This is a genomic window from Streptomyces sp. NPDC000348, from assembly GCF_042898795.1.
Taxonomy (GTDB): domain Bacteria; phylum Actinomycetota; class Actinomycetes; order Streptomycetales; family Streptomycetaceae; genus Streptomyces.
In genome coordinates, this window is sequence record NZ_JBIAZD010000010.1 from 171,387 (window position 1) to 277,965 (window position 106,579).

General features: G+C 73.1%; 103 protein-coding genes, 5 tRNA genes and 1 pseudogene (1 of these 109 running past the window's edge). 33 read left to right on the forward strand and 76 right to left on the reverse strand.

Features of this window, described 5'->3' with window-relative positions:
• Window positions 1-63 carry the 3' end of a CGNR zinc finger domain-containing protein gene (locus ACFY3N_RS21175; protein ID WP_390818232.1) on the forward strand. Its footprint begins 498 nt before the window's first position, so the window shows 63 of its 561 coding nt (coding positions 499-561); the start codon falls outside the window, past its left edge; it ends in the stop codon at window positions 61-63.
• A gap of 90 nt (window positions 64-153) precedes the next feature.
• Here ACFY3N_RS21175 and ACFY3N_RS21180 read toward each other — a convergent pair whose 3' ends face one another.
• A complete protein-coding gene (locus ACFY3N_RS21180) occupies window positions 154-327 on the reverse strand; it encodes a hypothetical protein (RefSeq protein WP_371237426.1) in 174 nt (57 codons plus the stop codon).
• 152 nt (window positions 328-479) lie between these two features.
• Window positions 480-917 (reverse strand): hypothetical protein, encoded by a 438-nt coding sequence (locus ACFY3N_RS21185; protein WP_390818233.1) that lies wholly within the window; start codon window positions 915-917, stop codon window positions 480-482.
• Between the two features lie 255 nt (window positions 918-1,172).
• On the opposite strand from ACFY3N_RS21185, the gene ACFY3N_RS21190 reads away from it, so the two are divergent.
• Window positions 1,173-1,697 carry a DsbA family protein gene (locus ACFY3N_RS21190; RefSeq protein WP_390818234.1) on the forward strand — a complete coding sequence of 175 codons (525 nt, stop codon included), beginning with the start codon at window positions 1,173-1,175 and terminating at the stop codon, window positions 1,695-1,697.
• Window positions 1,698-1,726: 29 nt separating this feature from the next.
• Here ACFY3N_RS21190 and ACFY3N_RS21195 read toward each other — a convergent pair whose 3' ends face one another.
• The 3 genes from ACFY3N_RS21195 to ACFY3N_RS21205 form a co-directional block, all read right to left on the reverse strand.
• Window positions 1,727-2,551 (reverse strand): GNAT family N-acetyltransferase, encoded by an 825-nt coding sequence (locus ACFY3N_RS21195; RefSeq protein ID WP_390818235.1) that lies wholly within the window; start codon window positions 2,549-2,551, stop codon window positions 1,727-1,729.
• A 106-nt stretch (window positions 2,552-2,657) separates the two neighbouring features.
• Entirely contained in the window at window positions 2,658-3,479 is an 822-nt protein-coding gene (locus tag ACFY3N_RS21200) for an aminotransferase class IV (protein WP_390818236.1), read from the reverse strand.
• Window positions 3,476-4,528, reverse strand: a complete 1,053-nt coding sequence (locus tag ACFY3N_RS21205) for a chorismate-binding protein (RefSeq protein WP_390818237.1) — start codon at window positions 4,526-4,528, stop codon at window positions 3,476-3,478. The genes ACFY3N_RS21200 and ACFY3N_RS21205 overlap by 4 nt, the downstream gene beginning before the upstream one ends.
• Before the next feature lie 154 nt (window positions 4,529-4,682).
• Here ACFY3N_RS21205 and ACFY3N_RS21210 point away from each other — a divergent pair.
• From ACFY3N_RS21210 to ACFY3N_RS21230, 5 genes are all read left to right on the forward strand, one after another.
• A tRNA-Gly gene (locus ACFY3N_RS21210) sits at window positions 4,683-4,755 on the forward strand.
• Window positions 4,756-4,792: 37 nt separating this feature from the next.
• Window positions 4,793-4,866, forward strand: a tRNA-Cys gene (locus ACFY3N_RS21215).
• Window position 4,867: 1 nt separating this feature from the next.
• Window positions 4,868-4,939: transfer RNA gene (locus tag ACFY3N_RS21220), tRNA-Val, on the forward strand.
• Between the two features lie 19 nt (window positions 4,940-4,958).
• Window positions 4,959-5,030, forward strand: a tRNA-Val gene (locus ACFY3N_RS21225).
• 43 nt (window positions 5,031-5,073) lie between these two features.
• Window positions 5,074-5,145: transfer RNA gene (locus ACFY3N_RS21230), tRNA-Val, on the forward strand.
• A gap of 49 nt (window positions 5,146-5,194) precedes the next feature.
• On the opposite strand, the gene ACFY3N_RS21235 is transcribed toward ACFY3N_RS21230, so the two are convergent.
• The 4 genes from ACFY3N_RS21235 to ACFY3N_RS21250 form a co-directional block, all read right to left on the reverse strand.
• Window positions 5,195-5,467: a zf-TFIIB domain-containing protein gene (locus ACFY3N_RS21235; RefSeq protein ID WP_390818238.1), complete on the reverse strand. Its 273-nt coding sequence runs from the start codon at window positions 5,465-5,467 to the stop codon at window positions 5,195-5,197.
• Between the two features lie 81 nt (window positions 5,468-5,548).
• Window positions 5,549-6,487 (reverse strand): phosphotransferase family protein, encoded by a 939-nt coding sequence (locus tag ACFY3N_RS21240; RefSeq protein WP_390818239.1) that lies wholly within the window; start codon window positions 6,485-6,487, stop codon window positions 5,549-5,551.
• Window positions 6,488-7,088: 601 nt separating this feature from the next.
• Entirely contained in the window at window positions 7,089-7,268 is a 180-nt protein-coding gene (locus ACFY3N_RS21245; RefSeq protein ID WP_390818240.1) for a hypothetical protein, read from the reverse strand.
• 197 nt (window positions 7,269-7,465) lie between these two features.
• Window positions 7,466-7,741 carry a hypothetical protein gene (locus ACFY3N_RS21250; RefSeq protein ID WP_390818241.1) on the reverse strand — a complete coding sequence of 92 codons (276 nt, stop codon included), beginning with the start codon at window positions 7,739-7,741 and terminating at the stop codon, window positions 7,466-7,468.
• 195 nt (window positions 7,742-7,936) lie between these two features.
• Between ACFY3N_RS21250 and ACFY3N_RS21255 the strand changes: the two genes are divergently transcribed.
• Window positions 7,937-9,220 (forward strand): serine/threonine-protein kinase, encoded by a 1,284-nt coding sequence (locus tag ACFY3N_RS21255; RefSeq protein ID WP_390818242.1) that lies wholly within the window; start codon window positions 7,937-7,939, stop codon window positions 9,218-9,220.
• 115 nt (window positions 9,221-9,335) lie between these two features.
• On the opposite strand, the gene ACFY3N_RS21260 is transcribed toward ACFY3N_RS21255, so the two are convergent.
• The 9 genes from ACFY3N_RS21260 to ACFY3N_RS21300 all read right to left on the reverse strand — a co-directional run bounded on the left by ACFY3N_RS21260 (window position 9,336) and on the right by ACFY3N_RS21300 (window position 21,614).
• Complete coding sequence (locus tag ACFY3N_RS21260) at window positions 9,336-10,154, reverse strand: TrmH family RNA methyltransferase (RefSeq protein ID WP_390818243.1); 819 nt, start codon at window positions 10,152-10,154, stop codon at window positions 9,336-9,338.
• A 1-nt stretch (window position 10,155) separates the two neighbouring features.
• Window positions 10,156-11,388, reverse strand: coding sequence for a uroporphyrinogen-III C-methyltransferase (cobA, locus tag ACFY3N_RS21265; protein ID WP_390818244.1), 1,233 nt, complete (start codon window positions 11,386-11,388; stop codon window positions 10,156-10,158).
• Window positions 11,389-11,625: 237 nt separating this feature from the next.
• The gene (gene cobT, locus ACFY3N_RS21270) at window positions 11,626-15,423 is read right to left on the reverse strand and encodes a nicotinate-nucleotide--dimethylbenzimidazole phosphoribosyltransferase (RefSeq protein ID WP_390818245.1); all 3,798 of its coding nucleotides are present in this window, start codon (window positions 15,421-15,423) and stop codon (window positions 11,626-11,628) included.
• Window positions 15,424-15,792: 369 nt separating this feature from the next.
• The gene (cbiE, locus tag ACFY3N_RS21275) at window positions 15,793-17,004 is read right to left on the reverse strand and encodes a precorrin-6y C5,15-methyltransferase (decarboxylating) subunit CbiE (protein WP_390818246.1); all 1,212 of its coding nucleotides are present in this window, start codon (window positions 17,002-17,004) and stop codon (window positions 15,793-15,795) included.
• 116 nt (window positions 17,005-17,120) lie between these two features.
• Window positions 17,121-17,759 (reverse strand): GNAT family N-acetyltransferase, encoded by a 639-nt coding sequence (locus tag ACFY3N_RS21280; RefSeq protein ID WP_390818247.1) that lies wholly within the window; start codon window positions 17,757-17,759, stop codon window positions 17,121-17,123.
• A 131-nt stretch (window positions 17,760-17,890) separates the two neighbouring features.
• Entirely contained in the window at window positions 17,891-18,718 is an 828-nt protein-coding gene (locus ACFY3N_RS21285; RefSeq protein WP_390818248.1) for a MetQ/NlpA family ABC transporter substrate-binding protein, read from the reverse strand.
• A 65-nt stretch (window positions 18,719-18,783) separates the two neighbouring features.
• Entirely contained in the window at window positions 18,784-19,521 is a 738-nt protein-coding gene (locus ACFY3N_RS21290) for a methionine ABC transporter permease (protein ID WP_390818249.1), read from the reverse strand.
• The gene (locus tag ACFY3N_RS21295; RefSeq protein ID WP_390818250.1) at window positions 19,518-20,555 is read right to left on the reverse strand and encodes a methionine ABC transporter ATP-binding protein; all 1,038 of its coding nucleotides are present in this window, start codon (window positions 20,553-20,555) and stop codon (window positions 19,518-19,520) included. The genes ACFY3N_RS21290 and ACFY3N_RS21295 overlap by 4 nt, the downstream gene beginning before the upstream one ends.
• Window positions 20,556-20,963: 408 nt before the next feature.
• Window positions 20,964-21,614, reverse strand: a complete 651-nt coding sequence (locus tag ACFY3N_RS21300) for an HAD family hydrolase (protein WP_390818251.1) — start codon at window positions 21,612-21,614, stop codon at window positions 20,964-20,966.
• A 63-nt stretch (window positions 21,615-21,677) separates the two neighbouring features.
• Between ACFY3N_RS21300 and ACFY3N_RS21305 the strand changes: the two genes are divergently transcribed.
• From ACFY3N_RS21305 to ACFY3N_RS21315, 3 genes are read left to right on the forward strand one after another with little or no spacing between them, the layout of a single operon-like run.
• Window positions 21,678-22,034, forward strand: coding sequence for a hypothetical protein (locus tag ACFY3N_RS21305; RefSeq protein ID WP_390818252.1), 357 nt, complete (start codon window positions 21,678-21,680; stop codon window positions 22,032-22,034).
• A gap of 13 nt (window positions 22,035-22,047) precedes the next feature.
• Window positions 22,048-22,407: a hypothetical protein gene (locus ACFY3N_RS21310; protein WP_390818253.1), complete on the forward strand. Its 360-nt coding sequence runs from the start codon at window positions 22,048-22,050 to the stop codon at window positions 22,405-22,407.
• Between the two features lies 1 nt (window position 22,408).
• A complete protein-coding gene (locus ACFY3N_RS21315; RefSeq protein WP_390818254.1) occupies window positions 22,409-22,840 on the forward strand; it encodes a hypothetical protein in 432 nt (143 codons plus the stop codon).
• Here the strand turns inward: ACFY3N_RS21315 and ACFY3N_RS21320 are convergent, their stop codons facing one another.
• The 3 genes from ACFY3N_RS21320 to ACFY3N_RS21330 form a co-directional block, all read right to left on the reverse strand.
• Complete coding sequence (locus tag ACFY3N_RS21320; protein ID WP_390818255.1) at window positions 22,841-23,338, reverse strand: GNAT family N-acetyltransferase; 498 nt, start codon at window positions 23,336-23,338, stop codon at window positions 22,841-22,843. It abuts the gene before it with no gap.
• A gap of 57 nt (window positions 23,339-23,395) precedes the next feature.
• Window positions 23,396-23,908: a sigma-70 family RNA polymerase sigma factor gene (locus ACFY3N_RS21325; RefSeq protein ID WP_390818256.1), complete on the reverse strand. Its 513-nt coding sequence runs from the start codon at window positions 23,906-23,908 to the stop codon at window positions 23,396-23,398.
• Window positions 23,909-23,983: 75 nt separating this feature from the next.
• Window positions 23,984-25,153, reverse strand: a complete 1,170-nt coding sequence (locus ACFY3N_RS21330; RefSeq protein ID WP_390818257.1) for a glycerophosphodiester phosphodiesterase — start codon at window positions 25,151-25,153, stop codon at window positions 23,984-23,986.
• A 417-nt stretch (window positions 25,154-25,570) separates the two neighbouring features.
• On the opposite strand from ACFY3N_RS21330, the gene ACFY3N_RS21335 reads away from it, so the two are divergent.
• On the forward strand, window positions 25,571-26,242 hold the full coding sequence (locus ACFY3N_RS21335; protein WP_390818259.1) for a lysophospholipid acyltransferase family protein: 672 nt from the start codon (window positions 25,571-25,573) through the stop codon (window positions 26,240-26,242).
• Window positions 26,243-26,398: 156 nt separating this feature from the next.
• On the opposite strand, the gene ACFY3N_RS21340 is transcribed toward ACFY3N_RS21335, so the two are convergent.
• The 5 genes from ACFY3N_RS21340 to ACFY3N_RS21360 all read right to left on the reverse strand — a co-directional run bounded on the left by ACFY3N_RS21340 (window position 26,399) and on the right by ACFY3N_RS21360 (window position 32,446).
• Complete coding sequence (locus tag ACFY3N_RS21340; protein WP_390818260.1) at window positions 26,399-27,922, reverse strand: MFS transporter; 1,524 nt, start codon at window positions 27,920-27,922, stop codon at window positions 26,399-26,401.
• Window positions 27,919-28,488: a TetR/AcrR family transcriptional regulator gene (locus ACFY3N_RS21345; protein ID WP_390818261.1), complete on the reverse strand. Its 570-nt coding sequence runs from the start codon at window positions 28,486-28,488 to the stop codon at window positions 27,919-27,921. The genes ACFY3N_RS21340 and ACFY3N_RS21345 overlap by 4 nt, the downstream gene beginning before the upstream one ends.
• Before the next feature lie 86 nt (window positions 28,489-28,574).
• Entirely contained in the window at window positions 28,575-29,546 is a 972-nt protein-coding gene (locus ACFY3N_RS21350; protein WP_390818262.1) for an aldo/keto reductase, read from the reverse strand.
• 172 nt (window positions 29,547-29,718) lie between these two features.
• Complete coding sequence (gene argH, locus ACFY3N_RS21355) at window positions 29,719-31,149, reverse strand: argininosuccinate lyase (protein ID WP_390818263.1); 1,431 nt, start codon at window positions 31,147-31,149, stop codon at window positions 29,719-29,721.
• A gap of 103 nt (window positions 31,150-31,252) precedes the next feature.
• Window positions 31,253-32,446: an argininosuccinate synthase gene (locus ACFY3N_RS21360; RefSeq protein WP_390818264.1), complete on the reverse strand. Its 1,194-nt coding sequence runs from the start codon at window positions 32,444-32,446 to the stop codon at window positions 31,253-31,255.
• A 202-nt stretch (window positions 32,447-32,648) separates the two neighbouring features.
• On the opposite strand from ACFY3N_RS21360, the gene ACFY3N_RS21365 reads away from it, so the two are divergent.
• The 5 genes from ACFY3N_RS21365 (at window position 32,649) to ACFY3N_RS21385 (ending at window position 37,071) form a co-directional block, all read left to right on the forward strand.
• Complete coding sequence (locus ACFY3N_RS21365) at window positions 32,649-33,098, forward strand: hypothetical protein (protein ID WP_390818265.1); 450 nt, start codon at window positions 32,649-32,651, stop codon at window positions 33,096-33,098.
• A gap of 114 nt (window positions 33,099-33,212) precedes the next feature.
• Complete coding sequence (locus ACFY3N_RS21370) at window positions 33,213-33,800, forward strand: pyridoxamine 5'-phosphate oxidase family protein (protein ID WP_390818266.1); 588 nt, start codon at window positions 33,213-33,215, stop codon at window positions 33,798-33,800.
• Between the two features lie 279 nt (window positions 33,801-34,079).
• Entirely contained in the window at window positions 34,080-35,462 is a 1,383-nt protein-coding gene (locus tag ACFY3N_RS21375) for a ferric reductase-like transmembrane domain-containing protein (protein WP_390818267.1), read from the forward strand.
• A gap of 39 nt (window positions 35,463-35,501) precedes the next feature.
• Window positions 35,502-36,278 carry an FMN-binding protein gene (locus ACFY3N_RS21380; RefSeq protein ID WP_390818268.1) on the forward strand — a complete coding sequence of 259 codons (777 nt, stop codon included), beginning with the start codon at window positions 35,502-35,504 and terminating at the stop codon, window positions 36,276-36,278.
• A 55-nt stretch (window positions 36,279-36,333) separates the two neighbouring features.
• Window positions 36,334-37,071: an FAD:protein FMN transferase gene (locus ACFY3N_RS21385; RefSeq protein WP_390818330.1), complete on the forward strand. Its 738-nt coding sequence runs from the start codon at window positions 36,334-36,336 to the stop codon at window positions 37,069-37,071.
• 272 nt (window positions 37,072-37,343) lie between these two features.
• On the opposite strand, the gene ACFY3N_RS21390 is transcribed toward ACFY3N_RS21385, so the two are convergent.
• From ACFY3N_RS21390 to ACFY3N_RS21420, 7 genes are all read right to left on the reverse strand, one after another.
• Window positions 37,344-37,883, reverse strand: a complete 540-nt coding sequence (locus tag ACFY3N_RS21390) for an arginine repressor (protein ID WP_390818269.1) — start codon at window positions 37,881-37,883, stop codon at window positions 37,344-37,346.
• Between the two features lie 7 nt (window positions 37,884-37,890).
• A complete protein-coding gene (locus ACFY3N_RS21395; protein ID WP_390818270.1) occupies window positions 37,891-39,096 on the reverse strand; it encodes an acetylornithine transaminase in 1,206 nt (401 codons plus the stop codon).
• The gene (gene argB / locus ACFY3N_RS21400; RefSeq protein WP_390818271.1) at window positions 39,093-39,995 is read right to left on the reverse strand and encodes an acetylglutamate kinase; all 903 of its coding nucleotides are present in this window, start codon (window positions 39,993-39,995) and stop codon (window positions 39,093-39,095) included. Before argB ends, ACFY3N_RS21395 begins: the two co-directional genes overlap by 4 nt.
• Window positions 39,992-41,143 (reverse strand): bifunctional glutamate N-acetyltransferase/amino-acid acetyltransferase ArgJ, encoded by a 1,152-nt coding sequence (gene argJ / locus ACFY3N_RS21405; protein WP_390818272.1) that lies wholly within the window; start codon window positions 41,141-41,143, stop codon window positions 39,992-39,994. Before argJ ends, argB begins: the two co-directional genes overlap by 4 nt.
• Window positions 41,140-42,168: an N-acetyl-gamma-glutamyl-phosphate reductase gene (gene argC, locus ACFY3N_RS21410; RefSeq protein WP_390818273.1), complete on the reverse strand. Its 1,029-nt coding sequence runs from the start codon at window positions 42,166-42,168 to the stop codon at window positions 41,140-41,142. The genes argJ and argC overlap by 4 nt, the downstream gene beginning before the upstream one ends.
• A 95-nt stretch (window positions 42,169-42,263) precedes the next feature.
• Window positions 42,264-42,572: a hypothetical protein gene (locus ACFY3N_RS21415; RefSeq protein ID WP_390818274.1), complete on the reverse strand. Its 309-nt coding sequence runs from the start codon at window positions 42,570-42,572 to the stop codon at window positions 42,264-42,266.
• 42 nt (window positions 42,573-42,614) lie between these two features.
• The gene (locus ACFY3N_RS21420; protein ID WP_390818275.1) at window positions 42,615-45,104 is read right to left on the reverse strand and encodes an alpha-L-arabinofuranosidase C-terminal domain-containing protein; all 2,490 of its coding nucleotides are present in this window, start codon (window positions 45,102-45,104) and stop codon (window positions 42,615-42,617) included.
• Window positions 45,105-45,255: 151 nt separating this feature from the next.
• Between ACFY3N_RS21420 and ACFY3N_RS21425 the strand changes: the two genes are divergently transcribed.
• Window positions 45,256-45,696: a DUF6314 family protein gene (locus ACFY3N_RS21425; protein WP_390818331.1), complete on the forward strand. Its 441-nt coding sequence runs from the start codon at window positions 45,256-45,258 to the stop codon at window positions 45,694-45,696.
• Here ACFY3N_RS21425 and ACFY3N_RS21430 read toward each other — a convergent pair.
• The 3 genes from ACFY3N_RS21430 to ACFY3N_RS21440 all read right to left on the reverse strand — a co-directional run bounded on the left by ACFY3N_RS21430 (window position 45,678) and on the right by ACFY3N_RS21440 (window position 48,306).
• Window positions 45,678-46,271, reverse strand: a complete 594-nt coding sequence (locus tag ACFY3N_RS21430; RefSeq protein WP_390818276.1) for a histidine phosphatase family protein — start codon at window positions 46,269-46,271, stop codon at window positions 45,678-45,680. The two genes, ACFY3N_RS21425 and ACFY3N_RS21430, sit on opposite strands and share 19 nt — an antisense overlap.
• 120 nt (window positions 46,272-46,391) lie before the next feature.
• Window positions 46,392-46,829, reverse strand: coding sequence for a GNAT family N-acetyltransferase (locus tag ACFY3N_RS21435; protein ID WP_390818277.1), 438 nt, complete (start codon window positions 46,827-46,829; stop codon window positions 46,392-46,394).
• A 40-nt stretch (window positions 46,830-46,869) separates the two neighbouring features.
• A complete protein-coding gene (locus ACFY3N_RS21440) occupies window positions 46,870-48,306 on the reverse strand; it encodes a PLP-dependent aminotransferase family protein (protein ID WP_390818278.1) in 1,437 nt (478 codons plus the stop codon).
• Between ACFY3N_RS21440 and ACFY3N_RS21445 the strand changes: the two genes are divergently transcribed.
• The gene (locus tag ACFY3N_RS21445; protein ID WP_390818279.1) at window positions 48,305-49,222 is read left to right on the forward strand and encodes a DMT family transporter; all 918 of its coding nucleotides are present in this window, start codon (window positions 48,305-48,307) and stop codon (window positions 49,220-49,222) included. The two genes, ACFY3N_RS21440 and ACFY3N_RS21445, sit on opposite strands and share 2 nt — an antisense overlap.
• Window positions 49,223-49,234: 12 nt before the next feature.
• Entirely contained in the window at window positions 49,235-49,432 is a 198-nt protein-coding gene (locus ACFY3N_RS21450; protein ID WP_390818280.1) for a DUF1918 domain-containing protein, read from the forward strand.
• Window position 49,433: 1 nt separating this feature from the next.
• Here the strand turns inward: ACFY3N_RS21450 and ACFY3N_RS21455 are convergent, their stop codons facing one another.
• Complete coding sequence (locus ACFY3N_RS21455) at window positions 49,434-50,669, reverse strand: glycoside hydrolase family 10 protein (protein ID WP_390818281.1); 1,236 nt, start codon at window positions 50,667-50,669, stop codon at window positions 49,434-49,436.
• A gap of 167 nt (window positions 50,670-50,836) precedes the next feature.
• Here ACFY3N_RS21455 and ACFY3N_RS21460 point away from each other — a divergent pair, with 167 nt between their 5' ends.
• Window positions 50,837-51,697, forward strand: coding sequence for a 3-hydroxybutyryl-CoA dehydrogenase (locus ACFY3N_RS21460; protein ID WP_390818282.1), 861 nt, complete (start codon window positions 50,837-50,839; stop codon window positions 51,695-51,697).
• A gap of 53 nt (window positions 51,698-51,750) precedes the next feature.
• Here ACFY3N_RS21460 and ACFY3N_RS21465 read toward each other — a convergent pair.
• The 10 genes and pseudogenes from ACFY3N_RS21465 to infC all read right to left on the reverse strand — a co-directional run.
• Window positions 51,751-51,882, reverse strand: a pseudogene (locus tag ACFY3N_RS21465) (NUDIX hydrolase); the annotation flags it as partial.
• Window positions 51,858-52,001 carry a hypothetical protein gene (locus ACFY3N_RS21470; protein WP_390818334.1) on the reverse strand — a complete coding sequence of 48 codons (144 nt, stop codon included), beginning with the start codon at window positions 51,999-52,001 and terminating at the stop codon, window positions 51,858-51,860. The gene ACFY3N_RS21470 and the pseudogene ACFY3N_RS21465, both read right to left, overlap by 25 nt.
• Window positions 52,002-52,255: 254 nt before the next feature.
• Complete coding sequence (locus ACFY3N_RS21475) at window positions 52,256-53,359, reverse strand: PP2C family protein-serine/threonine phosphatase (RefSeq protein WP_390818283.1); 1,104 nt, start codon at window positions 53,357-53,359, stop codon at window positions 52,256-52,258.
• Window positions 53,360-53,718: 359 nt separating this feature from the next.
• A complete protein-coding gene (gene pheT, locus ACFY3N_RS21480; RefSeq protein WP_390818284.1) occupies window positions 53,719-56,286 on the reverse strand; it encodes a phenylalanine--tRNA ligase subunit beta in 2,568 nt (855 codons plus the stop codon).
• Window positions 56,286-57,407, reverse strand: coding sequence for a phenylalanine--tRNA ligase subunit alpha (gene pheS / locus ACFY3N_RS21485; RefSeq protein WP_390818285.1), 1,122 nt, complete (start codon window positions 57,405-57,407; stop codon window positions 56,286-56,288). The genes pheT and pheS overlap by 1 nt, the downstream gene beginning before the upstream one ends.
• Window positions 57,408-57,553: 146 nt before the next feature.
• Window positions 57,554-58,699, reverse strand: a complete 1,146-nt coding sequence (locus ACFY3N_RS21490) for an ATP-binding protein (protein WP_390818286.1) — start codon at window positions 58,697-58,699, stop codon at window positions 57,554-57,556.
• Between the two features lie 92 nt (window positions 58,700-58,791).
• The gene (locus tag ACFY3N_RS21495) at window positions 58,792-59,652 is read right to left on the reverse strand and encodes a TrmH family RNA methyltransferase (RefSeq protein ID WP_390818287.1); all 861 of its coding nucleotides are present in this window, start codon (window positions 59,650-59,652) and stop codon (window positions 58,792-58,794) included.
• A 186-nt stretch (window positions 59,653-59,838) separates the two neighbouring features.
• Window positions 59,839-60,222, reverse strand: a complete 384-nt coding sequence (gene rplT / locus ACFY3N_RS21500) for a 50S ribosomal protein L20 (protein WP_004933571.1) — start codon at window positions 60,220-60,222, stop codon at window positions 59,839-59,841.
• Window positions 60,223-60,317: 95 nt separating this feature from the next.
• Window positions 60,318-60,512, reverse strand: coding sequence for a 50S ribosomal protein L35 (gene rpmI, locus ACFY3N_RS21505; RefSeq protein ID WP_004933563.1), 195 nt, complete (start codon window positions 60,510-60,512; stop codon window positions 60,318-60,320).
• A 111-nt stretch (window positions 60,513-60,623) separates the two neighbouring features.
• Window positions 60,624-61,277, reverse strand: coding sequence for a translation initiation factor IF-3 (gene infC / locus ACFY3N_RS21510; RefSeq protein WP_217130446.1), 654 nt, complete (start codon window positions 61,275-61,277; stop codon window positions 60,624-60,626).
• Window positions 61,278-61,672: 395 nt separating this feature from the next.
• Here infC and ACFY3N_RS21515 point away from each other — a divergent pair, with 395 nt between their 5' ends.
• A complete protein-coding gene (locus ACFY3N_RS21515; RefSeq protein WP_390818288.1) occupies window positions 61,673-62,050 on the forward strand; it encodes a DUF1844 domain-containing protein in 378 nt (125 codons plus the stop codon).
• Window positions 62,051-62,054: 4 nt separating this feature from the next.
• On the opposite strand, the gene ACFY3N_RS21520 is transcribed toward ACFY3N_RS21515, so the two are convergent.
• A complete protein-coding gene (locus tag ACFY3N_RS21520; RefSeq protein ID WP_390818289.1) occupies window positions 62,055-62,786 on the reverse strand; it encodes an SseB family protein in 732 nt (243 codons plus the stop codon).
• A gap of 117 nt (window positions 62,787-62,903) precedes the next feature.
• Here ACFY3N_RS21520 and ACFY3N_RS21525 point away from each other — a divergent pair, with 117 nt between their 5' ends.
• Window positions 62,904-63,887 carry a serine hydrolase gene (locus ACFY3N_RS21525; protein WP_390818290.1) on the forward strand — a complete coding sequence of 328 codons (984 nt, stop codon included), beginning with the start codon at window positions 62,904-62,906 and terminating at the stop codon, window positions 63,885-63,887.
• On the opposite strand, the gene mycP is transcribed toward ACFY3N_RS21525, so the two are convergent.
• Window positions 63,872-65,056, reverse strand: coding sequence for a type VII secretion-associated serine protease mycosin (mycP, locus tag ACFY3N_RS21530; RefSeq protein WP_390818291.1), 1,185 nt, complete (start codon window positions 65,054-65,056; stop codon window positions 63,872-63,874). The two genes, ACFY3N_RS21525 and mycP, sit on opposite strands and share 16 nt — an antisense overlap.
• On the reverse strand, window positions 65,053-65,865 hold the full coding sequence (locus tag ACFY3N_RS21535; protein WP_390818292.1) for a hypothetical protein: 813 nt from the start codon (window positions 65,863-65,865) through the stop codon (window positions 65,053-65,055). The genes mycP and ACFY3N_RS21535 overlap by 4 nt, the downstream gene beginning before the upstream one ends.
• Before the next feature lie 1,130 nt (window positions 65,866-66,995).
• Between ACFY3N_RS21535 and ACFY3N_RS21540 the strand changes: the two genes are divergently transcribed.
• Entirely contained in the window at window positions 66,996-68,198 is a 1,203-nt protein-coding gene (locus tag ACFY3N_RS21540) for an amino acid deaminase/aldolase (RefSeq protein ID WP_390818293.1), read from the forward strand.
• A gap of 4 nt (window positions 68,199-68,202) precedes the next feature.
• On the opposite strand, the gene ACFY3N_RS21545 is transcribed toward ACFY3N_RS21540, so the two are convergent.
• Genes ACFY3N_RS21545 through ACFY3N_RS21560 form a run of 4 tightly spaced genes read right to left on the reverse strand, consistent with a single transcriptional unit; the run spans window position 68,203 to window position 72,671 of the window.
• Window positions 68,203-69,102 (reverse strand): DUF2510 domain-containing protein, encoded by a 900-nt coding sequence (locus tag ACFY3N_RS21545; RefSeq protein ID WP_390818332.1) that lies wholly within the window; start codon window positions 69,100-69,102, stop codon window positions 68,203-68,205.
• A 27-nt stretch (window positions 69,103-69,129) separates the two neighbouring features.
• Window positions 69,130-69,912: a 3-oxoacyl-ACP reductase gene (locus tag ACFY3N_RS21550; protein WP_390818294.1), complete on the reverse strand. Its 783-nt coding sequence runs from the start codon at window positions 69,910-69,912 to the stop codon at window positions 69,130-69,132.
• Window positions 69,913-69,918: 6 nt separating this feature from the next.
• Window positions 69,919-71,292 carry an aldehyde dehydrogenase family protein gene (locus ACFY3N_RS21555; protein ID WP_390818295.1) on the reverse strand — a complete coding sequence of 458 codons (1,374 nt, stop codon included), beginning with the start codon at window positions 71,290-71,292 and terminating at the stop codon, window positions 69,919-69,921.
• An 8-nt stretch (window positions 71,293-71,300) separates the two neighbouring features.
• Window positions 71,301-72,671 carry a glutamine synthetase family protein gene (locus tag ACFY3N_RS21560; RefSeq protein ID WP_390818296.1) on the reverse strand — a complete coding sequence of 457 codons (1,371 nt, stop codon included), beginning with the start codon at window positions 72,669-72,671 and terminating at the stop codon, window positions 71,301-71,303.
• A gap of 86 nt (window positions 72,672-72,757) precedes the next feature.
• Between ACFY3N_RS21560 and ACFY3N_RS21565 the strand changes: the two genes are divergently transcribed.
• From ACFY3N_RS21565 to ACFY3N_RS21575, 3 genes are all read left to right on the forward strand, one after another.
• Window positions 72,758-73,492, forward strand: coding sequence for a FadR/GntR family transcriptional regulator (locus ACFY3N_RS21565; RefSeq protein ID WP_390818297.1), 735 nt, complete (start codon window positions 72,758-72,760; stop codon window positions 73,490-73,492).
• A 145-nt stretch (window positions 73,493-73,637) separates the two neighbouring features.
• Window positions 73,638-75,083, forward strand: coding sequence for an ethanolamine permease (gene eat / locus ACFY3N_RS21570; protein WP_390818298.1), 1,446 nt, complete (start codon window positions 73,638-73,640; stop codon window positions 75,081-75,083).
• A gap of 22 nt (window positions 75,084-75,105) precedes the next feature.
• Window positions 75,106-75,867, forward strand: coding sequence for a gamma-glutamyl-gamma-aminobutyrate hydrolase family protein (locus tag ACFY3N_RS21575; RefSeq protein WP_390818299.1), 762 nt, complete (start codon window positions 75,106-75,108; stop codon window positions 75,865-75,867).
• Window positions 75,868-75,912: 45 nt separating this feature from the next.
• On the opposite strand, the gene ACFY3N_RS21580 is transcribed toward ACFY3N_RS21575, so the two are convergent.
• Entirely contained in the window at window positions 75,913-76,854 is a 942-nt protein-coding gene (locus ACFY3N_RS21580; RefSeq protein ID WP_390818300.1) for a LysR family transcriptional regulator, read from the reverse strand.
• 70 nt (window positions 76,855-76,924) lie between these two features.
• Between ACFY3N_RS21580 and ACFY3N_RS21585 the strand changes: the two genes are divergently transcribed.
• Window positions 76,925-78,091, forward strand: a complete 1,167-nt coding sequence (locus tag ACFY3N_RS21585; RefSeq protein ID WP_390818301.1) for a TDT family transporter — start codon at window positions 76,925-76,927, stop codon at window positions 78,089-78,091.
• On the opposite strand, the gene ACFY3N_RS21590 is transcribed toward ACFY3N_RS21585, so the two are convergent.
• From ACFY3N_RS21590 to ACFY3N_RS21605, 4 genes are all read right to left on the reverse strand, one after another.
• A complete protein-coding gene (locus ACFY3N_RS21590) occupies window positions 78,018-78,746 on the reverse strand; it encodes a helical backbone metal receptor (protein WP_390818302.1) in 729 nt (242 codons plus the stop codon). The two genes, ACFY3N_RS21585 and ACFY3N_RS21590, sit on opposite strands and share 74 nt — an antisense overlap.
• Window positions 78,743-79,312 carry a helix-turn-helix domain-containing protein gene (locus ACFY3N_RS21595; protein WP_390818303.1) on the reverse strand — a complete coding sequence of 190 codons (570 nt, stop codon included), beginning with the start codon at window positions 79,310-79,312 and terminating at the stop codon, window positions 78,743-78,745. The genes ACFY3N_RS21590 and ACFY3N_RS21595 overlap by 4 nt, the downstream gene beginning before the upstream one ends.
• Window positions 79,313-79,718: 406 nt before the next feature.
• Window positions 79,719-82,340 (reverse strand): ABC transporter permease/substrate binding protein, encoded by a 2,622-nt coding sequence (locus tag ACFY3N_RS21600; RefSeq protein WP_390818304.1) that lies wholly within the window; start codon window positions 82,338-82,340, stop codon window positions 79,719-79,721.
• Entirely contained in the window at window positions 82,333-83,424 is a 1,092-nt protein-coding gene (locus tag ACFY3N_RS21605; RefSeq protein ID WP_390818305.1) for a glycine betaine/L-proline ABC transporter ATP-binding protein, read from the reverse strand. Before ACFY3N_RS21605 ends, ACFY3N_RS21600 begins: the two co-directional genes overlap by 8 nt.
• A 253-nt stretch (window positions 83,425-83,677) precedes the next feature.
• On the opposite strand from ACFY3N_RS21605, the gene ACFY3N_RS21610 reads away from it, so the two are divergent.
• The 4 genes from ACFY3N_RS21610 to ACFY3N_RS21625 all read left to right on the forward strand — a co-directional run bounded on the left by ACFY3N_RS21610 (window position 83,678) and on the right by ACFY3N_RS21625 (window position 87,403).
• Entirely contained in the window at window positions 83,678-84,583 is a 906-nt protein-coding gene (locus ACFY3N_RS21610; protein WP_390818333.1) for a 5'-3' exonuclease H3TH domain-containing protein, read from the forward strand.
• A 105-nt stretch (window positions 84,584-84,688) separates the two neighbouring features.
• On the forward strand, window positions 84,689-85,534 hold the full coding sequence (locus tag ACFY3N_RS21615; RefSeq protein ID WP_390818306.1) for a siderophore-interacting protein: 846 nt from the start codon (window positions 84,689-84,691) through the stop codon (window positions 85,532-85,534).
• 625 nt (window positions 85,535-86,159) lie between these two features.
• Window positions 86,160-86,429, forward strand: coding sequence for a hypothetical protein (locus ACFY3N_RS21620; protein WP_390818307.1), 270 nt, complete (start codon window positions 86,160-86,162; stop codon window positions 86,427-86,429).
• Window positions 86,430-86,452: 23 nt separating this feature from the next.
• The gene (locus ACFY3N_RS21625; RefSeq protein ID WP_390818308.1) at window positions 86,453-87,403 is read left to right on the forward strand and encodes an RluA family pseudouridine synthase; all 951 of its coding nucleotides are present in this window, start codon (window positions 86,453-86,455) and stop codon (window positions 87,401-87,403) included.
• On the opposite strand, the gene ACFY3N_RS21630 is transcribed toward ACFY3N_RS21625, so the two are convergent.
• The 17 genes from ACFY3N_RS21630 to ACFY3N_RS21710 form a co-directional block, all read right to left on the reverse strand.
• Window positions 87,397-88,902 (reverse strand): cytochrome P450, encoded by a 1,506-nt coding sequence (locus ACFY3N_RS21630; protein WP_390818309.1) that lies wholly within the window; start codon window positions 88,900-88,902, stop codon window positions 87,397-87,399. The two genes, ACFY3N_RS21625 and ACFY3N_RS21630, sit on opposite strands and share 7 nt — an antisense overlap.
• A gap of 49 nt (window positions 88,903-88,951) precedes the next feature.
• A complete protein-coding gene (locus ACFY3N_RS21635; RefSeq protein WP_390818310.1) occupies window positions 88,952-89,572 on the reverse strand; it encodes an ATP/GTP-binding protein in 621 nt (206 codons plus the stop codon).
• Window positions 89,553-89,963 (reverse strand): DUF742 domain-containing protein, encoded by a 411-nt coding sequence (locus ACFY3N_RS21640; RefSeq protein WP_390818311.1) that lies wholly within the window; start codon window positions 89,961-89,963, stop codon window positions 89,553-89,555. Before ACFY3N_RS21640 ends, ACFY3N_RS21635 begins: the two co-directional genes overlap by 20 nt.
• Window positions 89,960-90,367: a roadblock/LC7 domain-containing protein gene (locus ACFY3N_RS21645; protein ID WP_390818312.1), complete on the reverse strand. Its 408-nt coding sequence runs from the start codon at window positions 90,365-90,367 to the stop codon at window positions 89,960-89,962. The genes ACFY3N_RS21640 and ACFY3N_RS21645 overlap by 4 nt, the downstream gene beginning before the upstream one ends.
• A complete protein-coding gene (locus ACFY3N_RS21650; protein ID WP_390818313.1) occupies window positions 90,364-91,941 on the reverse strand; it encodes an ATP-binding protein in 1,578 nt (525 codons plus the stop codon). The genes ACFY3N_RS21645 and ACFY3N_RS21650 overlap by 4 nt, the downstream gene beginning before the upstream one ends.
• A gap of 418 nt (window positions 91,942-92,359) precedes the next feature.
• Window positions 92,360-95,218, reverse strand: a complete 2,859-nt coding sequence (locus ACFY3N_RS21655; protein WP_390818314.1) for a DEAD/DEAH box helicase — start codon at window positions 95,216-95,218, stop codon at window positions 92,360-92,362.
• Window positions 95,219-95,257: 39 nt separating this feature from the next.
• Window positions 95,258-96,148, reverse strand: a complete 891-nt coding sequence (locus ACFY3N_RS21660) for a diacylglycerol kinase (protein ID WP_390818315.1) — start codon at window positions 96,146-96,148, stop codon at window positions 95,258-95,260.
• A 31-nt stretch (window positions 96,149-96,179) separates the two neighbouring features.
• Window positions 96,180-97,049 carry a twin-arginine translocase subunit TatC gene (gene tatC / locus ACFY3N_RS21665; protein ID WP_390818316.1) on the reverse strand — a complete coding sequence of 290 codons (870 nt, stop codon included), beginning with the start codon at window positions 97,047-97,049 and terminating at the stop codon, window positions 96,180-96,182.
• Window positions 97,050-97,141: 92 nt separating this feature from the next.
• A complete protein-coding gene (gene tatA, locus ACFY3N_RS21670) occupies window positions 97,142-97,423 on the reverse strand; it encodes a Sec-independent protein translocase subunit TatA (protein ID WP_390818317.1) in 282 nt (93 codons plus the stop codon).
• A 576-nt stretch (window positions 97,424-97,999) separates the two neighbouring features.
• A complete protein-coding gene (locus ACFY3N_RS21675) occupies window positions 98,000-98,194 on the reverse strand; it encodes a hypothetical protein (protein ID WP_390818318.1) in 195 nt (64 codons plus the stop codon).
• A gap of 10 nt (window positions 98,195-98,204) precedes the next feature.
• A complete protein-coding gene (locus ACFY3N_RS21680; protein WP_390818319.1) occupies window positions 98,205-98,498 on the reverse strand; it encodes a hypothetical protein in 294 nt (97 codons plus the stop codon).
• Window positions 98,495-99,535, reverse strand: a complete 1,041-nt coding sequence (locus ACFY3N_RS21685; protein WP_390818320.1) for a helix-turn-helix transcriptional regulator — start codon at window positions 99,533-99,535, stop codon at window positions 98,495-98,497. The genes ACFY3N_RS21680 and ACFY3N_RS21685 overlap by 4 nt, the downstream gene beginning before the upstream one ends.
• An 18-nt stretch (window positions 99,536-99,553) precedes the next feature.
• Window positions 99,554-100,507 carry a YafY family protein gene (locus tag ACFY3N_RS21690; RefSeq protein WP_073933651.1) on the reverse strand — a complete coding sequence of 318 codons (954 nt, stop codon included), beginning with the start codon at window positions 100,505-100,507 and terminating at the stop codon, window positions 99,554-99,556.
• A gap of 123 nt (window positions 100,508-100,630) precedes the next feature.
• Window positions 100,631-101,002, reverse strand: a complete 372-nt coding sequence (locus ACFY3N_RS21695; protein WP_018570341.1) for an FKBP-type peptidyl-prolyl cis-trans isomerase — start codon at window positions 101,000-101,002, stop codon at window positions 100,631-100,633.
• A 61-nt stretch (window positions 101,003-101,063) separates the two neighbouring features.
• Window positions 101,064-102,065 (reverse strand): FKBP-type peptidyl-prolyl cis-trans isomerase, encoded by a 1,002-nt coding sequence (locus ACFY3N_RS21700; protein ID WP_390818321.1) that lies wholly within the window; start codon window positions 102,063-102,065, stop codon window positions 101,064-101,066.
• A gap of 138 nt (window positions 102,066-102,203) precedes the next feature.
• Window positions 102,204-103,565: a Pup--protein ligase gene (gene pafA / locus ACFY3N_RS21705; RefSeq protein ID WP_004933460.1), complete on the reverse strand. Its 1,362-nt coding sequence runs from the start codon at window positions 103,563-103,565 to the stop codon at window positions 102,204-102,206.
• A 9-nt stretch (window positions 103,566-103,574) separates the two neighbouring features.
• Window positions 103,575-104,834, reverse strand: a complete 1,260-nt coding sequence (locus ACFY3N_RS21710; protein ID WP_390818322.1) for an MFS transporter — start codon at window positions 104,832-104,834, stop codon at window positions 103,575-103,577.
• A 94-nt stretch (window positions 104,835-104,928) separates the two neighbouring features.
• Here ACFY3N_RS21710 and ACFY3N_RS21715 point away from each other — a divergent pair, with 94 nt between their 5' ends.
• Window positions 104,929-105,948 (forward strand): LacI family DNA-binding transcriptional regulator, encoded by a 1,020-nt coding sequence (locus ACFY3N_RS21715; RefSeq protein WP_390818323.1) that lies wholly within the window; start codon window positions 104,929-104,931, stop codon window positions 105,946-105,948.
• Window positions 105,949-106,579: the final 631 nt, after the last annotated feature.

Consider the following 106,579-nt stretch of genomic DNA (forward strand, 5'->3'; position numbering starts at 1 on the left):
ACCTGCGGCAACCGCCTGCACGTGGCCGCCTACCGGGCGCGGCGCAAGGAGGCGGCGGGCTGACCGCCCGGGGCCGCCCGGGCCGGCGGAGCAGCCGTTCGACGCCGTGCCGACGCGGTCCCGACGGGTGACGCCGGGTACCGCGGGTACGGCTCACAGCCACAGCAGGTCGTGCAGGGCAGCCGTGAGCAGCAGACACCCGATCACCGCCAGGAAGATCATCAGCGGTGGCTGGGAAAGGGCGAAGAGACATCCACGCGGCTCGTCCTGCTGCGGCGCGGCATCGCTCTGTGTCGTGTCCAGCATCTCGCGGCGATGATGACGCATCGGGAGCACCCGACGCGATCAACACTCGCTCCGTGAGTGTTGATCACCGATTCCGCGATCTACGGTTCGGGTTGTGACCGCTTTCGGGCGCTACGGGACGTCCTGTGACTTTCCTTCCGGTCGTGCACGCATTCACCCGCGGTACGGCACCGTCATATGCCGTGCTTCTTGAGGATGGCCTCGATGTCGCTGAAGTCGTCCTCACCCCGGGAGGCGGGAGCGGGTCGGGCCTCCGGGCGGGATCCCCGGCCCAGGGAGGGCGCGGAGGCCCCGGGCGCCACCGCCCCGGGTCGTGCCGCGGCCCGCGCGGCCTTGCGCTCCTTACGGGTGCCGCCGCGCCGGCGCTCCACGGTGCGGGTGGTCGCGAACAGCAGCCAGGACAGGCCGAGCACTCCGAAGCCGGCCCAGGCCGTCGGGCTGAAGGCGGTGTCGGCCAGCCAGTCGACGACGCCGGTCATCACCAGGCCGAGGGGCACGAGCGAGTAGGCGGCGATGCGGGCGGCCCCGAGGAAGCGTTTGCGGTAGGCCGCGACCGCGGCGATGCCCAGGCCTGCCGCGGAGACGGCGGAGCAGACGGTCTCGGCAATCATCCGGTCCTCCAAGGCGGGCGGGGTCGTTGTGGCGCTTCGTCCCTTCCATCCTGCACCTGCGGGGTCCCGCCGGGCCATGCTCCGGCCGGAGATCAGGGACATCTCCGGGTCGGCGCTCCTCCGCAGGTGCCGGTGGGCGCCCCGCTCCGGCCCTCGGCGCCGGACGGGCGGGAGGGCGGGCCCCGGCCCCGGGCCCGCTCCGGGGCGTCCTGCATCCGATTGGGTGGTCGGCGGTCCGGCTGGGAGACTGTGACCATGAGTGACTCCTCCCCCGCCCGTCCCGCCGCCCCCGTCCTCGACGTCTGGTGCGAGCTGCAGTGTCCGGACTGCCGAAGCGCCCTCGACGACCTCCGTGCCCTGCGGGCCCGCTACGGCGACCGCCTGGAGCTGCGGCTGCGGCACTTCCCGCTGGAGAAGCACAAGCACGCCTTCGCCGCCGCCCAGGCCGCCGAGGAGGCGCTGGAGCAGGGGCAGGGGTGGCCGTACGTCGAGGCCGTGCTGGGACGGGTCGAGGAGCTGGACCGCCGGGGGGAGGCCTTCCTCGTCGAGGTCGCCCGGGAGCTCGGTCTGGACGCCGAGGAGTTCGACACCGCGCTGATCGACGGACGGCACATCCTGATCGTGGACGCGGACCAGGCCGAGGGCAAGGCGATCGGGGTGACGGGCACCCCGACGTACGTCATCGGCGGTGAGCGCCTCGACGGCGGCAGGAGCCAGGAGGGCCTGCGCGAACGCGTCGAGGAGATCGCGGACCGGCTGCTGGCCGGGCAGGGGGGCTGACCCCCGAATCCCCCGGGGCCCGCCCGTCGTCACAGCAGCGGCTTGTACATCGAGTACTGCGTCGTGCCGTAGCCGAGTGAGTCGTAGAGCCGCTCGGCCGGGGTGTTCCCGGCGAACACGTTGAGCCCTATGAGCCGGTTGCCCGCGGCGACCGCCTGGGCCTCGGCGAGCAGCATGAGCGCACGTCCGTGCCCCCGGCCGCGGTGGGCGGGGGCGGTCTCGACCTTGAAGACGTAGGCCCGCTCCCCGCGCACCGACAGCCACAGGGTGCCCACGGGCGCGCCCTCGTGTTCGAGGACGCTGAAGAGCATGCCCTCGGTGGCGTGGCCGTCGGGCAGCAGCGCGGCGTGGTCGTCCGCCGCCTTGGCCCGGGCCTCGGCCTCCGGCACCCCGCGCCGGATCCACTCCCCCGCGTAGTCCTCCCGGCCCTTGGCCAGCCAGGGCCCGAACTCGTCCTCCGTCATGGGCCGGGCCGCGCCGCCTCCCGAAAGCGCGGGCGGGGTGTCCGGGAGGGCCTTCTCCATCGTCCGGTTGCGCACGACGTAGCCGAGCGCCGTGGCGAGCCCGAGGGCGGCCCGGGAGCCGGCGGGGATCGTCGCCTCGACACGGCGGCACCCCCAGCCGCGCGCCACCTCCTCCGCGGCGAGCGCGGCCACCGTGCCCCGGCCGCGCCGCCGGTCCGGCTCCTCGATGCGCAGGCTCGTGATCCGGGCGACGGCGTCGCCGAAGACGGGATGCGTGCCGAGACGGATCGCCCCGACGGGACGGCTGTTCACGCACACCTGGTAGTGGCGCGAGCGCGTGCCGTCGGGATTCCGTTGAAGCGGCTCGACCGGCCGCAGGGTGGTGGTCATCGAAGGTGTTCTACCCACCCTCCCGTCGCCCACCACCGCCCTCGGCCGGGGCCCTGCGGGCCCGCCCCTTCCGTCCGCGCCCCGGACCGGCCGGGTTCCGGGTCCGTCACGGATCGAGGTCGGCCCCGGAGCGCTCGTCGAAGATCCGCATGGCCTTGGCGGTCACCGGACCGGGGGCGCCGGGCAGTTCGCGGTCGTCGACGCGGTGCACGGCCTGTACGTCGCGCAGGGTGGAGGTGAGGAAGACCTCCTCGGCCCGCTCCAGGGCGTCCAGCGGCAGGTCGGTCTCCTGGGCGCCGGTCCACTCGACGGCGAGGGCGCGGGTGATGCCGGCGAGGCAGCCGGAGGCGAGCGGCGGGGTGTGGAGCTCGCCGTCGAGGACGACGAAGACGTTCGACCCGGTGCCCTCGCAGAGCTGCCCGACGGTGTTGCCGAACAGCGCCTCGGAGGCGCCGCGGTCGTGTGCGCGGGCGAGGGCGACGACGTTCTCGGCGTACGAGGTGGTCTTCAGGCCGGTGAGCGCCCCGCGTTCGTTGCGGGTCCAGGGCACGGTGATGACGGCGGTGGAGTCGGGGCGGCGGGTGGTCCCGCCGAGCGCGACCACGAGGGTCGGGCCGTGCTCGCCGCGGTCGGAGCCGAGCGGGCCGTGGCCGCCGGTGTAGGTGATGCGCAGCCGGCCGAGCGGCATCGGGTTGGCCTCGAGGACGGCGGCGCAGGCGCGGCGGACCTCGTCGAGGTCGGGGTCGGGCAGTCCGAGCCCGCGGGCCGACCGGGTCAGCCGGTCGAGATGCCGGGTGAGCGCGAACGGACGGCCGGCCACGGCCTTCACCGTCTCGAAGATGCCGTCGCCCACGGTCAGTCCGTGGTCGAAGACGGAGACGCGGGCGGACTCGGTGTCCTGCAGCCCGCCGTCGAGCCAGATCTTCACCTCTGGGTCCCTTCACTCATCTCGTACGTTCCCGACGCTACCGCGAGCAGCCGGGATGCCTTCAGCTCGGTCTCCCGCCACTCCCCCTCGGGGTCGGAGCCCCAGGTGATCCCGGCGCCGGTGCCGAACCGCAGGACGGCGTCGCCGCCCGTGGCCCGGTCGATCCAGAAGGTGCGGATGCCCACCGCGAGCACGCCGGTGCCGCGGTCGGCGTCGACCCAGCCGACGCCGCCGCAGTACGGGCCGCGGGGCGTCGTCTCCAGGGCGCCGATGATCCGCAGCGCGCTGGACTTGGGCGCGCCGGTGACGGAGCCGGGCGGGAAGGCGGCACCGAGCAGCTCGGGCCATCCCGCGCCGCCTCGCAGCTCGCCCCGCACGGTCGACACGAGGTGGACCAGGCCCGGGTGCTTCTCGACGGCGCACAGGTCGGGCACGGTCACCGTGCCGGTGCCGCAGACCTGTCCGATGTCGTTGCGGACCAGGTCGACGATCATCACGTTCTCGGCGTAGTCCTTCTCCAGCAGGTCGGCCTCGGTGCGCCCGGTGCCCTTGATCGGCCCGGACTCGACCACCCGGCCCTCCCGCCGCAGGAACAGCTCGGGCGACGCGGTGGCGATCTCCACCCCGTGGCCGGGCAGGCGAATCGTTCCGGCATACGGGGCCGGGTTGCCCCGGGCGAGCAGGGCGGTGAGGGCGTCCACGTCGGCGCCGGACGGCACGGGCGCGGACAGGACGCGGCAGAGGTTCGCCTGGTAGACCTCGCCGGCGGCTATGTGGTCGCGGATACGGCGTACGGCCGCCGTGTACGCGCCATGGTCGAGCGAGGACGTCCAGTCACCGGCCGCCGGCCCCCGCCAGGCCCCCGGCACGGGGGCGGGAACCGGCCGCTCCCGGACCTCGCGGAAGCGGGCGCAGGTCAGACGGCCCTCGAAGTCGGCGGCGACGGCCCAGAAACCCGTGGAGTCCAGGGCGGCGGGGTCGTCGGTGACGTCGAGGAGCCCGGTGGCGACGCGGTCGCCGAAGCGGGCGAGAGGGGGCAGGTCCGGCACGCGACGAGTCTATGGCGGGCGCGGTTCCGGTGACCTGGGCACGTCCGTGAGCAGGCGCAGCGCAGCACGCTGCACAAACGGGTTTTTGTACTGGCCCCGGAATCCGCTAGAGTTCAGTTCGTCGCCGGGACGCGCAAGCCGACCGAAACGACAGGCGGACGTAGCTCAGTTGGTAGAGCGCAACCTTGCCAAGGTTGAGGTCGCGAGTTCGAGCCTCGTCGTCCGCTCGAAGGAAGAGGGGGCTTCCCGGCCCCCTGCACTCCTGGTGGAGTGGCCGAGAGGCGAGGCAACGGCCTGCAAAGCCGTCTACACGGGTTCAAATCCCGTCTCCACCTCCAAGGACGATTAGCTCAGCGGGAGAGCGCTTCCCTGACACGGAAGAGGTCACTGGTTCAATCCCAGTATCGTCCACTGGATCTCCGGATCCCCCGCGCGATTAGCTCAGCGGGAGAGCGCTTCCCTGACACGGAAGAGGTCACTGGTTCAATCCCAGTATCGCGCACGCAGTGCCCATGATCCACTCTGTGGAGTGGTCGTGGTCCCGAGGACGATTAGCTCAGCGGGAGAGCGCTTCCCTGACACGGAAGAGGTCACTGGTTCAATCCCAGTATCGTCCACAGCGCCGAAGCCCCCGGTCGTCCGACCGGGGGCTTCGTCGTGCGTCCGTCAGCTGGAGAAGAGCATGTGCCCGAAGCTCTTGTGGCGGTGGTGACCGTGGTGGCCGTGCGGGGCGCCCCAGGCGGGGGCCGGCGCGGCCGGGTACGCCTGCGGGGCGGGCGGGGCCGGCGGGGCGGGCTGCGCCCACTGGGCCTCCAGCCGGGTCAGCGACTCCAGCTCGCCGTAGTCGAGGAAGATGCCTCGGCACCCGCTGCACTGCTCGATCTGGACACCGTTGCGGTTGTAGGTGTGCATCGGGGCACGGCACTTCGGACACTGCATGATCGGTTCAACTCCTCGCCGGTCGTTCCTGCTTCGCGTATCGCCAGGACAGACTCTGTCCGGCTGCGGGTCGGTTGCAGCCTACGTCGCGGAACTTCGGCTCACCCCGACGGAACGGACGGAGCCCATGCGCGCGCAGGCGTCGACCAGTGACTGCTCCACCTCGTCCAGGGGACGGCCTGCCACGACGGCCTTGGTGACGGCGCGGGCGGCGGCCTGGGCCGTCAGGGCGCGGGCCGGCACGTCCAGCGCGGTCCAGGGGTCCCCGTCGGACGGTACGGCCGGGCCGCCGGCCGTGCGGTAGGCGGTCAGGAAGCGGTGCCACTCGTCGGGGGCGAGCAGTCCGCAGGCGTACCAGGCCGCCGGACGGGCCAGGTCCCACGCCGGTACGCCCGTGCCGAGGTCGTCGACGTCGATGAGCAGCCAGGGGCCGTGGTGCGCGGGGTGGCGTACGAGCTGACCGAGGTGGACGTCGCCGTGACAGAGGGTGGCGGTGTCCGGCATGGCGGCCTCGCCCCGGGCCCAGGGCGGGAGGGCGGCCCAGGCGCGCAGTACGGGGGCGGTGGCGGGGTGGTGGGGGGCGGCGGTGCGCAGGAGGGCGACGGCGCGGGCCGCCTTGGCGGGGCCGCGCATGGGGGGTACGGCGGTGGGGGCGGGGGTGCGGTGGAGGCGGGCGAGGAGGGTGGCCGCGGCTTCCCAGGGGGCGGCGTCCGGGTCGTCCGGGTCCACGGGAGTGCCGTACGGCCAGTGGGTGACGAGCCGTCCGTGCAGTTCGGCGGGTTCCGGGGTGAGCGGGGGGAGGAGGACGCCGGGGAGCCGGGTGGCCACGGTGAGACGGAGGGTCAGCTCGGTGGGGTCGGCGTCGGGGGCGTGGGCCTTGGCGACGGTGCCGGCGTGTCGGACGACGGTGGCGTCTTCGCGGGCGGCGAGGGTGGCGGTGGTGCAGTGGCAGGTGCGGGGGGTTGTGTGGGCCGTTGCCGTGACGTGGGCGGTCAGGGCGGGGAGGAGGTCCGTGGTCACGGGGTGAGGGTACGGGGCCGTTCGCCGGGTCGGGTCGGGTGAGGTGAGGTGAGCGTGCGCTGCCGGGTGGGCCGGCGCGGCCCTGCGTTTGCGGGGCACCCGCGCGTGGGTGTGGTCCGGGGGAGGTTGCGCAGCCCAGCGCTTGCGGGGTGCCTCCCCCAGAGGGGGGACCCCCAGCGCCCACCCGTGCCGCCCAGCGGCACGACTGCCCGCGGGAGCGGGGGTCTGCCCGCGGGAGCAGGGGTGGCGGCAGCGGCTGCCCGCGGGGGTGGCGGGGACGGATAGCCGCGTACGGCGCGGAGGGGACGGGGCGGGGGTGGCCGCCCGCAGTGGCCGGCGCGTCCGCACCCCGCACCCCTTCCAGAGAACGTGATCCGCGCCGGTCCGAGGACGGACACCCCCGACCCGGCCCCGACCCACCCACCGGACAGTGGGCGCTACGGCGACCCTGCCGAAGCCGCACCCGCGCCGCAGGCAAAGCAATGCCGGCGCAGCTCCCCAGCTGCGCCGGCATTTTGCCGTCCGCCGCACCCCCGTCCCCACGGGGTTTCATGGGTGGATGTCCCCGCCCGGACCGCTCTTCCGGGCCTGGGGTCGCTGTTCAGCGCCCCAGCATCTCGCCCACGGACGACGCCTGTGCGGCCACCGTCTCCCACCCGTCGAAGACGAGGAGGAGCAGGACCGCCAGGGGAAGGGCCATCAGCGTCGCCACCAGCGGATGGCGACGCCCCTCGCCGTTCTCCCGCGTGCGGACCAGTGTCCGCGGTGCCGTGTACGCCATGGTCCCTCTCCTGACCGTTTCTGTTGTCGTTGGCAGCGGCGGGCGTCTGACCTCGGGGGACGAGTGCTGCACCCGCCGCTTGACCTCAAATCTAGGCGCCCGTCCCTCCCCCGGCGTCATGCCCTCGTACCGATTGCCGGGCCTCCCGGAGGATGAGCCCCTCCCCGCGGTGTACTCCCCTGGGTGGAGACGGGGCGCTACGCCTCAGGGACATCCCCGAAGGGCCGCCCGCTCCGTCCCGCTTTCTCCGAGCCGTCCTCCCGCGGCACCGGCTGCTCCACCAGCGCGAGCACCCGGTTCGCCATGAACCGGGCCGTCCGCACCACGGCCCCGGTTCGGGTGACTTCGCTCACTTCCACCACCCCCCGCCGCACAGCCGTCTCCACCCGGCGCCCCGCCCTGCTCGCCACCACCTCGTACGTGCGCGTCGTGTCCCCCGCGTCCACGACGATCTCCACGCGGTCACCCTTCATGCGATCAATCCCCCTTCGCCGTCGGGTGGTTGGGATCGCCAGCCGCGCGAACCAGGCCTGCCCGCACGCTCCCCGACCACCCTTCAAGTCTCCCACCAGGCACTGACAATCCACCGCTTCGAGAGGGCGCGGCCTCTGCGCACGGACGGCCGTGGAAACGTAAGCTGTGGCACGTCACAGGACCGGGCAGCGGGGATGAACATGGCGATGATGCGCCTGAGGCGCGAGGACCCGCGCGTCGTCGGCTCTTTCAGGCTCCACCGACGACTCGGCGCGGGCGGGATGGGCGTGGTCTACCTGGGCTCCGACAAGAAGGGGCAGCGGGTCGCGCTGAAGGTCATCCGGCCCGACCTGGCCGAGGACCAGGAGTTCCGCTCGCGGTTCGCGCGCGAGGTCTCGGCGGCCCGCCGCATCCGCGGCGGCTGCACGGCCCGGCTGGTGGCCGCGGACCTCGACGCGGACCGTCCCTGGTTCGCCACGCAGTACGTGCCGGGACCCTCGCTGCACGACAAGGTCGCCGACGAGGGGCCGCTCGGCGCGGCCGACGTCGCCGCCGTCGGCGCGGCCCTCTCCGAGGGGCTGGTCGCCGTGCACGAGGCCGGTGTGGTGCACCGGGACCTCAAGCCGTCCAACATCCTGCTGTCCCCGAAGGGTCCGCGGATCATCGACTTCGGCATCGCGTGGGCGACCGGCGCGTCGACGCTCACGCACGTCGGCACGGCGGTCGGCTCGCCCGGTTTCCTCGCTCCGGAGCAGGTGCGCGGTGCGGCCGTCACCCCGGCCACGGACGTGTTCTCGCTGGGTGCCACGCTCGCGTACGCGTCGATGGGCGACTCGCCCTTCGGGCACGGCAGTTCCGAGGTGATGCTGTACCGCGTGGTGCACGAGGAGGCCCAGCTGCACGGCGTCCCGGACGCCCTGGCCCCCCTCGTCCGCGCGTGCCTGGCGAAGGACCCCGAGGAGCGGCCCAGCACGCTCCAACTGTCGTTGCGGCTCAAGGAGATCGCCGCGCGGGAGGCCCAGGGCCTCGCCGATGTGCGTCCGCCGGCCCCGCGCGCCGCCGAGACGGAGCGGCCCACCGGACGGCTCGCGGACACCTACCCGGACCGGGCGCGGCGCCGGCAGGGCGGTCAGGGAACCCCGCCGCCGCGCGGACGCGGCCCCGCACCCAGGAACAGCGGTCCGTCCTCCGGGCGGAACAACCGGAGCGTGCCCCCTTCGCGGGGCGGCGGCTCCTCGCGCGACGGCTCCCCGCGCGGAGGCACCCCGTCCCGGTCCGGTTCGCGCCCCACGCCGGCGTCCCGGAACACCACGCGGTCCGGCACCGGCGCCCGTCGTCCGGGACCCCGGACGACCGGGACCGGCCTGCGGCCGGCCAATCCGCGGCTGCTCAGACAGCGGCTGTTCGTGTTCGTCGTCGTGACGCTGCTGGTGGCGCTGGGCATCGCGCTGGTGCAGGGCTGCCAGGGCCCCGGCTAGGAACTCGACGGTACGGAGGGTGCCAGGGTCCCGGCCGGGCACTCGACGGTACGAGGGGCTGCCAGGGCCCCGGCCGGGCACTCGACGGCCACGGCGGCCGACGGCGACCGGGCCGCTACTCCCGCGGACGCCCCGTGGCCACCGCGTAGAAGGCGACCGCCGCGGCGGCTCCCACGTTGAGGGAGTCGACGCCGTGCGACATCGGGATGCGGACCCAGGTGTCGGCGGCGGCCAGGGCTCGGTCGGACAGACCGGTCCCCTCCGCGCCCAGCATCAGGGCCACCCTGTCCATACGGTGCGGCGCCACCTCGTCCAGGGGCAGGGCCTTCTCGTCCGGGGTGAGGGCGAGCAGCCCGAACCCGGCCCCGCGCACCGTGTCCAGTCCCTGGGGCCAGGTGTCGACACGGGCGTACGGCACGGAGAAGACCGCGCCCATGGAGACCTTGACGCTGCGGCGGTAGAGGGGGTCGGCGCAGTCCGGGGAGAGCAGGACGGCGTCCATGCCGAGGGCCGCCGCGGAGCGGAAGATCGCGCCGATGTTGGTGTGGTCGTTGACCGACTCCATGACGACGACGCGGCGGGCGGTCCGGAGCACGTCGGCCGCCGTGGGCAGCGGTGTGCGCTGCATCGAGGCGAGCGCGCCGCGGTGCACGTGGTAGCCGGTGACCTGTTCGGCGAGCGCGGGGTCGACGACGTACACCGGCGCGGTGGTCCGGTCGATGACGTCGCGCATGACGTCGACCCACTTCGCGGACAGCAGCATCGACCGCATCGCGTAGCCCGCCTCCCCGGCGCGCCTGATGACCTTCTCGCCCTCGGCGATGAACAGGCCCTCGGCGGGTTCGCGGCGGCGGCGCAGTTCCACGTCGGTCAGGCCGGTGTAGTCGTGCAGCCGCGGGTCGCCGGGATCGTCGACGGTGACGGGTTCGGCCATGTCACGCCGTCCCGCGCGGGCCCACGGCGACGACCTCGCCGATGACGATGACGGCCGGCGGCCTGACCTCCTGGGCGACGACCGTTTCGGCGACCGTGGCGAGGGTGGCGTCGACCCGGCGCTGGGCGGCCGTGGTGCCCTCCTGGACGAGGGCGACCGGGGTCTCGGGGGACTTGCCGTTCGCCACCAGGGTCTCGGCTATCCGGCCGATCTTGTCGACGCCCATGAGGACGACGAGGGTGCCGGTCAGCTTGGCCAGGGACGGCCAGTCGACCAGGGAGCGCTCGTCGTCGGGGGCGACATGGCCGCTGACCACGGTGAACTCGTGCGCCACACCGCGGTGGGTGACGGGGATGCCGGCCGCGCCCGGGACCGAGATGGAGCTGGAGATGCCGGGGACGACGGTGCAGGGGATGCCCGCTTCGGCGAGCGCGTGGAGTTCCTCCATGCCGCGGCCGAAGACGTACGGGTCGCCGCCCTTGAGCCGGACCACCGACTTGCCCTGCTTGGCGTGCTCGATCAGCGCGTTGTTGATGGCCTCCTGGGCCATGAAACGGCCGTAGGGGATCTTCGCCGCGTCGATCACCTCGACGTGCGGCGGGAGTTCGGCGAGCAGGTCGCGCGGGCCGAGCCGGTCGGCGATGACGACGTCGGCCTCGGCGAGCAGGCGGCGGCCGCGCACGGTGATCAGGTCCGGGTCTCCGGGGCCGCCGCCGACGAGGGCGACGCCCGGGGTGCGGGTGCGGTGGTGCGGGGCGACCAGGGTGCCGTCGCGCAGGCCCTCGACCACGGCGTCGCGGATGGCGGCGGTGCGGCGGGGGTCGCGGCCGCGCGCCTCCGTCGTGAGGACGGCCACCGTGACGCCCTCGCTGGAGCCCGTGGCCGGGGTCCACGCCGTCGCCGCGTCGGCGTCGTCCGAGCGGACGCACCAGACGCGGTTCGCTTCCGCCTCGGCGGAGGCACGGGTGTTCGCCCCGGGGTCGCTGGTGGCGATGAGGGCGTACCAGGCGGTCGCGAGGTCGCCCTCGGCGTAGGGGCGCCGGTGCCAGGTGATCTCGCCGGCGTCCGCCATGGCCTCCACGGAGGGGGTGGCCTCGGGGGACACGAGGTGGACGTCGGCGCCGGCGGCGATCAGGGCGGGGAGGCGGCGCTGGGCGACCTGGCCGCCGCCGAGGACGACGACCCGGCGGCCGGTGAGGCGGAGGCCTACGGGGTAGGCGGGGTGTTCGGCCATCAGGTGAGGCTCCTCGGACAAGCGGTGGGTCAGCGGGCACGCTGCGGCTTCGGAGCGGGCCTGACGTGGGGATTTTAAGCACGCGTCCGGTGGGGGCCCAGGCGGGCGGGGTGTGTTTTCCCCGGCCCGCCCCTTCCCGGAACCGGGGGCGCTGCCCCCGGCCCCGCACGTGCGGGTGGGTGGACGGCTGTGCCCACCCGTTCCGCCCTGCGGAACGATGGCCCACAGCCGTCCGGGCTACTTCTCGGTCACCCCTGCCGAATCGAAGGTCGCCACCTCGTGCATGGCCCGGGCCGTGCTCTGCACGAGAGGGAGCGCCAGCAGCGCGCCCGTGCCTTCGCCGAGGCGGAGGTCGAGGTCGACCAGGGGGCGCAGGCCCAGTTTGTTGAGGGCGGCGACGTGGCCGGGTTCGGCGCTGCGGTGACCCGCGATGCAGGCCGCCAGCACCTCGGGGGCGATGGCCCGGGCCACCAGGGCGGCGGCACCGGCGCTGACGCCGTCCAGGATCACCGGCGTGCGCAGCGACGCGCCGCCGAGGAGCAGGCCGACCATGGCCGCGTGCTCGAAGCCGCCGACCGCGGCCAGGACTCCGACGGGGTCGGCCGGGTCCGGCTGGTGGAGTTCGAGGGCGCGGCGGACGACCTCGGTCTTGCGGGCGAGGGTCTCGTCGTTGATGCCGGTGCCGCGGCCGGTGACCTCCGCCGGGTCGGCGCCGGTGAAGACGGAGATGAGGGCGGCGGACGCGGTGGTGTTCGCGATGCCCATCTCACCGGTGAGGAGGGCCTTGTTGCCGGCCGCGACCAGGTCGCGGGCGGTCTCGATGCCGACCTCGATGGCCTTCTTGGCCTCCTCGCGGGTCATCGCGGGCCCGGCGGTCATGTCGGACGTACCGGCGCGGATCTTGCGCGGCAGCAGACCGGGGGTGGCCGGGAGGTCGGAGGAGACGCCCACGTCGACGACGCAGACCTCGGCGCCGACCTGGGCGGCGAAGGCGTTGCAGACCGCTCCCCCGCCGAGGAAGTTGGCCACCATCTGGGCGGTGACTTCCTGGGGCCAGGGGGTGACGCCCTGGGCGTGCACCCCGTGGTCGCCCGCGAAGATCGCGACGGCCGCGGGCTCCGGGACGGGCGGCGGGCACTGGCGGGACAGGCCGGACAACTGGGCGGAGATGATCTCCAGCATGCCGAGCGCCCCGGCCGGCTTGGTCATGCGCTTCTGGCGCTCCCACGCCTCGCCGAGCGCCTTGGCGTCCAGCGGGCGGATCTGAGCGACGGTTTCGGCGAGCAGGTCGTGGGGGTCCTCTCCGGGCAGGGCGCGACGGCCGTACGTCTCCTCGTGCACGACCCAGGACAGCGGCCGGCGCTTGGACCAGCCGGCCTGCATCAGCTCGGGCTCGTCCGGGAACTCGTCGACGTACCCGACGCACAGGTAGGCGACGACCTCGAGGTGCTCGGGGAGCCCCAGCGCACGGACCATCTCGCGCTCGTCGAAGAAGCTGACCCAGCCGACGCCGAGGCCCTCGGCGCGGGCGGCGAGCCAGAGGTTCTCGACCGCGAGCGCGGAGGAGTACGGCGCCATCTGCGGCTGGGTGTGCCGGCCGAGGGTGTGCCGGCCGCCGCGGGTGGGGTCGGCGGTGACGACGATGTTCACGGGCGTGTCGAGGATGGCCTCGATCTTCAGTTCCTTGAACTGCTTGGCCCGGCCCTTGGGCAGCGACCGGGCGTAGGCGTCGCGCTGGCGCATGGCCAGTTCGTGCATGCCGCGCCGGGTCTCGGCGGAGCGGATGACGACGAAGTCCCAGGGCTGCGAGTGGCCGACGGAGGGCGCGGTGTGGGCGGCCTCCAGGACGCGGAGCAGCACCTCGTGCGGGATGGGGTCGCTGCGGAAGCCGTTGCGGATGTCCCGGCGTTCGCGCATGACCTTCAGTACGGCCTCGCGCTCGACGTCGTCGTAGCCGGGGGCGGCCGGACCGGTGGGCCGCGCGGCTTCCGTCTCCGCGCCGGCGCCCCGGGTGTCGAGGTCGTCCGGGTCCTGCGCGGGTTCGGCGTCCGCCTCGCGGGGTTCCCCGGCCGGGACGGCCACGCCCTGGGGCGGGGCCGGCACGGACTGCGGGGCGGTGGGCACGGAGCCGTCCACGGGGACGGACTCCCCCACGGGCCGGACCTGCCCGGGCTCCGGGTGGGTGGCGGGAGGCTGCTGGGAACCCTGGACCGGGGCCACGCCGGGTTCGGAGGCTGCCGTGTCGGTCACGGGAGCGGCGTCGGCCGCCTCGTCGGCGGCACGGGGCGCCTCCGGGCCGGCGGCGGCCGGGGCCTCGGGCACGGGGGCCTCCGCGAGGGCGTCGCCGCCCGTCGTCCCGGAAGCGGGGACAGCGGTTCCGGCCGCGGGGCCGTCCGCCTCGGCGGCGGGAGTACCGGGGAGTACGGCGGTGCCGTCGCCCGGCGCGGCGGCGTCCGGGGAGGCCTCGGGCATCCGGACGTGCTCCGGAGCGAGAGCCTCCGCACCCGACACCGGAACGGTCTCGGCAACCCCCGTGCCGACCACCTCGCCGGCCTGCGGCTCGACGGCCTGCGCCGCAGCGGCGTCGGCATCCGGTGCCCGGACCGCCTGGGACGCCTCGGGCCCCTGCGGGGACTCCGCCGCGGCGGGCTCCGGGCCGGACGGCTGGACAGCCGGCGGAGCCCCGGCCTCCTGGGCGTGTTCCGGAGCGGCGGCCACCGCACCCGGCGCCTGGGCGTCCTGCGACGCCTCCGCCGCGGGGACCTGCGCCGGCACGGCGGCCTCCGTGCCCGCCGCCTCGCCGGCCTGCGGTGCGTCGGGGTCGGGAGCCGGTACCTGAGCGCCGTGGGAGGCATCCGCCCCCGGGGCGTGCTCGGCAACGGCGGCCTGCGGTGCCTCGGGCAGCTGAGCGGGGTCCGGCAGGACGGCCGACGCGGCCGGCCCGGCGACCGGTGCCTGACCGGCCTGCGGCACCTCGGCCGGCCGGACGTACTCCGGCTCGGCGGGCGGAACTTCGGCGACCGGCACCTCGGCGGGCGGCACCTCGGCGGGCGGCACCTCGGCGGGCGGCACCTCGACGGCCGGCACCTCGACGGCCGGCACCTCGACGGCCGGCACCTCGACGGCCGGCACCTCGGCGACCGGCACCTCGGCGACCGGCACCTCGGCGACCGGAACTTCGACGGCCGGGGACGCCCCCGGCTCCTGGACGTGCTCCGGAGCAGTGGACCCTGCGGGCGGTGCGAGCCCGGGTCCGGGCACCTGGGCCGCCTCGGCGGTCTGCGGCGAACCGGCCCCCTGCGCGGGCCCGGCGGCGGACGTGCCGGGCAGGCCGTGATCCACGGCCGGGACCGGTACGGACCCCTGTTCCCCGCCCCCGGCCGAAACGTTCGGCGCGGCCTCGGCCTCACCGGGGACCGCGCCCGCGGCGCCCCCCGCCTCCGTGGCGACGCGGGTCACGACCGCCTGGGCCGCGCCCACCTGCCCCGGAACCGGAACAACCGTTTCCGCGGCCACCGCCCCCACGCCCACCGTGGGCTGCGCGCCCCAGGGCGCCGCGGGCTGCGGTGCCGCCGCTTCGCGCGCGTGCGGAACGTCGAGGTACTCGGGGCCGAGGGACGGCGGACCCGCCTGGCGGGCCGGCACGTCGGCGGGACCGCGGTCGGCGAGGGAGCGCACCGGGCCGGCGTTGACGTTGGGGATGGGCGGACCGAGGTGCAGCGGGCGGCGCGGCGCGGGCGGTGCCGGCTGCGGCGGCTCGGGGAGCCGGACGCCGCCGAGGTCGACCGAGCCGGTGTCGCGGCCGGCCGTCTCGTGCGGGCCCGGCTGGTGCACGGTCTCGACGACCGGCTCCGGCACGGGCGGGGCGATCTCGTTGCCCCAGGCGCTCTGGGCGCCGGGCAGCAACAGGTCCTCTTCCTCGGCGGGACTGTCGGAGAGGTAGGCGTACGCGTCGGGCGCGGGGACGCCCGGCTGCTCCACCATGCCTGCGTTCTCCGGCAGTCCCTCGCCCGGGACCTGGCCGGTGTCGGTCATGCGTACCCCTCGCCCATCGGTTAGTGCTCCTACGACCAGCTCACCCGGAACGGCGCACCGACCGCCCCACACTGAAGAACGAGCGTGCGTCCCCAGCGGCACGAACGGCCCGTCCGAAAAAGGCGACAAAGCCCTTCACCGTCATTCTCGCGGCCGCACGGCCGTCGCGTCAGCTCGATCGGCGACGGTTCCGCTGTGGACTGCGCCACGTTGCGCGTCCTCCGGTTCCCGTCGTACCGCGCCCCACCCCGAAACGGGCACGGTTCGGGGACATCGGCCGACGGAGCGCCGGGCGTCCGGGTGCGGTACAACGATCGGCCAGCCTACCCCCCACGGTCGGACAATCCGATCACGGGGACGGCAATCGGATCAGTCGCCGCGCGCGGGCAGCACCCCGCTGAGCAGGAACGCGACGCTCCGTTCCTTCTCCGTCCAGGCCCTCGTGTCGAGTTCGACGGACTGCAGCAGGGCGCACTCGACCCGGTAGCCGTGCTCGGCCAGGTTCCGGCCGATGAGTTCGGCCCCGTCGCGGGTGGCGGCGTGCGTGACGATGCGCTGCGGACGACGGTCGGCGACCGCGGAGACGACGCCCGCTCCCCCGCCTCCGACCCGGACGACGTCCGGCTCGGGGAGGTCCTCCAGGACGTGCGGGGCGGTGCCGTGCACGATCTGGAGCTGGACCCCGTACCGGCGGGCGGTGGAATCGGTGCGGGCGCAGGCGCGCGGGTCGCTGTCGACGGCGATGACCGCGGCACCCGCGCGGGCCGCCTCGGTGGCGAAGGCACCGCTTCCGCAGCCGATGTCCCAGACCAGGTCGCCGACCCGCGGTCCGAGCCGGGCGAGCTGGGAGACGCGCAGCGGTTCCCGCTCGCCCTCGCCGAGGTCGCCGCCGTACTCCCCGGCGGGCAGTGACCAGCCGCGGGGGCCGGTGGAGGGGTCGCGTCCGGCGATCCAGCCGCCGGACTCACCGGCGCCGGCCCGGCCGCCGACGACGATGACGACATTGGGGTCGCGCCAGGTGTGGTCGGCGGCCTTGTCGGAGGTGACCACGCTGACCTGCTCGCGCTCGGTGCCGAGTTCCTCGCAGATGACGAAGGTGCGGTGGACCCCCTCCATGAGCAGGCCCAGCTCGGCGGGACCGGCGCCGGGTGAGGTGAGAACCGCCACCTTGGTGTGGGCCCGGCATACGTTCACCGCGCGTCGCAGGGTGCGCGGGTGTGCGACGACCACGTGGGCATCGTCCCAGGGCATTCCGGCACGGGCGAACGCGGCGGCGACGGAGGAGACACCGGGGACCACCTCGACCTCGAGGCCGAACTCGGGTGCGCGCAGGGCCCGTACGACGCCGAAGAAGCCGGGGTCGCCGTCGGCGAGGACGACCGCGGTGCCGCGGTGGGCGGCGACGCGGCGGGCGGCGAGGGCGACGGAGCCGAGCCGGACGCGCTCGGCGCCGGGGGGCACCTCGGGGAGTGCCAGATGGTGGGCGGCGCCGGCCACCAGCGTGGCGGCACCCAGCGCGGCGCGGGCCGCGTCGGTCAGCGGCGAACCGTCCCAGCCGATCACCGTGACCCGGTCGGCCATCGTCGTCAGTCTCCTGGGGTTTGCGCAGGTCGTCGTCGGCTGTCCCGCCACGGGGCGGGCTCCGTGAGACTACCCGGTGCGGCCGGGGACCGTGTCGCCGGTGCCCCGTGCGAAAGTCAGTTCCAGTCCGTGTACCGGGTGAACTCGCCGGTGTCGGTCAGCTGTCCGTCCGCGCCCTCGATGTCCTCGGGCAGCAGGCTCCACACGATGAAGTCGGTGCGCACGTCGCTCCAGCCGCCGTCCTCGGTGCGGACGTGGGCTATGCAGGCGCCCCGCAGCACGCCCTCGCTGATGCAGCCGATCTTCTGGGCGACCTGCTGCGAGGCGGTGTTGTCGGCGGCGGTGCGCAGTTCGACGCGTTCGAACTTCTGGTCGCCGAAGAGCCACTGCGCGGTGGCGAGCGCGGCCTCGGAGGCGTAGCCCTCGCCGCGCGCCCAGGGGGCGACGATGTAGGACATCTCGGTGGACCGCACGTGCCAGTTGGTCCTGGTGAGCCGGACGACGCCGACCAGGCGCTGGGTGAGGAACTCGGTGACGGCGAGGTCGAGTCCGTGTCCGGCCACGCGTTCGGCGGGGGCGTACTCGGCGATCCAGGTGCGGGCGTCCTCTTCGGTGAAGGGCCGGGGGACGTCGGTCCAGGCGGCGACCTGCTCGTCGTTCATCATCTCGGCGAGGGCGGGGACGTCGTCCGTCTCGAGGGGACGCAGCACCAACCGCTCCGTGCTGATGGAGATGTTGGGGAAGGTGCTCGTCATGCGCCGCTCCGTAACCTGAGAGACCGTCGGGTGCTGCTGAACTGCCCAGCATGCAGCATGAAAGCACCGAACCGCACCACGGGGTCCACCCCTTGTGACGGAGTGGACCCCATGGGTGGTGCGGGGCCGGATCAGAAGGAGGCGAGGACGGAACCGGCGTACTTGTCCTCGATGAACTTCTTCACCTCGGGGGAGGTGAGGAGCTTCGCGAGCTTCTTCACGCGCGGGTCGTCCTCCTGGCCCTCCTTGACGGCGAGGAGGTTGTTGTTCGGGTTGCCCTCGGCGGTCTCCAGGACGAGGGCGTCCTCGGCGGGCTTGAGGTCGGCCTCGATGGCGTAGTTGCCGTTGACCACCGCGGCGTCGACGTCGTCCAGGGAGCGCGGGGTCTGGGCCGCCTCCAGCTCCTTGAACGTGAGCTTCTTCGGGTTCTCGGTGATGTCGGCGGGGGTCGCCGCGGTGCCGACGCCGTCCTTGAGGGTGAGGAGCCCGTTGGCGGCGAGCAGCTGCAGGGCGCGGCCCTCGTTGACGGTGTCGTTGGGAAGGGCGATCGTCGCGCCGCTCTTCAGCTCGTCGGCCTTCTTCACCTTGTGGGAGTAGAGGCCGAGCGGCTCCAGGTGCACGTCGACGACGGACACGATGTGGGTGCCGTTCTTCTTGTTGAAGTCGTCGAGGTAGGGCTGGGTCTGGAAGAAGTTGGCGCCGACGGAGCCGTCCTCGGTCGCCGTGTTCGGCGTGACGTAGTCGGTGAACTCCTTGACCTCGAGGTCGAGGCCGGCCTTCTCCGCCAGGTTGTCCTTGACGAAGGTGAGGATCTCGGCGTGCGGCACGGGGCTCGCGGCGACGACCAGCGGGCCGGAGGTGTCGGAGGCGGCTTCCTTGTCCGAACCGCAGGCGGTGAGCCCGAGGGTGAGGGCTCCGGCGGCGAGGACGGCGGTGGTGATCTTGGCGGTGTTACGCACGAAAAGTGCCTTTCCTTGGGTGGTGCGGCCCCGTCTCGGGTATTACGGGGGGTCTTCGGGGGGGGTTACGCGACCTTGCTGATGTCGGCCGCGGCGGGCTTCCCGGCCTTGAGGAACCGGAGCCTGGGCGAGGGGCCGGAGCGGCCGCCGCGGCTGTGCAGGGCACGGGCCGCGTGGTCGCCGGCGAACTGGATGAGCGAGATGACCACGGCGAGGATCGCGACGGTGATCCACATCAGACCGGTCTCGAAGCGCTGGTAGCCGTAGCGGACGGCGAGGTCGCCGAGTCCGCCGCCGCCGACGGTGCCGGCCATGGCCGAGTAGCCGATGAGGGCGATGACCGTGGTGGTGGTGCTGGCGATCAGCGAGGGCAGCGCCTCGGGGACGAGGACCTTGCGGACGATCGTCCAGGTGTTGCCGCCCATGGCCTGCACGGCCTCGACCAGCCCGTGGTCGACTTCGCGCACGGCGGTTTCGACGAGACGGGCGAAGAAGGGGATGCCGCCGATGGCGAGCGGCACGATGGCGGCCTCGCTGCCGATGGTGGTGCCGGTGACCCAGCGGGTGAAGTTCATCAGGGCGACCATGAGGATGATGAACGGCAGCGAGCGGCCGATGTTCACGATCTGTCCGATGACCTTGTTCACCAGGGTGTTCTGCAGCAGTCCGCCCTTGTCGGTGAGGACGAGCAGGATGCCCAGCGGAAGGCCGCCGACGACGGCGATCAGGGTGGACCAGCCGACCATGATCAGCGTCTCGGTACAGGCCTGTTCGAGCAGCGGCTGCATCTCGGACCAGGTCACTTGGCCCCCTCCTTCACCAGCGCGGGCTGGTCCCGGTTCACGACGTCGATCTGGAGGCCCTGCTCGCGCAGGAAGCCGACGGGCACGACGTTGTCCTCGTAGCGGCCGGGCAGTTCGATGCGCATCCGGCCGACCTGGAGGCCGCCGACGGTGTCGATGGCCGCGCCGAGGATCGATATGTCGATGTTGTAGGTGCGCGAGAGCTGGGAGATGACCGGCCGGGTCGCGCTCTCGCCGTGGAAGGTGACGTCGAGGACGGTGCGGTCGTCGCCGGTGGCCTCGCCGCCGACCGGGAACAGCGCGGAGGCCAGTTCGGAGCCGGGGGTGGCGAGGAGTTCGGTGACCGTGCCGGACTCGACGATGCGGCCGTTCTCCATGAGGGCGGCCGAGTCGCAGATCGACTTCACGACGTCCATCTCGTGGGTGATGAGCAGGACGGTGAGGCCGAGCCGGCGGTTCAGGTCGCGCAGGAGGTGCAGGATCGAGCGGGTGGTCTCCGGGTCGAGGGCGCTGGTGGCCTCGTCGGAGAGCAGCACCTTGGGGTCGCCGGTGAGGGCGCGGGCGATGCCGACGCGCTGCTTCTGGCCGCCGGAGAGCTGGGCGGGGTATGCCTTGGCCTTGTCGGCGAGGCCGACCAGGTCGAGCAGTTCCAGCGCCTTGCGGGAACGTTCCTTCCCCGACTTCCCGAGGATTTCCAGCGGCAGTTCGACGTTGTCCTGCACGGTGCGCGAGGACAGCAGGTTGAAGTGCTGGAAGACCATGCCGATACGGCTGCGCGCCTGCCGCAGCTCCTTGCCGGCCCTGGGTCCGCGGCCGGCGAGCGCGGTGAGGTCCCGGCCGGCCACGGTCACGGTGCCCGAGGTCGGGCGTTCGAGCAGGTTGACGCAGCGGATGAGGGAGGACTTGCCGGCGCCGGACTGGCCGATGACGCCGTAGACCTCGCCCTCGCGGACGTGCAGGTCGACACCGTCGAGGGCGGTGACCTCGCGGCCGCGTGAGCGGTAGACCTTGGTGAGGCCCGAAGTGGTGATCACGTGGGTATCCGTCACTGTCGAGTGCGCGGCACGTCGTGGGCGCCGGGCACGGGGCATTCAGGGTCGGAAGCAGCGGGGCGGCACGGCTCTCGCGGGTGTGGCGAAGGAGTCCGTGGAGAAACGTGCGCGCGGGGCGTGGCTCGGTCGCGCCTGCGGGGCGTCCGGGCGGACGGGAGCCGGCTCTCGCTTCGGGGCGCGAGGCTCAGATGGTGCGGGGGCCCTCTAGAAGGCGCACATTCGGCACCGACACGCACAACGAGCACCGGGCGTCAGGGGCGCCTCGGTCGCAGGGCTGCGGTCGCTCGTCGTGGTCATGCGATCAGTAAAACAGACGTTTGCTCCTGACCGAACACGGCTGTCCGCATGCTGGACAGCCGTGGACGGTGGCGGGGCGGCGCCGGACGTGCGTCAGGGACGTGCGGAGATCTCCACTCCCCCGTCGGTGACCAGTGCGGACAGGGCCGAGAGGTCCTCGACGACGAGGTCGGCGGTCAGCTCGTGGGCCCGGTGGGTTGTGGCCAAGGCCACGGTGGTCATGCCGGCGGCGCGGCCGGCCTGGAGCCCGGCCGGGGCGTCCTCGAAGACGACGCAGTGCGCGGGGTCGACACCGAGGGTGCGGGCGGCGAGGAGATAGGGCTCGGGGTCGGGCTTGCCGCGGGTGATGTCGTCGGCGGCGATCAGGGTCTTGGGCAGGATGCCGACGGCCTCCAGGCGGGCCTCGGCGAGGCGCCGGGTGGCGGAGGTGACGACGGCCCAGCGCTCGGCGGGCAGCGCGGCGAGGAAATCCCTGGTCCCGGGCAGCAGGTGCACACCGCCATGGGGTACGTCCTCCACCTCCAGGTCCTCGATCCGTGCGACGGCCTCCGGCACGACGTGGGCGGGCAGCAGGTCGGCGGCTATCTCGGCGGCCGGCCGCCCGTGCAGCTCGACCCGCCCGAACTCCTCGGCCGTGATCCCGTACTCGGCGGCCCACCGCGTCCAGCAGCGGTTCACGGAGTCGAGGGAGGAGACAAGGGTTCCGTCGTTGTCGAACAGCAGGGCCTGCGCATGGATGGTCATGCCATCGACCTTACGGGCCCGCCGGACCTTGCCGGATCCCCCGGCCGTGGCGATCATCACGGCATGAGACCCGAGGTGAGCGCCTTCGTGGCGGACGGACCGCTGCCCGACCAGGAGGACGGGGAGGAAGAGGAGATCGACCGCAGGGCGCGGCAGCTCGAGGCGATGCCGCGCCCGCTGACCCTCGCCGAGGCGGAGGCCCTGGCCGGGTGCTTCGGGCCGGACGACTGCTACGGGCTCGCCTGGACGATGGCCCACCTGATCGAGACCGCCCCGGGCCCGGTGTACACGCCGGAACCGGCGCCCGAGGCGGGCGCGCACGCGCGGATCCGCAGGTGGGCGGCCGCCGCCGGGCCGGTCCCTGAGGACCCCGGGCCCGACGCCCCCGGGGGCGGGGACACCGGGGGTTCTCCGGCGTAATAAGGTCGCTGGCATGCTTGATGCCCTGACGGTGGTGACCGGTGTCGCCGCGTTGCTGCTCGGCGCCTGGTGCGGGTGGGCCGCCTATCGTGACCAGCCGACGAAGGACTGGCACTTCATCGGGATGGCCGTGGTCACGCTGCTGGCGCTGGTGCAGCTGATCGTCGGGATCGTGCAGCTGGCCCGGGGCGAGAAGCCGGAGCAGGGCACGACGGTCTTCGTGGCCTATCTGCTCGGCGCGTTCGCGTGCGTCCCGGCGGCCGGCTTCATGTCGCTGGGCGAGCGCTCCCGCTGGGGGTCGCTGACGGTCGCCGCGAGCGGTGTCGTGCTGGCCGTGCTCGAGGTGCGGCTCCATGACATCTGGGGAGGCTGAGATGGCCGCGACGCAGAACGGGCCGGACCGGACGCGGCTGATCGGCGGCCCCGGACTGCTGCTGGTGTGGCTGTACGGGGTGATGGTCGTCGGCGCGGTGTCGCGCTCCGCGTACCAGATCGCCACCGAGTTCGACCGGGCGCCGCTCGCCTACTCGCTGTCGGCGGCGGCCGGCGTGGTCTACGGCTTCATCACCTACACCCTGGTGCGCGGCGGGGAGACGGCCCGCAAGGCGGCGCTGGCGTGCTGCGCCGCCGAGCTCGTGGGCGTACTGACCGTGGGGACCTGGACGCTGGTGGAACCGTCCGCGTTCCCCGACGCCACCGTGTGGTCGGACTATGGGATGGGGTACCTCTTCATCCCGGTGCTGCTGCCCCTCACGGCCGTGTACTGGCTGCGCAGGGCACGGCCAGGGCAGCAGCGCGCGTCCTGATCAGGCGGTCGTCGCGTAGGCCTGCGCCTGCTTCTCCAGGACGATCATCGGTACGCCGTCGGCGCCCCGGGACGTGCCCACCCGCTGGTAGCCGACCTTGCTGTACAGCCGCAGGTTGCTCTCGCTGCGGTGCCCGGCGTGCAGGCGGAAGGTCCTGGCGCCGCGCTCGCCGGCCAGGGCGGCCTCCGCGGCGCGGAGGAGACGCGCACCGATGCCGTGTCCCTGGAGGCGGGGGTGGACGCAGAGCTTGCCGATCGCCGCGGCGCCCTCCTCGGTGATCCTGCCGTGCACCGAGCCGACGATCTCGTCGCCGAGGCGGGCGACGAAGACGCAGTCGGCGGCGACCTCCTCGCGGACCGAGTCGAGGGTCTGGACGAGCGGGTCGATGCGGTAGTTGCCGTAGAGCGCCGCCTCGCTCTGGAAGCACAGGTACTGCAACCTGAAGATCTGCTCCGCGTCCTGCTCGGCCGCCGCAGAGATGGTCACGCTCATGCCCATGTGCGCATGCCTCCCGCTCACCTGATCATCTGTCGTCCCCCACTCCTATCCCCGTCCTCAGCACGCCGCAACCTCCTGTGTGAGCAAACGACGCAGACATCCCAGGCATCTGGAACGTTCCGGGCCGAGACTGCCCTGTGAGATACCCAACTCCCCCGCGATCTCCCGGTATGTCGGGTCGCGCGGGGAGAGCAGCGCCTCCATCAGCTCCGGGCAGCGGCCGGGCAGCCGCCGTGCGGCGTCCCGCAGGGCGCGGCGGCGGGCGGCGGCGAGTGCGAGACCTTCGGGATCGTGGTGGCCGGCGCCGGCGGGGTCGCCGGTCAACGCCGTTTCCCGGCGGGCCCTGCGGCGGGTGCGGCGGGCCTCCGTGCGGACGGCCCGGCGGAGCCAGCCCGGGGGGTCGGGCGGCGGACCGCAGGTGTCGAGGCGTTCCAGGAGGCGGAGCCACACCGCCTGTTCCAGATCGCCCGGCTCGGTCCCGGAGCCGGGCGCCTCGGCGGCGGCCTCCGCGGTGAGCAGCGGACGCAGGGAGACGACCAGTTCGTGCGCCGTGACCGGCTCGTGTGTCATACGCGCAACGACTCGGCCGCCCCGGGCGGGGTTGCCCGGAACGGCCCGAAATCATCCCTGAAGGGGCGGAGCGGGTCAGTCGTTGACGAAGTCCTCGCGGGCCAGCAGTCCGGTGTCCGGGTGGTCGGTGAAGACACCGTCGATGCCGGTGGCGAAGTACGCCCGGTAGGCGCCGAAGACGTCGCCGTAGGCGTCGGGGTCGGTGCCCTTGCGGAAGTCGGCGGGCAGGAAGGGATTCTCGTTGCGCAGGGTGTAGGGGTGCAGGATCAGGCCCGCCCGGTGCGCGTCGCGGACCAGGGTCGTCGGCTCGGTGAGCCGGCCGGCCGCGTCGCGCGGGATGACCAGGTCGAGGGTGGGGCCGATGCCCTGGGCGTAGGAGGCGATCTCCTTCAGGCCCTCGGGGGTGATGAGGTCGGCGACGGTGCGCGGGTCGCCGGACTCGACGAAGTCCCAGGGGCGGCTGTTCGCGCCGGACAGGAGCACCACGAGCGGGTTGTCCACGAGCCGGCGCAGCCGCTGGATGCCGGTCGGCTCGAACGACTGCAGGATGACCGGCGAGTTCCGGCGGTCCTTGCCGTGGGCGCGCAGCAGCTTCGCCACCCGCTCCTCCAGGCCGAGGCCGAGGCCGCGGAAGTAGGTGGGGTGCTTGGTCTCGGGGTAGATCCAGACCTGCTTGCCGCGCTTGCGGGTCTGCTCGTCCTGCCAGCGCAGCACCTCCTCGAAGGTGGGGATCTCCCAGCGGCCGTCGTAGAGGGTGTTGTGCGGGCGGTTGGCGGGGATCCGCTCCACGGCGCGCAGTCGCTTCAGTTCGGCGAGGGTGAAGTCCTCGGTGAACCAGCCGGTGACGGAGGCGCCGTCCAGCGTCTTGGTGGTCCGGCGGCCGGCGAACTCGGGGTGGTCGGCGACGTCCGTGGTGCCGCCGATCTCCGGCTCGTGCCGGCAGACGAGGTGACCGTCCCGGGTGGGGACGAGGTCGCCGGCCTCGACGACGTCCGCGCCCATGTCGAGGGCGAGCTGGTAGGCGCCGAGGGTGTGCTCGGGCCGGTGGCCGCTGGCCCCGCGGTGACCCACGACGGTGGGGACGGGCAGGCTCTTCAGCCCCCGGCCGCCGCCGTGCCGGGCGTCGGCGGCTCTCGCGGTGCCCCCCGTTCCCAGGACCGTTCCGGACGCGCCGAGCACCGCCGCGCCGAGGAGGGCCCGCCGTCCGGTTCCGCCCGCCCGTTCGTTCGACTCCCGCGTTCCCATGAGGACCCTCTCCTGCCGTCGGCTCGTCCGGTGCGGGGCGATCGTAGGCGCGCGCGGATGACGCACGGGAGACCCCGGGCCGAACACACGGGTGACGTCGCGTGGCACACGCCCCTCATACGGATGACGTACGCCTGTCGTATTCCGGCCGGGATGTGACGGCTCGTCCGGTTGGACCGCCCGGACCGGGGCACCCGCGCCTCGTGCGGGTGCGGGCGGTTTCCGTCACCGCGTGACCGCCGTGTTGCGCGCCGGAGACGGGCGGGCCACCGCAGGTGAACCCGGGTCAAGAGTGAGTAAGACCTCGGTGAACTCCGCCGAGCCCGATGTGCGCAACCCCCCGGGCCGCGAGTAATGTCCTCACCTGCACAGACTCATACGGCATGAACCGACGTCCGTTTCCCACCGGAGGGCCCGTTGTCCCGCTTCGCGCTCATCAAGGCAGTGCTCGGTCCGATCATGCGCCTGATGTTCCGCCCACAGGTGGAGGGCGCGGAGAACATCCCGGGCGACGGTCCCGTCATCCTGGCCGGCAACCATCTGACCTTCATCGACTCGATGATCCTGCCGCTCGTCTGCGACCGTCAGGTCGTCTTCATCGGCAAGGACGAGTACGTCACCGGCAAGGGCCTCAAGGGCCGGCTGATGGCGTGGTTCTTCACCGGGGTCGGCATGATCCCGGTCGACCGCGACGGCGGCCGGGGCGGGGTGGCGGCGCTGATGACCGGGCGCCGGGTGCTGGAGGAGGGCAGGGTCTTCGGCATCTACCCGGAGGGCACCCGCTCCCCCGACGGCCGGCTGTACCGGGGCCGCACCGGCATCGCCCGGCTCACCCTGATGACCGGCGCGCCCGTCGTGCCGTTCGCCATGATCGGCACGGACAAGCTCCAGCCGGGCGGCGCGGGCCTGCCCCGGCCGGGCAAGGTGACGGTCCGTTTCGGTGCGGCGATGGAGTTCTCCCGGTACGACGGCATGGGCCGTGACCGGTACGTGCTGCGTGCGGTCACCGACTCGGTGATGACCGAGGTGATGCGGCTGTCCGGGCAGGAGTACGTCGACATGTACGCCAGCAAGGCGAAGGCGGCGTAACGCCGGACGCCGGCCGGCCCGGAACAAGGCTGGTGGGTGGCCGGAGTCGCGGATCGGATGCGGCTGGTCGCGTCCACGCGGCGGAGCCGCGCAGGGGAACGGCCCCGCGCCCCTCGGGCCGGCCGTCCAGCCGTCGGCCACCCGGCCCTCGCACTTCTAGGGCCGGTCGTCCAGGCGCTGGCCCCGGAGCATGAACCACGCCGCTGCCGCCGCCGCCAGCAGGACCGTCGCTCCGGTGCCCGCCGCCAGGGCGAGGCCGTCGACGAATGCCTGCCGGGCCGCGTCCAGCATGGGCCCGGCGGTGTGCGCGGGCAGTGCGGACGCCGCTTCCAGCGCGCCGCCCAGTGACTCGTGCGCCTCGGCCGGGGTGCCCGCCGGGCCGGTGAAGCCGCGGTAGACACCGGTGACGACGGAGCCGAGCACGGCGATGCCGAGGGCCGCGCCGAGTTCGTACGCCGTCTCGGAGACGGCGGAGGCCGCGCCCGCCTGCTCCTTGGGCACGCTGGAGAGGATCACGTCGGCGGTCACCGTGAAGGAGAAACCGGCGCCCAGGCCGACCACCAGCAGCGCCGCCCCGAGCAGGGGGTAGCCGGTGGACTGTCCGATGACCGTCAGCACGGCCAGGGCGAGACCGACGGCCGCCAGTCCCCCGGCGACGACCGAGCGCACCGAGTGGCGCCGGGCGGCCCGGCCGGCGAGCAGTCCGGCCGCCACCGCGCCGATCGCGGCGGGCAGTTCGGCCAGCCCTGCCTCCAACGGAGGCCTGCCCTGAACGAGTTGCAGGTACTGCGAGAGGAAGAACACCAGCCCGGACAGGCCGAGGATGGTCAGCAGATCGGCGAGCACGGCTCCGCTGAACCCGCGGTGGCGGAACAGCCGCATGTCCAGCAGCGGGACGGGAAGGGTGAGCTGACGGCGTACGAAGCCGTACAGGGCGGCCGCGCCCAGCAGCCCGGCGGCCGCGGCGGACCGGGTGAAGCCGTGGCTCGCGGTCTCCTTCACCGCGTACACGACGCCGACCATGCCGGCCAGGGACAGGACGACACTGGTCAGGTCCCGGGGGCCGGGGGCCGGGGTGCGGGACTCGGGGAGCAGCTTGGCGCCGACGGCCACCAGGACGGCCATCACGGGCAGGTTGATCAGGAAGACCGAGCCCCACCAGAAGTGTTCCAGGAGGAAGCCGCCGAGGACCGGTCCCACGGCGGCGCCCGCGGAGGCGGTCGCGCCCCAGATGCCGATGGCGAGGCTGCGTTCGCGCGGGTCGTGGAAGAGGTTGCGGATCAGGGCGAGGGTGGCCGGCATCAGGGTCGCGCCGGCGACACCGAGCAGGGCCCGCGCGAGGATCAGCACCTCGGGCGTGTGCGCGTAGGCGTTGAGCACGGACATCGCGCCGAACGCGGTGGCGCCGCAGAGCAGGATCCGCTTGCGGCCGATGCGGTCGCCGAGGCTGCCCATGGAGACGAGCAGACCGGCGATCACGAACGAGTAGACGTCACCGATCCACAGCAACTGGGTACCGGTGGGGGCGAGGTCCTCGCTGATGTACGGGGTGGCCAGGCCGAGGACGGTCGCGTCGACGGCCACCAGCAGCACGGCGAGCACGAGGACGGAGAGCGCGAGCCACCGGCCCGGCCGCCGCACCGTCCCGGTCGTGGTCTCCGGCCGCAGGACGCCGGTCATGATTCCTTCCTCCGCGCCGGATCCTCCGGGCGCCGTACGCCGCCGAGCAGCAGCTCGACGATCATGTGGGTGAAGTCCTTGGGGGCGACCCGGCCCTCGGCCACCGCCCAGGCGGCGGAGGCGAGCAGCCCGTAGAGCGCCTCGGTGAGCCAGGCCGGGGTGAGGTCGATGCGGAACTCCCCGCTCGCCTGGCCGCGCCGGAACAGCGCGGCGACGCGCTCGTCGATCGCGGCCCAGCCCTCGTTCTGCTCCTCGCCCTCGAACAGCTGGTTCTCGCTGTAGAGGAAGGCAAGCAGCGGGGCGTGCGGTTCGATCCCGGCGACCAGGCGGCGCACGGCGTCGGCGGCGGGTCCTTCGTCGGGCCGGGCCGCGGTCAGGGCGGCCTCGCACTCGGCGATCCCGAGCGCCTCCAGCGCCCGGACCAGGGCGTCCCGCCCGGCGAAGTGCCGGTGCAGCGTGGCGCGGCTGATCCCGGCGGCCTTGGCGACCTCGTCCATGGTCGCGGTGGATCTACGGGTCAGCAGGGCGGCGGCGCTGCGCAGTACATGGTCACGATCGACAGCCATGAGACGAACATACCCCAGATGAGACATGAGTGTCTCACCTGGGGCGTACGGGTCTCATGGCTGTCGCGTGCGGGAGGGCCGGCCGCTCAGTGCCAGGGGAGCTGCCCGCGCCGCGCCCAGTAGGCCGCCGGCTCCTCGGCCAGGACGGCGAGGCGGGACAGCTGGTCGTCGGTGAGGTCGACGACGGCGGCGTGCAGGTTGGAGGCGAGCTGGGCGGTGGTGGCCGCGCCGGAGAGGACCACTCCGGCCCACGGCTGCCGCAGGACCACCGCGAGGGCGACGGCGTCGGGGCCCAGGCCGGTCTCCTCGGCGACGGCCCGCAGCTCCTTGGGGGCGTTGGCGGCGGCGAGCCGGCCGTTGGCCATGCCCTCCTTGACGATCACGGTGAGCCCGGCGTCACGGGCCTCGGCGAGCGCGGGCCCGGCGGAGGTCTCCAGGGCGTTGTACGTCGACTGGACGGTACGGAAGAGGGGTTCGCCGTCGACCGTGACGGCGAGGGCGGCGCGGATGGCGTCGGCCTGGGCCGGGCCGCTGGTGGAGAAGCCGACGGTGAGGCCCCGGCCCGCCGCCTCCGCGAGCCGGGCGTGCAGTTCCTTGTCGGTGAGGGCGGGGCTCTCGGGGGTCACCGAGTGGATCTGGTAGAGGTCGAGCCGGTCGCCGAGCAGTTCCTCGGTCTCGACGCGCTGACGCTCGTACGCCGCGAGGGAGTGGTCCTTGACCTCGTGCCGCTCGGCGTCGGTGGACCAGTCGGCGGTGTAGGTGTAGCCCCATTTGCTGCCGATGACGACGTCGTCGACGTCGGGGCGGGCCTTCAGCCAGTCGGCGAGGAACTCCTCGGAGCGGCCGTAGGAGCGGGCGGCGTCGAAGTAGCGGACGCCCTGGGCGTAGGCGGCGTCGAGGAGTTCGCGCGTACGGGTGCGCAGCGCCTCGACGCCGCGGTCCGCTCCGAGGTCGTCGTCCCGGCCGAGGTTGATGTAGCCGGGGCGGCCGACGGCGGCGAGGCCGAGGCCGATGTGGCAGGTGGGGGTGGTCGCTGTCGCCAGCCGGGCGAAGGGCATCGCGGGCTCCGTCGGTCGGGTCCGGTGTGGTTCCCGACCAACGTAACCCGCGGTGGGCCCGGCTCCGCCCAGGAGCACGGTGCGTCCGGTCGTCCGGCGGGTGCGGGGTGTCCGTGGCGCGTCGCGCCCGCGCGGCTCCGCCGCGAAGCCCCGCGTCCCCGGGGACGCCGCCCTACCGCTTCTTCGCCGTCGCCCACTCGTGCTGGGCCGCCACGTTCGCCTTCGCCTCCGCCAGCTGGACCGCGACCGCGCTCGGGGCCGTGCCGCCCCTGCCGTCGCGGGAGGCGAGGGCGCCGGGGACGTTGAGGACCGACCGGACCTCGGGGGTCAGGTGGGCGGAGATCCTCGCGAACTGTTCGTCGGTCAGTTCGTCCAGTTCCTTGCCCTCGGACTCGGCGACCTTGACGCACTCGCCGGCCACCTCGTGGGCGACGCGGAAGGGGACGCCCTGCTTGACCAGCCACTCGGCGATGTCGGTGGCGAGGGAGAAGCCGGCCGGGGCCAGTTCCTCCATGCGCTCGCGGTGCACGGTGAGGGTGGCCATCATGCCGGTGAAGGCCGGGAGCAGGACCTCCAGCTGGTCGATGGAGTCGAAGACCGGCTCCTTGTCCTCCTGGAGGTCGCGGTTGTACGCGAGCGGCAGGGCCTTGAGCGTGGCCATCAGGCCGGTCAGGTTGCCGATGAGACGGCCCGACTTGCCGCGCGCCAGCTCGGCGATGTCCGGGTTCTTCTTCTGCGGCATGATCGACGAGCCGGTGGAGAAGGCGTCGTGCAGGGTCACGAAGGAGAACTCCTTCGTGTTCCAGATGATGATCTCCTCGGCGATCCGGGAGACGTTCACGCCGATCATCGCGGTGATGAAGGCGAACTCGGCGACGAAGTCCCGGGAGGCCGTGCCGTCGATGGAGTTGGCCGCGCTGCCGTGCTCGAAGCCGAGGTCCTTCGCCACCGCCTCGGGGTCCAGGCCGAGGGAGGAACCGGCGAGCGCGCCCGAGCCGTACGGGGACACCGCCGTGCGCTCGTCCCACTGGCGCAGCCGCTCGGCGTCCCGGGACAGGGCCTGGACGTGCGCGAGGACGTGGTGGGCGAAGAGCACCGGCTGGGCGTGCTGGAGGTGGGTGCGGCCCGGCATGGCCACGTCCGGGTGGGCCTCGGCGAGGCCGGTCAGCGCGTCCTGGAGGTCGGCGATCAGACCGCCGATGGTGCGGGCGTGGTCCCGCAGGTACATGCGGAACAGGGTCGCCACCTGGTCGTTGCGGGACCGGCCGGCGCGCAGCTTGCCGCCGAGGTCGGGGCCGAGGCGCTCCAGCAGGCCGCGCTCCAGGGCGGTGTGTACGTCCTCGTCGGCGATGGTGCCGGTGAAGTCGCCCGACGCCACGTCGGCTTCCAGCCGGTCGAGGCCGGCGAGCATCCGGGTCAGCTCGTCCTCGGTGAGCAGTCCCGCCGCGTGCAGCACGCGCGCGTGGGCACGCGAGCCGGCGATGTCGTAGGGCGCGAGCCGCCAGTCGAAGTGGACGGACGCGGACAGCTTCGCCAGGGCCTCGGCGGGACCGTCGGCGAAACGGCCGCCCCAGAGCCGTACGTCACCGCTGTTGCTGCTCACTTGGTGCTCCTCGGAGGTTCCGGATGTGCCGCCGCCTCCCCACCCGTGAGTGAGGAGGCGGCTGTCGGGCTGGTGCGTGTGAGGGGGTGCCGGGCGGTACCGGCTACGCCAGGTCCCGCTTCGCCGCGATCTTCGACGACAGGCTGTAGATGTCGATGAAGCCCTTGGCCGCCGCCTGGTCGAAGGTGTCGCCCGTGTCGTACGTGGCCAGGTTGAAGTCGTACAGCGACGACTCGGAGCGCCGGCCGGTGACGACGGCGCGGCCGCCGTGCAGGGTCATCCGGATGTCGCCGTTGACGTGCTGGTTGGCCTCGGTGATGAAGCCGTCCAGGGCGCGCTTGAGCGGGGAGAACCACTGGCCGTCGTAGACCAGTTCGCCCCAGCGCTGCTCGACCTGGCGCTTGTAGCGGGCGAGCTCGCGCTCGACGGTGACGTTCTCCAGCTCCTGGTGGGCGGTGATCAGGGCGATCGCGCCGGGGGCCTCGTACACCTCGCGGGACTTGATGCCGACGAGGCGGTCCTCGACCATGTCGATCCGGCCGATGCCCTGGGCGCCGGCGCGCTCGTTGAGCTGCTGGATGGCCTGGAGCACGGTGACGGGCTTGCCGTCGACGGCGACCGGGACGCCCTCCTTGAAGGTGATGACCACCTCGTCGGGCTCACGCGGCAGGGCGGGGTTCTGCGTGTACTCGTAGACGTCCTCGATCGGCGCGTTCCAGATGTCCTCGAGGAAACCGGTCTCGACGGCGCGCCCGAAGACGTTCTGGTCGATGGAGTACGGCGACTTCTTGGTGGTCGCGATGGGCAGGCCCTTGGCCTCGCAGAAGGCGATGGCCTTGTCGCGGGTCATGGCGTAGTCGCGGACCGGGGCGATGCACTTCAGGTCGGGGGCGAGGGCGACGATGCCGGCCTCGAAGCGGACCTGGTCGTTGCCCTTGCCGGTGCAGCCGTGGGCGACGGTGGTGGCGCCGTGCTTCTGCGCGGCGGCGACGAGGTGCTTGACGATCGTCGGCCGGGACAGCGCGGAGACCAGCGGGTAGCGGTCCATGTAGAGGGCGTTGGCCTTGATCGCCGGGAGGCAGTACTCCTCGGCGAACTCGTCCTTGGCGTCCGCGACCTCGGCCTCGACGGCACCGCAGGCGAGGGCGCGCTTGCGGATGACGTCCAGGTCCTCGCCGCCCTGGCCGACGTCGACCGCAACGGCGATGACCTCGGCGCCCGTCTCCTCGGCGATCCAGCCGATGGCGACGGAGGTGTCCAGACCGCCTGAGTAGGCGAGTACGACGCGCTCGGTCACGGGTTTCTCCTCACAGTGCATTCGCTGACATGCATGAGTATGCAGTAGTCCGCATGAATCGTCAATCTGCGGTGGATCCGCGGCCGGGTTGAACACCGGAAACCGCTTTCGCGTACTTGTCGCCGGACGCAGGCGCCGCGTCGGACCGATCCGAACACCACGGCAGACACCCGTGACACCCCGACCCGAGTGAGGCATCCGCATGTCCAGGGCCCTTCCGAAGTACCACAAGCGCCGCGTCGGCTTCATCGGCGGCGCCGCCGCGCTGGCGCTGTCCGGTGCGGTGATCGCCGGCTCCGCCCTCGCCGGCGAGTCGTCCGGGGACGGCGGCGACGCGAACGCCCGGACGCTAGCGGGACCGGGCACGATCTCCTGCCCGGACGTGGCACCCGAACTGCCCGCGGTCCCCGCCTCCGCGCAGGCCGAGGTCGAACGCAACCTCGGCGACCTCGACCGGCAGATCGCCGAAGCCAACCGGCGACTGGCCGACACCGTCGGACAGGGCGGACCCGACTTCGTCCGGAACGCCATCCTCGGCCCCCTGAAGGACAAGCGCGTCGCCGCCGTCAACCGCATCGCCACCGCCATCGGCCGCACCGCCGAACGCCCCTCCGGACTGGACTCCCTGGCCGCCTGCACGCTCACCAAGTGAGGTGACAGGCGCCGTGGCCGCCCCGTACAAGCGCCGGCCGGGGCGGCCACGGTTTCCCCGGCCGTCCGGCAATTCCTTAGACAGGCGAAAGACCTGACCCCATAATCGTTGGACATGGGAAAGAGCTACGAGCGCATCGACGGCCGCCTCCGCACCTTCATCGAGGAACAGCCGGTCTTCTTCACCGCCACCGCCCCGCTGTCCGCCGACGGCACGGTCAACCTCTCGCCCAAAGGGCTCAGGGGGTCCTTCGCGGTCCTCGACGAACTCACCGTCGCCTACCTCGACTTCGCCGGCTCCAACGCCGAGACCATCGCCCATCTGCGCGAGAACGGCCGGATCACCCTGATGTGGTGCGCCTTCCAGGGTCCGCCGAACATCGTGCGCGTGCACGGCCGCGGCGAGCCCGTCTTCCGGGACGACCCCCGCTTCGGGGAACTGCTCACCCGCTTCCCGGACATCGACCCCTCGGTCCACGGCCTGCGCGCCGTCATCGTCGTGACGGCCGAACTGATCCGGGACACCTGCGGATACGCGGTGCCCTTCATGGCGTACGAGAGCGACCGGGACCTGCACGGGAAGCGGTTCGCGCGGGAGGACGACGCCTCGCTCGACGCGTACTTCGCCAAGAAGGAGTACATCGCGACCAGCCTGGACGGACTGCCCGGGCTGCCGTTGCCGCTGCCCCCCTCCACCGTCTGAGCCGTGCGCCCGGGCGCCGCCCCCGCCGGGCCGGACGGCGGGCACCGGGGGCGGTGCCAGGACGGCCACCGCGGTGGCGCCGGGCACCGGCTCGACGTCCGGCACGGTCACCCGGTGGGACCGGAAGGACGGCCGCCGGGTGACGGCCGGTTCCGCGCCCGCCCGCCTCGGGACGCGGGGCGGGCGACGATCACCCGCCGCCGAACCGGGATCCCCGCTGAACGCTCCGGCGTGACGGCACGTACCTGTGGGCCAAGGGCCGAGTCCCACGGAGGAACCGTGACCACCACGCTCGCCGGCGGCCGTGCCGCCCGCCGCCAGACGATGCGCCGCATCCGTCCGCGCCGCTCCCCCGCCGTGCCGTTGCTGCTCGCCGTCGGTGCGGGCGCGGTGGCCGTGCTGTGGTTGTGGTGGACCAGCACACCGTCCATCGCGGACACCACCGGGAGGATCGTCGCCGCGGGCCGGATCACCGGTCTGCTCGCCGGCTACCTGATGGCCCTGGTGGTGCTCCAGATGGCGCGGGTACCCGCGCTGGAGCGCCGGGTGGGCTCGGACCGGGTCGCCCGCTGGCACGCGATGAGCGGCCGCTACACCGTCAACCTGGTCCTCGCCCACGTCTTCCTGATCATGTGGGGCTACGCCCGCCAGGCGGGCAGGAGCCTCGGCGACATCGTGCAGCAGACGATCACCTCCGTCAACACGCTGCCGGACATGGGCAAGGCCGCCGTCGGCACCGGTCTGCTGTTCGTCATCGCCTTCCTCTCCATCGGCCCGGTCCGGCGCCGGCTGCCGTACGACGGCTGGTACCACGTGCACCTGCTGACGTACGCGGCGGTCTTCCTGACGTTCTGGCACCAGATCACCACCGGCAACGAGTTCGCCGTCGAGCCGGCCGCGAAGACCTTCTGGTACGGGCTGTACGGCGTCGTGACCGCGCTGGTCCTGTGGTACCGGATCATCACCCCGGTGCGGCTCAACATGCGGCACCGGATGCGGGTCGAGGCGGTCGTCGAGGAGACGCCGGGCATCGTGTCCGTGCTGATCCGCGGGCGCAGGCTGCACCGGATGGGGGCGGAGGCCGGGCAGTTCTTCCGCTGGCGGTTCCTGGCGCCCGGGATGCGCTTCAGCTCCCACCCGTACTCGCTGTCGGCGGCGCCCCGCCCCGAGATGCTGCGGATCACGGTGAAGGCGATCGGTGACCACAGCTCCCGGCTGCGCGAGCTGGAACCCGGCACGCGGGTGTGGGCGGAGGGCCCGTACGGGGCGCTGACCGCGCAGCGCCGCAGCCGGGGCAAGGTGCTGCTGGTCGCGGGCGGGGTGGGGATCACCCCGATGCGGGCGCTGTTCGAGACGCTGCCCGGCGCCTCCGGTGACATCACGCTGCTGTACCGGGCGAACAGCACGCAGGACCTGGCGCTGTGGGGCGAGCTGGCCAAGATCGCCGAGGAGCGGGGCGCCCGGCTGATGTACGCGGTGAACAGTCCCCACGGGGAGCGCCCCGACATCTCTGCGGAGAGCCTGCGGCGGAAGATCCCGGACATCGACCGCCACGACGTGTTCATGTGCGGGCCGCCCGGGTTCGCGCAGTCGGTGTACGACGCACTGCGCGGCGCCGGGGTCCCCGCGCGCCGTATCCATCACGAGTCGTTCGAGATGTGAGCGACGGGTCATCCACACCGATCAGGAGCCAGGGAAACGATGAGGAAGAGTCACCCCGTCCGGCGTGCCGTGCTCGCGACCGCCGCCACCGTGTCCGGCATCGTGCTGCTGCTGTCGCTCAAGCCGGCGTCCGACCCCGGCTCGGCCGCCGCGGCCGGCGGCGCGGCCCCGCCCGCGGCGGCCCGGTCGCCGCAGGGCGGCGCCCAGTCCATCGGGAACGGCACCGTCACCGGTGACGCGGCGCGGACCCAGTACGGCGCGGTGCAGGTCCGGCTGACGGTGAGCGGCGGGAAGATCACCAAGGCCGAGGCGGTGCAGGCGCCCCGGGGCGGGCAGAGCGACCGGATCACCTCCGAGGCCGTGCCGCAGCTCAACCGGGCGGCCGTCGCGGCACAGAGCGCGGAGATCGACGCGGTGTCGGGGGCCACCTACACCAGTTCCGGCTACAGGAAGTCGCTCCAGTCGGCGCTGGACAAGGCGCGGGCGGCCGGGTCCCCGGAGTCCTCCGGGCCGGGGAACGGCGGGAACTCCGGGAGCGCGCAGGCGCGGACCGTCACCGGGGACGTGGCGCAGACGCAGTACGGGCCGGTACAGGTGCGGATCACCGTCGGCGGCGGGAAGATCACCGGGGCCGAGGCGGTGCAGGCGCCCCGGGGCGGGCAGAGCGACCGGATCACCTCCGAGGCCGTGCCGCAGCTCAACCGGGCGGCCGTCGCGGCACAGAGCGCGGAGATCGACGCGGTGTCGGGGGCCACCTACACGAGCGCGGGGTACCGGCAGTCGCTCCAGTCGGCGCTGGACAGGGCCGGTGGCTGACACCGTGGCCGAGCCGGCCGAGGCTCCCGCCGCGGTGCGTCATGCGGAGGAGGCGATGGGGACCGTCTTCTCCTTCGACGTCCGCGGCGGGGAACCCGCTGTGGTGCGCGCGGTGCTGGAGGAGGCGGTCGCGGGGCTGCACCGGGTCGACGAGGTGTTCAGCACGTACCGCGACGACAGCCAGATCTGCCGGCTGGCGCGCGGTGAGCTGGGCGTCGGGGAGTGCGCTCCCGAGGTCGCCGAGGTGCTGGAGCTGGCCGCGGAGGCGGAGCGGGTGAGCGACGGCTGGTTCGGCACGCGCCACCGGGGGCGTCTCGACCCGACCGGGATCGTCAAGGGCTGGGCCGTCGAGCGGGCGGCGCGGCGGCTCGCGGCGGCGGGGGCAACGGGGGTGAGCGTCAACGGGGGCGGTGACGTGCAGGTGCTGGGTGCGCCGGGGGCGGGGCGGCCGTGGCGGGTGGGTGTGTCGGACCCGTTGCGTCCGGGCGGTCTCGCCGCCGTGGTCTCCGCGGCCGGGGCCTCGGAATTGGCTGTGGCGACGTCCGGCACGGCCGAGCGGGGCGATCACATCGTCGACCCGCGCACGGGTCGCTCCGCGGTGACCGACCTGGTCGCGGTGACGGTCGTGGCCCCTCGCCTGACGTGGGCGGACTGCTGGGCCACGGCGGCGTTCGCGATGGGGTCGCGGGAGGGGCTGCGGTGGCTGGAGTCGCTCCCGGACGTCGAGGCGCTGCTGATCACGGCGGGCGACGAGGTGCGGTGCACCGGGGGGCTGGCGGGGTGGCTGGGGTGAGCGGTGCTACCGGGTGAGCGACGCCGCGGCTGAGGCGACGGCTTCACTCACCGCGTTCGCGGGGTGCCGCCGCGCCCACCCGTGCCGCCCCAACGGCACGACTGCCCGCGGCTGCGGGGGTGAGGCCCGCGGCTGCGGGGCGGGGCCCGCGGCTGCGGGGCACCTCAGTCGGGAGTACTGCAGTTCCCCCAGGGGCGCGGGGAACTGCGCGACCGGCCACCAACGGGCCCGCGGTCCGCGTGACCGGCCCCCGGCCCCTCCCCGCGGAGCGCTCAGTGGCCGTTCTGGGCCAGCCGGAGCAAGTGGTCCGCCAGGGCCTGACCCCCCGTCGGCTCCCTGCTGATCAGCAGCAGCGTGTCGTCGCCGGCGATCGTGCCGAGGATGTCGTGCAGTTCCGCCTGGTCGATCGCCGAGGCCAGGAACTGCGCGGCGCCCGGCGGAGTGCGCAGGACCACGAGGTTCGCGGAGGCCTCCGCGGAGATCAGCAGCTCCTGCGAGAGCCGCCGCATCCGCTCCTCCTTCGCGGACTCCCCCAGCGGCGCCCGGGGGGTGCGGAAACCCCCCTCGCTCGGCACCGCGTAGATCAGGTCGCCGTCGTTGTTGCGGATCTTCACCGCGTTCAGCTCGTCCAGATCACGGGAGAGCGTCGCCTGGGTGACGCTCAGCCCGTCGTCGGCGAGCAGCTTCGCCAGCTGGCTCTGCGACCGCACCGGCTGCCGGTTGAGGATGTCCACGATCCGGCGGTGGCGTGCGGTGCGCGTCTGCGGCACGGCAGGCCCGGCGTGCTGACCCTGGTCCTGCTCCTGGTTCATCGTCGTCTCATTCTCCGGATCGTCCTTCCCCGCCCGCCGTGCCGGCCTGGTCCAGGATGCCGGGCAGCGCCCCGAGGAAGGCGTCCACCGCGTCGTCCCCGAGGTTCAGCGGCGGCATCAGCCGTACGACATCGGGGGCGGGCGCGTTCACGAGGAATCCGGCGTCCTGAGCCGCCTGTTGCACCTGGGGCGCGAGCGGCTCGGTGAGCACGATACCCAGGAGGAGGCCCGCGCCCCGGACATGGTCGATCAAGGCGTGGCCGGATCCCTCGATCCCGTCGCGGAGTTTCTCGCTCTGCCGCTTGACGTTCTCCAGCAGCCCCTCGTTCTCGATGGTGTCGAGGACGGCGAGTCCGGCGGCGCAGGCGACCGGGTTGCCGCCGAAGGTCGTGCCGTGGTGGCCGGGTCCCAGCAGGTCCGCGGCGCGGCCGAAGGCGACGGTGGCGCCCAGCGGCAGGCCGCCGCCGAGCTGCTTGGCCAGGGTGACGACGTCCGGCAGGACGCCCTCGTGGGCCTGGTACTCGAACCAGTGCCCGGTGCGGCCGACACCGGTCTGCACCTCGTCCAGCACGAGCAGCGCGCCCTTGGCGGCGGTGATGGCACGGACCGCCTTCAGGTAACCGGGGGGCGGGACGACCACGCCGAGTTCGCCCTGGATGGGTTCGATGACGACCAGGGCCGTCTCCTCGGTGACCGCTGCGTCCAGCGCCTGCGCGTCGCCGAAGGGCACGTGGGTGACGTCGGCGGGCAGCGGCTGGAACGGCTCCCGCTTGCCGGGCTGGCCGGTGAGCGCGAGGGCGCCCATCGTGCGGCCGTGGAAGCCGCCCTCGGTGGCGACGACGTGGGTCCGTCCGGTGAGCCGGCCGATCTTGAAGGCGGCCTCGTTGGCCTCGGCGCCGGAGTTGCAGAAGAAGACCCGGCCGGTCCGGCCGAAGAGCCGGAGGAGCCGTTCGGCGAGGGCGACGGTCGGCTCGGCCATGAAGAAGTTGGAGATGTGGCCGAGGGAACCGATCTGCCGGCTCACGGCCTCGACGATCGCCGGGTGGGCGTGGCCGAGGGCGTTGGTGGCGATGCCGCCGACGAAGTCGAGGTACTCCGTGCCCTCGGCGTCCCAGACCTTCGTGCCCGCACCGCGCACGAGGGGCAGGCGCGGGGTGCCGTAGTTGTTCATCAGGGCGCCCTGCCACCGCGCGGTCAGTTCTGCGTTGCTCACGACTCCCCCTGTTCGTCGGGCACGACCATGGTGCCGATGCCCTCGTCCGTGAAGATCTCCAGCAGGATCGAGTGCTGGACCCGGCCGTCGATGACGCGGGCGGTGGTCACGCCGTTGCGCACGGCGTGCAGACAGCCCTCCATCTTCGGCACCATGCCGGAGGACAGTTCCGGCAGGAGTTTCTCGAGCTGGGACGCGGTGAGGCGGCTGATCACCTCGTCGCTGTTCGGCCAGTCCTCGTAGAGTCCCTCGACGTCCGTGAGGACCATGAGGGTCTCGGCGCCCAGTGCCGCAGCGAGTGCCGCAGCCGCCGTATCAGCATTGACGTTGTAGACATGGTGGTCGTCCTGGCTGCGGGCGATCGACGAGACGACCGGGATGCGGCCGTCGGCGAGCAGGGCCTCGATCGCGCCCGTGTCGATTTCGGTGATCTCGCCCACCCGCCCGATGTCGACCTGCTCGCCGTCGATCTCGGGCCGGTGCTTGGTGGCGGTGAGGGTGTGCGCGTCCTCGCCGGTGAGGCCGACGGCGAGCGGACCGTGCCGGTTGAGCAGCCCGACCAGCTCCCGCTGGACCTGTCCGGCGAGCACCATGCGCACGACGTCCATGGCGTCCTCGGTGGTGACCCGCAGGCCGGCCTTGAACTCGCTGACGATGCCGTGCCGGTCGAGCGCGCGGCTGATCTGCGGGCCGCCGCCGTGCACGACGACGGGCTTGAGGCCGGCGTGCCGCAGGAAGACGACGTCCTGGGCGAAGGCGGCCTTCAGGTCCTCGTCGACCATGGCGTTGCCGCCGAACTTGATGACGACCGTCTTGCCGTGGTGGCGGGTCAGCCAGGGCAGCGCCTCGATGAGGATCTGGGCCTTGGGCAGCGCGGTGTGCTTTCGGGTGGCGGTCATGAGGAATAGGCGCTGTTCTCGTGGACGTAGTCGGCGGTGAGGTCGTTGGTCCAGATGGTGGCGGTGGCGTCCCCGGCGGCGAGGTCGGCGACGATGTGGACCTCGCGGTAGCGCATGTCGACCTGGTCGCGGTCCTCGCCGACGCCGCCGTTCTTGCACACCCACACGCCGTTGATGGCGACGTTCAGTTCGTCGGGCTCGAAGGCGGCCTTCGTGGTGCCGATCGCGGAGAGCACACGGCCCCAGTTGGGGTCCTCGCCGTGGATGGCGCACTTGAGGAGGTTGTTGCGGGCGATGGAGCGGCCCACCTCGACGGCGTCGGCCTCGGTCGCGGCGTTGATCACCTCGACCTTGATGTCCTTGCTGGCGCCCTCGGCGTCGCGGATGAGCTGTTGCCCCAGGTCGTCGCAGACGGCCCGGACGGCCTCGGCGAACTCCTCGTACCCGGGCGTGACCCCGGAAGCGCCGGAGGCGAGCAGCAGCACGGTGTCGTTGGTGGACATGCAGCCGTCGGAGTCGACCCGGTCGAAGGTGACCCGGGTCGCGTCCCGCAGGGCCCTGTCGAGCGCCTCGGGGCCGAGGTCGGCGTCGGTGGTGAGGACGACGAGCATGGTGGCGAGGCCGGGGGCGAGCATGCCGGCGCCCTTCGCCATGCCGCCGACGGTCCAGCCGTCCCCGCCGGCGACGGAGGTCTTGTGGACGGTGTCGGTGGTCTTGATGGCGATGGCGGCCTTCTCACCGCCGTGCTCGGAGAGCAGGCCGGCGGCGGTCTCGACGCCGGGGAGCAGCTTGTCCATGGGGAGCAGGACACCGATGAGACCGGTGGAGCAGACGGCGATCTCGCCCGCTCCCGTCCCCAGCACCTCGGCCGCCTTCTCGGCGGTGGCGTGGGTGTCCTGGAATCCCTTCGGTCCCGTACAGGCGTTGGCGCCGCCGGAGTTGAGGACGACGGCGGACAACTGCCCGCTCTTCAGCACCTGCTCGGACCAGAGCACGGGTGCCGCCTTGACGCGGTTGGAGGTGAAGACGCCGGCGGCGGCGCGGCGGGGGCCGTTGTTGACCACGAGGGCCAGGTCGGGGTTGCCGTTCTCCTTGATCCCGGCGGCGATGCCCGCCGCCGTGAATCCCTTCGCTGCCGTCACACTCACGGCGCAACTCCGATCGTCGTCAGCCCGGTGGCCTCGTCGAGGCCCAGGGCGATGTTCATGCTCTGGACGGCACCGCCCGCGGTGCCCTTGGTCAGGTTGTCGATGGCGCTGATCGCGATGATCCGGCCGGTGGCGGTGTCGTACGCGACCTGGATCTGAACGGCGTTGGAACCGTGGACGGACGCGGTCGCGGGCCACCGGCCCTCGGGCAGGAGGTGGACGAAGGGCTCGTCGGCGAAGGCCTTCTCGTAGGCGGCGCGCACGGACTCGGCGGTGACGCCGGGCCTCGCCTTCGCGGTGCAGGTGGCGAGGATGCCGCGGGGCATCGGCGCGAGGGTCGGCGTGAAGGAGACGGAGACCCGCTCGCCCGCCGCCGCGCTGAGGTTCTGGATCATCTCGGGGGTGTGCCGGTGCCCGCCGCCCACGCCGTACGGCGACATGGAGCCCATGACCTCGCTGCCCAGCAGGTGCGGCTTGGGCGCCTTGCCCGCGCCGGAGGTGCCGGAGGCGGCGACGATCACCGCCTCGGGTTCGGCGAGACCCGCGGCGTACGCCGGGAAGAGGGCGAGGGAGACGGCGGTCGGGTAGCAACCGGGCACCGCGACGCGCTTGGACCCCTCCAGCGCGGCGCGGGCACCCGGCAGTTCGGGCAGGCCGTAGGGCCAGGTGCCGGCGTGCGGGGAGCCGTAGAACGTCTCCCAGTCGGCGGCGTCCTCCAGCCGGAAGTCGGCGCCCATGTCGATCACGAGCACCTCGTCGCCGAGCTGCTCGGCGACGGCGGCGGACTGGCCGTGCGGCAGCGCGAGGAAGACCACGTCGTGCCCGGCGAGCGCCTCGGGCGTGGTCGGCTCCAGTACGCGGTCGGCCAGCGGCAGCAGATGCGGCTGGAGCGCGCCCAGCCGCTGCCCGGCGTTGGAGTTGCCGGTCAGGGCGCCGATCTCGACCCCGGGGTGCGTGAGCAGCAGACGCAGCAGCTCACCGCCCGCGTACCCACTCGCTCCGGCCACCGCCGCACGTACCACCATGGAAAACCCTCCTCCTGGATGGCATGACTATACGTTTCCATGCACGTTTATGCAATGTGGGCCCGGAACGGTCCCGCGGCCGTCGGCGGCGGGGGTCAGGCCAGGGCCATCAGGGCAACGGTGATCACGAGGGGCGTGAGGAGCAGGGCGGCGAGGTGGCCGAGCAGGGAGCGGACCATGCCGAGCACGGCGAACAGTGCCACTCCGCCCAGCAGCCAGCAGCCGAAGATCCGCAGCGCCAGGTCCTGTGCGGCGGTCTCCTCCTCGCGGGTGCCGGGGCTCCCGATCCCGCCGATCGCCAGCCACAGGAGCACACCGCCCACCAGGACGTTGCCCGCCACGACGAAGGGTGCGACGGACCTGTCGGCCCGCCGCACCCCCTTCCAGACCCTCACGACGCTCATGAGTACGAGAGCCTAGCCCGCCGGTCTCCCGGCGGGCCGGGGTCAGCGCTGCCCGATCCGCAGGAACGTCACCGAGTTCGCCGGGAAGGTGTACGTGAACTCGCTGTCGACGCCCCGGAGGGTGGACGTCACCGGGGTGACCGGGGCGTCCGTCTCGGTGTTGACCGCGTCCGCGTCGGCGGCCAGGGTGGTCACGCGGGCCCTGGAGGAGACCTTCGCGCCGCCGAGGTCGATCGCCGTGCGGGCCTCGGCCTGCTGGGCGTTGACGACCTTGACGATCAGGTCGCCGGTGCGGGCGTCCTCGGTGACCACCTGGCGGAACGGCTCGGCCGGCTTGTCGTCGGTGAAGCCGCCCCACTCCTGGCCGTCGAGGTAGAGGGTGACCTGGCGGCCGCGCACCTTGACGTCGATGTCGTAGGCGCGGCCCGTCTCGATCGAGCCGGCCTTGGAGATCAGCGTCGACTTGGCGCCGTCCGAGGCCTGCTCGACGGCGGACCGGGTGTTGTTCCAGCCGCCGAGGTTCCACCAGTAGTAGTTGCCGGTGTCCTTGACGCCGAAGGCGACGAGGAAGCCCTCCTTGCCGGCCTTCTTGGTGGCCTTCACGTGCAGGTCGTAGTCGTGCCAGGCCGGGTCCCCGGCCGTGACCAGGGTGTTCTCGGCGGCCTCGTCGGTCTGGACGTACTGGCCGTCCTGGACGCTCCAGCTTCCGCCCCCTTGTTGCGTCCACCGCGAGGCGTCACCGGAGAAGTCGTCGGTCAGCAGCGGCGTGCCGTCGGCGGAGGTCACCTTCACGTCGTCGTACGCCGCGCTCGTCGCCCAGGTCGACAGGCCGACGGCGCCGGTGAGGGGGCCGCTGACGTCCGGTGTGGTGCTGGCCTTCGACGGGACCACGCGGTCGCCGACGTTGGTCATGAACAGCTTCTGGACCTCGTAGTCGGCCGAGCCCCAGGAGGCGTGGTTGTTGAACCAGATCATGTCCGGGCGCCACTGGACGTAGTCCTCGTTGGCGAGCAGCGGCGCGTACGAGGCGAGCTTGACGATGTCGGCGTTGCGCTCCAGGCCGGTCATGAACGCGGCTTCGGCGAGGCCGTTCTTCCAGGCGTTGCCCTGGGAGGCGTACTCGCCGAGGAAGACCTCGGGGCCGCTGCGGTCGTAGGAGTCGTAGCGGTCGTTGTTCTGCAGGAACCACTGCGGGCTGTTGTAGTAGTGCTCGTCGACCATGTCGACCTCGCCCTCGCGGTTGAGCTGCCAGGCGGTGTCGAAGGTGGTGCCGGAGTCGTCGGGCCCGGAGTTGGAGACGACGGTGATGTCCGGGTACTCCGCCTCGATGGCGGTCCGGAACCGCTGGAAGCGGGCGAAGAACTCGCGCGGGAGGTTCTCCTCGTTGCCGACCCCGAGGTGGGTGAGGCCGAAGGGCCTGGGGTGGCCCATCTCGGCGCGGACCTTGCCCCAGGTGGAGGTGGCGGGGCCGTTGGCGAACTCGATCAGGTCCAGGGTGTCCTGGATGTGCCGCTTCAGCAGCGCCTCGTCGTCGGTGGCCCGGTTCTGGCCGCAGCCGGTGACCAGGGCGGGGACGACGGGCAGCGGCATCGCGCCGATGTCCTCGGCGAAGCGGAAGTACTCGTAGTAGCCGAGGCCGTAACTCTGGTTGTACCCCCAGAAGTTGGCGTTGGTGGCGCGCTCCTCGACCGGACCGACGGTGTCCTTCCACTGGTAGGAGCGCTTGCGCTGCCAGCCGGAGGCCTCGCTGTAGTCCTCCATGGAGCCGGTGTTGACCAGGCAGCCGCCGGGGAAGCGGACGAAGCCCGGCTTCAGGGCGGCGATCTTCTCGGCGAGGTCCGCGCGCAGGCCGTTCGGCTGGTTCTTGTAGGTGTCGCGCGGGAACAGCGACACCATGTCGAGGGCCGCGGCGGCGGAGGAGGCGACGGCGAGCCGGCCGCGGTTGCTGGTGCGGGAGGCCTTGAAGGTGGCCTCGTACTTGGCCCAGCCGCCCTTGACGGCCACCCTGCGGGCGGTCGCGAGCTCACCGGCGGCGTCCTTCAGCGTGACGGTGAGGGTGGTGCCGCTCTCGGCGCGGGCCCACACGGAGAAGTCGTACCGCTCGCCCTCCTCCACGTGGACGCCGGTGTTGTAGCCGGAGTTCGTCACCGACGAACCGGCTGCCAGGGAGAGGTAGTTGCGGTTGCGCTCGTTGAGCCGGCCGGAGTCGTTCACCACCTCGGCCGTGCCGCCCACCGTCCAGGAGGTCAGGGGCGTGTAGGAGCCGTTGTCGGCGGTGGAGTACTCGAAGGACCGGTTCTGCACGAGCTCGGCGTACAGACCGCCGTCGGCGGCCCGGTTGATGTCCTCGAAGAAGACGCCGTACATCGTGTCGTCGATCTCCGCGCCCTCGGCGCCCGGGTCGACGGTGATCGTGTAGTCGGCGGTGTCCTCGGCGTGCGCGGGGGCCGGGACGAGGGCGGCGGCCGTCAGGAGCGCGGTGGCGGTGAGACCGAGTCTGAGGCGGGTGCGGCTGCGTGCTGTGCGTGACATGGATACTCAGCGGCTCTCTCTAGGAGTGGGTGACTCTAGGAGTGTTCGACATATCGATCATTGGTCAGCACTTCGAACGGCAAGATAGGGAGGAGGCAGGAGCACGTCAATGGGTCGTGCGACAACGGAGACCACGCGGGAACGAGGCGGGATGGGCGAGTTCTGGCCGGTGCCCGACGCACTGGGCTACCTGAGCGGCCGCTGGCGGGCGGAACGGACCGTGCGGGACCTGGCGAGCGGCGAGGAGGGGCGCTTCGAGGGAACGGTCGTTTTCGGCCCGCTGGAGGGCGGCGGCCTGCTGCAGAGCGAGTCCGGCGACTTCACCTGGCGGGGCGTCACCCGGCCCGCCGGGCGGACCCTGCGCTTCCTGCCCGGACCGGGCGGCACGGCGGACGTACGGTTCGCGGACGGGCGCCCCTTCCACGACCTGGACCTCACCACGGGGCGGTACGTCGCCGACCACCCCTGCTCGGCCGACCTCTACCGGGGCGAGTTCACCGTCCGGGACGCGGACCACTGGCGGGCGGTCTGGCGGGTGCGCGGTCCCGCCAAGGACCTGGAGCTCATCACCGGCTACGCGCGCACGGTCTGAGTGGGCACCCCTTCGAGCCGCAGGTTCCAGCGGCCCGCCCGGCCGGCGACGCCGATCGTCGCCAGTGAGCGGACGTCGATGTTCCAGTACGTGGCGGGCGGGGCCTTGAGCACGTACACCAGGGCCGCGCGGATCACCGACGGCTCGGCCACGGCGACGACCCGGCAGCCGTCCTCGGCCGGCCGGGTGTCGAGCCAGCCGCCGACCCGGCCGATGAAGGCCGGCAGCGGCTCCCCGCCGTGCGGGGTGGACCGCGGGTCGGCGAGCCAGGCGTCCACGGCCCCCGGTTCCCGGGCCATCGCCTCCCCCAGGGTCAACCCCCGCCAGCGGCCCATGTCGCAGTCCCGCAGGGCGAGTTGCACCAGCGGCGCGTATCCGAGCCCCTCCCCGGTGGCGCGGCTGCGCGGGGCCGGGGAGCAGTAGCGCAGCTCGGCCGCGGCGAGCGGCAGCAGTGCGTGCGCGACCCGTTGCACCTCGCTCCAGCCGGCCCGGTCCAGCGGCCGGTCGTCCTCGAAGCGTTCGGTGAGCACCGAGGAGCTCCCCGCGGCGGCGACGAACGTGACCCGAAGTGCCATGCGGCGATCGTGGGTCGCCGGGTGCGGCGGGTCAAGGGGTGTCACCGAGCCGTCACTCAAGGTGCGTCCGGCCTCACCGACCGGTGCGGCCGCGCCGGTCGGGCACCCCGGAACGCGCCGTCATCCGTCGACGAGCGCCATCCAGCGGTCGGGCCGCTCCAGCGGCCGGAACCCCAGCCTGGCGTAGACCCCGTGCGCGTCGTGCGTGGCCAGCATGATCCGCTTCAGCCCGCAGGGCCGCAGTTCCTCCCGCACGGCCGCCACCAGCGCCGTGCCGACCCCCTTGCCGCGCACCGACGGATCCACGTACACGTCGCACAGCCAGGCGAAGGTCGCCCGGTCGGTGATGACCCGCGCGTACGCCACCTGCTCCCCCGAGAGCGTGTCGTGGACGCCGAAGTTGAGCGAGCCCTCGATCGCCCGGTCCTGCTTCTCGCGGGAGCGGCCCAGCGCCCAGTACGCGTCGGTGGACAGCCACCGGTGCACGCGTGCGGCGTCGATCCGGGCGCGGTCGGTGGAGATCTCGTAGCCCTCGGGCAGGAGCGGGGAGTCGTTCATGGCCGGATGCTCGCAGGCCGCGCCGGGCGGTGTCGAACCCTTATCCCAGCACCTCGTCGCAGGCGGTGCGCAGGCGCCGTACGCCCTCGGTGATCTCCCCGGTGCCGGCCACCGCCGCGAAGCTCAGGCGGAGGTGACCGGCCGGGGGTTCGGCGCTGAAGTAGGGGCGGCCGGGGGTGACGGCGACGCCCGCGCGCAGGGCGGCGGCGGTCAGGGCGGACTCCGCCGCGCCGTCGGGCAGCCGCGGCCACAGGTGGTAGCCGCCGGACGGGACGCAGGGCAGGGCGAGTTCGGGCAGGTGCAGGCGGAGCGCGGCGGTCATCGCGTCCCTGCGGGCCCGCAGCGCGGCCGAGATCGCGCGCAGATGGCGCGGCCAGGCGGGCGAGCCGACGAGTTCCAGCGTGGCCTCCTGGAGGGGCCGGGGCACGAAGAAGGTGTCGACGATCTGGATGGCCCGCAGCCGTTCCAGGACCGGGCCGTGCGCCGCCAGGGCGCTCACCCGGAAGCTGGGCGAGGTCGCCTTGGTCAGCGAGCAGACGTGCACCACCACCCCGTCGGGGTCGTCGGCGGCGAGCGGGCGCGGCAACGGGCCCGCGTCCTCGTGCACCAGCCGCCGCACGAAGTCGTCCTCGACGACGAACGCACCCGCCTCACGGGCGATGCGCAGCACCTCGCCGCGCCGGTCGGGGGCGAGCACGGCGCCGGTGGGGTTCTGGAACAGCGGCTGGCAGACGAAGACCCGGGCGCCGGTCGCCCGGAACGCGTCCGCGAGCAGCGCGGGCCGTACGCCGTCCGCGTCCACCGGGACGGGCACCGGGCGCAGTCCCGCCGCGCGGGCGATGGCCAGCATGCCCGGATAGGTGGGCGACTCGACGAGGACCGGAGCGCCCGGCGGGGCGAGCGCGCGCAGGGCGGTGGTCAGCGCGGACTGCCCGCCCGAGGTGACCAGCACGCCCGCCGCCGTCACCGGTCCGCCGACGCTGCGCGCGAACCACTCGCGCAGCTCCGGCAGCCCCTCCATGGGCGGCCGTCCCCAGGCGCCCGGCCGGCGTCCCGCCCGGGACAGCGCCGCCGCCATGGCCCGCTCCGGTTGCAGGGAGGGGTGCAGGTAGCCGCCGTTGAACTCGATCACCCCGGGCGGCGGCGCGGCCAGCGAGACCAGCACCCCGGAGGCGTCCACCGAGCGGGGCACGAGGTCGGCGGCGCCGTCGGCGCTGAGGGCGACCTCCTGCCAGGAGGTGTCCCCGGCGGGCGCGGCCGTCGTCCGGGGCCGGGCGCGGAAGGCGCCGGCGCCGGGCCGGGTGACCACCAGGCCCTCGGCGGCGAGCTGCGCCAGCGCCCGGGAGACGGTCACCGGACTCACCCGGAACCGCTCCACCAGGGCCCGGCTGGAAGGGAGCTTTCCACCGGGAGAGTAGCGGTCCAGCTCCCTTCGCAACTGCTCCGCCAGCTCACCGACACTGCTACGCTCATGCATGAGAGCACAGAGTAGCGCTACCGCCGAACCCGCGATAGCAGTCACCACCCCCCGCGACCGCCGTGGCTTCGGCACCCTCCAGGCCGCCCTCGGCGTGGTCGCCTTCTCCCTCACCTTCCCGGCCACCGCCTGGGGTCTCGAAGGGTTCGGGCCCTGGTCGCTGGTGGCCGTGCGCAGTGTGCTCGCGGCGCTGATCGCGGGCGGCTGTCTGCTCGCCCTGCGCATCCCGCCACCGGATCGGAAGCACTGGCCCGGGCTCGCGGTGGTCGGCACCGGGGTGGTGCTCGGCTTCCCGATGCTGACCACCCTGGCGCTGCAGACCTCGACCACCGCGCACGCGGCGGTCGTGGTGGGCCTGCTCCCGCTGACCACGGCGCTGCTGTCCGCCCTGCGCGTCGGTTCCCGGCCCTCGCGCGTCTTCTGGGTGGCGGCCCTCGCCGGAGCCGCCGCCGTCGTGGCGTTCACGGTGCAGCAGAGCGGCGGCGCGCTCACCACGGCCGACCTGTACCTGTTCGCGGCGCTCCTGGTGTGCGCGGCCGGCTACACGGAGGGCGGCAGGCTGGCCCGGGTGATGCCGGGCTGGCAGGTGATCGGCTGGGCGCTGATGCTGTGCCTGCCGCTCACCGTGCCCGTCGCCGCGGTCGCGCTGACCGTCGAACCGGTGACGTTGACCGTCCACAGCGTGACCGGCCTGCTGTGGGTGGCGGCGGGCTCGCAGTTCCTCGGGCTGATCGTCTGGTACCGGGGCATGGCGGCCGTCGGCATCCCCAAGGCCAGCCAGTTGCAGCTGGCCCAGCCGCTGCTCACACTGGTGTGGTCGGTGCTGCTGCTGAACGAGCAGCTGACGGTGGCCGCCCCGCTGACGGCCGCGGCTGTGCTCGTGTGCATCGCCGTCACCCAGCGGGCACGCGGTTGAGAGGAGGCCCCGATGCGCGCAACCGAGGGCGACCAGCTTGTCCAGCACGGCAGGGTGGTCGGCCAGCACGACAAGGTCGGAGAGATCGTCGAAGTGATGGGCCCGGAGGGGAACCCGCCCTACCGCGTCCGTTTCCAGGACGGACACGAGGGCGTGTGCTCACCCGGCCCCGACACCGAGATCCGGCACCGGGAGACGCGGCGGCGGTAGATCAGCGCGGGGGTGCGGCCGGCTGCCGGAAGTGGTCGGCGACCACCCGCGCCATCGCCCCGGCCGGATCGGCCGCCACCTCGCGGGCGGCGAAGAAGACGTGCCCCCGCACCTCCGGGTGCCCGGCGGCCAGCGTGAGGTGGCGGGACAGCTCGGCCGGGTCCCGCCAGGCCGCGGGCTGGGCCGGGTCGCCCGCCTTGTAGAGGGCCTCCCCCGCGTACAGCCGGGTCCCGGAGCCCCGGACGACCTCGGCCCACCAGGGCAGCAGCCCGGCGTAGTCGGCGGCGGCGAAGCCGATGTTCCAGTACAGCTGCGGGCAGATGTAGTCGATCCAGTTCTCCCTGGCCCACCGGCGGGTGTCGGCGTGCAGGTCGTCGTAGCTCTGCACGCCCGCGTGCGTGTCGGAGCCCCGCGCGTCCACGCCGGCGTTGCGCCACACGCCGAAGGGGCTGATGCCGAAGCGGGTGCCGGGCCGGATCCCCTTGATCCCGGCGGCCGTCTCGCGCACCAGCCGGTCGACGTTGTCCCGCCGCCAGGCCGCCCGGTCCGGGAAGCCGCCGCCGTGGGCGTCGTGGGCCCGGTCGTCGTCGAAGGTCTGGCCGGCCACCGGATACGGATAGAAGTAGTCGTCGAAGTGGACCGCGTCGACGGGGTAGCGGCGCACCGCGTCGAGCATCGCCTCCCGTACGAAGGCGCGGACCTCGGGCAGGCCGGGGTTGTAGTAGAGCCCGCCGCCGTACGGGACGACCCAGCCGGGGTTGCGGCGGGCGGGGTGGGAGGCGGTGAGCCGGGCGGGGTCGGCGTGCGTGGCCACGCGGTACGGGTTGAACCAGGCGTGCAGCCGCAGACCACGGGCGTGGGCCTCCGTGACGGCCGTGCCGAGCGGGTCCCAGCCGGGGTGCGTGCCCTGGGTGCCGGTGAGGTACTGCGACCACGGCTCGTACGGCGAGGGCCACAGCGCGTCGGCCGTGGGCCGCACCTGGAGGATCACGGTGTTGAGGCGGTTGCGGACGGCCGCGTCGAGGTGGGCGAGCAGCTCGGCGCGCTGCCGCGCGGCGCTCAGCCCCGGCCGGGAGGGCCAGTCCCGGTTGGTGACGGTGGCCACCCACATGCCCCGCATCTCGCCGGTCGCCGCGGCCGGAGCCGCGCGTCGCCGCGGTGCGGCGGACGCCTTCGGCACCGTCGCCGTCGCGGCCAGCACCGCCGTCGCGAACAGCCTGCGTGACACCCGCCCCATCGCGCCCCCCTGGACACCGCCGCACCGCCCGGCCGGACACGGCCCTGCGCCCAGGATGCCCCACCCCCGCGATCGATCATCGATACTTGGGAGTAACGTGCACGAACGGAGCAGGACCCGGGACCCGGCGACCTGCCACAGCCGCAAGCAGGAGCGAAAGGACCGATGTGACCGACATCGAACGCGTCGGAGTGGTGGGCTGCGGTCAGATGGGCGCGGGGATCGCCGAGGTGTGCGCCCGGGCCGGACTGGACGTCAAGGTCGCCGAGACCACCGGCGAGGCCCTGGAGATCGGCCGTACCCGGCTGTTCAACTCCCTGTCGAAGGCGGCCGGGCGCGGCAAGATCACCGAGGAGGAGCTGGCGTCCACGCAGGCCCGGCTGAGCTTCACCACGGACCTCGGCGAGTTCGCCGACCGTGATCTGGTGATCGAGGCCGTGGTCGAGAACGAGCAGGTCAAGACCGAGATCTTCCAGGTCCTCGACCAGGTGGTGACCCGGCCGGACGCGATCCTGGCCTCCAACACCTCCTCCATCCCGCTGGTGAAGCTGGCGGTCGCCACCTCGCGGCCCGACCACGTCATCGGCATCCACTTCTTCAACCCGGCCCCGGTGCAGAAGCTGGTCGAGCTGATCCCGGCGCTCACCACCTCCGAGGGCACCCTGAGCCGGGCCCAGGTCTTCACCGAGAAGATGCTGGGCAAGCACGCGATCCGCGCCCAGGACCGCTCCGGCTTCGTGGTGAACGCGCTGCTGATCCCGTACCTGCTCTCCGCGATCCGGATGTTCGAGTCGGGCATCGCCAGCCGCGAGGACATCGACAACGGCATGGAGATGGGCTGCGCCCACCCGATGGGCCCGCTGAAGCTGGCCGACCTGATCGGCCTGGACACGGTGGCCTCGGTGGCGTACTCGATGTACGAGGAGTACAAGGAGCCGCTGTACGCCGCTCCCCCGCTGCTCCAGCGCATGGTCGACGCGGGCCGGCTGGGCCGCAAGAGCGGCTCGGGCTTCTACACCTACGGCTGAGCGACGCCCGCTCCCGGGGGCCCGGTACCCGACGAGGTGCCGGGCCCCGGGTGTCAGGGCCTGCCGTCCCGGCCGGGCCTGAGGTGGTGCAGCAGGAGTAACGCCGCCGCCATGCCGGCGGCCGGGACCTCGCCGGCGGCGACCAGGTCGGGGACCACCTTCAGGGGCACCCACTCGCGGCGGTGTGCTCGTAGCGGAGCGGCAGACCGCGCGCCCGTCCGGCCTGGTTGACGCGTGCGGCCAGGCCCGCGTGCGAGATCCCGGCCTCGTCCAGGATCGCGTCGAGCAGAGTATTGGGCTGCATTCCAGGGCCCCCCGGTGGCTCGGTGCCGGACAGAGTAATGGCTGCGCGTTCACACGGGGTGTGAACGGAATGCTCGAATCCGTAGTGTGCGCGCACTGTCGCCCCATGTGTCCGGCCGATTGACTGAACTGCCTCGAAAGAGGCCGGCCGGGCCGCCGGCTCCCCCTCGTACAGTGCGGCGGCCCGTTCCCACGCCGTCCGCCCCGCTGCCTGCCCGACACTCCGTGGCGGGACGGACGGCGTGGCGCCGCCGGTCACGCCGGGGACTGGAGGTGGCCCGTCGGGTGCGGAGCGGCCGGCCGCGCGGTGGCGCGCACCCCTGTGGGGGCGCCTCCCACGGGCCGCTCGTTCCGCAGGACCAGCAGGGCCACGTCGTCCTTCGGCGGGCCGACGGTGTGCCGCAGCAGCGCGGTGAGGACCGTGCGCAGCACGGACCCGGCGGTGAGCGGGTGTTCGCGCGCGGCCTCGGTGAGGACGTCCCGCAGGGGGAAGAACCGGCCCTCGGCGTCCCGTGCCTCCTCGGCTCCGTCCGTGTACAGGACGAGCGCGTCGCCGGGCAGCAGGGGTCCGCGGGCGAGGGCGGGGAGCTCGGGCGGCAGCGGGAACGGGCCGAGCGGCGGGAGCGGATCGGTGCGGGCGAGCGGTTCGGCCCGTGCGCCGGTCAGCAGGTACGGCCAGGGGTGGCCGCAGTTCAGGGCCCGTACGCCCCCGTCCGGGAGGATCTCCAGCAGCAGGACGGTGACGAACTCCTCGCCGGGCCGGCCGTCCTGGGCGGCGCCCGCCGGGTCGTGCCCGCCGTGGGCCCGCTCCCGCAGGTGCCGGGCCATCGCCCGGTCCAGCCGGCGCAGCACACCGGCGAGTTCGGCCTCGTCGTGGGCGGCCTCGCGAAAGCTGCCGAGGACCGCGGCGACGGTCCGTACGGCTCCGAGCCCGTGCCCGCGGACGTCACCGATGACGGCCCGTACGCCGTGCTCGGTGGCGACCACCTCGTACAGGTCTCCGCCGATCCGGGCCTCCGGGTCGGCGGAGAAGTGGACCGCGGCGGCGGCCAGGCCGTCGATCCGCGGGGGCGGCGGGCGCAGCAGCGCGCTCTGCGCGGTCTCCGCGACCTGGCGGGCCCGCCGCAGTTCGCGCAGCAGCCGGTGCCGGGCGTGCATCACCAGACCGGTGACGACCGCGCACATCACGGCGCTGCTGACGAGACGCGCGCCGAGGGCGTCGTCGTGGGCGAGCGGGCAGGTCAGCCGGTAGGCGACCGCGGTGGCGCCCAGGGCCGTGGGCACCGCGAGGGTGGAGACCCGTGAGGACAGGAACCGGGGTGACACCCTGTGGGGAGCCCCAGGCTTGAAGCGGATCATGCCGATGGCCCCCCATGTAGGCCCGGACAGCGCAGACCGGCCTCGAGAGGCCGGTCCGATTCTGTCGACCGTATGGCCTGATCCGTACGTATCGCCCCGAATAGTCACCCGAACGAGTGAGGTGACCGGCGGGTTGAGGGGCACGGGGGTGCGGGAGGCGTGCGTCACGCCTCCCGCACCCCCGGAACCCGGCGGTTGTCGGCCCCACGGGCCGGCTTCGGTTCACTTGGCCGCGGGGCGGGGGCGGGGCATGGGTTTTCGCCCCCGCCGCCCCTTCCCGTCCCTGGGGGGCTGCGCCCCAGACCCCCTTGTCCTCAAACTCCGGACGGGCTGGGGATGGCGGACGGGCTGAGTGAGGGCTAGCTCCTCAGGACCGCCCCGGTGCGGTCGCCCGCGAGGGCGACCGCCGATTCGCGGGCCGCCGAGGCCTCGTCGACGGTCAGCGTGCGGTCGGTCGCGCGGAACCTCAGCGCGTACGCCAGGGACTTGCGGCCCTCACCGAGCTGCTCGGCGTTCTCATACACGTCGAACAGGCGGATGGACTCCAGCAGTTCACCGGCGCCCTCGCGCAGCGCCGCCTCGACGTCCGAGGCGGGCACGAACGCGTCGACGACCAGCGCGACGTCCTGCGTGGCGACCGGGAAGGTGGAGATGCCCGGCGCCTGCGGGGTGTCGTCGCCGACCTGCTCCAGGGCGTCCAGGTCCAGCTCCATCGCACAGCTGCGCGCGGGCAGGCCCAGGGCCTTCAGGACGCGCGGGTGCAGCTCACCGGCGTGGCCGATGACGCGCTCGGCGCCGTCGACGGTGACGGTCAGCTCGGCGCAGCGGCCCGGGTGCCACGGGCCGTACTGGCCCTTGCGGATGCCCAGTTCGGCGCCGGTCTCGCGGGCGACGGTCCGGGCGGCCTCCACCGCGTCGGCCCAGTCGGCCGCGCGGCCCTTGCCCCACCAGCCGGCCTGCTCGCGGGCGCCGGCCAGGACGACGGCGACGTGCCGCGGCTGGTCGGGCAGCGCGGCGTTCAGCGCGGCGATGTCCTCCTCGCTGGGGCGCCGGTCCACGGACAGGTTGGCGGCGACCCGCTGCTCCTCGCGCGGGTGGAAGACCAGGCCGGTCTCGAACAGCGCGAGGTCGTGCGAACCCCGGCCGTCGTTGCGGCGCAGCGCGCCGAGCAGGCCCGGCAGCAGCGAGGTGCGCAGCGCGGGCTCCTCGTCGCTGAGCGGATTGACCAGCCTGACGAAGCGGCGGGCCGGGTCGTCGGCCTCCAGCCCGAGCTGGTCGAAGACCTGCTCGCTGACGAACGGGTAGTTCGGCGCCTCGACGTAACCGGCCCCGGCCAGCGCGCGGCCGATGCGGCGGTGCAGCCGCTGGCGGGCGGTCAGACCCCGGCCGGCCGGCGGCCTGGGCAGCGTGGAGGGCAGGTTCTCGTAGCCCTCCAGCCGGATGACCTCCTCGGCCAGGTCGTTCGGTTCGGTGAGGTCGGGCCGCCAGGACGGCACGGTCACGATCAGCTCGTCCTGCCCGCCCGTCGCCCGGCCACCACCCCCCGACGACGCGTTCCACGCGGCAGTATTGCCCATGACGTCGCAGCCGACCTCCTGGAGGCGGCGCACGACGGTCTCGCGGCCGTACGTCACACCGGCGACCTTGTCCGGGTGGTCGGCGGCGACGGTGACGGTGCGCGGCGCGGTCGGGGCGGCGACCTCGGTGACACCGGCCTCGGCGGTGCCGCCCGCGAGCAGCACCAGCAGGTCGACGGTGCGCTGCGCGGCAGCGGCGGCGGCCTGCGGGTCGACGCCGCGCTCGAAGCGGCGGGACGCCTCGGAGGACAGCTTGTGGCGGCGGGCGGTGCGCGCGACGGACACCTGGTCGAAGTGGGCGGCCTCGATGACCACGTCACTCGTCGCGTTCTCGGTGTCGCTGTGGTCGGCGATCTCGGTGTTGGCGCCGCCCATGACGCCGGCGAGGCCGATGGGACCGCGGTCGTCGGTGATGACCAGGTCCTCGGCGTGCAGCTTCCGCTCGACGCCGTCGAGGGTGACGATCTTCTCGCCCTCCTCGGCCCGGCGCACGCCGATGGTGCCCCGGACCAGGTTCCGGTCGTAGGCGTGCAGCGGCTGGCCGAGCTCCATCATCACGTAGTTGGTGACGTCGACGGCGAGCGAGATCGGGCGCATGCCGACCTTCTGGAGCCGGCGCTTCAGCCAGATCGGGGAGCGCGCCTCGGGGCTGAGGCCGGTCACCGTACGGGCGGTGAAACGGTCGCAGCCGGCCGGGTCGGAGACCTTCACCGGGTAGCCGAAGGCGTTCGGGCCGGGCACGTCGAGCAGGGCCGGGTCGCGCAGCGGCAGGCCGTAGGCGATGGCGGTCTCGCGGGCGACGCCGCGGATGGACAGGCAGTCGCCGCGGTTGGCGGTGACGGCGATGTCCAGGACCTCGTCGACCAGTTCGAGGAGCTCGATGGCGTCCTTGCCGACCTCGGTCTCCGGCGGCAGCACGATGATGCCGTGCGTGCCGTCGTCGCCCATGCCCAGCTCGTCGCTGGAGCAGATCATGCCGTGGGAGGTCCTGCCGTAGGTCTTGCGGGCGCTGATCGAGAAGCCGCCGGGCAGGGTGGCGCCGGGGAGGACCACGACGACCTTGTCGCCGACGGCGAAGTTGCGGGCGCCGCAGACGATCTCCTGGGGCTCACCGGTGCCGTTGGCCCGGCCGACGTCGACGGTGCAGAAGCGGATCGGCTTCTTGAAGCCCTCCAGCTCCTCGATGGTCAGCACCTGGCCGACGACGAGGGGGCCCTTGAGGTCGGCGCCGAGGTGCTCGACGGTCTCGACCTCAAGACCGGCCGAAATGAGCTTGGCCTGTACGTCACGGCCGGTCTCCGTCGCCGGCAGGTCGACGTACTCCCGCAGCCAAGAAAGCGGGATCCGCATCAGATCTCCATCCCGAACGGCCGGGTGAACCGGACGTCACCCTCGACCATGTCTCGCATGTCCTCGACGTTGTGGCGGAACATCAGCATCCGCTCGATGCCGAACCCGAAGGCGAAGCCGCTGTACTTCTCGGGGTCGACGCCGCAGGCGGTGAGCACCCGCGGGTTGACCATGCCGCAGCCGCCGAGCTCGATCCAGCCCTCGGACGAGCAGGTGCGGCAGGGCCGGTCGGGGTTGCCGACGGACGCGCCCTTGCAGACGTAGCAGAGCATGTCCATCTCGGCGCTCGGCTCGGTGAAGGGGAAGAAGTTCGGCCGCAGCCGGGTCTTCATCTCCGCGCCGAACAGCGACTGGACCATGTGGTCCAGGGTGCCCTTGAGGTCCGCCATGGTCAGGCCCTCGTCCACGGCGAGCAGCTCGACCTGGTGGAAGACGGGGGTGTGCGTGGCGTCCAGCTCGTCGGTGCGGTACACGCGGCCGGGGCAGATCACGTAGACCGGCAGCTCGCGGTCGAGCAGGGAGCGGATCTGCACGGGCGAGGTGTGGGTGCGCAGCACGACGCCGGACTCGGTGCCGCCTTCCGGCCCCTGCACGAAGAAGGTGTCGGCCTCGCCGCGGGCCGGGTGGTCCGGGCCGATGTTGAGGGCGTCGAAGTTGAACCACTCGGCCTCGACCTGGGGGCCCTCGGCGACCTCGTAGCCCATGGCCACGAAGATGTCCTCGATGCGCTCCGACAGCGTGGTGAGCGGGTGGCGGGCGCCGGCCGGGACGCGGTCGTGGGGCAGCGTGACGTCCACGGCCTCCTCGACCAGGACGCGCGCGTCGCGCTCGGCCTCGAGTTCGGCCTGGCGGGCGGCGAGGCCCTTGTTCACGGCACCGCGCGCCTGGCCGACGCGCTTGCCGGCGTCGGCCTTGGCGTGCGGCGGCAGGGCGCCGATCTCGCGGTTGGCCAGCGCCAGCGGGGAGGTGCCGCCGGTGTGGGCGACCTTCGCCTCCTGGAGTGCGTCGAGGGAGTCCGCGGCGGCGAAGGCGGCGAGCGCCTCGTCCCGCATGCGCTCGATCTCTTCCGGTTTCAACGTCTCGACCTCGACAGGGTCGTACGACTTATTGGGTGCCGACATCTCTTCCCGTGCTTCCGATTGGCTGGCTGACGGTCCCCGTACCGACTCGTGGACAGTGCGTCCAGGTTTTTGGGACACAAAGGTGCCAAAGGCCGAGTCTAACGGTGCCGGGGCAGGCGAATGCGCCCGTGGGGGCGGGCCGGATCTCAGGTGAGATACGCGGGTGCCGCCACGGGCAACGTAAATCGGAACTGCGCGCCGCCGCCGGGGGCGCGTCCGACCGTGATGGTGCCGCCGTGGGCCTCGACGATGCCCTTGACGATGTACAGCCCGAGACCCGTGCCGCCGCGTTTGCTGCCCCGCCAGAAGCGGGTGAAGACGCGGTTCATGGACTCCTCCGGGATGCCGGGCCCCTCGTCGCTCACCGTGACCGACGTGGCTGCGATTTCGGCGTTCTCCCGTTCGCGGGGGGACGCCGAGGGCGTGATGTCGATCGTGACGGTTCCCTCGCCGTGCCGCACCGCATTTTCCAGCAGGTTGCTGAGCACCTGGTCGACCTTGTCGGGGTCGGCCCACAGGTCGGGCAGCGGGTGCTGCACCCGCAGCAGGAAGCGGTCGGCCCGCTGCCCGGCGGCGACGTAGGCCTGGATGTGCCGCCCGACGGCGGCCCCGATGTCGACGGGCTGGCGGCGCACCTCCAGGCGCCCGGAGTCGATGCGGGATATGTCGAGCAGTTCGGCGATGAGCCGGGTGACCCGGTCGGCGTCGGCGTCGACGGTCTCCAGCATCAGCCGTTTCTGGTCGTCGGTGAAGCGTTCCCACTTGGCGAGCAGGGTGGCGGTGAAGCCCTTGACGGAGGTGAGCGGGGAGCGCAGTTCGTGGGCGACGGTGGCGATCAGTTCGGCGTGGCTGCGCTCGGTGCGGCGCCGGGCCTCGGTGTCGCGCAGGGTGACGACGACGCGGCGGACGGGGCCGGTGGGCGCGGTGCGGACGTAGCGGGCGGAGACGAGGACTTCCCGGCCTCCGGGGAGCAGCAGGTTGCGTTCGGGCTGGCGGACGCGGATGGCGAGGCCGCCGTAGGGGTCGGTGAGCTGCCACCAGCGGCGGCCCTCCAGGTCCTCTAACGGCAGGGCGGTCTCCAGCGGCCGGCCGAGGGCCTGCCCGGCGGGGACGGCCGTGATGCGGACGGCCGCCGCGTTGAAGCAGATCACCCGTCCGTGCTCGTCGGCGACGACGAGTCCGTCGGGCAGCTGGTCGGGGTCGATGCCGAGTTCGGCGGGGTCACCGGGCCGGGGCGCGGGCGGGCGCGCCGCCCGCTGTGCGTCCGGTGCGCTGCTCGTGCCGACGCTCATCCCCGTACCCCACCTCTCGGAACTTCCCCGGGGCGCCCCGAGCTCGAGCCCTGCCGAGAGCTTGGGGGAGGGTCCCCGGGCTGGTCACCCTACTAGTTCCCGGTGACGGAGCGGCACCCTCCGGCGGCGCGCTGTGCACGCGCCGACGCGTAGAGACATACGGCGGCGGCGGTGGCGAGGTTCAGACTCTCCGCCTTTCCGTGGATGGGTACGCGCACGACGGCGTCGGTGAGGGCGCGGGTCTCCTCGGGCAGGCCCCAGGCCTCGTTGCCGAAGACCCAGGCGGTGGGCCCGCCCATGGTGCCCTTGTCGAGCTCGTCGTCGAGGTCCCGGTCCCCGGCGCCGTCGGCGGCGAGCAGCCGCACGCCCGCATCCCGCAGTTCGGTCACGGCCTGTTCGACGGGGACGCCGACGGCGACGGGCAGGTGGAACAGGGAGCCGACGGAGGCGCGTACGGCCTTGGGGTTGTACAGGTCGACGGAGGCGTCGGTGAGGACGACGGCCTCGGCCCCGGCGGCGTCGGCGCACCGCAGCACGGTGCCGGCGTTCCCGGGGTCGCGCACGTGCGCGAGGACGGCGACGAGGCGGGGCCGGGCGGCGAGGATCTCCTCGAACGGCGTGTCCAGGAACCGGCAGATCCCGACGAGCCCCTGCGGGGTGACGGTGGTGGAGATGTCGGCGATGACGCCCTCGGAGGCGAGGTGCACCCGGGCCCCGGCGTCCCGGGCCGCCCCGACGATGTCGGCGTACCGCTCGGCGGCCTCGACGGTGGCGAACAGCTCGACGAGCGTGCCGGCGCCCCCGCCCCGGTGCGCGGCGGCCTCCCGGACGGCCTGCGGCCCCTCGGCGAGGAACAGCCGCTCCTTCCCCCGGAAGTTCCGCTTGGCGAGCCGCCGGGCGGCGGCGACCCGGGAGGAACGGGGGGAGATCAGCTCGGGGCTGGCGGGGGGCATCTTCTTCACTTTCGGGAGATCTCGACACGCGGCACGTACAACTCCCCCCGGGACGCGGGGAACCGCGCGGCCCACCACGAGGGACCCGCAGCCGGGCGGCGACCGACGAACCGCACAACAACGGGACCCGCAAGCCTCCGAGCCTGCGGGTCCCTGTCTCGCGCCGGCCTCAGGCCGACGCGGTGATCACGCCGCCTTGGGCGCGTTCACGTCCGCCGGCAGCGCCTTCTGCGCGACCTCGACGAGCGCGGCGAACGCCGTCGCGTCGTTGACGGCCAGCTCCGCCAGGATCTTGCGGTCGACCTCGACGTTCGCGGCCTTCAGACCCTGGATGAAGCGGTTGTACGTGATGCCGTTGGCGCGGGCGGCGGCGTTGATGCGCTGGATCCACAGCTGGCGGAAGTCACCCTTGCGCTTCTTGCGGTCGTTGTAGTTGTAGACCAGCGAGTGGGTGACCTGCTCCTTGGCCTTGCGGTACAGGCGCGAGCGCTGACCGCGGTAGCCGGAGGCCTGCTCGAGGATCGCCCGGCGCTTCTTGTGGGCGTTGACTGCCCGCTTGACGCGTGCCACTTGTTAACTCCTTGTAGCGGGGCCGTGGTTGTCCTCACACGGCCCGGAAACGATTGGGTCCCGGTGGAGGTGGATCAGGCGCTGGGCGCCCGGTCTCACTTGCCGAGAAGCTTCTTGATCTTCGCGGCGTCGCCCGGGGCCATCTCGGCGTTGCCGGTGAGGCGACGCGTCACGCGGGACGACTTGTGCTCGAGCAGGTGGCGCTTGCCGGCGCGCTCGCGGAGCACCTTGCCGGAGCCGGTGACCTTGAAGCGCTTGCTGGCACCGCTGTGCGACTTGTTCTTCGGCATAGCGCCGTTCTCTCCTCGTCGGTGGCGCTCCGGTGCCCGGTCATGAGAACCGGGCACGGTGGAGCGTCGTACTTGTTTCGGTTGCTTCCTGGGGACTCACGTCCCCCGGAGTCACGCCTCGGCGGAAGCCTCGGCCGGAGCGTCGGCGTTCGCGGCGTCGGGGTCCGCGGCGTTCATCGAACGGCCGGGGTTGGCCTTCGCCTCCGCCTTGCGGGCTTCCTGCGCCTGGCGAGCCTCGGCCATCGCCTCGGTCTTCTTCTTGTGCGGACCGAGGACCATGATCATGTTGCGGCCGTCCTGCTTCGGGTTCGACTCCACGAAGCCGAGGTCCTGGACGTCCTCCGCGAGACGCTGCAGCAGCCGGTAGCCGAGTTCCGGCCGGGACTGCTCGCGACCACGGAACATGATCGTGATCTTGACCTTGTCGCCCTGCTTGAGGAACCGGACGACGTGACCCTTCTTGGTGTCATAGTCGTGCGGGTCGATCTTCGGCCGGAGCTTCATCTCCTTGATGACCGTGTGCGCCTGGTTCTTGCGCGCCTCACGGGCCTTCATGGCCGACTCGTACTTGAACTTCCCGTAGTCCATGAGCTTGCACACGGGCGGACGGGCGTTCGCCGCGACCTCGACGAGATCGAGGTCGTACTCCTGCGCAAGCTCCAGGGCCTTGGCAAGCGGGACAATCCCGACCTGCTCGCCGCTGGGACCGACAAGTCGCACCTCGGGAACGCGAATCCGGTCGTTGATGCGGGGCTCGGCGCTGATGGATCCTCCTCGGTAGCACCACGCGACGGTCTGGCGGACAGCCGCGTAACGTCTGTGTTCGTGAGACCTAACCGCGCCGAGGCAAAGAAAATGCCCCGGACGATCACAGGCGGGGCTCCTCGAACTACCGGAGCACCACCACGGGGACCGCGGGGCGCGCTTTCGGGCGGACCGCCGCCTAGGGGACGGGACCGCCTGACCGGTGACCCGCCGCCCTCGGGGCGGCCAGGTGGGAGTTCGAATCCTCCACTTGTGGGCCGGGCTCGCGAGCCGTGAGGCATACGGGTCCGACCGGTCGTTACACAAGGTTAGCAGCTCCGGAAGGCGTGCGCTAACCACGTGTCCCCTGCCTCCTGCTGTCAAGGGGACACGCGTCTGCGCCTATCGTGTGGGGCATGAGTGAGACCTCCCCCCCGGACACCCCCGAGACCCCCGGCAACCCCGACTTCGACGCCATGGCCCGCGACATCGCCGAGGTCCCGGCCGTCGAGGTGATCGTGACGGTCGCCGTCAATCTGATGAGCGCCGCCGCCGTGAAGCTCGGTCTGACCGAGGAGGGCGACACGTTCAAGGACCTGGACGAGGCGCGCAAGCTGGTGCACGCGCTGGCCGGTCTGCTGGACGCCTCCGCGACGGAGATCAGCTCGTTCCACGCGGCGCCGCTGCGCGACGGCCTGAAGTCGCTCCAGCTGGCGTTCCGCGAGGCCTCCCTGGTCCCGGACGAGCCGGGTCAGGGCCCGGGCGAGAAGTACACCGGGCCGCTCTACGGCTAGGACGTCAGGGACGTACGTACAGGGGCTCGCCCGGAGGCGTGGTCCCGGCCGGCAGGACTGCCAGGTCGAGGCCGCGCACCAGGCGGGCCCTCAGCGTCTCGTCGGCGGCGAGCCGCTGGGCCACGGCCCGGGCGGCCTCGGCGACGGAGGCGTCCGGGTCGAGGACCAGGGCGAGGGTGCCGTCGGCCTGCCCGGGCCCGAGGTGGGCGCGCAGCACGGCGGGCTCCGCGGCGACGGCGGCCCGTACGGCCTCGGCGACGGCCGGGTCGGCGAGCGGGTCGGTGCTGGTGCGGCCCTCGGCGAGGGCGAGCAGCGTGGGCCCGGTCAGTTCGAAGGGCACGGGCCCGGCCAGGTCCAGGATCACGGTGTCCGCCTTCTCGTGCGCGGCGGCCCGCAGGGCCTGGTGCAGCGGTACGGCGACGGGGCGGGCCGCCGGGTCCCAGCGGGCGAGCGACCCGGTGGACGTGAAGGCGGGCAGGGCGGTGCGCCCGCCGGCCTTCAGGGTTGGCACGGCCATGTCGCTGGTCTTCTCGCGGCGCAGCCCGTTCTCGTCCTCCTCGACCTCGCCGAGCAGGGCCACGACGGGGACGAGCAGCCGGGCGCCCTTGAGCGCCTCCAGGACGGGGCCGACGGCGTTGCCGTCCTCGGCCCAGGCCGCGAGCGCGGCGCTCAGCCGGGGGTCGGCGGAGCCGTCGTCGTCGCGGAACGGGGAGTCGGGGATGTTCTTGTTCGCCACGGTCACCGACCCTATCGGGGGGTGCGCGGCGTTCCTCACCGGCCTCTCACCGAGATCTGAGCCGGATCTCAGCTCCGTCCAACGGTCCGCACAGCCACCGCCCCGACCATCGCGGCCATGGACTCCTCCAGCAGACCGCGGCGGCGCCGTCGCGCCCGCCGGTCCCGGCGCCGTGCCCTGTTGTCCCTCGCCCTCGCCCTGGTCACCGTCGGGTGCGGTACGGCGGCGTGGACCACGTACCTGACCACGGGGGCGCACCCGCGGACGGCGGAGACCGTATCCTCGTCGGCCTCGCGGACGGCCGAAGGGGAGGAAGCGGTGGAGAGCGCGACGGAGGCGGCGGTGGACCGGGACGCGCTGCTGGCGGCGGCCATGGGGTCGGTGGAGGTGGCGGACGGCACCGAGGTGTCGGTGGCGGTGCTCGAGACGGACTCCGGGGAGAGCGCCTCGTACGGAGGGGGCGTCTTCGACACTGCGAGCATCGTCAAGGTCGACGTCCTGGCGGCGCTGCTGCTCCGGGCGCAGGACGCGGGGCGGACGCTGACCGCCGAGGAGAAGACGTACGCCGCCGCCATGATCGAGAACAGTGACAACGACTCCACGTCGGCGCTGTGGCGGGCGATCGGGACGGCGGACGGGCTCGACGCCGCGAACGAACGGTTCGGGCTGACGGGGACCGAGGGCGGGGACGGGCCGCTGTGGGGGCTGACGCAGACCACGGCAACCGACCAGGTCGCGCTGCTGCGGCAGGTGTTCGGCACGACGGGTTCGGAGCTGGACGAGACCTCGCGGACGTATGTGCGGGAGCTGATGGGGCGGATCGCCGAGGGACAGCGGTGGGGCGTGTCGGCGGCGGCCGACGGCACGGCGTGGGCGCTGAAGAACGGCTGGCTGCGGCGCAGCACCACCGGGCTGTGGGTGATCAACAGCATCGGGCGGGTGACGGCCGGCGGCCACGACTGCCTGGTGGCGGTGCTGTCGCGGGGCAACGCGACCCGGGAGGAGGGGATCGCGCTGACCGAGGCCGCGGCGCGGGCGGCGGTGTCCGTGTTCACCGGGGACACCGCGGGTGACGCGACCGGGGCTCAGTCCGCGTCGTAGCGGGTGCGGCGACCGCGCCACAGCACCACCGCGGCGACCAGCAGCACACCGCCGGCGCCGCCCGCCAGGGGGGCGGCCCAGCCGGCGGTGCCGTCGTCGGGGCCGGCGGTGTCCGGGCCGGGGCCGAAGTACTTCTCGCCGTAGGCCGCCGACTTCAGGCCCTCCGGCTCCAGCCGGGACGCGGCCTCGATCGCGGCGGCCGGGTCGACGAAGCCGAAGCCGCGGGAGTCGTCGCGGCCGTCGGCGGGGGCGTTGCGGGCGGTGTCCTCCAGGAGCCGCTTGACCTGGGCCGGGGTCAGGTCCGGGTGGGCCGCCTTGACCAGGGCGACCGCGCCGGAGACGAACGCGGCGGCGGCGCTGGTGCCCCAGCCCTCGTAGTACTTGTGGTCGGGGTCGGCGATGATCACGTCGACGCCGGGGGCGCTGACCGTGGCGTACCAGCGGCGGGTGGAGAACGGGGCGCGGGTGCCGTAGCGGTCGACGGCGGTGGCGGCGACGACGCCCGGGTAGGCGGCCGGGTAGGAGACGTGGTCGCCCTTCTCGCCGCCGTTCCCGGCGGAGGCGACGACGGTCACGCCCCGGCGCAGGGCGTACTGGATGGCCTGGTCCTCGCCGGGTTCGGGGTGCGCGGAGGCGGAGTCGTCGCCGAGGGAGAGGTTGATGACGTCGGCGCCGTGGTCGGCGGCCCAGCGGATGCCCTCGGCGAGGGCGCTGCCGCGGGTCTTGCGGGCCTCGGCGCGGGAGGGGTCGCCGTCCTCCAGGATCACGCGGACGGGGAGGATCTTCGCCTCGGGCGCGATGCCCAGGACGCCGTCGGCGTTGCCGGGGCCGTGTCCGTGGCCGGCGATGATCCCGGCCATGGCGGTGCCGTGGCGGGCCCAGGCGCGGTCGCCCTCGCTCGCGCCGAAGCCGACGAGGTCCTTGCCGGTGAGGACGTTGCCGTCGAGGTCGGGGTGGTCGGCCTCGACGCCGGTGTCCAGGACGGCGACGGTGACGCCCGCGCCCTTCGTGGTCCGCCAGGCCTCCTCGGTGTGCATGGCCTCCAGGGACCACTGCCGGGCACGGATGCCGTCGGCGTGCGCGGCGGTGGCGGGGACGAGCACGAGGGCGGTGGCGAGGAGGCCGCCGAGTGCCGCCGCGGCGGGGCGCCGGCCGGTGACGGGTCTCATGACGGCTGCTCCGTGACGGTGCCGGCCCTCTTGCGCAGGCCGCGTTCGACGCGGTCGGCGAGGCCCTGGGCCTCGTGGCCGAGGCCCGCCTGGGCGGAAGCGGTGGTGACTCCGGACTCCATGGCGTCCTCGGCGGGTTGCGGGGTGTCGACGGTGCGGCCGTCGGCCCACCCGGAGACGGCGTAGACGACCACGGGGGCGTCCGTGAGGACGGAGACCGTCCAGGTGGCGCGCTGCTCGGCGCCGAACCCGGCGGCGGCGGTGCCCTTCGCCGCGTACGGCAGGGGCATCAGGTCGGTACGGCGGTCCAGGCGCTCGGCGTCGAAACGGCGGGCGAGGGAGGTCATGGCGGCGGCGTCGGCCCTGGTGAACAGCAGGCCGACGGTGGTGACGTGGCTCTGGGTGGCGTCGGTGTAGGTGGCGCGCAGCAGGCGCGCGCAACCGACGGGGGCGAGGACCTTGCGCAGCAGGGCGTCGAAGGCGTCCTGGCAGCCGCTGTCGGGGGCCACGGCGATACGGGTCCAGGACCGGTCGGCGCCGCCGGGGCCCGCGCCCTCGCCCTGCAGGGTGGGCGGGAACAGCTGGTCGACCGGGACGCTGTGCCACATGTCCTGGGCGGCGGCGAAGCCGTGCCGGGCGCCCGGCCCGTCGGAGTCCCCGGCGAGCCAGCTTCCGGTGACGGCTCCGCCGATGAGTCCCGTCCCGAGGACGAGGCAGGCGGCGGCCGCGACGGCCTGCGACCGTCCCCGCCGCCCGAGGGGGCGCGGCCTGGCCTCCTCGTCGTACCCCTCCGGCTCCCCGAACGACACGACGGGCCGCCCCGCTCCGGGCACACCGCCCGGCGCCGTGGGAGCACTCCAGGAGAGTGCGGGATCGGGCCCGCCCACCGGGCCCGCCCCGGCCGCGGCCCCGCCGTCGCCGGGCCGCCGCACGGGGCCGGCCGGCGCGTACGCCGGGTCCGTCCCGGCGCGGCTCGCGCCGCCGGCACCCGGGTCCGACGCCGTGCCCGAACGGCGCGGTCCGCCCGTGTCCGGCCGTACGGGCGGCACGGCGCGCGGACGGGTGGTGGTCTCCGGCCCGGTTCCGGGGACGGAGGGCCGGCGGGTGGGCTGCGGCGGTACGGAGGGCGGGCCGCCCGGGGACCGCACGCCCCGGCCGGCGGCCGGCGGTGCGTCGGGGAAGCGGGCGGAGGCACGCGGAGGCGGGGGCGCGGCGGGGGCCGCACCGGCAGGCGCCCCCTCGCCGAAGCCCGGAGAACGCGGCCGGGGCGCCGAAGGGCCGCCGGAGCCGGCGCCCGCACCGTCCGGCCCGGCGTCCCGGGCCGGCGAAGGCGCGGGCTCACGGATCCCGAACGCACCGGATCCGGCGGAGGTGCGCCCGCGGGGCACCTCCGCGCCGTCGGCGTCCGTACCGGCGGGACGCCCCGCCGGTGGACGCGCGGCCTCGCGGGGCTCGAACGCGCCCGCACCGCGCGAGGTCTGCCCGCGGGGGCCGTCGGCGTCCGCGGGAGCCGGTTCGCGGGGGTCGAAGGGGCCGGAGCCGCCAGAGGTGCGGCCCCGGGGGGCGGCGGCCTCCGGGGCCGTGGGACGGGCGGGGTCCTCCGGGCCCTCCCGTCCGTCCGTGCCGGGCGCGGCCGGCTGCGGCGGATGCGCGGGGCGCGGGGGGACGGTGGGGCGCGGAGGGTGGGAGGCGCGGCGCGCTTCCGTGCTCATGCACCCCCCGTTTCGTCGTGCCCGCCCGGCACGGACTCGTCCCGGGCACAGATACCCGCACGGACGGCGCGTCATCCCGGCCCTGCCCTTCGGGCGGTCCCGTTCCGCCGTGCGTGCGCGTCACTCTACGGCGTGGTCCGCGTCGAACGGGAACCGGTCCGCGCGGCCGCGGCATCTGCCCGGAACATCCCCTACCGTGGGGTAATCCCGTCTGGCAGGCTGCGTCCATGACTGCGCGCGCCACCGATCGGGCCCGTTACGACAGGGCCACCGCCCACCTCGACGCCCCCTTCGCGATCGTGGACCTGGAGGCCTTCGACGCCAACGCCGACGACCTGGTCCGCAGGGCCGGCGGGAAACCCCTCCGGGTCGCGAGCAAGTCCGTACGCTGCCGCGCGCTGCTCGAACGGGTCCTCGCCCGGGAGGGTTTCGCGGGCGTCATGTCGTTCACGCTCGCCGAGTCCCTGTGGCTGGCCCGCTCCGGTTTCGACGACGTCCTGCTGGCCTACCCCTCCGCCGACCGCGCCCGCTACGCCGAGCTCGCCGCCGATCCCAAGCTGGCCGCCGCCGTCACGGTCATGGTCGACGATCCGGCGCAGCTGGACCTGATCGACGCCTCGCGCGCGGGCGGCGGTGAAGTGGTGCGCGTGTGCCTGGAGTTGGACACGTCCCTGAAGCTGCTGGGCGGGCGGGTGCGGATCGGCGCGCGGCGGTCCCCGCTGCACTCCCCCGACCGGGTCGCCGAGTTCGCGCGCGCGGTGGCCCGGCGCCCCGGGTTCGAGGTCGTCGGGATCATGGCGTACGAGGGTCATGTGGCCGGTGTCGGCGACGCGGTGGCCGGGCGGCCGCTGTGGTCGCGTGCGGTGCGGCTGATGCAGGCCGCCGCGCGCCGTGAACTCGCCGAGCGGCGGGCCGCGGTGGTGCGGGCGGTGCGGGAGGTCGTACCGGATCTGGAGTACGTCAACGGCGGGGGCACGGGCAGTGTGCAGCACACCGCCGCGGAGGACGCGGTCACCGAGATCGCGGCCGGATCGGGACTGTACGTGCCGCGCCTGTTCGACAACTACACGTCGTTCAGCGGGCGTCCGGCGGCCCTGTTCGCCCTGCCCGTCGTACGGCGGCCCGGTGTCGGCGTGGTGACGGTGCTGGGCGGGGGCTATCCGGCGTCCGGCGCGCCCGGCGCGGACCGGCTGCCGGTGCCGTATCTGCCCGAGGGGCTGCGGTACGACTCCCAGGAGGGGCCCGGCGAGGTGCAGACGCCGCTGCTCGGCTCGCCCGCCGACGACCTGCTGATCGGCGACACGGTGTGGTTCCGGCACGCCAAGGCGGGTGAGCTGTGCGAACGGTTCGACGCGCTGCACCTGGTGGAGGGCGACACGGTGACGGCGACCGTGCCGACGTACCGCGGCGAGGGCCGCACGTTCCTGTGACCGCTCAGTCCGCCGGGCCGATGCTGCTGCCGACGCCGCCGCCGGTGGCCGCGTCGGTGACCGGGCGGATGCCCTTGGTGATGCGGTCCATGTCGGCCGGGGGCGGGCCGTCCTCCCCGGCCTCGAAGACGTACCGGACGAGGACCGGGGACCCGGTGCCGACGCTGGACGGGAACACCAGCGACTGCACGTAACCGCCGGGCCCCTCGGCGGTGGTGACGCGCCAGCGCACGAAGTAGCCGGCGCGGCCCGCCACCGCGACCGGGCCGGACCTCACCACCTCGTGGGACTCCAGGCCGCCGTACGGGCGCCCGCCGACGATGTCCTCGTCGAAGGCCGCGTCGGCCGCCTCGGAGATGTCCGCCCTGGCGAGCGCCTCGGGCGAGGTCTCGTCGTTCCCGGTCACCGTGCGGGAGACGACGAGGCCGTGCCGGCAGACGCCGCCGTCGCCGGGGCAGTCGTGGGTGCCGTCGGTGGTCATGACCACGTCGTCCTGGGCCACGTTCTCGGGGCGGACCCAGCCGTCGAGGAGCGGGAAGGTGATCCCGTTGAGCTGGTCCTCGACGACGTCCGGGTCCTCCGCGGGCTCCCCGGACGCGGACGGTGACGGCGGCGGGGGCTCGGGGGCCGGCGTGCCGGCCGTCGGGCCGGTGCGGGGGCTCGGGGCGCCGTCCTCCCCGCCGAGGAACACCGCGCCGGTGACGACCGCCGCGACCAGCACGGCGCCGGCGGTGGTGAGGGCGATCGCCCCGGCGCGTCCGGTACCGCCCGTGCCGCCGCCGGACGGGGGCGGCGGCGCGGGAGCCGCGGGGGTGCGCCGGTGCCCGGTCCAGGCCGCGCCGTCCCACCAGCGCTCCAGGTGCGGGGCGCGCGGGTCGCGGTACCAGCCGGGCGGTGGCGTCATGCTCATCCGGGCACTGTAGGGCGAACGCTACAGCGGTGTGACGTACGCCCCCGAGATCCCGCCGTCCACCAGGAAGTCGGTGGCGTTGACGAAGGAGGAGTCGTCGCTGGCCAGGAAGGCGACGGCGGCGGCGATCTCCTCGGCCTCGGCGAACCGGCCGAGCGGGATGTGGACCAGGCGGCGGGCCGCGCGCTCGGGGTCCTTGGCGAACAGCTCCCGCAGCAGCGGGGTGTTGACCGGGCCGGGGCACAGGGCGTTGACGCGGATGCCCTCGCGGGCGAACTGCACGCCGAGCTCCCGGGACATGGCGAGGACGCCGCCCTTGGAGGCGGTGTACGAGATCTGGCTGGTGGCCGCCCCCATCCGGGCCACGAAGGACGCGGTGTTGATGATGGAGCCCCTGCCCTGGCGCCGCATGTAGGGGATGGCCGCCTTGCAGCACAGGTAGACGGAGGTGAGGTTGACCTCCTGGACGCGCTTCCAGGCGTCGAGGCCGGTCTCCAGGATGGAGTCGTCGTCGGGCGGGGAGATCCCCGCGTTGTTGAAGGCGACGTCGACGCTGCCGTAGGTGTCGTACGCGGTCCGGAAGAGCGCCTCGACCTGCTCGGGGTCGGTGACGTCGACGTGCACGAAGACGCCGCCGGTCTCCTCGGCGGCGGCCTTGCCGCGCGCCTCGTCCACGTCCCCGCAGACGAGGCGGGCGCCCTCGGAGGCGAGCCGGCGGGCCGTGGCGAGGCCGATGCCGCTGCCGGCTCCGGTGACGACGGCGGTGCGGCCGGCCAGGCGGCGGCAGATGTTCTCTTCGCTCATGTGCGGTCAGGCCTCCGTGCTGATGAAGACGTTCTTGGTTTCGGTGAAGGCGCTCAGCGCGTCCGGGCCGAGCTCGCGCCCGACGCCGGACTGCTTGAACCCGCCGAAGGGGGTCCAGTAGCGGACGCTGGAGTGGGAGTTGACGGACAGGTTGCCCGCGCGCACCCCCCGGGAGACGCGCAGGGCGCGGCCGACGTCCCGGGTCCAGACCGAGCCCGAGAGCCCGTAGTCGGTGGCGTTGGCCAGGCGTACGGCGTCGGCCTCGTCGTCGAAGGGGAGGACGACGGCGACGGGGCCGAAGACCTCCTCGACGGCCACGCGCGCGCGGGGGTCGACGCCGGTGAGGACGGTGGGCGGGAACCAGTGGCCGGGGCCCTCGGGGGCCTTGCCTCGGATGCCGTCGAGGTCGTCGGTGACGTAGGAGCGGACGCGGTCCAGCTGGGTGCGGGAGATCAGCGGGCCCATGTGGACGGTCTCGTCGGCCGGGTCGCCGACCCGGACCGCCTCGATCGCCGGGGCGAGGAGTTCCAGGAACCGGTCGTGCGCGGAGCGTTCGACGAGGATGCGGGTGCGGGCGCAGCAGTCCTGGCCGGCGTTGTCGAGGAAGGACATGGGGGCGGCGGCAGCGGCGGCCTCCAGGTCGGCGTCGGCGAAGACGATGTTGGGGCTCTTGCCGCCGAGTTCGAGGGTGACGCGCTTGAGGTGCGCCGCGCCCTTGGCCCACACCTGTTTGCCCACGGCCGTCGACCCGGTGAACACGATCTTGGCGACGCCGGGGTGTTCCACGAGGGCGCTCCCGGCGACGGGGCCGTGTCCGGGGAGCACCTGGAACAGGCCCTCGGGCAGTCCCGCCGCCAGAGCGAGCTCGGCCAGGCGCAGGGCGGTGAGGGGGGTGGTCTCGGCGGGTTTGAGGAGCACCGCGTTGCCGGCGGCGAGGGCGGGTGCGGTGCCCCAGGCCGCGATGGGCATCGGGAAGTTCCAGGGGGCGATGACGCCGACGACGCCGAGCGGTTCGAGGAAGGTGACGTCGACCCCGCCCGGGACCGGGATCTGGCGGCCGGTGAGGCGTTCCACTCCCCCGGCCGCGTAGTCGAGCAGGTCGCGGACGTTGCCGGCCTCCCAGCGGGCGTTGCCGAGGGTGTGACCGGCCTCGCGGACCTCCAGGCGGGCCAGTTCCTCGACGTGCTCGTCGACCGTGGCGGCGAACCGGCGCAGCAGCCGGGCCCGGTCACCGGGCGCGAGGGCGGCCCAGGCGGTCTGGGCGCGTGCGGCGCGCGCGACGGCCGCGTCGACGTCGGCGGCGGTCGCGGCCGGGACGGTGGCGATCACCTCCTCGGTCGCGGGGTTGTGCACCTGGAGCTCGGGGGGCTGGTCGGACAAGGAGGGCCTCACATGCGTTCGAAGGAGCGGCGCAGCTCCCAGTCGGTGACCGCGGCGTCGAAGGCGTCGATCTCGACGCGCGCCATGTTGCGGTAGTGCGCGACGACCTCGTCGCCGAAGGCCGCCTTGGCGATCGCGCTGTTCTCCCACAGCCCGGCGGCCTCGCGCAGGGTGGTGGGGACGTGCTCGAAGCCGGCGGTGTAGGCGTTGCCGGGGCAGGGGTCGGGCAGCTGGAGCTTCTGCTCGATGCCGTACAGCCCGGCGGCGACCATGCCGGCCACGGCGAGGTAGGGGTTGACGTCGCCGCCGGGCAGCCGGTTCTCGAACCGCAGGGAGCGGCCGTGACCGACCACGCGCAGGGCGCAGGTGCGGTTGTCGTGGCCCCAGGCGACGGCGGTCGGGGCGAAGGAGCCCGGCTGGAACCGCTTGTAGGAGTTGATGTGCGGGGCGTAGAGCAGGGAGAACTCGCGGAGCGCGGCGAGCTGCCCGGCGAGGAAGTGGCGCATGACCTCGGACATGGCGTCCGGCTCCTCCGCGGAGTCCGGCATGGCGCTGGCACCGCCCGGATCGGCGAGGGAGAGGTGGATGTGGCAGGAGTTGCCCTCGCGCTCGTCGTACTTGGCCATGAAGGTGATCGAGACGCCCTCCTGGGCGGCGATCTCCTTGGCGCCGGTCTTGTAGACCGCGTGCTGGTCGCAGGTGACCAGGGCCTCGTCGTAGCGGAAGACGATCTCGTGCTGGCCGGGGTTGCACTCGCCCTTGGCGGACTCGACGGTGAGTCCGGCGCCGGCCATCTCGTTGCGGATGCGGCGCAGCAGGGGCTCGACGCGGCCGGTGCCGAGCACCGAGTAGTCGACGTTGTACCGGTTGGCGGGGGTGAGCCCCCGGTAGCCGGCGTCCCAGGCCTGTTCGTAGGTGTCCTTGAAGACGATGAACTCCAGCTCGGTGCCGACCCGGGCGGTGTGGCCGAGTGCGGCGAGGCGGTCCAGCTGGCGGCGCAGGATCTGCCGGGGGGCGGCGGCGACCGGGGAGCCGTCGGCCCAGGCGAGGTCGGCGACGGCCATGGCGGTGCCCTCGTTCCAGGGCACCCGGCGCAGGGTGTCGAGGTCGGGGTACATGGCGAAGTCGCCGTAGCCGGTCTCCCAGGAGGACATGGCGTAGCCGTCGACGGTGTTCATGTCGGCGTCGACGGCGAGCAGGTAGTTGCAGCCCTCGGTGCCGTGCCGGAGCACCTCGTCGAGGAAGAAGCGCGCGGCGAACCGCTTGCCCTGGAGCCGCCCCTGCATGTCGGGGAAGGCCAGGACGACGGTGTCGATCTCACCGCCGGCGACGAGGGCGTGCAGCTCCTCGACGGAGAGCGGGGGTGTGCGGTCTGCCACGGGAGGGCCTCCTGGGGCTTCTTCGGTCACGCCGGGAGCCATAAGGTATGACCGAGGACCTTTGCTTGGGAAGGGGGCACGGCCGGATGCCACGGGAAGCGGCCGGCGCGGTCGGGGACCGCCTGGCGCCGGTGCTGCGGCAGGTCCGCGCGGGCAACGGCTTCGAGGAGGCGCTGGAGCAGATCCTCCAGGTGGTGCGGCTGGGCCTGGTGGCGGCCGGGGAGCGGCTGCCGGCCGAACGGGAGCTCGCGGAGCGGCTGGGGATCAGCCGGGTGACGCTGCGCGAGGTGCTGAAGGTGCTCCAGGACCAGGGGCTCGTGGAGTCGCGGCGCGGCCGGTACGGCGGAACGTTTGTGCTGCCCCGCCCGACGGACACCGGCGAGGAGGAGTTGCGGCGGCGGATCGCCGAGGTCGACATCGAGGACGTGCTGCGCTTCCGGGAGGTGCTGGAGGTGGGCGCGGCGGGGCTGTGCGCGGCGCACGGGCTCACGGAGGAGCAGGCGGCGCGGCTGCGCGGGGCGCTGTCCGGCACGCGGGAGGCACCGCTGACGGACTACCGGCGCCGGGACACGCTGTTCCACCTCACCCTGGCGGAGCTGTGCGGCTCGCCGACGCTGACCGCGCAGTACGCGGCGGTCCGGTCGACGGTGAACGACCTGCTGGACTGCATCCCGCTGCTGGTGCGCAACCTGGAGCACTCCCAGCGGCAGCACACGGCGCTGGTCGAGGCGGTGCTGGAGGGGGACGCGGACGGGGCGCGGGAGATGATGCGCGAGCACTGCGCGGGGACGGCGGCGCTGCTGCGGGGATTCCTGGCGTGAGGGCGTGACGCCACGCGGATGGTTTACCGCGGCTTAACGCACGGGGCTTGCGCTCGCGGCGTCCGCGCCACGAAGGTATGGGCCCACAAAGGTCCGGATCCGTTCCATTGCCCCCTGCCGTCGCCGCCCCCTGGGGAGTCGCCTTGTGAGCCCTCCGTCCGCGTCCCGTGAGCCCGCCGGTGAGGCGGACGAGTACCTCGAACGCAGGAAGCTGCGCCGCGGCAGCGCCGGCTGGCTGCTGCTGACCGGCCTCGGCGTCGCCTACGTGGTGTCCGGCGACTACTCGGGCTGGAACTTCGGCCTGGCCGAGGGCGGCTTCGGCGGCCTGGCGATCGCCATGGTGCTGATGGGCGCCATGTACACCTGCATGGTCTTCGCGCTGGCCGAGCTGTCGTCGGTCCTGCCCACGGCCGGCGGCGGCTACGGCTTCGCCCGCCGGGCGCTCGGGCCGTGGGGCGGGTTCCTCACCGGGACCGCGATCCTCATCGAGTACGTGCTCGCACCCGCCGCGATCTCCCTCTTCATCGGCGACTACGTCGAGTCGCTGGGCCTGTTCGGACTGGAGTCCGGCTGGCCGGTGTACCTGGCCTGCTTCGTGGTCTTCACCGGCATCCACCTGTGGGGCGTGGGCGAGGCGCTGCGCTTCAGCTTCGTCGTGACGGGCGTCGCGGTGGCGGCGCTGGTGGTGTTCGCGCTGGGGGCGCTGCCCGAGTTCGACGCCTCCTCGCTGGACGACATCCCGGTGGACCCCTCCGCGTTCGGCGCGAACTCCTGGCTGCCGATGGGGCTGCTGGGCATCTGGGCGGCGTTCCCGTTCGGCATGTGGTTCTTCCTGGGCGTGGAGGGCGTACCGCTGGCCGCCGAGGAGACCAGGGAACCGGCCCGTACGCTGCCGAGGGCGATCCTCTGGTCCATGGGCGTCCTGGTGGTGCTGGCCGTGGTGACCTTCTTCGCGGCGGCCGGTGCGCGGGGCTCGGCCGCGGTCCAGGACGCGGGCAACCCGCTGGTGGAGGCGCTCCAGCCGGACGGCGAGGCGACGGCGCTGAGCCGGACCGTGAACTACGCGGGTCTCGCGGGACTGGTCGCCTCGTTCTTCTCCCTGATCTACGCCGGTTCGCGCCAGCTGTTCGCGCTGTCCCGCGCTGGCTACCTGCCGAGGTTCCTGTCCCTCACCAGCAGCCGCAGGGCGCCGTACCTCGGTCTGCTCGTGCCCGGCGCGATCGGCTTCGCGCTGGCCGCCGGGACGGGCGACGGCGCGCGCATGCTGAACATCGCCGTCTTCGGCGCGACGATCTCGTACGCGCTGATGTCCCTCTCGCACATCGTGCTGCGCCGCCGGGAGCCGGAGCTGCCGCGGCCGTACCGCACGCCGGGCGGTGTGCTCACCTCGTCGGTGGCGCTGGTGCTGGCGTGCGCGGCGCTGGTGGCGACGTTCCTGGTGGACGTGACGGCGGCGTTCATCGCGCTGGCCGTGTACGTCGTGGCCGTGGCGTACTTCGGCCTGTACAGCCGCAGGCATCTGGTGGCGAAGGCGCCGGAGGAGGAATTCGCGGCGCTGGCGGCGGCCGAGGCGGAGTTGGCACGGGACTGAGAGCGAAAGGGAGGTGCCCGGAGTGTCGGCCAGGCCACTGATCGGCATCAGTACGTACGCGGAGTCCGGTGTGCGCTGGGGAGTGTGGCGACTGGACGCCGCGCTGCTGCCGGCCGGCTATCCGCGGCTGGTGCAGCGGGCGGGCGGACTGGCCGCGATGCTCCCGCCGGACGCGCCGGAGCGGGCGGCGGCGGCCGTGGCCCGGCTCGACGGCCTGGTCGTCGCGGGCGGCCCGGACGTGGAACCCGTCCACTACGGCGCCGAGCCCGACCCGCGCACCGGGCCGCCCGCCCGGGCCAGGGACGCCTGGGAACTCGCCCTGATCGGGGCGGCCCTGGAGCGCCGCGTCCCCCTGCTGGGCATCTGCCGGGGCATGCAGCTCCTCAACGTCGCCCTGGGCGGCACCCTCGTCCAGCACATCGACGGCCACGCGGAGGTGCCGGGCGTCTTCGGCCACCACCCGGTCGAACCGGTCCCCGGCACGCTCTACGCCGGCATCGCCCCGGAGCGGACCTCGGTACCCACCTACCACCACCAGTCGGTGGACCGCCTGGGCACCGGTCTGATCCCGTCGGCGTACGCGGAGGACGGCACGGTGGAGGCGATCGAGCTCCCGGGACCCACGTGGGTCCTGGGCGTCCAGTGGCACCCGGAGATGGCCGAGGACGTAGGCGTCATGCGTGCGCTGACCACCGCCGCCGCGCACCGCGGACTGCCCCCACCGCCGTACTCGTGCCCACCCGTGCCGCAGGGCGGCACGGGTGGGCACGACGGCGCCCGGTGAGCGCCGGGCCGCGCGACCCGCCCCCGCCCGGCCCCCGCACCGGGCTCACCCCCGCGTCAGCGACAGCAGATCCCGTGCCGGTCCCGTCGGCCGGTGCCCCGTGGGCCACACCGCGCGCAGATCGCGGGCGAGCGCGATCCCGTTCACCGGAATCCGCACCAGCCGCCGCATCGCCAGTTCCTCCCCCACCGCGAGCTCGCTCAGCACCGCCGGCCCCGCCCCGCCCACCGCCGCGGCCTTCACCGCGGTGGTCGAGGACAGCTCGATCAACGGCCGGGCCAGCCCCCCGAGCGCCGCGTCCAGCACCTGCCGCGTCCCCGACCCCTTCTCCCGCAGGATCAACGGCGTACTCGCCAGCTCCTCCGCCGTGATCGGCCGCCGCCGACGGGCCCAGGCGTGCGACGGCGCGGCCACCACGATCAGCCGGTCATGGGCGATCACCGCCGAGTCCAGCCCGCCCGGCACCGTGAGCCCTTCCACGAACCCCACGTCCGCCTCCCCCGACAGCAGCCGCTCCGCCACCGCCGCCGAGTTCCCGGCCAGCAGCGACACCGCCGTGTCCGGCCGGTCCGCGCGCAGCGCGAGCAGCCACCCCGGCAGCAGGTACTCGGCGATCGTCATGCTCGCGGCCACCCGCAGCCGCGAGTCCCTGCGGTCCCGCAGCGCCTGCGCGCCCGCGTCGAAGGCCTCCGCCGCCTCCACGATCCGCCGCGCCCAGTCGGTGACCAGCGCCCCCGCGTCCGTCAGCCGCGACCCGCGCGGCGACCGGTCGACCAGGGCCACGCCGAGCTGCCGTTCCATCGAGCGGACCCGGCTGCTGGCGGCGGGCTGGGTGATGCCCAGCTCCCGCGCCGCCCCGCCCAGACTCCCCAGCCGCGCCACCGCCAGCAACAGCTCCAGCGCCCCGAGGTCCGGCACCCGGTGAGCCAGGGACCCCGGGCTCACGGAGCGGTGCCCCGGCCGGTCGTGGTCATCGGTCATGCTCATAAGCCCAGCTTATGCCGCCATAGAGGGGTGCTCCCTGGTGGCGGCGCCCCGCCGGCCCGACCGTATGACCATGGTCACCGCAACCCGGCCCCTGCCACCCCTCCCCCGTGCCACCGCACGGCCCCCGCGTGCCGATGCCGTCCGTCACCTCGGACCCCACTGGTACTCCTGTGTGATGGGCACCGCCGTCGTCGCCGGAGCGGGCGCCGCGCTCCCGGTGCACGCGCCCGGCCTGCGGTCCGCGCTCACCGCCGTCTGGGCGCTGTCCCTCGCCCTCCTGACGGTCCTGCTCGCCGCCCGCGCCCTGCACTGGGCCCACCACCGCGACCGGGCCCGCGCCCACCTCCTCGACCCCGCCGTGGCCCCCTTCTACGGCTGCCTCTCCATGGCCCTGCTGGCCGTCGGCGGCGGCGCGCTCGGCCTCGGGCGGGACTGGATCGGGCTGCGCGCGGCCCTCGTCCTCGACGCCGTGCTGTTCACCGCCGGTACCGCCGTCGGGCTGGCCGCCGCCGTGGCCGTCCCGTACCTCATGGCCGTGCGCCACCGGGTGACGGCACAGGAGGTGACGCCCGTCTGGCTGCTGCCGCTGGTCGCGCCGATGGTGTCCGCCGCGCTCGGGCCCCGCCTGGTGCCGTACCTCCCGGCGGGCCAGCCCCGCGCGACCCTGCTGCTGGCCTGCTTCGCGCTGTTCGGGCTCAGCCTCCTCGCGACCCTGATGACGCTGCCGCTGGTCTTCGGCCGGCTGATCACCCGCGGTCCGCTGCCCCTCGCGCTCACCCCGACGCTGTTCCTGGTGCTCGGACCGCTCGGCCAGTCCACGACCGCCGTCGGCGCCTTCGCGGACGTCGCCCCGGGGGTCGTGCCGGCGCCGTACGACGAGGGCTTCCGCGTGTTCGCCGTCCTGTACGGGGTGCCCGTCACGGGCTTCGCGCTGCTGTGGCTCTGCCTCGCCGCCGCGCATGTCGTACGGGCATGGCGGCGGGGGATGCGCTTCGCGATGACGTGGTGGTCGTTCACGTTCCCGGTCGGCACCTGCGTCACCGGTGCCGAGGCGCTCGCCTCGCACACCGGACTGCTCGCCTACGACGTGACGGCGCTCGCCCTGTACGCGCTGCTGGCCGGCGCCTGGGTCACCGCCGCCGGGCACACGGCGCGCGGTCTGTTCAGCGGCGCGCTGCTCGCAGGGCCCGCCCCAGCACCGCCGGAGCGTCGGCCAGCGACGGCCCGTACCAGGTGAGGTGCCGGCCGTCGACGAGTGCGCAGGGCAGCCCGGGGAAGGCCTCCGGGCCGTCGTCGGCGGTGAAGCGGTAGGGCTCGTCGGGGAGCACGACGAGGTCCGGACCGGCCGCGCGCAGCGCGTCGAGCGGGAGGCGCGGATAGCGCTCCGGGTGGCTCGCGTACAGGTGGTCGACGCCGAGGCGGGACAGCAGGTCGCCCGCGAAGGTGTCCCGGCCCAGTACCGTCCAGGGCCGCCGCCAGACGGGCACGACCGCCGTCCGGCGCTCCGCGGGCGGGGGCTGCGCCGCCCAGACCGCCTCGGCCTCGTCCAGCCAGCGGGGACGGGTCCGCACCCCGCACGCCGTGAGCACCCGCTCCAGCTCGCCGAAGGCCCGGGGCAGCGTCCGCACCTCCGTCACCAGCACCTCGATGCCCGCCGCGCGCAGGGCCGCCAGGTCGGGCCCGCGGTTCTCCTCCTCGTTGGCGATCACCAGCTCGGGGGCGAGGGCGACGATCCGGTCCACCCGCGGGTTCTTCGTGCCGCCGACGCGTACGACGTCCAGCCCCGCCGGGTGCGTGCACCAGTCGGTGGCGCCGGCCAGGGAGCCGGGGGCGGAGAGCGCCACGGCCTCCGTCAGCGACGGGACGAGGGAGACGACCCTGACGGGGCTCATCGGCGGGGCTTGTCCCGCACCGCCTCGATGTGCTCGGCGACGGCGACGACCAGCAGCCGTGTCTCCGGGACCGTGGCCCGCCAGCGGTGCCGGACGCCTCCGGTGAGGTACAGGGTGTCGCCGCGGCCGAGACGGTACGCGCGGCCCTCCGCCTCGATCTCCACGGCGCCGTCCGCCACGTACATCAACTGGTCGTTGCGGAACTGGAGTTCACGGCCGGCGTCATGGTCGCCGGTGAATTCGGAGGCGTGCATCTGGTGGTGACCGCGCACCAGGGAGCGCACGTGCGGTTCCGCCCACGGCTCGGTGCCCCCGGCGCGGACGACGTCCACGCTGCATGCCGGGTCGGCAGCGGCGAGCAGCTCCACGGCGGTGGTGCGCAGGGCGTCGGCGACCTTCTCCAGGGAGCCCTGGCTGGGGCGCGCCCGCTCGTTCTCGATCTGGCTGAGGAACGGGACCGACAGGCCGCTGCGCTCGGCCACGACGGCGAGGGTGAGGTCCAGGGCACGGCGTCGCCGCCGCACGGCCGCGCCCACCCGCAGGGGCTGTTCCTTGTGGTCGCCCATCGCTCCGGCTCCCTCCTCCGCCGATCGTCCCGCACCCGTGCGCCGCGGACCCGGCGCGCTCCTCGTCGTGGGTTGTCTGCACCCTACGCATGTTCGGCACACCGTTTCAGGCGCCTGTCACGTCGCGGTCACACGCGACCGGCGCCGACCCGTCGGTTCACGCCAGTCGCCCTGCGGGCCCCTCGGTTCCTCCCGCGCACGACAAGGGGTGTTCCCGCCCATTGTTCCCCCTGCCCGGCGAAAGGTCACGAGGAGGTCCGGGGAGGACCGGGGAGGACGTCGCGCTGCGTGGTTGTCCGGATTTCCACCGTGTTCCCGCCCGGCTCCGGACATGCCCGAGGGGCGGGCCCGGCCGCACCGTCGGGTGCGGGTCCGGGCCCGCCCCTCGGGGCGGCCGGTACGGCGGTTACCGCGGGGTCATCCGCTCCACCATGTCCGGGTGCTCCTCCAGCCAGGCCGCGACGGCCTCCTCCTCGTGGCCCTGGCCGCGGTCCTTGATCTCCGCCTCCAGGGTGCCGAGCTCGTCCTCGCTCATCCGGAAGCCCTTGATCCACTCGGTGAGCTGCGGGTACCGCTCCGGGAACTCCTTGCTCGCGATGGTGCGGATCGTGTTGCCCTCGCCGAAGGCCTTCTTCGGGTCCTTCAGCTTCGTCAGCTCGTAGTCGCTGTACGCCCAGTGCGGCGACCAGAGCGTGACCGCGACGGGCTCCTTCTTGGCGTAGGCGCGCTTGAGCTCGGCCAGCATCGCCGGCGTGGAGCCGTCGACGACCTCGTACTCGTCCTCCAGGCCGTAGGCGGGCAGTACCTCGTTCTTGAGCAGCTGCATCTCACCGGTGCCCGGCTCGATGCCGACGATCCGCCCGTCGAAGAGGTCGGCCTTGCCCCTGAGGTCCTCCAGGGACGTGACGTCCTTGACGTACGAGGGGACGGCGATCTCCAGCGAGGTGGGCTCGTACCAGGTGCCCAGGTCGGTGAGTCCGTCCTTGCTCCTGTCCCAGTAGTTCTTCTGCGCGTGCGGCAGCCAGGCGTCGAAGTTGAGGTCGAGGTCGCCGGAGGCGAGGCCGGTGTAGACCGGGCCGACGTCCATCTGCTTGAGGTTCATCGTGTAGCCGCGCCGCTCGAGGACGTTCTTCCACAGGTGGGTGACGGCGACGTCCTCCTCCCAGGGGAACCAGGCCACGTCCAGCGGACGCTCCGCCTCGGCGGGGGTGTCGCCGGAGCCGGACCCGACCGGGGCCAGCTTGTCGACGACGCCCGGGTTCTCCTTCAGCCAGGCGCGGACGGCGTCCTGCTGCCTGCCCTTGCCGGCCTTGTTGATCTCGGCTTCCAGGCCGGTGAGTTCCTCCTCGGTCATCGAGAAGTCCTTCAGCCACTTCCCGACGAGCGGGTTGTCGCCGGCGAAGCCCTTGCGCGACACCGTGTGCACGCCGTCGCCCTTGCCCCAGCTGCCCTTGGGGTCCTCCAGCTTCTTCAGGTCGTAGTCGCTGTACGCCCAGTGCGGCGACCAGAGCGTGACGACGACCGGTTCCTTCTTGCTGTAGGCCCGCTTGAGCTCGGCCAGCATCGCCGGCGTGGAGCTGTCGACGACCTCGTACTCCTCGTCCAGGCCGTACTCCTCGAGGACCTTGTTCTTCAGCAGGCCCATCATGCCGGCGCCGGACTCGATGCCGGTGATCTCCCCGCCGAAGTCGGACGCCCTGCCCTTGAGGTCCTCCAGGCTGTCGACGTCCTCCATGTACGCCGGGACGGTCAGCTCCAGCGACGTCTCGCCGTACCAGGAGCCGAGGTCGTCGAGCTGCTCGCCGTACTTCTTCCAGTACGCCTCGTGGGTGGTGGGCAGCCAGGCGTCCGTCTGGAAGTCGACGTTGCCCTGTGCGAGGGCGGTGTAGAGCGGGCCGGCCTCGAACTGCTCGGCCTCGACCTCGAAGCCGCGCCGCTCCAGGATCTCCTTCCACAGGAAGGTGGAGGCGACGCCCTCGTCCCAGGGGATGTAGCCGATGGTGACCTTCTTGCCGTCGCCGACGTTCTCGCCGTCGGCGGTGGTGGTGCCGGAGCCGCCGGCGTTGCCGCCGAAGATCCCCATGCCGCCCGCGACCAGGGCGAGGACGATCACACCGACCACGGCGACCTGCGGGCGGGGCCGGTAGGACCAGATCCTCATCCCCCGGGCGGCGCGCGCCCTGGCGGCGGCGCGCCGGCCGAGCGGGGAGACCTGGGTGCCCAGGGCGCTGGTCATGCGGTCCAGATAGATCGCCAGGATGACGATGGCGATGCCGGACTCGGCGCCGAGACCGATGTTGAGCTGCCCGATGGCCTCGATGACCGCGCCGCCGAGTCCGCCGGTGCCGACCATGCCGGCGATCGCGGCCATGGACAGGCCCAGCATGATGACCTGGTTGACGCCCGCCATCACCGTGGGCAGCGCCAGCGGCAGCTGCACGCGCAGCAGGGTGTTGCGGGGCGTGGTGCCGAACGCCTCGGCCGCCTCGACCAGTTCCTTGTCGACCTGGCGGATGCCCAGCTCGGTCATGCGCACGCCCGGGGCGAGCGCGAAGATCAGGGTGGCGACGATGCCCGGGGCGGAGCCGGTCCCGAAGAACAGGATCGCCGGGATGAGGTAGATCATCGCGGGCAGCGTCTGCATGAAGTCCAGGACCGGCCGGACGACGGCGCCGACCCGGTCCGAGCGGGCCGCCCAGATGCCCACCGGCACCGCGATGACCAGCGCGATCACCGTGGCGACGATGACCAGCGCCAGCGTCACCATCGAGTCCTCCCACAGGCCGAGGGAGTCCAGGAAGGCGAAGCCGGCGAAGGTGAGGACACCGGCGAAGGTGCCGCGCAGCCAGAAGGCGACGACCGCGAAGATGCCGCAGAGGATCAGCGGCTCGGGGGCCTGGAGGACGGCGTTGACGCCGTCGTAGGCGCCGGTGAAGACGGCCTTGAAGAAGTCGAACAGCCAGGTGACGTTGGCGAGCAGCCAGTTGACGGCGCTGTTGACCCAGTCGCCGAGCGGAATCCTAGGCACGGGCCATCACCTTCCCGCCGTCCTTGTCCCGCGGGGTGTCGCAGACGCCGGGATCGGCCTCCTCGTCGCCGAGGAAGCCGACGAGGCGCCGCCGGGGCACGACCCCGACGAGTGCGTCCTCCCCGTCCAGCACCGCCACGGGGTGCGGTACGCGGGCGCTGATCGCACACAGGTCGGTGAACGGCGTGTCGGGCGTCGCGGTCTCGCAGCCGCAGTCGGCCTCGTCGCCGCGGACCTCGTGCTCCATCACGGCGCCGGCGGTGAGCACGCGGGAGCGGTCGACGTCCTGGGTGAAGGAGGCGACGTAGTCGTTGGCGGGGCGGATCAGGATGTCCTGCGCGGTGCCGATCTGCACGATGCGGCCGTCGCGCATCACCGCGATCCGGTCGCCCAGGCGCATGGCCTCGTTGAGGTCGTGGGTGATGAAGACGATCGTCTTCTTCAGGGTCTTCTGCAGTTCGAGCAGCTGGTCCTGCATGTCGCGGCGGATCAGCGGGTCCAGGGCGCTGAAGGACTCGTCCATCAGCAGCAGGTCGGCGTCGGTGGCGAGCGCGCGGGCGAGCCCCACGCGCTGCTGCATGCCGCCCGACAGTTCGTCGGGCCACGAGTTCTCCCAGCCGGCCAGGCCGCACAGGGCGAGCGCCTCGTCGGCGCGGCGTTCGCGCTCGGCGCGGGGCACGCCCTGCACTTCGAGTCCGTAGGCGGCGTTGTCACGGACGCTGCGGTGCGGGAAGAGCGCGAAGTGCTGGAAGACCATGCTGATCTTCTCGGAGCGGACCTTGCGCAGCTCCCGGTCGGGCAGCGCGGTCAGGTCCTGGCCGTCGAAGCGCACGTGTCCGGCGGTGGGCTCCAGCAGGCCGTTCAGCATCCGCAGCAGGGTGGACTTGCCGGAGCCCGACAGGCCCATGACGACGAAGATCTCGCCCGGCTCCACCGTGAACGAGGCGTCGATGACGGCGGCGGTGGTGCCGTCGGCGCGCAGCTCCTCCCGGTCGGTCTTCTTCTGGCGCAGTCGTTCGACCGCCTGGTCCGGTCGTCTGCCGAACACCTTGAACAGATGCTCGGCCTCAAGCCTGGATGACACGCGTACCTCTCGTCTCGACAGCACAGGACGGAAGCGGTGTCCGGCGGACGGCTCATGCGGTCCACGGCAGTTGAATCTGCAACCGGCATCGCTCCGGGGCCGCGCCTCCCCGGTTTCGCCCAGGGCAAACGTGCCCGTGTGACGCCTCACACAGATGCGCAGAACGCAACGCGTTGCGCAGGGCACACCGGCGCGCTTCCGCGGGGCGCTGTCAGCGGTGTGCGGCATGATGCGTGACGTGACCGGACGACTGATGCTCCTCGACACCGCCTCCCTGTACTTCCGCGCCTACTTCGGCGTCCCGGAGTCCGTCAGGGCCCCGGACGGCACTCCGGTGAACGCCGTGCGCGGACTGCTCGACTTCATCGACCGCCTGGTCCGGGACCACCACCCCGATCACCTGGTGGCCTGCATGGACGCCGACTGGCGCCCGAAGTGGCGGGTGGAGCTGATCCCCTCCTACAAGGCGCACCGCGTCGCCGAGGAGCGCGCGGCGGGTCCGGACGAGGAGGAGGTGCCGGACACGCTGTCCCCGCAGGTGCCGGTCATCGAGAGCGTGCTCGACGCGGTGGGCGTCGCCCGGGTGGGGGTCGCCGGGTACGAGGCGGACGACGTGATCGGCACGTTCACCGCCCGCGCCGGCGGGCCGGTCGACATCGTCACCGGCGACCGCGACCTCTACCAGCTGGTGGACGACGCGCGCGGGGTGCGCGTGCTGTATCCGCTGAAGGGCGTCGGCACGCTCCAGGTCACCGACGAGGCCGTGCTGCGCGAGAAGTATGGGGTGGACGGCAGGGGGTACGCGGATCTGGCACTGCTGCGCGGTGATCCGAGCGACGGCCTGCCGGGCGTGCCGGGCATCGGGGAGAAGACGGCGGCCAAGCTGCTGGCCGAGTTCGGCGACCTGGCCGGGATCCTGGCGGCCGTGGACGACCGGGAGGCCCGGCTCACTCCGTCGCAGCGCAGGCGTCTGGACGAGGCGCGGCCGTATCTCGCGGTCGCCCCCAAGGTCGTCCGGGTCGCGGACGACGTCCCGCTCCCGGACGTCGACACGGCGCTGCCGCGCGGGCCGCGCGACCCGGCCGGAGTGGAGTCCCTGGCCGCCCGGTGGGGTCTGGGCGGCTCGCTGCAGCGCCTGCTGACGACCCTCTCGGCGTGAACCGCGCCCCTGGCTGAACCGGACGGAGGGGCCGCCGACGAGGTGTCGACCGGGATCGGGGTGCTAACTTAGGCAACCCTAACTGTGAAAGCTGGGAGGCTCCTCATGGCAGAGCGACCGGTACGCGCCCCGCGCGCGCCGTACACCGCCGAGGTCGTCCGCACCGAGCGGCTGACCCCCCACATGCAGCGTGTGGTGCTCGGTGGTGAGGGGCTCTCCGATTTCTCGGCGGACACCTGCACCGATCACTACGTCAAGCTGCTGTTCCCGGCCGCGGGGGCGGCGTATCCGGAGCCCTTCGACCTCCAGCGCATCCGTGCGGAGTTCCCGCGCGAGCAGTGGCCGGTGACCCGGACGTACACGGTGCGGCAGTGGGACGCCGAGCACCGTGAGCTGGTCCTGGACTTCGTGGTCCACGGCGACGAGGGTCTGGCCGGCCCCTGGGCGGCCAACGTCCGGTCGGGCGACGTCGTTCGCTTCATGGGTCCCGGCGGGGCCTACGCGCCCGACCCGGCCGCCGACTGGCATCTGATGGCCGGTGACGAGAGCGCGCTGCCCGCGATCGCCCGCTCGCTGGAGGCGCTGCCGCACGGTGCCAGGGCGTTCGCCTTCGTGGAGATCTCCGGCCCCGACGAGGAGCAGAAGATCGACTCCGATGTGGAGGTCCGCTGGCTGCACCGCGGCGGGCGGCCGGTCGGCGAGGCCCTGGTGGAGGCCGTCCGGAATCTCGACTTCCCGGAGGGCCGGGTGCACGCCTTCGTCCACGGCGAGGCCCACTTCGTGAAGGAGCTGCGCCGTCTGCTGCGGGTCGAGCGCGGCGTTCCGCGCGAGGACCTGTCGATCTCGGGCTACTGGCGGCTCGGCCACAACGAGGACGGCTGGCAGGCGTCCAAGCGCGAGTGGAACGCCCGCATCGAGGCCGAACAGGAAGACGCGGACACGTCCGCCTGACCTTTCCGCGCCCGGCGCTCGGTGGGTGGGTCGGGGCCGGGTCGGGGGTGTCCGTCCTCGGACCGGCGCGGATCACGTTTCTCGGTGGGGGTGCGGGGTGCGGACGCGCCGGCCACTGCGGGCGGCCACCCCCGCCCCGACCCCTCCGCGCCGTACGCGGCCACCCGCCATCGCCGCCGGCCGCGGGCGGTCCTGCCGCCTCCGCTCCCGCGGGCAGTCGCTGCCGCTGCCACCGCCTCCGCTTCCGCTTCCGCGGGCAGTCGTGCCGCAGGGCGATGGGGTCCCCCCGCTCGAGCGAAGCCGGGAGTGGGGGGGTGGGCGCCGGGGGTACCCCCTCTGGGGGAGGCACCCCGCAAGCGCCGGGCCGCGCGAACACCCCCCGGCCCACACCGACACCGGGCACCCACCAAGCGCCGGCCGGCACCAACACGACAGCGCCCGGGGGCGCCCCACAACCGCACCGGGCCACGCGGACCCACCCCCGACGACACCCATGCGCAGCGTCCCCCGAGGCACCGGAACACCCCGCGCACGTCCGCCGGACGGGGGAACCGTGGCCCGTCGCCCCGGGCCCGGCGGCGTGGCGAACCCTCCGGGACGGGGCGCTGCCGCAGGATCCGGGCGCGTGGCACACACCTTCGACGAACTCGTGGCCAAGCAACGCGCGGCGGACGAGGCGCACGCCCGGGTCCGGCAGCTGCGGGACGCCTACGGCCCGCCCACCCGGGTCAAGTGGAGCGGGCACCAGACCAGCACCTGGGAGACCGCCTGGCGGGCCTGGCGCGACCTGGCCCGTGACGTCCGGCTCGCGGTGACCGAGTACGCCCGGGCCGAGGGCAGACCGCTCCACGAGATCGAGGCGGAGCTGAGACGGGCGACCGGGGACCACGGCTGAGCGGCCCCGTACGCTTGCCCGGTGTGAGACGCAGACGGCCGATTCCGCCCTCCCCCCTGCCGCAGCGCGACGGGGTGGACCCGGTGCGGGTGCGGCTGCCCGCCGGCACCCGGTGCGCCACGGTGCGGGAGCATCTGGTGCAGCGGCTCTCGGCGGGCCCCGGAGTCGTGGACGGGATGTTCGCCGCGGGGCTGATCGTCGGGGCGGACGGCCGGGCCGTACCGGCGGACACACCGTACGCGCCGGGCATGGTCGTGTGGTTCCACCGGGAGCCGCCCGTCGAGGTGCCGGTGCCGTTCCCGCTGGAGGTCGTCCACCGGGACGAGCACATCGTCGTGGTCGACAAGCCCCACTTCCTGGCCACCACCCCGCGCGGCAGCCACGTCACCCAGACCGCGCTCGCCCGGCTCCGCCGTGAGCTGGGCGTCCCGGAACTCGGCGCCGCGCACCGCCTCGACCGGCTCACCGCGGGCCTGGTGCTGTTCACGGTGCGTCCCGAGGAGCGCGGGGCCTACCAGACGCTGTTCCGCGACCGGCTGGTGCGCAAGGAGTACGAGGCCGTCGCCCCGTACGACCCGGGGCTGGACCTGCCCCGGACCGTGCGCAGCCGGATCGTGAAGGAGCGCGGGGTGCTGACCGCCGAAGAGGTCGAGGGCGAGCCGAACGCCCTGACCCGCGTCGAGCTCGCCGGCCACCGGGCCGACGGCCTCGGCCGGTACCGGCTGGTGCCCGGCACCGGGCAGACCCATCAGCTGCGGGTGCACATGAACGCGCTGGGCGTGCCGATCCTCGGCGATCCGCTGTATCCCGAGGTGGCCGCCCCCGTCCCGGCCGGCGACTTCCGGCGTCCGCTGCAACTGCTGGCGCGGAAGCTGGAGTTCACCGATCCGGTGACGGGTGTGGAGCACCGGTTCACCAGCGGCCGGATGCTCGCCGCATGGTCCTCGTACGAGGACTGGGCGAACGGTCAGTAGCCGCGCCACCAGCGCAGGAAGCGCTGCCAGGCGCCCCGCGCCGGGGCCGGCCGCGCCATGGGCGGGGGCACCGGTACGGGCCGCGGCGCGGGCTCGGCGCTCGGTCCGGGCGGCACGGAGGGCGCGGGGGCCGCCGGCCGGCTCGCGCCGATGTGCCAGTCCTGGCGCGGGGGCGCGTCGTTCTGGTGGCTGGGCCGCTGCAGCACGTCCTGCTGCGGCCGGGGCCTGAAGTGGACGGGCAGCGCCACGAGATGCCGCGAGGCGATGGACTCGGTGAAGGCCAGCTCCTCCTCGTCGATGCTGAGCTCCACGTCGGGCAGCCGCATGAGCAGCGCGTCGACGCCGACTTCGGCGACCACGCGGCCGATGTCCTGACCGGGGCACTCGTGGGAGCCGCCGCCGAAGGCGAGGTGCGAGCGGTTGCCCTTCATGTCGGCGGTCGGGTCGGGGCGCACCCGGGGGTCGACGTTGGCCGGCGCGGGCGCGAACAGCAGTGCGTCGCCCTTGCGGATGCGCCGGCCGCCGAGCTCCGTGTCCTGCTTGGCGAAGTAGGCGAAGATGGTGCTGAACGGCGGCTCGTCCCAGAGCAGTTGCTCCACCGCCTGGGGCACGGTCATCTGGCCGCCGTTGAGCTGGGAGCGGAAGCGCGGGTCGACCAGCACCTGGCGCAGCACGTTGGCGAGGAGGTTGGCGGTGGCCTCGTAGGCGGCGATGAGCACCACCCTGAGGTGCTGGCTGACCTCCTCGTCGGTCAGCCCGGCCGGGTGCCTGATGAGGTGGCCGGTGAAGTCGTCCAGCGGCTGGGCCCGGCTGCGGGCCGTGAGGCGTTCCAGGACCTCCATGACGTAGGCGTTGCTGGCGATCGCGGTCTCGGTGCCCCTGATCATGTCGCGGGCGGCCTCGACGAGCCGGTCGTCGTACTCGTCGGGCATGCCGAGGACGTGACACATCACGGCCATCGGCAGGTGCTCGGCGTACTGGCCGACCAGGTCGGCCTCGCCCGCCTCGCAGAACCGGTTGACGACGCGCTGGACACTGCGGTTGACGTGCCGGCGCAGGCCGCGGAAGTCGGTGGCCGCCACGGCGGCGTCGATGGCGCCGCGCAGCCGCCGGTGCTCGTCGCCCTCGGCGTGGGCGCACATCGGCTGCCAGGTGATGTGCGGCATCAGCGGATGGTCGGGCTTGACCAGGCCTTCTCCGAGCGCGCTCCAGATCCGGCTGTCCTTGCAGTACTGCGCGGGGCTGCGCACCAGTTGCTGGTTCTCGGCGTGGCCGAGGACCACCCACACCGGCACGTCGTCGTGGAGCAGCGCGGGCGCCACCGGACCGTGCTCGGCCCGCAGTTCCTCGTACAGTTTCTTCAGGTCCTCCGACTCGTGCAGCCGGCTCGGCCCGCCGGGGCCCGGGCCGTGCGCGGGACAGCCGGGGGGCGGGCCGTGCCGAGGGGTGTCCGTGCCGGCCGGGGAGTCTCCCGTCAGGGAGGTGGGTTCAGGCGTCACAGTGGTCGCTCCGAGGGGGAAAGCGGGGTCGGGAGGGGTCCCGGGAGGGTCAGGTGAGCGAGCCCGTCATGGCGAGCGAGTGCAGGAACCGCATCAGGGTCATCAGCACGTCACGGCTGGAGGCGCGGCGCCGCACGTCGCACTCCATGATCGGGATCTGTTCGGACAGATCGAGGGCGGACCGCAGGTCGGCGATGGGGTGACGCGGGGCGTCCGGGAAGGAGTTGACCGCGACGACGAACGGCACGCCCCGCTCCTCCAGCCGTCCCATGACGTCGAAGCTGACTTCGAGGCGGCGGGTGTCGACCAGCACGACCGCGCCCAGCGCCCCCTCGAACAGCCCGTTCCACAGGAACCAGAAGCGCTCCTGGCCGGGGGTGCCGAACAGGTACAGCACCAGCTGGTCGGTGATCCTGATGCGGCCGAAGTCCATGGCGACCGTGGTGGCCGTCTTGGAGGCGGAACCGAAGTTGTCGTCGACTCCGATGCCGGCCTGCGTCATGGTCTCCTCGGTGGTCAGCGGTCTGATCTCGCTGACCGAGCCGACCATGGTCGTCTTGCCGACCCCGAACCCGCCCACGATCACGATCTTCGCCGCGGCCTGTGCCGTGTGCGGCAACCGGTCCTCGGCGCGGGGGCCCGGGATGGTCTCAGAGCCTTTGAAGTCCATGCATCACCGCTTCGAGAAGGGAACGGTCGGGCAGCGCCTTGCGGACGATCGGGAGGCGCGCCCGGACCAGTTCCGCCGCCAGCATCTCGGTGAGCAGCACGGTCACCGCACTGAACGGCAGGCTGAGATAGGCCGACAGCTCGGCCACGGACAGGGGGGCGGCACAGAGCCGGAGCAGCGCCGCCTGCTCGGGGGTGGCGGAGGGCGGAGGATCCGGGGAGCCGGCCACGATCAGCGTGACGAGATCGATGTCCGCACGTTCGCCGTCCGGCCCGGCGACGACGTACAGCCGCTCCGGGTTGCCGCCCGGGCCCTCCTCCCCGGCCGGCTCGGCCGACTGCGCGGGGGTGGCGTCCTGGGGGAAGCGCCTCTGGCGTTGCGGAGGAGTCATACGGTCTGCCCGTTCCGTCGGGGCGGACTGGTCAGATGGGCGCCGATGCGGACGACGAGGTCGCGCATCATGCCGCCCATGCGGCCGGGTTCGCAGGTCATGTCGGAGAGCACCGCGAGATAGGCGTTGGCGCCGGCCGCCATGAGGTAGAAGTAGCCCCCGTCGATCTCGATGAGGACCATCTTCATCTCGCCGTCACCGTGCGGGAGTTCCTGGGCGACGGCCCCGGCGAGGCTCTGGACGCCCGCGCAGGCGGCGGCGACCCGGTCGGCGGCGTCCGGCTCGCCGCCGTAGCGGGCGATGCGCAGGCCGTCGGCGGAGAGCACCACGATCATCTCGACGCCGGGTACGCCGTCGGCGAGCTCCTTGAGCATCCAGTCGAAGTTGGCTCGTTGCTGGATCACTTGAGGTCCCCCTCGTCATCGGCCTCGGTGCGGGCCGGTTCGTTGATGAGATGCAGGTAGGCGGTCGGGTTCCGGGTGAAGTCGGTGGGGTGGACGCCCGGATCGAGGTCCTTCTTCAGGCCCTCCCAGAAGGCGTCGACCCACAGCCCGGGTTCGCGGTCGTCCCGCTTCCTCCCGGGCTCGGGCCCGGCCCAGATGTCGTGGTACTCCTCGCCCCGTTCCCTGGCCTCCCGCTCGGCCCGTTCGGCGGCCGCCTGCTCGGCGTACCGCTGGGCCGGCGGGGTCTTCACCCGGCTGCGGCGCTGGGGCAGTCCGCCCGCGGTCCACTCGGTGACCTCGGGGACGTCGTCCCCGAGGGGGACGGTGTCGGGGATGCGGGGGCTGGTGGGGCGGCGCTTCTTGGGGGTGCGCTCCGGGCCCGGCAGGGCGTCGACCGGGCGGGGCACGGAGGTCGCCCCGATGCCGTGGGCGAGGCCGACGCCGGGCTCGTCGGTGATCATCTCGCTGGGCACGACGAGGACGGCGCGGACGCCGCCGTAGGCGGAGGCGCGCAGCGAGACCTGCATGTCGAACGCGGTGCAGAGCCGGCCGACGACGGCGAGGCCGAGGCGCGGGTTCTCCCCGATCTCCTGGAGGTCGGATCCCTTCCGGGCCTGTTCGAGGATGCCTTCGATACGTGCGCGGGCCTGCTCGTCGAGGCTGACGCCGGCGTCCTCGATCTCGATGGCGACGCCGGTCTGCACCTCCGTGGCGGTGACGCTCACCTTGGAGGTCGGCGGCGAGTAGCGGGTGGCGTTGTCGAGGAGTTCGGCGGCGGCGTGGATGACCGGCTCGACGTGGATGCCCTTGATGTTGATCTTGGCGATCGACTTCAGGTCGATGCGGCGGTACTCGAGGATGCGGGACATGGCACCGCGCAGCACGCTGTAGAGCGCGACGGGGTAGGGCCACTGGCGCCCGGGACGGCCGCCGCCGAGCACGGAGATGGAGTCGGCGAGACGGCCGATCAGCGCGGTGCCGTGGTCGATGCGCAGCAGGTCGTCGAAGACCTCGGGATTGCGGCCGTGGTCCTCCTCCATCTCGCGGAGTTCGTTGGCCTGCTGGTGGACGATCGCCTGGACGCGGCGGGCGATGCTGACGAAGGAGCGCTGGGCGGAGTCGCGCAGGTTCTCCTCGTCGTCGATGATCTTGAGCATCGTCCCCAGCATCCGGAGCTGGTACTCCGGCAGATCGCGCCAGGCCGGGTTGAGCCGGGGCAGGGCGCGGAGCACCTCACCGGGGTCGTTGCCGCTGTGCAGGTAGTCCAGGGCCGCGGGGGCGACCTCGTTGATGAAGTGGTCCGTCTCCGTGTCGTGGGCGGCGATCCTGGACTCCAGATACGCACGGTGACGGTCGTGCTCGGCCTGCGCCTCCCGCAGTGCCCGGCCGCGGCGCACCGCCTCGGTCGCGGCGGCGGTGACCAGCAGGGTCGCGACGGCGCCGCACACGCCGACGGCGATCCGGGCGGGCTCCGCCACCAGGGCGACGGCGGCTCCGGTCGCCGCGGCCATCACTATGGCCGGCAACAACAGCACACGTGCGTAAGGAAGTCGGACACTCGCCATGTGAGCCCTCTGAAACGAATCGACTGACGGCCGGGGAACATGCACATAGGGGAACAAGCGCACGAATTCATCTCAACTCGGTGCGCTGCGGGCGAGCTTAGTCCGACGGGATCATCGCCATGTCATATTCAGCAAGTACCGGAAACGGCCCCTGGGGCAGGAGTACGCTCGGGTCGTTTACACGCTCTGCTGCTGTTCGAACACAGCACGTCATCGCGGTCGGGCGTACGAAAACCACTCACCGTCACGGGTGAGGGAGAAGGTCCCGGGCTCCGTGATCCTGCCCGTGGAACCAGGCGGTGACGCCCTCCGGTGAGGGCGCACGGAAGGCAGAAGCCCGGCGCGCACGGGGCGCGCCGGGCTCCTCCGCGGCTCCGGGCCGGGCGGTTCAGCCCACGGACGAGTAGGCGACCACGCCGCGCAGCAGTCCGTCGACCGCCTTGCGGGCGTTCCTGGCGACCGTCGAGCCCTCGGCGGACGGCGCCGCGGCCGAGATCTGCCCCAGCACGTCGATGACCTGCTTGCACCAGCGCACGAAGTCGCCGGCCGGCATCTCCGCCTCGCGCAGCACCTCGTCCAGGCCCTTGCCCGACGCCCACATGTAGGCGGCCCAGGCGAAGCCGAGGTCGGGCTCGCGCTGGCCCACGCCCTCGGTCTGGCTGATCCGGAAGTCCTCCTCCAGGGCGTCCAGCCGCCCCCAGATGCGGACCATCTCGCCGAGCGCCGCCTTGGCCCTGCCCGAGGGCAGCTTGGGCGCCATCGCGTCGTCGGCGACCCGGGCCTCGTAGACCAGTGCCGACACGCACGCGGCGAGTTCGGCGGGGGCGAGCCCCTCCCAGACGCCCTCGCGCAGGCATTCGCTGGCCAGCAGGTCGAGTTCGCCGTACAGCCGGGCCAGCCGCTTGCCGTGCTCGGTGACCTCGTCACCGCGCAGATAGTCCATCTCGGTCAGCAGCGCGACGATCCGGTCGAAGGTGCGGGCGATGGTGTTCGTCCGTCCCTCGATACGGCGCTCCAGCTGCGAGGTGTCACGCAGCAGCCGGTGGTAGCGCTCGGCCCAGCGGGCGTGGTCCTCACGGTCCTGGCAGCCGTGGCACGGGTGCGCCCTCAGCGCCTTGCGCAGCCGCGCGATCTCCCGGTCGTCGGCCGCCTGGGAACGCTTCTTGCGGTGCCGCTCCGGTGTGATGTGCCCGGCCTTGGTGCGCAGCGCGGAGGCGAGGTCCCGGCGGGACTGCGGGGAGCGCGGGTTGAAGGACTTGGGGATCCGCATCCGGTCCAGCGCCTCGACCGGCACCGGGAAGTCGATCGACGCCAGCCGCTTCACCTGCCGCTCCGCGGTCAGCACCAGCGGGCGCGGACCGTCGTGGTGGTCGAAGCCGCGGTGGCCGTTGGACCGCCCCGCGGGCAGCCCCGGGTCGAGGACCAGCGCCAGCCCCGCGTACTTGCCGGTGGGGACGTGGATGACGTCACCGGGCTTGAGCTTCTCCAGCGCGACGGCGGACTCCGCGCGGCGCTGGGACGCGCCCTGCCGGGCCAGCTCGGTCTCCCGGTCCTTCAGCTCGCGGCGCAGCCGCGCGTACTCCTCGAAGTCGCCGAGGTGGCAGGTCATGGATGCCTTGTAGCCCTCCAGCCCCTCCTCGTTGCGCTGCACCTGCCGGGAGATGCCCACGACCGACTTGTCCGCCTGGAACTGCGCGAAGGACGTCTCGAGGAGCTCGCGCGAGCGGTGCCGGCCGAACTGCTCGACCAGGTTGACCGCCATGTTGTACGACGGCTTGAAGCTGGAGCGCAGCGGATACGTCCGCGTGCCCGCCAGTCCCGCCAGGTGTTCGGGGTTCATGGCGCGCTGCCACAGCACGACCGCGTGACCCTCGACGTCGATGCCGCGCCGGCCGGCCCGGCCGGTCAGCTGGGTGTACTCGCCGGGGGTGATGTCGGCGTGCTGCTCGCCGTTCCACTTGACGAGCTTCTCCAGGACCACCGAGCGGGCGGGCATGTTGATGCCGAGCGCGAGGGTCTCGGTCGCGAACACGGCCTTCACCAGACCGCGCACGAACAGCTCCTCGACGACCTCCTTGAACGTCGGCAGCATGCCCGCGTGATGGGCCGCGATGCCGCGCTCCAGGCCCTCCAGCCACTCGTAGTAGCCCAGGACGTGCAGGTCCTCGGCCGGGATGGAGGCGGTGCGCTCCTCGACCAGGGAGCGGACCTGGGCCCGCGCCTCCTCGTCGTTGAGCCGCAGGCCCGCGTACAGGCACTGCTGGACGGCGGCCTCGCAGGCGGCGCGGCTGAAGATGAAGGTGATCGCGGGCAGCAGGCCCTCGGCGTCCAGCCGCTCGATGACCTCCGGCCGGCTCGGCGTCCACACCCGCGAGCGCTGCCTGCGCTCCCGCTCCCGGTCGGCCTCGCGCCCGTTGCCCCGTCCGCGCCTGCGGTCGCCCCAGGACGGGCGGCTCGCCTCCAGACGGGCCATGCGCGTGAGGTCCGGGTTGACGGCCCTCTTCCCGCCCTCGGCCTCCTCGAACAGGTCGTAGATCCGGCGGCCGGCGAGCACGTGCTGGAACAGCGGCACGGGCCGGTGCTCGGAGACGATCACCTGGGTGTCGCCGCGGACGGTGTCCAGCCAGTCGCCGAACTCCTCCGCGTTCGACACCGTCGCCGACAGTGACACCAGGGTCACCGACTCGGGGAGGTGGATGATCACTTCCTCCCAGACGGCGCCGCGGAAGCGGTCGGAGAGGTAGTGCACCTCGTCCATCACCACGTAGCCGAGGCCGAGCAGGGTCTGCGAACCGGCGTACAGCATGTTCCGCAGCACCTCGGTGGTCATCACGATCACCGGGGCGTCGGAGTTCACGCTGTTGTCGCCGGTGAGCAGGCCCACCTTCCCGGTGCCGTAGCGGCGGCACAGGTCGGCGTACTTCTGGTTCGACAGCGCCTTGATGGGCGTCGTGTAGAAGCACTTCTTGCCCTGCTGGAGGGCGAGGTGGACGGCGAACTCGCCGACGATCGTCTTGCCGGAGCCGGTGGGCGCGGCGACCAGCACGCCCTTCCCCGCCTCGAGCGCCTGGCAGGCCTCGATCTGGAAGGGGTCGAGGCCGAAGTCGTACATCTCGCGGAAGGAGGCGAGCGCGGTGGCCTGCTCGGCAGCGCGCCTGCGTGCTGCCGCGTACCGCTCGGCCGGTGAGAGATCCTCTGTCATCGTGCTTTCGAGCGTACCGGGCCGCACCGACAACAGGACGATCATTATCCGGAACCGTCCCGGTGAGCGGCGGGGCCGCCCGGTTCAGGGGCCCACGACCCGCAGCGCCCCCGGCACGCACCGCGCGGTCAGCGGCAGCGGTCCCACCGGCTCCCCGTCCGCATAGCCGGTGACCTGCTCGGCGACCAGCTCCACGCTCGCCGCGCGCAGCACGGTGACCGCGGGGTGGCCGACGTGCGTCCCCCGGTACACCCTCGGGAACACCCGCAGCAGTGTGGCCCGGCTGCACTCGCCGACCACCGTGATGTCGAACAGCCCGTCGGTGAGGTCCGCTCCGGGGCATATGCGCATGCCGCCGCCGTACGAGGGCCCGTTCCCGACGGCCACCAGCGTCGCCTCGACCTCGTGGACCTCGCCGCCGTCGAGGGTGATCCGGTACGGCAGCGGCCGGAAGGCGGCCAGCTCGGCGACCACCGCGACGTCGTACTTCAAGCGCCCGAGGGGCAGCCGCATCCGGTTGCCGCGGTCGTTGACCCGGGAGTCGAAGCCGGAGGCGAGCACGGCGCCGAACCAGCGGTCGCCGACCCGGCCGAGGTCGATGTCGCGGACCCGGCCGCACTTGAGGGCGTCGGCGATCATCCGGCCGGCCGCGGCCGGTTCCCGCAGGGGCATGCCGAGCGCGCGGGCGAAGTCGTTGCCGGTTCCCGCGGCGACCAGGCCGAACGGGGTGCCGGTGCCGACGACGGCCTGCAGGGCGAGGTTCGCCATACCGTCGCCGCCGACGGCGATCAGGGCTCCGGTGCCCTCCTCGACGGCGGCACGCGCCCGGGCCAGGGCGCCCTGGGGGTCGTCGCCGAGCACGGTCCGCACCGGGAAGCCGGCGTCCCGCAGCGCGGAAGCGGCCGACCGCGCCGCGCGGGCGCCCAGGCCGCGGCCCGCGGCGGGGTTGACGAAGAGGGTGATCTCGCTGGTCACGGGAGTGACCCTATGAGCTGCGGGAGGCTCCTCAGGTCACGTCGTCATAACCGTTGATCCGGTCCTTGGTCGTCTGCTCGGGCAGGGCGGCCACGGGCTCCACCGGATCGATGGCCTCGGGAGTGAGGTCCAGCTCGGAGGCCTCGTCGTCCGCGGGGCCCTCGGACTCCTTGCGGGCGCGCCGTCTGTCGTTGAGCAGCGAGATCGCCACAGCGACGAAGTAGAGGACGATGATCGGTCCGGAGAGCGCGAGCATCCCCACCGGGTCGGTGGTGGGCGTGGCGACCGCGCCGAAGACGAAGACGCCCATGACGACACCGCGCCACCAGCCGATCATGCGGCGGCCGGAGACGATGCCGACCAGGTTCAGCATGATGAGGAGCAGGGGAAGCTCGAAGGCCAGGCCGAAGACCAGCACCATCCTGATGGTGAAGTCGAGGACCTCGTCGAGCGAGAGGATGTTGGCCGATCCCCCGGGCGTGAGGCTGAGCAGCACCTTGATGCTGACGGGGAGGATGACGTACGACAGGTAGGCGCCGCCGACGAACAACGGAACCGCGGCCGAGACGAAGTAGTAGGTGTACTTCTTCTCGTGCTTGTGCAGTCCGGGGGCGATGAAGGCCCAGAGCTGGTAGAGCCACACAGGGCTGGAGACGATCAGGCCGGCCATGAGGCTCACCTTGATCGTCGTGGTGAACGGCGAGGTCAGAGTGTTGAAGGAGACGATGGCGCAGTTGCCTCCGTCGCTGTTGGCCAGGTCCTCGCACTTCGGCACCGGCTCCGCGAGGAACTGCATGAGCTGCTCGCTGTAGAACGCGGCCACGATCATCACCACGACGATCGCGAGCACCGCCTTGGCGAGCCGGTTGCGCAGCTCACGCAGGTGTTCCACAAGGGGCATGCGCCCCTCGGGATCCCTCTCCTGTTTGCGGGCAGACTTGAGCAACCCACGTTCCCATCTCGTGCGGCGGGCCGGAGATCACCGGCCCTGCGTCAGCGCTTGGTCGTGTCCGTCGGCTCGGTGACCGGGCGGGAGCTGGTCACGTCACCGGGGGCCGCCTGGATGGTGCGCTGCGCCGGGGGCTGCTCGCCGGGGGCCGGCGGGTCGGCCGGGGCGGAGGACTTGTTCTCGTCCTTCATCGCCTTGGCCTCGCTCTTGAGGATGCGCGCGGACTTGCCGAGCGACCGCGCCATGTCCGGAAGCTTCTTCGCACCGAACAGCAGGATGATGACGACGAGGATCAGAATGATCTCGGTGGGTCCGAGCCGTCCCATAAGTCTTTACCTTCTCACCGAGGCGGGTGGGTGGGTGGCTGTCCGACCGGTCGGACATGCGTCCGAACGACGGTGCTGGCAGCGATCGTAACGCTCAGGGGTAAACGTCCGGCAATCCCCGTGCGTACTCCCGTCCGCGGCCCGGGCCTCGTTCTCCGGACCGCGATCAGCAGCGTACCTGCCGGAACCCGCGGGGTGACAGGGCGAACCGGACGGGACCGGCACCGCCCCTCGTGCCCCACCGCGCCCCCGTGCCCCGAACCCGCACGTCCGGGCCCTGCCCGGGCCACGGCCCACCGCCGGGGACCGCGATACGGATCACCCGGAGCGCACGGGCGCCCCGGCCGCGCGACACCGGGAACGCGGGGAGCCGGGGACCTCCGGCCGCCGCTCGGCCGACGGGAACGCGACGGGTCGCCCTGTCCCGGCGGTCGGGGTGCGCCGGACCGGGTTTCGCTCACCCGCGCTTGCGGGGTGCCTCCCCCGGCGGCACGACTGCCCGCGGGTGTGTGACGGCCCGCGGGTGCGTCGGACCGGTCGCGGCGGGACACCCGGAGGTGTCGGGGACCAGGGCGGTCAGAGGGACTCGGCGGAGCGCGCAGCGCTCCCCGCCGCCCGCTCCAGATCCTCCGCCGCCCGCCCGATCCGCTGGGCCGACTCCGCGACCTGCCGCCCCAGCCGTTCCGCCTCGACGAAGACCCGGACGGCGAGCACCCCGAGCACCAGCAGACCCAGGAACCCCACGGCAACCGCGAACATCGGCCAGAACATGAGGGCGAGCCTAGACGGTCGAGTGCAGGCGCAGCGTCCGGACCCCGCCGCCGGTGAGCAGCTCCACGATCCGCTCCCCCGCCGGCTTGCGGACGGCCGCCCCGCACGCGGGGCAGGTGAAGGAGTAGAAGGTGGTGCGGCTGCTGGCGCCGATGGCCAGGAGCAGCGCGCTCGCGGCGAGCTCGAAGCGCTCCCGGCAGTCCGGGCAGCCCGCCCGGAACGTCACCGGGGCCACGCTCCTCATCCCCGCGAACGCGGACGCCGCCGTCATGGTCCGTGCACCGGAGGTCGCCGACTCGCTCAAAGCCCTCGCTCCTGCCTGTCGTCCTGTCCGTGCGGTCCCGATCGTCCGGCCGCCTCGAGCCCGTCGTAGGCCGCGAGCGCCTCGCGGGCCGCCTGCCGGGCACTGTCGGCCAGCGCGTGCGGCTCGACGATGCGGCCGTCACGGCCGAGCCGCAGGGCAAGCCGTCTGAGCGAGGCCGGGTCGGGCGTGCGCAGGGTGATGCGCAGCCCGCCGTCGGGAAGCTCGTCCGCGCTGTCGTGCGGGTAGTACTCGGCGACCCAGCGGCCGCCCGGTCCGACCTCGACCACGACCTCGGGGTCCTCGGCCGCCGGCTGCACCAGTGCCTCCGACAGGTCCCGCAGCTCGACCTCGGGCGGCGCGGACGGCTCGTCGAGGATCCGGATCTCGGCCACCCGGTCGAGCCGGAAGGTGCGGCGCGCCTCGGAGCGCCGGCACCAGGCCTCGACATAGGTGTGCCCGACGCTGACCAGGCGGATGGGGTCGATCTCCCGCTCGGTGACCTCGTCGCGCGCGGGCGAGTAGTAGCGGATCCACAGTCTGCGGCGCTCGGCGATGGCCCGGTCGACGTCCGCGAAGACGCCGCCCTCGGACTCGAAGGTCACCGAGAGCCGGGAGCTGGCACCGGCCGCCTCGCCGGCCGCGGCCTCCACCTTCGCGGTGGCCCGCAGCAGCGCCTGCCGGTCGCCCTCGCGCAGCCCGGGCAGCGTGGCCACCGCGCGGGCGGCGACCAGCAGCGCGGTGGCCTCGTCGGCGGCGAGCCGCAGCGGCTCGGCCGCCTCCGCGCCGAGGGCGGCCGGGTTGTGCCACCAGATCCGCTCGCCGTCGGTGTCGATGTCCAGCAGATCGCCGCCGCGGAAGCTGGTGCCGCACATGGGCAGCACGTCGAGGTCGGAGACCAGCTCGTCCTCGGTGATGCCGAAGGCGCGCGCCACGTCCTCGATCCGGGCGCCGGGGCGCTCCCGCAGATACGTCACCAGGGACAGCATCCGGCGGGTCTGGTCGATGGCGTTCACGGGCCTGACCGGTTTGCCTGCCACGTTCTTGTCCGCTCCCCCTCAGCCCTTGGCCACGGCACGCAGCCGGTCCATCACGTCGGCCCGCAGCTCGGCGGGCTCCAGGACCACCACGTCCGGTCCGAACTCCACCAGCCAGGCGTCCAGGCCGTGCCCGTACGGAATCTCCAACTCGTCCCAGCCGTCGCCGAGTTCCCGCACCACGGTGGCCTTCGCCCGAAGGGGGTAACCGGCGTCGGAACGCAGCCGGATGCGCGCCGAGCGGTCGGCGGTCTCCCCGGCCCAGCTCGCCACGGTCTCCCGCACCGTGACGACGTCCGGCACCGGGACGGTGAACCGGCCGCTGCGCGAGCGCACCTTCCCGGTGATCCGGGAGAGCCGGAAGACCCGCTCGGCGCCCCGGTCGCGGTCCCAGCCGGCCAGGTACCAGTGGCCGCGCCAGCACTCCAGCGCCCACGGTTCGACGTGTCGCTGTCCGGGCTGGGCGGCGTTGGCCTTGCGGTAGTCGAAGACGACCGGCCGGCGGTCGCGGCAGGCCAGCATCAGCGGCTCGAACGCGGCCTCGTGCACGGGGATGCGCGGCTCCAGCGCGCCGTGGGCGCCGTACGGGTCGACGTCCTCGGGGAGGCCGGCCGCGCGCAGTTTCTGCAGGGCGCCGCTGGCCGCGCCCGCCAGCCGGGCCTGCTGCCACACCTTGGCGGCGAGCCCGAGGGCGGCGGCCTCCTCGGCGTCGAGGGTGATGGGCGGCAGCCGGTTGCTGTCGCGGCGGGCCAGATAGCCGACCTCGCCGTCGAGGTTCTCCACGGTCTCGATGACCAGTCCGAGTTCGCGCAGGTCGTCCTTGTCGCGCTCGAACATGCGGTTGAAGGAGTCGTCCGAGCCCGCTTCGAGGTAGGCCTCGATGGACTCGCGCAGCTCGCGCTTGCTGAGCGGCCGCCGCGTCCCGAGCAGACACAGCGCCAGATTCATCAGCCGCTCGGCCTTGGCAATGGCCATCGACCCGCTTCGCCTCCCTAAGGTGCTTACGACCGACGACCGTACCGCCCCGAGGTGGCGCGGTGAAAGCCGAGGGCCCACGCCCGGACAGGCATGGGCCCCGGATGATCGACTCCGGTCGGATCAGACGCCGAGCAGGTCGACCACGAAGATCAGGGTCTCACCGGGCTTGATCGCCGGGGTGGGGCTCTGGTCGCCGTAGGCGAGGTGGGCGGGGATGGTCAGCTGACGGCGGCCGCCGACCTTCATGCCCTGCACGCCCTGGTCCCAGCCCTTGATGACCCGGCCGCCGCCCAGCGGGAAGCGGAAGGGGGTACCGCGGTTCCAGCTGGCGTCGAACTCCTCGCCCGTGCTGAAGGCGACACCGACGTAGTGCACGGTGACGGTCTGGCCCGCCTGCGCCACCTCGCCGTCGCCCTCCCAGATGTCCTTGATCTCGAGGTCCGCCGGGGGCTCGCCGCCCGGGAAGTCGATCTCGGGCTTGTCGATGCTCACGTCTAACGCTCCTGCTTGTCTGCGGAAAGGCGAACACCCACAGTCTTACATCCTCACGGCGTCACAGCTTCGCGAGGATGTCCACCGAGAAGACCAGTGTCGAGTCCTTCTTGATGCCGCTGCCCTCCGGCGGGTTGTCGCCGTAGCCCAGCTCCGGCGGGATGACGATGAGGACCCGGCTGCCGACCTTCTTGCCGGTCAGCCCCTGCGCCCAGCCCTTGACGACCTGCTGCAGCGAGAACGAGGTCAGCTGACCCCGCTCGTACGTGGAGTCGAACTCCTTGCCGCCGTCCCACAGCACGCCCTTGTACTGCACGAGGACGCTGTTCTCGGCGCCGACCTCCTCGCCGTCGCCCTCGATGACGTAGCTCGCCACGAGCTTCTTCGGGGCGTCCGCGTCGGGCACCTCGATGGAGGGGGCCTTGCCGTCGGTGTTGGTGCCGACCTTGGGCAGGCCGGTGTCGTCCTGGGCCACCTCGGTGCCCTTGGCGGAGCTCTTGGCGTTGAACGTGTCCTGCACGTCGACCACGAACACCAGCGTGTCGGTGCCCTTGATGCCGGCCTGCTCGTTGCCCTGCTCACCGTAGCCCCAGGTGGGCGGGACGGCCATCTGGACGCGGCTGCCGGCCTTCTTGCCGGTCAGCGCGTACCGCCAGCCGTCGATGATGGAGCCCTGGGCGAGCTGGATGGCCAGCGGGCTCTTGCGGTCGTAGGAGTTGTCGAACACCTTCGCGGTGCTCCACACCTGGCCCAGGTAGTGGGCCACGACGAAGTCGTTCTCCGCGACCGTCCTGCCGTTGCCCGCGATGACCGTCCTGACCGCGAGGTCCTTGGAGGGGTCCCCGCTGCCCTTGGCCACCGTCGGCTTCTCACCGAACTCCGTACCCGCCGTGATGGCCGGCAGCGGTCCGTCGACGATCTTCGGCGACGGTGCCGCGGACGTCCGGGGCGCCGAGGGCGAGGCGCTGTCGCTGGCCTTGCCCGAGTCGGACTTGTCGTCGCCGCACGCGGCGAGGGTGGCCAGTCCAGCGGGAACGGCAATGAGAAGGGAGCGTCGGCGCACGGTGGGGGCCTCGTAATCATCGATCTTGATGGATGGCGTCCGCGCAACTCTACGGCGTGAGAAGGGCGCCGCACGGTGTAACGTACGGCGCCCGTGTGACGTTCCGGGAATTTTGGGATCCCCGGCGGAACGCGCCCCTCACATTCCGGCGATCAGCTTCTCCACCCGTTCGTCCACCGAGCGGAACGGGTCCTTGCACAACACCGTGCGCTGGGCCTGGTCGTTGAGCTTGAGGTGCACCCAGTCGACGGTGAAGTCGCGGCGCTGTTCCTGGGCCCGCCGGATGAAGTCGCCCCGCAGCCGGGCCCGAGTGGTCTGCGGCGGAACGGACTTGCCCTCGAAGATCTTCAAATCGTTGCAGATCCGGGCCGCCTGTCCCTTTTTCTCCAGCAGGTAGTACAGGCCCCGCCGGCGGTGGATGTCGTGGTAGGCGAGGTCTATCTGGGCGACCCTCGGGTGCGACATCGTCATGTTGTGCTTGGCCCGGTACCGCTCGAGGAGCTTGTACTTCATGACCCAGTCGATCTCGGTGCCGATGCGGTCTAGGTCCTCGGCCTCGATCGCGTCCAGCGTGCGGCCCCACAGCTCCAGCACCTGCTCGACGGTGCCGGTGCGGATGCCGCGCCGCTCGCAGAAGTCCAGCGCCTTCTCGTAGTACTCGCGCTGCACCTCCAGCGCGGAGGCCTCCCGGCCGCTGGCCAGGCGCACCTTGCGCCGGCCGGTGATGTCGTGGCTGACCTCGCGGATCGCCCGGATCGGGTTCTCCAGGGTGAGGTCGCGCATCACGGTGCCCGCCTCGATCATGCGCAGCACCAGGTCGGTGGCGCCGACCTTGAGTAGCATGGTCGTCTCGGACATGTTCGAGTCGCCCACGATGACGTGCAGCCGGCGGTAGCGCTCGGCGTCCGCGTGCGGCTCGTCGCGCGTGTTGATGATGGGCCTCGAGCGGGTCGTGGCCGAGGAGACGCCCTCCCAGATGTGCTCGGCCCGCTGGCTGACGCAGTACACGGCGCCGCGCGGCGTCTGCAGCACCTTGCCGGCGCCGCAGAGCAGCTGCCTCGTGACCAGGAACGGAATGAGGATGTCCGCGAGCCGCGAGAACTCCCCGTGCCGGGCCACCAGATAATTCTCGTGGCAGCCGTAGGAGTTGCCGGCGGAGTCGGTGTTGTTCTTGAAGAGGTAGACGTCGCCCGCGATTCCCTCCTCGTGCAGGCGTCGTTCGGCGTCCACCAGGAGTCCCTCGAGAATGCGCTCGCCGGCCTTGTCGTGGGTGACCAACTCGGTCACGTTGTCACATTCCGGCGTTGCGTATTCCGGATGTGATCCCACGTCGAGATAGAGGCGGGCGCCGTTCCGCAGAAAGACATTGCTGCTGCGGCCCCATGACACGACACGGCGGAAGAGGTACCGCGCCACCTCGTCAGGCGACAGGCGGCGCTGTCCCCTGAACGTGCACGTGACACCGTACTCGTTCTCCAGCCCGAAAATGCGGCGGTCCATGAGGGAACATTACGCCCGATCCCCCGACCTGAAACGAGGTTCGGCGGCACGATTTGGATCATTTTCCGAACGGGCCGCAATCACCCCTCTCCCGGCGGGAACTGCCAGTACCCGTCCTGTGGCGATCAAAACCAGCAGGGACACGCCACCCGCGACCCCGGGCACGGCGAACCCCCACACCGCCCCGCCCGCCTCGACGACCGGGCCGGTGAGCCCCGTTCCGACCGACGCGCCGACGGTGAAGGTGGTCACCAGCCAGGAGAACGCCTCCGTGACCGTGCCGCGCGGCGCGTGCCGGTCGACCAGCACGAAGGCGCAGGCGATGGCGGGGGCGAGGAAGAGACCGGCGACCACGGTGAGCAACGTCATGGCCACCACACCCGGCATCAGCATCAGCGGCAGGTAACACACCGCCAGGAGGGCCACCAGCACCCGCAGTCGCCGCGCGGGCTCACCGGCCCACTGCCGCGCGCCGTACGCCACACCGCCGATCAGGGCACCCAGCCCGATCCCCGCCATCAGCCAGCCGTACACAGGGTCACCGCCGTGCTCGTCCGCGTACCTCACGGCCGCCACGGTGATGGACCCCAGCGCCATCCCCACGGCCAGGAAGGCGCCCAGCAGCGCGAGCAGCCCCGGTGAGCGCAGTGCGCCCAGCCAGTGGGCCTCGCGCGGCGCCGACCGCCAGGCGCGCGAGGGCGGCGAGACGACCACGGAGAGGGCGCCCAGTACACCGATGACGTTCAGCACGAGCAGCGCGGCCTGCGCCGACCACAAGGAGGCACAGACCGTCACCAGCAGGGGCCCGACGGTGAACATGACCTCCTGGGCCACGGCGTCCATGGCGTACGCCCGGTGGACGTGGTCCTCCTCGGGCAGCACGGAGGACCACAGGGCGCGCAGCCCGCCCTCCAGGGGCGGCGTGAAGAGCCCCGCGGCGGCCACCGCGCCGTAGGCCACCGCCGGCGACCCGGTCCCCACGAAGGCGAACAGCGCCATCGCCAGCGCCGACAGCACGGCGGCCGGCAACTGCACCCGCGGCTGCCCGCGCAGATCGACCAGTCGCCCCAGCACCGGCTGTCCGACGGCGTTGGCGACGCCGTACACCGCCGCCAGGGCACCGGCCAGGCTGTACGTACCGCCCTCCGCGCGCACGAACAGCACGATCGCGATGGCGGCGGTCGCGTTGGGCAGCCGTCCCACGAGCGTGCCCACGAGCAGCCGGGCGGCGTGCCGCGCCCGGAGGATCTCCAGGTATCCCGTGGCCATGCGGGCCCCTCCACTGGAAGTTTTACGTATAACTAAGCACTCCATACGTACCATGGCCGCTGTTCACCAGTCCAGACGAAGGAGCGGCCCGACGATGCCCCGAGCCGGCACCCGCCCCACGAGCCGGGACGTCGCCCGGGCCGCCGGCGTCTCGCAGGCCGCGGTCTCCCTGGTCCTCGGCGACAAGTGGCGCGGCCGGGTGTCCGAGGCCACGGCGGAGCGCGTCCGCGAGGCCGCGCGCGCCCTGGGCTACCGCCCCAACCTGGCCGCCCGCAACCTCCGGCTGGGCCGCACCCGTACGGTCCTCCTGGTCGTCCCCGCCCTCACCACGGAGTTCTTCGCCGGCGTCTACACCGGGGCCGCCCGGGTGGCCTCCCGGCACGGCTTCGGCGTGGTCCTGTACCCCTCCCCCGAGGGCATCGGCCCCGCCCGCGACCCCTTCGCGTCCGCACAGGCGGCCCTGGACGGCGTCATCGCCTCCTCCATGGCCGCGGAGGCGCTCACCGCGATCCGCGGCGACCAGCTGCCGCTGGTGATGCTGGACAGCGACCCCGGGGGCAGTGTGGGCGCGGCCACCGTCAACCTCGACATCGCCGACGGCGTCCGCCGGGTCACGGACCACCTCCTGGCACTGGGCCACCGCCGCTTCCTCCATCTGGCGGCGGACGTGGCGTCCTGGACCTTCGAGGTGCGTGCGCGGGAGCTGGCGGCGCGGCTGCGGGAGGTTCCGGGGACGTCGTTGCGCACGGCGCGGGCGCCGATCTCGATCAAGGGCGCGGAGGTCTCCGCGGAGGCGGCGCTCCGCGGGGCGCCGGACCGGCCGACGGCGGTGGTCTGCGACGACGATCAGCTGGCGGCGGGCGTGTACAAGGCCGCGCGGCGGCTGGGACTGCGGGTTCCCGAGGACCTGTCCGTCACCGGGGTGGACGATCTGGCGCTGGCGACGGCGATCGATCCGGAGCTGACGACTGTCCGACTGGACGCGGAGCTGTTCGGGGAGCGGGGGATGGGGGCGCTGCTGGCGGTCCTGGAGGGCCGCGCGCCCTCGGCGGGCGACATCCCGGTCGAACTGGTGGTACGGGGCTCCACGGCCCCGGCACGTTCCCCGTACTGACCGTTCGCACCCGGCCGGGGGCGGGCTCGTACGGCCCTGCGCTTTGCAGGCGCCCTGCGGTGGTGTGGGCGGGGGTGTTTCGCGCGACCCGGCGCTTACCGGGTGCCCCGGGGCGGTATGAGCCGGAGGGTGTTCACGCGGTCCGGCGCCTCACCGGGTGCCCCGTGCGGGTGAGAGCCGGGGCGGGGTCCCGCACTCCCGGCTCCTCCCCCACTCCCGGCTTCGCTCGAGCGGGGGACCCCCATCGCCCTGGGGGCACTTCCCAGGCCTTTGAGGCACTGGGGGAGGCACGACTGCCCGCGGAAGCGGGGAACGGTGGCAGGTGGCTGCCCGCGGAAGCGGAGGGCGGCAGCGGCTGTCCGCGGCTGGCGGAAGCGGCTGGCCGCGTACGGCGCGGAGGGGACGAGGCGGGGGTGGCCGCCCGCAGTGGCCGGCGCGTCCGCGCCCCGCACCCCCTCCAAATGACGTGATCCGCGCCGGTCCGAGGACGGCCACCCCCGACCCCGCCCCCCCCCCCCCCCCCGCCCCCCGGGGCCCCCCCCCCCACACCCCCCCCCCGGCCCCCCCCCCCCCCCCCCGCGGGGTAGGGGGTACCCCCAACCGACCGTTAAAAAAGGGGATGGGGGTGCCC

Coding starts and splice junctions, on each gene's coding strand:
- ACFY3N_RS21245 (WP_390818240.1), bottom strand. CDS start 7,268: ATGGCGTACACGGCACCGCGGACACTGGTCCGCACGCGGGAGAACGGC.
- ACFY3N_RS21350 (WP_390818262.1), bottom strand. CDS start 29,546: ATGCCCTTCGCCCGGCTGGCGACAGCGACCACCCCCACCTGCCACATC.
- ACFY3N_RS21550 (WP_390818294.1), bottom strand. CDS start 69,912: ATGAGCGAAGAGAACATCTGCCGCCGCCTGGCCGGCCGCACCGCCGTC.
- ACFY3N_RS21320 (WP_390818255.1), bottom strand. CDS start 23,338: ATGGGCATGAGCGTGACCATCTCTGCGGCGGCCGAGCAGGACGCGGAG.
- ACFY3N_RS21255 (WP_390818242.1), top strand. CDS start 7,937: ATGAACATGGCGATGATGCGCCTGAGGCGCGAGGACCCGCGCGTCGTC.
- cbiE (WP_390818246.1), bottom strand. CDS start 17,004: ATGGCCGACCGGGTCACGGTGATCGGCTGGGACGGTTCGCCGCTGACC.
- tatA (WP_390818317.1), bottom strand. CDS start 97,423: ATGGGACGGCTCGGACCCACCGAGATCATTCTGATCCTCGTCGTCATC.
- ACFY3N_RS21250 (WP_390818241.1), bottom strand. CDS start 7,741: ATGAAGGGTGACCGCGTGGAGATCGTCGTGGACGCGGGGGACACGACG.
- ACFY3N_RS21655 (WP_390818314.1), bottom strand. CDS start 95,218: ATGATCGTCCTGTTGTCGGTGCGGCCCGGTACGCTCGAAAGCACGATG.
- ACFY3N_RS21445 (WP_390818279.1), top strand. CDS start 48,305: ATGAGAGCACAGAGTAGCGCTACCGCCGAACCCGCGATAGCAGTCACC.
- ACFY3N_RS21310 (WP_390818253.1), top strand. CDS start 22,048: ATGCTTGATGCCCTGACGGTGGTGACCGGTGTCGCCGCGTTGCTGCTC.
- cobT (WP_390818245.1), bottom strand. CDS start 15,423: ATGACCGACACCGGCCAGGTCCCGGGCGAGGGACTGCCGGAGAACGCA.
- ACFY3N_RS21635 (WP_390818310.1), bottom strand. CDS start 89,572: ATGGACTTCAAAGGCTCTGAGACCATCCCGGGCCCCCGCGCCGAGGAC.
- ACFY3N_RS21415 (WP_390818274.1), bottom strand. CDS start 42,572: ATGAGCGTCGTGAGGGTCTGGAAGGGGGTGCGGCGGGCCGACAGGTCC.
- ACFY3N_RS21545 (WP_390818332.1), bottom strand. CDS start 69,102: ATGACGCCACCGCCCGGCTGGTACCGCGACCCGCGCGCCCCGCACCTG.
- ACFY3N_RS21425 (WP_390818331.1), top strand. CDS start 45,256: ATGGGCGAGTTCTGGCCGGTGCCCGACGCACTGGGCTACCTGAGCGGC.
- ACFY3N_RS21345 (WP_390818261.1), bottom strand. CDS start 28,488: ATGGCTGTCGATCGTGACCATGTACTGCGCAGCGCCGCCGCCCTGCTG.
- ACFY3N_RS21180 (WP_371237426.1), bottom strand. CDS start 327: ATGCGTCATCATCGCCGCGAGATGCTGGACACGACACAGAGCGATGCC.
- ACFY3N_RS21495 (WP_390818287.1), bottom strand. CDS start 59,652: ATGCCCCCCGCCAGCCCCGAGCTGATCTCCCCCCGTTCCTCCCGGGTC.
- ACFY3N_RS21365 (WP_390818265.1), top strand. CDS start 32,649: ATGTCCAGGGCCCTTCCGAAGTACCACAAGCGCCGCGTCGGCTTCATC.
- ACFY3N_RS21370 (WP_390818266.1), top strand. CDS start 33,213: ATGGGAAAGAGCTACGAGCGCATCGACGGCCGCCTCCGCACCTTCATC.
- pheS (WP_390818285.1), bottom strand. CDS start 57,407: ATGTCGGCACCCAATAAGTCGTACGACCCTGTCGAGGTCGAGACGTTG.
- ACFY3N_RS21195 (WP_390818235.1), bottom strand. CDS start 2,551: ATGACCACCACCCTGCGGCCGGTCGAGCCGCTTCAACGGAATCCCGAC.
- ACFY3N_RS21610 (WP_390818333.1), top strand. CDS start 83,678: ATGCTCCTCGACACCGCCTCCCTGTACTTCCGCGCCTACTTCGGCGTC.
- ACFY3N_RS21595 (WP_390818303.1), bottom strand. CDS start 79,312: ATGGGCGACCACAAGGAACAGCCCCTGCGGGTGGGCGCGGCCGTGCGG.
- mycP (WP_390818291.1), bottom strand. CDS start 65,056: ATGAGACCCGTCACCGGCCGGCGCCCCGCCGCGGCGGCACTCGGCGGC.
- ACFY3N_RS21325 (WP_390818256.1), bottom strand. CDS start 23,908: ATGACACACGAGCCGGTCACGGCGCACGAACTGGTCGTCTCCCTGCGT.
- ACFY3N_RS21300 (WP_390818251.1), bottom strand. CDS start 21,614: ATGACCATCCATGCGCAGGCCCTGCTGTTCGACAACGACGGAACCCTT.
- ACFY3N_RS21260 (WP_390818243.1), bottom strand. CDS start 10,154: ATGGCCGAACCCGTCACCGTCGACGATCCCGGCGACCCGCGGCTGCAC.
- ACFY3N_RS21185 (WP_390818233.1), bottom strand. CDS start 917: ATGATTGCCGAGACCGTCTGCTCCGCCGTCTCCGCGGCAGGCCTGGGC.
- ACFY3N_RS21430 (WP_390818276.1), bottom strand. CDS start 46,271: ATGGCACTTCGGGTCACGTTCGTCGCCGCCGCGGGGAGCTCCTCGGTG.
- ACFY3N_RS21675 (WP_390818318.1), bottom strand. CDS start 98,194: ATGTTCTGGCCGATGTTCGCGGTTGCCGTGGGGTTCCTGGGTCTGCTG.
- ACFY3N_RS21235 (WP_390818238.1), bottom strand. CDS start 5,467: ATGCAGTGTCCGAAGTGCCGTGCCCCGATGCACACCTACAACCGCAAC.
- ACFY3N_RS21420 (WP_390818275.1), bottom strand. CDS start 45,104: ATGTCACGCACAGCACGCAGCCGCACCCGCCTCAGACTCGGTCTCACC.
- ACFY3N_RS21315 (WP_390818254.1), top strand. CDS start 22,409: ATGGCCGCGACGCAGAACGGGCCGGACCGGACGCGGCTGATCGGCGGC.
- ACFY3N_RS21385 (WP_390818330.1), top strand. CDS start 36,334: ATGGGGACCGTCTTCTCCTTCGACGTCCGCGGCGGGGAACCCGCTGTG.
- tatC (WP_390818316.1), bottom strand. CDS start 97,049: ATGCCCCTTGTGGAACACCTGCGTGAGCTGCGCAACCGGCTCGCCAAG.
- ACFY3N_RS21390 (WP_390818269.1), bottom strand. CDS start 37,883: ATGAACCAGGAGCAGGACCAGGGTCAGCACGCCGGGCCTGCCGTGCCG.
- ACFY3N_RS21435 (WP_390818277.1), bottom strand. CDS start 46,829: ATGAACGACTCCCCGCTCCTGCCCGAGGGCTACGAGATCTCCACCGAC.
- ACFY3N_RS21525 (WP_390818290.1), top strand. CDS start 62,904: ATGGACTCCTCCAGCAGACCGCGGCGGCGCCGTCGCGCCCGCCGGTCC.
- ACFY3N_RS21190 (WP_390818234.1), top strand. CDS start 1,173: ATGAGTGACTCCTCCCCCGCCCGTCCCGCCGCCCCCGTCCTCGACGTC.
- ACFY3N_RS21450 (WP_390818280.1), top strand. CDS start 49,235: ATGCGCGCAACCGAGGGCGACCAGCTTGTCCAGCACGGCAGGGTGGTC.
- ACFY3N_RS21710 (WP_390818322.1), bottom strand. CDS start 104,834: ATGGCCACGGGATACCTGGAGATCCTCCGGGCGCGGCACGCCGCCCGG.
- ACFY3N_RS21640 (WP_390818311.1), bottom strand. CDS start 89,963: ATGACTCCTCCGCAACGCCAGAGGCGCTTCCCCCAGGACGCCACCCCC.
- ACFY3N_RS21690 (WP_073933651.1), bottom strand. CDS start 100,507: ATGGCCATTGCCAAGGCCGAGCGGCTGATGAATCTGGCGCTGTGTCTG.
- ACFY3N_RS21455 (WP_390818281.1), bottom strand. CDS start 50,669: ATGGGGCGGGTGTCACGCAGGCTGTTCGCGACGGCGGTGCTGGCCGCG.
- ACFY3N_RS21440 (WP_390818278.1), bottom strand. CDS start 48,306: ATGCATGAGCGTAGCAGTGTCGGTGAGCTGGCGGAGCAGTTGCGAAGG.
- pafA (WP_004933460.1), bottom strand. CDS start 103,565: ATGGACCGCCGCATTTTCGGGCTGGAGAACGAGTACGGTGTCACGTGC.
- ACFY3N_RS21330 (WP_390818257.1), bottom strand. CDS start 25,153: ATGGGAACGCGGGAGTCGAACGAACGGGCGGGCGGAACCGGACGGCGG.
- ACFY3N_RS21470 (WP_390818334.1), bottom strand. CDS start 52,001: ATGCAGCCCAATACTCTGCTCGACGCGATCCTGGACGAGGCCGGGATC.
- argB (WP_390818271.1), bottom strand. CDS start 39,995: ATGACCGCCACCCGAAAGCACACCGCGCTGCCCAAGGCCCAGATCCTC.
- ACFY3N_RS21585 (WP_390818301.1), top strand. CDS start 76,925: ATGGTCACCGCAACCCGGCCCCTGCCACCCCTCCCCCGTGCCACCGCA.
- ACFY3N_RS21580 (WP_390818300.1), bottom strand. CDS start 76,854: ATGAGCATGACCGATGACCACGACCGGCCGGGGCACCGCTCCGTGAGC.
- ACFY3N_RS21380 (WP_390818268.1), top strand. CDS start 35,502: ATGAGGAAGAGTCACCCCGTCCGGCGTGCCGTGCTCGCGACCGCCGCC.
- ACFY3N_RS21590 (WP_390818302.1), bottom strand. CDS start 78,746: ATGAGCCCCGTCAGGGTCGTCTCCCTCGTCCCGTCGCTGACGGAGGCC.
- ACFY3N_RS21565 (WP_390818297.1), top strand. CDS start 72,758: ATGCCACGGGAAGCGGCCGGCGCGGTCGGGGACCGCCTGGCGCCGGTG.
- argC (WP_390818273.1), bottom strand. CDS start 42,168: ATGGTGGTACGTGCGGCGGTGGCCGGAGCGAGTGGGTACGCGGGCGGT.
- rpmI (WP_004933563.1), bottom strand. CDS start 60,512: ATGCCGAAGAACAAGTCGCACAGCGGTGCCAGCAAGCGCTTCAAGGTC.
- ACFY3N_RS21340 (WP_390818260.1), bottom strand. CDS start 27,922: ATGACCGGCGTCCTGCGGCCGGAGACCACGACCGGGACGGTGCGGCGG.
- cobA (WP_390818244.1), bottom strand. CDS start 11,388: ATGGCCGAACACCCCGCCTACCCCGTAGGCCTCCGCCTCACCGGCCGC.
- ACFY3N_RS21490 (WP_390818286.1), bottom strand. CDS start 58,699: ATGAGCGTCGGCACGAGCAGCGCACCGGACGCACAGCGGGCGGCGCGC.
- ACFY3N_RS21540 (WP_390818293.1), top strand. CDS start 66,996: ATGACTGCGCGCGCCACCGATCGGGCCCGTTACGACAGGGCCACCGCC.
- ACFY3N_RS21515 (WP_390818288.1), top strand. CDS start 61,673: ATGAGTGAGACCTCCCCCCCGGACACCCCCGAGACCCCCGGCAACCCC.
- ACFY3N_RS21715 (WP_390818323.1), top strand. CDS start 104,929: ATGCCCCGAGCCGGCACCCGCCCCACGAGCCGGGACGTCGCCCGGGCC.
- ACFY3N_RS21475 (WP_390818283.1), bottom strand. CDS start 53,359: ATGATCCGCTTCAAGCCTGGGGCTCCCCACAGGGTGTCACCCCGGTTC.
- ACFY3N_RS21615 (WP_390818306.1), top strand. CDS start 84,689: ATGGCAGAGCGACCGGTACGCGCCCCGCGCGCGCCGTACACCGCCGAG.
- pheT (WP_390818284.1), bottom strand. CDS start 56,286: ATGCGGATCCCGCTTTCTTGGCTGCGGGAGTACGTCGACCTGCCGGCG.
- ACFY3N_RS21305 (WP_390818252.1), top strand. CDS start 21,678: ATGAGACCCGAGGTGAGCGCCTTCGTGGCGGACGGACCGCTGCCCGAC.
- ACFY3N_RS21280 (WP_390818247.1), bottom strand. CDS start 17,759: ATGACGAGCACCTTCCCCAACATCTCCATCAGCACGGAGCGGTTGGTG.